Here is a 115343-nt window from a genome sequence, read left to right on the forward strand (position 1 = left end):
GGTCGTCGGGCCGGTACGGCGAGGATCCGGCGCCGAGCCGGCGCGGGCGGGGGCCGCTGATCGCGGTACTGGCCGTCGTACTGCTGGTGGTCGCCGTCGCCGGGGCGTTCTGGTTCCGCCGTGGGCAGAGCGACCCGGCGCCGGCAGCCGCGCCGAGCAACTCGGCCGTCGCCGGTGAGCCCAGCGCGGACGCGGTCGAGCCGGCGCCGAGCGCCGCCGCGCCGGAGTCGTCGGCCGATCCCCGCTTCGCGAAGGTCGGTCAGTGCGTCCGCAACGACGGCACCGCCGGCGGCAAGCCGAAGCTGCTGATCAGCGGCTGTACCGCGAAGTCGTACGAGGTGCTGAGCCGGATCGACGGCCCGACCAGCGGCGAGCGGGACGCCGAGGCCAAGTGCGGCAAGGTCGAGGGCTACACCAACTGGTATTTCTTCGACAGTGAGCTGGACACTCTCGACTTCGTCCTCTGCCTCAAGCAACGCTGAGACCACCCACCCCCGGGGATGACATGACGACCTACGGACCTGCGGGTTCCGACCAGCCGGACGATCCGTACCAGCGCCCGCCCAACGAGCCGGACGGCTCACCACCGGTCGACCCGACAGTGCCCCAGTGGAGCACCCCGCCGGCCGCTGACGACCCTACCCGCCAGCAGTGGGGTCCCCCGCCGACCGGCGCGGAGCCACCGACGGCACCCATGTGGGCGCCGCCGCCCACCAGTCCGGAGCCGCCGACCACGCCGATGTGGGCGCCGCCGACCACCTCGGACCCGGGTTACCCGCCGCCGGGGCCGTTCCCACCGGCCGGGCCGTACCCACCGGCGGGCCCGATGCCCGGTCAGCCGGCCGGGCCGATGCCGGGTCAGCCACCCGCGCCGTGGGGGCAGCAGCCTCCCGGCGGCTACGGGATGCCGCCCGTCGCGCCGGCGAAGAAGACCGGCCGCAACGTCGCTCTCATCATCACCGTGGTGGTGCTGCTCGTGCTCTGTCCGTGTCTCGGCCTGGCCGGATGGGCGGTCTGGAAGGTGGCCGACGCTGGCAGCGACGCGGCGCGTACCCCGTCGACGAGTGCCCCGGGCGTTCCACCCGCGCTGCCCACCGACGCCCCGACGTCGGCCGCCCCGACTCCGGGCGAGGAGTTCGCCAGGGGTGACTGCGTGGTGAACGACGGCAGTGAGAGCGACGCGGACCTTCGCAAGGTGCCCTGCGGCCCGAACACCTATCAGGTGCTGCTGCGAATTCCGGCGACCACGGACGGCGACCGGTGCGAGACGCTAGCGCCACAGGCGACCGCGAACTACGTGCACGACAACTCGGTCGACCTGTTCGACTACGTGCTCTGCCTGAAGAAGCGCTAGCCCGACCTTGCCGATCGCTGGTCCGATTGCCAAAACTAGGGCTGTCTAGCGTCCACGCTAGACAGCCCTAGTTAGTGGTCGACGGGTCTCGACACGCCGGTAGCCGCATCTATCCATGTCTAGCCTCGCAGCTAGATGGCCCGATAATCTGCGATGCGTGGATCCGGTCCGCAACCCGTACGCGCCGGGCGCCGGTCAGCGTCCGCCCGAACTTGCCGGGCGGGGGCGGGAGCTGGACGTCTTCGACATCGTGCTCGAACGCATCGCCCGGGGTCGTCCCGAGCGCAGCCTGATGCTCACCGGGCTGCGTGGCGTCGGCAAGACGGTCCTGCTCAACACGCTCCGGTCGCAGGCGATCAACCGACTCTGGGGCAGCGGCAAGATCGAGGCTCGACCCGACCAGTCGTTGCGCAGACCGGTCGCCGCCGCACTGCACATGGCGGTCCGGGAGCTCGCCCCCCGCCACCGCGCACCGGACCGGATCGACGCGTTCCTCGGCGTCCTCAAGGCGTTCGCCCAGCGATCCAACCCGACCGGCCGGGCCGGTGCCGCCACCAAGCTGCGCGACCGGTGGCAGCCCGGCATCGACGTGCCGGCCGCCAGCGGCCGAGCCGACTCCGGCGACATCGAGATCGACCTGGTCGAGCTGTTCAGTGACGCCGCCGCCGTGGCCAGTGACGTCGGCACCGGCATCGCCATCTTCATCGACGAGATGCAGGATCTCGGCCCGGAGGACGTGTCGGCGCTCTGCGCCGCCTGCCACGAGCTGTCCCAGCTCGGCGCGCCGCTGATCGTCGTCGGCGCCGGCCTTCCGCACCTGCCGGCCGTGCTCAGCGCCGCCAAGTCGTACTCCGAACGGTTGTTCCGCTATCAACGCATCGACCGGCTCGACCGGATCGCCGCCGACCGGGCGCTCTGCGCGCCCGCCGAGCGCGAGGAGGTCGAGTACGAGCCGAAGGCACTCGACCTGCTCTACGAGAAGTCCGGCGGCTATCCCTACTTCGTCCAGGCGTACGGCAAGGCCACTTGGGACCACGCCCCACGCTCGCCGATCACCGCCGCCGATGTGCGGGTCGCCGCGCCCGAGGCGGAGGCCGAGCTGGCGGTCGGGTTCTTCGGTTCCCGGTTCGAACGGGCCACTCCCGCCGAACGCGAGTACATGCGGGCGATGGCCATGATGTCCGCGGTCGAGGGCGAGCCCGGCGCGGTGGTCCGCGACGACATGGACGCCGCGGTGCCCACCGCGGAGATCGCCCGTGCCCTCGGCCGCAAGCCGGCCAGTCTGTCCCCGGCCCGGGACGCGCTGATCAAGAAGGGGCTGATCTACTCCGGTGAGCGGGGCACCGTCGCCTTCACCGTCCCGCACTTCGGCCGGTACCTGCGGACACAGCCGGCCTGACCCCCGCCGATCGCGTCGACCCGGTCAGACCTTCGACCAGGGCGCCGGAAAGAGCACCTCACCGCGCGGCGGGGGGCCCTCCTCGCTGGTGGACGGCGGCAGCACCAGCGCCTGCCAGGGCTCACCGAGGCCGGCCCACGGGCCGGTCAGGCCCAGTTCACTCGCCGGGCCGAACCCGAACCGGCGGTAGAAGACCGGGGCACCGAGGACGACGACGAGCCGCTCGCCCAGCTCGGTGGAGGCGTCCAGGGCGGCCTGCACGACCGCCGTGCCGTGCCCGATACGCTGTCGGTGCGGCGCGACCGCCACCGGGCCGAGGGCCAGGACGGGCACGTCCGAGCCGCGCTCCGGCCGCAGCCGCACCCGGGTGAGCAGCGCGTAGCCGACCACCTCACCGCCGTACTCGGCGACCATGGCCAACTCCGGCAACCAGGCGGTGGTGTCGCGTAGCTCGTCGACGAGGCTGACCTCGGGCGGCGTCGCCACGTCCGGGCGGGCGAAGGCGGCGGCCAGTACGCGGCGGACCGGGCCGGCGTCGGCCGGGTCCTCGGGGCGTAGCCGCAGCGTGGTCACCCGCGCGACGTTACCCGCCAGCGCCCGTCCATCCGTGACGGTCGCTCGATTCGGCGTGGCGTACGTGTACGAACACCAATCCGATCCTGCGGTTGACGGGGTAGCAAACGTCGCGACGGGGTATGACTGATCCATGACGCCCGTACGCTCCCTCGCCCGCGCCATGCTGAGCGGCATCTTCGTGGTCAGCGGGTATCGCAACTTACGCGACCCCGGTCGGCTCGCGGTGGCCGCCAAACCGGTGACCGACAAGGTCGCACCCGTGCTCAAGAAGGCACACCCGAGCTTCCCCACCGAGACCGAGACGTTGATCCGGCTCAACGCGGCCGTGCAGGTCAGCGCCGGTCTGATGCTGGCCACCGGCCGGTTCAGTCGACCCGCGGCGCTGGTTCTGGCCGGCACGCTGGTGCCAGTGACCATCGCCGGGCATCCCTTCTGGAACAACGACGACCCGATCGCCAAGAACAACAATCAGATTCACGTCCTGAAGAACCTCGGGCTCCTCGGCGGTCTGCTGCTCGCCGCGGCGGACACCGGCGGCAAGCCGGGTCTGCGGTGGCGGACGGGCCACCGCATCGGCCACTCTCGACGTTCCATGCAACGCGCCGTCCGAACGGCCCGCCGAGAGGCCCGAATCGCCGTCCGCTCCGCGTCCACCGCACGTCGACTCCCCGGCTGACCTGCGTCGATCCGTCTGCGTCCCACCCCCACCCCTCGCTAAGGCCACGAATTACCTGAACCACCCGGTAGGCGTTAACGCGGTGGAAATGTCAAAAACATGTGTGGGATCGGACACGGTCGCATAACGCGGGAGGCACTGACGTGAGGCGCCGTTCTAGGCTCCGTGCAGGACCTGGACGGGTAGGACGACCTTGGTACGGGGGTGGCCACGCCATGCCGACGGATGTCGGTAGACGGGCGGACCGCCTCGCCCCAATCCAACGTGTGTCACGCGGCATCGACCGTGTGACGCGCGGGATCGATCGCAGGAACGTCGTACGGGGCGCCATAGTGGCCGCCGTCGCCTATGCCGCATGGCTTGCCATCGGCACCTTCGGGCGGCCGTACAACTTCTTCGACATGAAGATCTACCACGGTGCCGTGGTGTGGTGGGCGAGCGGTCACGAGCTCTACGAGTTCATCGCGCCCGAAACCACACTCGGGTTCACCTATCCGCCCTTCGCCGGGCTGGTGATGCTGCCGATGGCGCAGCTGCCGATCGGCGCGGCCGGCCTGGTCAACGCCGCCGCCAGCATCGCCGCCCTGGCGCTGGTGCTGGCCGGGCTGCTCCGACCTATCGTGGATCGACTCGGGTGGCCACTGTGGTTCACCGTGGCCCTGGCGGTGCCGCTCGCGGTCGCCATCGAGCCAGCTCGGGAGACCCTCGGCTACGGCCAGGTCAACATCCTGCTGTTCGCCCTGATCATGGCTGACCTGATCGGCCTTCGCTGGCGGTCCCGCCGGGGCACCCACTACGCCGCCACCGACGGCCCGCTGCTGCGCTTCATCTACGGCGGGGCCTGGGCGGGGGCCGGTATCGGCCTCGCCACAGCGGTCAAGCTCACCCCGGCGCTGTTCATCGCCTACCTGCTGATCACCCGTCAGTGGCGGGTGGCGGCCACCGCCATCGGCACCACGATCGGCGTGACGGTGGGAACCTTCGCAATCGTCGGTGACGAGTCGCGGACCTATTTCGGCAGCGTGCTGTGGCAGACCGAACGGGTCGGCGCGGCGGACATGACGCCCAACCAGTCCCTCGCCGGACTGCTCGCCCGGCTGTACGACTCGATCGAGACCCCGGGGCTGCTGTGGCTCGCCTTCTCGGTGCTGGTCCTGGCGCTGGGCCTGTCCCGGGCGGCCAGTTCCCGCGCCGACGGTGACGAGCTGACCGCCTTCACGTTGGTCGGTCTCACCGCGAACGTGATCAGCCCGATCTCCTGGACGCACCACCTGGTCTGGGTGATCCCGGCGATCATCGTGCTGGCCGACGCCGCCGTGCGTCGCCGCGAGGCGAGCCGGGGGATGCCGCAGCGCACCGGCCAGGGGCCGGCCTTCGGCGGTCTACCCGGGGTCAACGGGCTCCGCCCGCCGATCTGGTACCCGACGCTGACCGGGCTCCGCCACGGCTTCGCCGCGATCGGGCTCTACCTGCTCTTCCTGATCTCTCCGATCTGGCCGTACGAACACCAACTGCCGGAGATGTCGCACTACCAGGACGGCCTGTTCGGGGCACTGATGGAAAACTCGCTCGCCCTCGCGCTGATCGTCCTGGTCGCCGCGCTGCCCTGGCGTCCAGGCGCGGAGCCGGCGTTCTACGGCGACCGGCTCGCCCGGGCCGTGGTGGTCAACGGCCGCCGCTGAGCGGTCAGGGGCAGTTGACCCATTCGTCGGTGCCGTCGGTGAAGACCTGCCGCTTCCAGATCGGCAGTCGCGCCTTGACCTCGTCGACCAGTCGGGCGCAGGCCGCGAAGGCCGCCGCCCGGTGCGCGGTGCTCACCGCGGCGACGAGCGCCACGTCACCGATGACCAGGGGGCCGACCCGGTGCGATACCGCCACCGCGTAGACGTCGGGCTCCGCGGCGATCTCGGCGGCGACCTCGCGCAGCACCTGTGCGGCGCTGGGGTGGCCCTCGTACTCCAGGCTGGTGACCTGGCGACCGTGGTCGTGGTCGCGGACGACGCCCTGGAAGGACACCACGGCGCCGGCCCGGCGGTCGGCGACCGCCGCCTCGTGCGTGGCGAGGTCGAGCGGCTGGTCGGTGACCTCGCCGAAGGTGATCGCTGGTGCGGTCACGACGCACGCTCCCCGGGAAACAACGGCAGTGGCACGATCGGAACGCGGTCGCCCGGCTCGCCGCTGGTGCCGGGTCGGATGACCGCGAACCCGTCCGCGCCGGCCAGGCCCCGCAGCATCGCCGAGCCGACGTGGCGGACCGGGAACGCGACGCCGGCGGACCGGTCCAGTCGGACCAACGCCAGGTGGGTGTGGTCACCGCGACCGGGCACCGCCTCGGCCAACGTGACCTGGGGCAGCACCGGCATCGACCGGCCCTGGAGGCCGGCGAGCAGCGGGGCGACGAGCGACACCAGCGCGACGATGGCGGACTGCGGGTTGCCCGGCAGCCCGGCCACGAACCGGGCTCGCCCGTCGGGGCCGGTCAGCCGGGCCAGCAGCATGGGGAAGCCCGGGCGGACCGCCACCGTGTTGACCACGTAGTCGGCGCCGAGCGCCTCCAGGGTCGGGTGCAGGTGGTCGACCGGGCCGTTCATCGTGCCGCCGGTGGTGCAGACCAGATCGGCGTGGCCCAGCGCCGAGCGTAGGGCCGCCACGTGCGCGGGCAGCGTGTCGGCCACCGGGCCGACCACGTCGGACGGGCGGACCTGGCAGCCGTAGCGCCGCAGCCAGGCCGGGACCGCGGGGCCCAGCGCGTCGCGGATGCGACCGGCCGCGGGCGGGCCCGCCGTCAGCAACTCGTCGCCGAAGACCAGCAGCGCGGCGCGCGGCGCCCGTCGGACCCGCAGCGTGTCGTGCCCGCAGGCGGCGGCCAGGCCGATCACCGCCGGGTCGACCGGCGTGCCGACCGGCAACAGTTCCTCATCGGCGTACGCCTCCTCGCCGGGGTTCCGCCACTCGGGTGTCTCCCGGGGAACACCGGTGACCAGGCCGTCAGCGCTCGTCGACTCTTCCACCCGCAGCACGGCGGTGGCGCCCTCGGGCACCATCGCACCGGTCGCGATCTCGACGGTGGTGTCGTCCTCGGTGAGCGGCGCGGGGGTGCTGCCGGCCAGGACCCGGCCGACGACGCGCCACGGCCCGCTGCCGCGCACCGCCCAGCCATCCACGCTGGAGGTCGGGAACGCCGGCAGGTCGGTGCGGGTGGTCAACGGCTCGGCCAGGGTCGACCCGTCGGTGTCGACAAGTGGTCGGGCGGCGGCGGGCAGCGCGGCGGCCAGACCGACCGCGTAGACCCGCGAGCGGGCTTCTTCCCACCCGGCTGGTGGGGGTGCGGTGACCCGATCCGCTGTGGGTGCGGTTTCCGTGCTCACCGACCGAGCCTATCGGCACGGACCGACACCCGCCCGGGCCTGGCGCGCACCGGCCAGTGGTCGCCACCGCGGAGCGGTCAGTGGTCCCCGCCGCGGAGCTGGTCGACGGTGTGGCCGAGGATCGGCCCGAGAACGGCCAGGCCATCCCGGGCACCGCCGGTCGAGCCGGGCAGATTGACCACCAGCATCCGACCGGCGACCCCGGCCAGGCCCCGGGACAGCACCGACGTCGGCACGCGGTCACGACTGTGCGCGCGGATAGCCTCGGCAATGCCGGGGATCTCGTAATCCAGCAGGCCCCGGGTCACGTCCGGGGTCTGATCCGTCGGGGTGACTCCGGTGCCACCGCTGGTCAGCACCACCTCGACACCGTCGGCGCGGGCGGCCCGCAAAGCGTCGCCGACCGGCTCACCGTCGGGCACCACCACCGGGTCGTCGACCTGGCAGCCCAGCTCCCGCAGGCCGGCGACGAGCAGCGGCCCGCTGGTGTCGGCGTAGACACCGGCCGCGGCCCGATTGGAAGCGACGATCACCCGAGCCCGGATCACTGCCGGTCCTCCGGCCGAACCCACTCGCCGGTCTTGCCGCCCTCCTTGCGCAGCACCCGGACCGCCTCCACCGAGGCCGCCGGGTCGACCGCCTTGACCATGTCGACCAGGGCGAGACCTGCGACAGCAACCGCCGTCAGTGCCTCCATCTCCACCCCCGTCCGGTCCGCCGTGCGGGCAGTGGCCGTGATCTCCACGGTGTCGGCGGTCAACCGCAGGTCGACGGTGACGCCGTGCAGGGCGATCGGGTGACAGAGCGGAATCAGGTCAGGAGTGCGCTTGGCCCCCATGATCCCGGCCAGCCGCCCGACGGCCAACGCGTCACCCTTGGGTAGCCCGTCGCGATGCAGCAGGTCGATGACCTCGGGCGTGGTCCGCAGACGGCCGGCCGCGACGGCCAACCGACCCGTCACCGCCTTGGCGGAGACGTCGACCATGCGGGCCGCGCCGGCGCGATCGACGTGGCTGAGCTGCGCGGGTTCGGTCACGGTCGTGAGCCTATCGGTGCGGTACGACGGCGGTCGGAAGGAGCGGCGTCGCGCTGGCGACGCACCGGGTGCTGACGGCGCAACTGCCCCGACGCCGCTCCTCCCTCACCAGCCCACCACCAAGGTCGCTGGGGGGACCCAGCAGCGGGCGCGTGTCGACGACCCGGTTCTGCCCAGGGGCAGAACCTCCCCCGTTCGTCGATACGGCCGGTAGGTTACCGGGCGTGCCGATAAGAAATCGATAAGCGCCGTTCAGGCTGGTCAGCGCTCTGCGACCACCGTCGCGCCAGTCAACTCGGCGAGGCGACGTTCGGCCTCGAAGCGCTCCGGCACGCCCATCCGTCGGAAGATCGCCAACGCCCGCTCCCAGTGCCGTCGGGCCTCGGCCGGGTCGATGCGGGCGAAGTGTTCGGCGAGCCCTGCCAACGCTCGACCCTGCTCGTGGGGGTGCGCGATCCGAGTGGCCAACCGCAACGCCTCCTGGTGCACCTCGAACGCCTCGCCACCTCGCCCCTGCGCCAGCAGGGTGCGCCCGAGTTCGTTGAGCGCAGCCGCCTCGACGTGTCGCTCCCCCGAACCGATCGACAGCTTCCGGGCCAACTCGTGCTCCTGCTGGGCCTCCACCAGACGACCCAGACCGCGATAGGCGATCCCGAGGTCGTTGCGCACCTCGGCCTCGGCGTACCGGTGGCCGGTGCGATCGCGCAGGGCCAAGGAGGCCAGGAGAATTCGGATCGCCTGCGGAAGGTCACCCATCCGGAGGCGTACGGCGCCGATGTGGCTGAGAGCGTTGAGGGTGTGGAACTCGTCGGAGTTCGTTCGGGCCCACGCCAGGTGCAGGCGGTGGATCCGCAGCGCCTCCTCGTAACGGCCCAGGGCCGTCAGTGCGATGCCGAGATTCGGCAGCACCATCGGCACCCTGACGTTGCCGTACCCCTTGTAGTCACGCAGGCACTCCAGACCGACCGTCACCGCTTCGGCCAGATTGCCGCTCCACCAGTAGACGGCGGCGAGATTGGCGCGGTATCGAGCCGCGTTCAGCGCGTCCCGCGACTCTCCGGCTAGGGCGACAGCGCGGGTCAGATGGTGCAGCGCTGCCCGGTTGTCGCCGGTCCGAACGTATCCGGAAGCGAGGTAGTTGTTCATCAATGCCATTGCGCCGACGTCCCCGGATGCCTCCGCTGCGGTCAGCGCGTGCCGGTGGGTCGTGATGATGTCCTCGAAGTACCCGCGGATGTAACACAATCGCCAGAGAGCGCGGGCCAGTCGCCAGGAGTGCTCGTGGAAGCCCTCATCAAGTGCTGACCTCACCATCGTCACCAGGTCCGTCCGCTCCGTCTCCAACCAGTCGGCGGTGGGCTCCCCGATCGCGTCGATCAACTCGGGTCGCGCGAACGGAAGATGTGTGACGCGAGATCCCAGGTCGTTGAACTCCAGCGTCTTGGCGACCCTCAGTGCCATCTCCAGGGTGAAATCGAACAGGTTTTCCAGCCCGGCCTTTCGGTCGCTCGCGGAGTCGGTGCGCGAACACAGTTCGATGGAGTACTGCCGCATGAGGTCGTGCAGTCGATATCGCGTCGAGTCCAGATCCTCCACCAGGTTCCTGTCGACGAGGTCGTCGAGCGCCGCGCGAGCTTCCGCGATCGTCAGACCGGTCAGCGCTGCTACTGCCGGTGTGCTGAAGCGGCTACCGGGATACAGGCCCAGGAATCGGAAGACACGCTTGGTCGAACTCGGAAGAGGCTCGTAGGAAGCGGCGAAGGCCCCGGTGACGGTGCTCTCTTCCTGGGCCAGATGGTGCAGCACCGGAACCTCGCCGGCCATCTGCCCGGCAAGGTCCGCCAACCGCCAGCCGCGCCGATGCGCCAGCCTGGCACCCGCCAGCCGGATCGCCAGTGGGAGGTACCCGCACCGGCGCACCACTTCGGCGGCCGCATCCGATTCGGCTTCGATCCTGTCCCGACCGACACTCAGGCTGAGGAGTTCCAAGCTCTCCCGGGGGTTGAGGAGCGGGAGCGTCTGCGAGGGCCCGACATCCGGGTGGGTCAGACGCCGCCGTGAGGTCACCAGCACGACGGTGGTCGGCTCGACCGGCAGCAGGGGCATGATCTGCTCGCTGCTCGCCGCGTTGTCGAGCACTATCACTGATCGCCGACGTGCCAGTTCCTGCCGCCACAACTCCACCCTGTCGTCGAACTCCACCGGCACACGGCCAGCCGGAACGCCCATCTGTCGTAGCAGCGAGGCCAGAGCACTCGCCGGCTCCACCCGGTTCTTCTCGCCGTGCCCGCACAAGTCGATAAACAGCGCGGCGTCCGGGTATCGATCGGACAGCCGGCGGGCCAGATGCACGGCGAGGGTCGTCTTGCCGCTACCCGCCATGCCGTCGATGATGTGCACGGCTGGCACCCGCTCTTCGATCCGCCTGGTCTCCGCCAGCAGTCGCGACACCACGTCCTCCCTGCCGACGAAGTCGGTGACCGCTCGGGGGAGGTGATCCACCAGGTCGGGCTGAGGCGCTCTTGCGGAGACCGGGACATCGACTGTGGAAGTTGGGTTCGAAACACGACGGGCGCTCTGGCCAGCCGGACGGGATGCGGCGCGGTTCGCCGGCGGCCGGGATGGCACCGCCGAAACGATCGTGCGGTGGAGAGCCTGGAGGTCGGAACCCGGGAGGACGCCGAGTTCGGCCATCAGCTTCGCCCGAACCTCGTCGTACGTGACGAGCGCACCCGCGTGGTCGCCGCGCTCGTGCAGCGCCCGCGCGAGGAGAACGTACGCCGGTTCCCGGAGGGGATGACGGGCGATGACCTCCCGCAACAGGGGGATCGCCTGGTCGCCCCGTCCCGCCCTGAGCTGCGCGTCGGCAAGGAGTTCCACGGCCAGCAGGCGTCCCTCCTCGGCGGCCATCACGCGCGCGCCGAGCACAGGCCCGAGCGTGATGCCGGCGAGCATCGCACCCCGCCAGCGCGCCACGGCGGACCCCAACCGTTCCAGAGCGCGGTCGACGTGGCCGGCTATCAGGGCTTCGCGACCCGCTACGCACTCCATCTCGAAGCGAAACACGTCAATAGCTTCCGGCCCAAGGGTGAGCCGGTAGCCGCTCTGCTGTCTAACGAGGACGCCCCGACCAGACTGGAAAGCCTCGAAGGTTCGGCGCAGATTGGCGGCGTAGGTCCGTACGTTCGCCACTGCGGAGCGCGGCGGACCGTCCGGCCACAGCTCGTCGACCAGGTCGTTGAGGGTCACCAGTTGCCCGGGTTGGACCGCGAGCATCGCGAGGACAGCCTGCTGTTTGGGCGTACCCAGGTGCAGCTTGCGAGCAAGCAGTTGCACCGAGAGGCCGCCCAGAAGTTGAATCTCCACCCGTCCCCCTGCTTCAGCGGGGTATTCAGCCGATCACGGAACGAAGCTTACGGGCACCTGATGTAACGCCCGATGCCATCAAGCCGCCGATGTGAACGCTCCCGCGGCCATCCGCTGTGACGGCGCCGACGAGTGCAATGCGAACATTGCAAGAACCATCTGCCGCCTCAGCGTTCGCGACTCCAACCGCAGCATCGAAAGAAGGAGCGAAAGCGAGTTTCGGCACCGCCCCCTCGGCCCCGACGCCGGGAACGGCCCCGTGGAGTGCCACCATCATCAATGTTCATCTGCGAACGGTTGCGCCCACAGTCGACGAAGGGGACTCCTGGCTGAAGTTGAGGAGCGGTTGACCGAATCGGCGGATGAGTTGCGGCACCGCAGCACCCACACTGAGGGCGCGGTCTAATCAGTCGGCACGGCTCGCGACATTCCGCAACGGACCGGATGCAACAGGCGAGCATCCCAGCGCTCTCCGCACCGGAACGCAAACAGAATGTCACTTATGCGGACAGGATTAACTAATGTTGAGGATAACGACATTTATCATCCCTAACTAGGGCCAAACCCATTTAAGCTCCATTCGTAGAGAGTCGGCGCCAACGAAGACCGACATCCACACGAAGGAGAGGGTGGGTGAAATGCGCGGAAACGAGTGGGGCTGACATCGGTGCAGGACTTCTGCATCGCTCGGCGATATGGTTGCGAGAACGACAGGCGAGGTAATCCAGGAGTTGCGTGGCCTCTTCACAACGACGCGATGACGGGACCGATCGACGGCTACGGCTGATCGTCGGTCTCCTCGTCGTTGCTGCCACGATCGTTGCGCTCGCCTCCCTGAGACTGACCTTCCCCGCGGCCGATGCTCCGACACCCGACGGAGCAACCCTGGTAACGCTCACCGCCATGATCGCGTTGGGTGCGTTCGTCAAGACGCGCGTACGTGTCCGGTCCACGGTGCACCTGATCAGTTGGAGCGAGGCGGCGATCGTCATCGCGGCCGCCATTGCCCCCATTCCATGGGTGGTGCTCTGCACCTGCATCGGGATCACCATCGCCTCGGCCCGTCTACCACCGATCAAGCTGGCCTTCGGCGTTGGCAAGAACATCCTCGTCGCGGCCGGGGCAGGCATCGCCTTCGCACTGCTCGGTTGGACCTGGCCTGCCATGCAGGCCCCGCAGCTGGTGGGGATCCTGTCGGTCGGGTACCTCCTCGCTGCCTTCCTCGACGAGGTGCTGGCGATCCCCGTTATCGCGCTCGCCTCCGGCACCAAGATCTCGACCCAGTTCCGCAGCAACCTGGATCTTCGCCTGGCCGGCTACGCGGTCCGGTTCGTGGTGGCGGCCCTGACCCTGCTTACCCTCCAGATGGACCCCCGGCTCCTGCTCGCCGTCCCACCCCTGGTCCTGAGCCTGCACCTCGCCTACTCCGCGCGCATCCGAGGCCGCACCGAGCAGCAGGCGTGGCAGCGGCTGGCCCGCACCACCGACGCGCTCAACGTGGTCGACCTGGACAACGTCCTCACCACAGCCGTCACCCAGGCCGCCGAGTTGTTCTCCGCCGACGAGGTCGAGATCGAGCTGCGCGACGGCGGCCGCACCGTACGCGGCGGCACCGGCGGTATCACCTTCGACGGCCCGACCGGCACGCCCACCGACGTGGACGGCACTATCGTCCCCGCGCCGCTGGAAGGCCACGACCGGACGGTCGACGTCGGCATGCTTCGACTGCGCTTCCGCGGCCCGGTGCAGCTCTCCGAGCGGGAGCAGTACACCCTGCGCACCTTCGCCTCCGCGCTCTGCACCGCCGTCCGCAACGCCCAGGCGTACGCCGAACTGGCCCGGGTCGCCGACGAGCACGCGTACGCGGCCTCGCACGACGCGCTGACCGGCCTGGCCAACCGCCGGCACCTCCTCGACGAGGGCACCGAACAGTTGAGCACCCGCCATGCCGACGGGGTGACCGCGCTGGTGCTGATCGACCTCAACCATTTCAAGGAAGTCAACGACACGCTCGGGCATGCCGCCGGCGACCAGGTGCTGGTGCAGGTGGCCGACCGGTTGCGGGGTGCGGCCCAGCCGAGCGACCTGGTGGCCCGCCTCGGCGGCGACGAGTTCGCCGTACTCATGCGCGGTCTGCCGGCCCCGGCGGTCGCCGCGCACCGGGCCGAGACGCTGCTCGCCACCCTGCACGAGCCGTTCGAGTTGGACGGCATGCGAATCAGTGTCGAAGCCAGCGGCGGGATCTCCGGCGCCCCGTCCAACGGCGGAATGGCCGAGTTGCTGCGCCGCGCCGACGTGGCCATGTACCAGGCGAAGCGGGCCGGGCAGCGGATCGCCACGTACGCCCCGACCCGCGACACCGCCGACCTCGGTCGCCTCACCCTGGGCGGTGACCTGCCGCGCGCGGTCGCCGACCACGAGTTCGTCGTCAACTTCCAACCGATCGTCGACCTCGGCACCGGTGAGGTGACCAGCGCTGAGGCGCTGGCCCGCTGGCACCACCCCACCCACGGCCTGATCGACCCGCTGCGGTTCCTGGAGGCGGTGGAACGGTCCGGCCTGCTACCGGCCTTCGCCGAAGCGATCCTCGACCAGGCGCTGATCGCGGCGGTGAGTTGGCGCGACGCCGGCTTCGACATACCGGTCGCTGTCAACGTGTCCCCGCGCAGCCTGCTCGACGCGCGGTTCCCCGGCTCGGTGCTGGCCCGCCTCAGAGCCCACGACCTACCACCCGACCGGCTGGTCCTGGAGTTGACCGAGACGCTGACCCTCAGCCAACTCGACGTGGTCGACCGGGTGCTCAGCCGGCTACGCGACGAGGGAGTCCGGTTGGCGTTGGACGACTTCGGCACCGGCTACTCCTCCCTCTCGCTGCTCTCCCGTATCCCGGTTCACGAGCTGAAGATCGACCGGAGCTTCGTGACGACGATGGAGAGTTCGGCGGAGGCCGCCGCCGTCATCCGCTCCACCCTCGACCTGGGCCGCAGCCTGGACCTGGACGTGGTGGCCGAGGGCGTGGAGAGCGAGCCGCAGCGGCGTGCCCTCTGGGAGTTGGGCTGCGTCGCCGGCCAGGGCCATCTGTTCGCCCGGCCGATGCCGTCCGGCACCCTGCTCGCGGCGATGCAGCGCGGCTCGGGCGGCCGACCGGGCGCCCTCGCCGCGCCGCTGCACGACACCGGGGCGGTGATCCGGTTGAGCCAGAACCGCCGCCAGGCCGGCCGCTCCAGGCCCGACCGCCTGCCACACCTGCCCGCCTGAGCAGGCATCGCCCCGCTGCCCGGGCAGTCCGGTCTGCCAGACTGTCGCGCGTGATCGTCGACGACCCGACCGCCCACCGCAGTCGCTGGCACTGGCGCACGCTCGACAACGCCGCCGGCGGACTCGCCCTCGACCTGGGCCTCTACGCGGTGTCGGCAACCTTCGCCGCGATCACCGCGGTCACGTCCACCCTGCTGCCGCACCGCGCCTGGGGAGCGGTCGCCGCCGTCGGCTACCTGCTGGCAACGCTGACGGTGATCGCCCAACTTCTGCTGCGTCGACGCTCTCCAACCTCCCGGCTGACCGGTCTGCCAGCCCGCTGGGCGGTCACCGGTCTCGCCTGGGCCACCACCACGCTGCTGCCGCTGGCTTGGCAGAGCATCGACCGGGCCGGTGGGCGCACCGACCGGGCCCAGGAGGAGGTGCTGGTCGTGGAGCAGGCCGGCAGCCGCCTCCTGGAACACGGCACGCCCTACCTCGGACCCGACGCCATCGCCGCCCTGCCACCGGGCGAGCAACTGATGGGCTACACCCCGTACCAGCCCGGCATGGCGATGTTCGGCCTGCCCAGGGCGCTGCTCGACACCTGGTGGACCGACTCCCGGGTCTGGTTCGCGGTGGGCACCGCCCTGGCGCTCACCCTGGCCGTGGCCGCCCTGCGCGGAGCACCGGCCACCACGGGCGAGGCCACCGCCGGCCAGGCCACCACCGCCGCGACCCACCGACGGGACGCCGCCCTGCTGCGCGGCGTGCAGGCCGCCACCGTACTGCCGATCTGTGCCCTCACCCTCGCCACCGGCGGCGACGACCTACCCGTACTCGCGCTCTGCCTGCTTGCCCTCGCGTTCGCCGCCGCCGACCGACCCGGCCGGGCCGGCCTCGCGGTCGGACTCGCCGGCGCGCTGAAGCTGTTCGCCTGGCCGGTAGCCCTGGTCCTGATCGTCTGGGGCCTGACCCGACGCGCCGGCACCCGAGTCGCCGTCGGCGCGATCGGACTGCCCATCGCCGCACTACTGCCGGCGCTGCTGGTGGACCGCGACGCGCTCACCGAGAACGTGCTGCGCTTCCCCCTCGGCCACGGGCTGGTCACCAGCCCAGCACAGTCCCCGTTCCCCGGCTACCTGATCGCCAGCGCGCTACCCGCCGGCCGGCTGATCGCCGCCGGGCTGCTGGTCGCCGCCGGATTGGCCATCGCCGTCCGGCTCGCCCGCCGCCCGCCCCGCACCGCCGTCGCCACCGCGCTCATCTGCGGGTACGGGCTGCTCGCCGCCATCGCCCTGATGCCCTCGACCCGCTTCGGCTACCTGCTGTACCCGCTGGCCCTGCTGACCTGGGCTCCCGCCCTACGCCGACCAAGCGACACACCGACCGTCGCGATTGCCGATGAGCGAACCGGTCGGACCACTTCGGCGTAACTTACGAGCGAAACGGCGCGCCAGGGCGTAGACCTGAAGGCATGACCACGTACCTCGACCGGGCCGACGCCGGCCGGGTGCTCTCCGAACGGCTCACCGCACTCATCGGCGAACCGGACGTCGTCGTCCTGGGCCTCGTCCGTGGCGGCGTGCCGGTCGCCCGGGTCGTCGCCGAACGCCTCGGCGCACCACTGGACGTGCTGGTCGTCCGCAAGCTCGGCATGCCGTGGGCCCGGGAGGTCGCCTTCGGCGCACTCGGGCCGGGTGGTGTGCAGGTGCTCAACGACGCGGTGGCCAGCCGACTCAGCAGCGACGACATCGCCGAGGTGCGCCGCCGGGAGCAGGCCGAACTGGAGCGCCGGGAACGGCTCTACCGGGGCGACCGCCCACAGTTGGACCTCACCGGGCGGACGGCCGTGATCGTCGACGACGGCCTCGCCACCGGCGCAACCGCCCGCGTCGCCGTCGAAGTCGTCCGCCAACTCGGGGCACACCGCGTCGTCGTCGCGGTCCCGGTCGGCGCGCAGGAGGCGTACGAACTGCTCGCCGCCGAGGCCGACCAGATCATCTGCGCGCAACGCCCGGCGGATTTCGGCGCGGTCAGCGTCTACTACGACGATTTCCACGAGGTGTCCGACGAAGAAGTCACCGAGGCGCTCACAGCAACTGCATAGAAATACCGGGTACCGTCGGGCGATGAGTAGCCTCACCTGTCCCAAGTGTCACGGAGAAATGCGCCAGTACGAGCGCAGCGGCGTCGTCATCGACCAGTGCGGGGAGTGCCGAGGCATCTTCCTGGACCGCGGCGAGCTGGAGAAGCTGTTCGAGGCGGAGGCCAACTGGAGCCGCCAACAGGCCGGCGGCGCGCCAGGGCAGCCCGCGCAGCAGCCGGCCGGCTACCCGCCCCCGCCGCCCCCGGCGCACCAGCCCGGTTACGGCGCCGTCCCGCCGCCGCCCCCGCCCGCCCACGGCTACCCGCCGCAGCCGGCGTACGGCCACCAGCAGCAACAGCACCACGGCTACCACGGCCACTACCGGCAGAAGAAGCGCAAGGGCTTCCTCGACGACATGTTCGGCTGAGCCGGAGCCGACGTTCCGCCCGGGTCGATCCACGCGTCGGCCCGGGCACACCACCCGGGCCGTTGATCGTTGGCGGGGGCGATGCCTCATGCGAGGCTGAATCGTATGACCCGATCCGACCGGACGAGGCGCTGGCCCAGGCGTACGACGGGATCACCGCGGTGGTCGGTCGCCTGGACGATGCCGGCCTGCAACGAGCCACCCGCTGCCGGGGCTGGGTCATCGCCGACCTGCTCCTGCACGTGCTCGGCGACGCCCAGCGGGCACTCGTCACCCTGGCCAGCCCTGTCGACGGCCCCGCCGACGTCGACGACGTGAGCTACTGGCGTGACTTCCCCGGCGATGATGAGAACGCCACCCGACAAGCCTGGTGGGTCCGCCGATCGGCCGCCGCCTTCGACCGCCCGACCGGCATCGTCGCGCTCTGGCGGGACACCGCGCCGGCGGCGGTCCGCGCCGCCACGTCAGCCGACCCCGAGGGGTACGTGACCACCCAGGGACACGTGCTGCGCGTACCCGATTTCCTCGCCACCCTGACCACCGAGGCCGCCGTCCACCACCTCGACCTGACGCTGGAACTGCCCGACGCGCCGCCGCCCGGCCCACTGGCGGTACGCGTCGCCGTAGCGACCATGGACGGCCTGCTCAGTGACGACACCGTTCGACCCGGCGCGTGGGACGACCACGACTTCCTGCTGAAGGCCACCGGGGGCGTTCCGCTGACCGACCGGGACCGACTGGAACTGGGTGAGTCGGCGGGCTGGTTCCCACTGCTCGGCTGACCGACGACGGGTCGCCGCGCCGGTCAGCCGATGGCCATGTCGACGAAGCGGGACAGGTGCAGCTGGGCCGCGACGGTCACCGTGTCGGTGGGTCCATTTCGATGTTTGGCAACAATAAAATCCGCCTCCCCGGCTCGCGGCGACTCCTTGTCGTAGTAGTCGTCGCGGTGCAGAAGGATGACAACGTCAGCATCTTGCTCAATTGAGCCAGACTCACGCAAGTCGGACAATTGGGGTCGCTTGTCGGTGCGCTGCTCGGGGCCACGGTTCAGCTGACTGACCGCGATCACCGGGCACTCGACCTCCTTGGCCAACAGCTTGAGGCCACGGGACAGGTCAGCGACCTCCTGCTGGCGACTCTCGGTGCGCTTCGGTGAGGTCATCAGCTGGAGATAGTCGACCACGATCATCTTGAGGTCGTGCCGCTGCTTGAGCCGCCGAGCCTTGGCCCGGATCTCCATCAGGTTCATGCTCGGCGTGTCGTCGACGAAGAGCGGCGCCTCGCTGATCTCACCCATGCACCGGGCCAGCTTGGTCCAGTCGTCGTCGGAGAGCTGACCGCTGCGCAGCACGTGCAGCGGCACCCGCGCCTCAGCGGAGAGCAGCCGCATGACGATCTCGACCTTGCTCATTTCCAGCGAGAAGATGGCAGCCGCCTGGTTGGCGCGAATAGCAGCATTTCGGGCAAAGTCCATACTCGCGGTCGATTTGCCCAAACCCGGCCTTCCGGCCACGATGATCAACTGTCCGGCGTGCAGGCCGTTGAGCAGTCGGTCCAGGTCGCTGAAGCCGGTCGGAACGCCGGTCATCATGCCGCCGGTCGCGCCCACCGCCTCGATCTCGTCCAGCGTCGGCTGCAACATGTCGGCCAGGATCGCGAAGTCCTCGCTGACCCGCCGTTCGGTGACGTCGTAGACCGCCTGCTGGGCGAGGTCGACGACGTCGTCCACGTCGCGGCTGCCCCCGCTGGCGGTGCCGTAGCCCAGTTGCACGATCTTCGTGCCGGCCTCGACCAGTCGGCGTAGCACCGCCCGCTCGCTGACGATGCGGGCGTAGTACGCCGCGTTGGCGGCGGTGGGCACGCTGGCGATGAGTGTGTGCAGGTACGGCGCGCCACCGATGCGTACCAGATCCCCGGAGTCGGCGAGCGCCGCCGCGACAGTGATCGAGTCGGCCGGCTCACCCCGGCCGTAGATGTCGAGGATGATGTCGAAGATGGTGGCGTGCACCGGCCGGTAGAAGTCGTTGGTCTTGAGGATCTCGACGACGTCGGCGATGGCGTCCTTGGAGAGCAGCATGCCGCCGAGGACGCACTGCTCGGCCGCGACGTCCTGGGGCGGGGTCTTGTCGAACTGGCCATCCCGCTGTGCGGGTGACTGGCCTCCGCCCGAGCGTGGCTCTGCCCGCATGTCGTCGGTTACCGACACGGGTCCCCCCTCCACTGCGCCGGATCCAACCCCAGCTCTACCGCTGGGGTATGACACTTCTCCTCCGACCGGGCCGGTCGATCGGGGGCCATCGCCGGCGGTCGAGGGCCAACCATACGGACCCCGAGGTCAGAGACTCAACAACGCCGGTGGACGAGCCTCGGGACAACCTGTGGATCCCGGTGGACAGCATGTGCGCAGCGTGTGCACAGCCTGTGGATAACCATTGGGGAATTCTCGGCCATAAGTCTTTGACCTGGGAGAACATGCTCCCCAGCCTGTGGAGGAGAATATTTCGGTCGGGCCTGTGACACGATCGTCCCGTACTATCTCCAGCGAACGGCTACACCTGGACAGCGGATTCCGCTTTCGGTTCAGAAGGGTCACACTCCGGCCGTGAATTACCGGGACTGGGGACGCGGCGATGGCAGCCCGCGCGAGCGCCAGCCAACCGCCTCGTGGGGTGAGCGCGCGGCGTCTGTTCCGGTTGATCCGTACGACGAGGACGGGCGCTACCGCACCTCCAGCCGGCGGCGCGCGTTGGACCGCGGCCAGGACGAGCCTGTCGACGCCTACCTGCCCCGGTGGGCGCTGGAGTCAGGGGTCCGGCACGCGGACGGCGGTGGTCGCCACGCGGCACCGGACGACGATGAGGACGAGCCCGAGCGGCCGATCTCCGGGGCAGGCCGACGGTCCGCCGAGTCGTCGAGTGGTCGGCGGCGGGGCAGCGAGCCGCGTCGACGGGAGCAGGCAGCGATCGGCCCGGCGCCAGACTCGGACCACACCCGGGAGTGGACGCTCGACCGGCCGCAGGACCAGGGGTACGCCGGCCGCCGACGGGCCAACGCCGGGGAGGACGAGCCGGTCTCCGGCACCGTCTCGGACCGGCGTCCCCGCCGCGCGCCCGCCGGCCGTCCACAGGTGATCTGGTCGGGCGGTGAGCCGGAGTCCACCCCGAGCGAGCAGGTGCCGGAACAGGAGCCGAGCCGTCCGAGCCGGCGTAGCCGCCGTGCGGCGGAGGAGTCCTGGTCCCGTCCGGCGGCCGACCCGTGGGCCCGTGGATCGGACCGGGCGGCGGAGCCCGAACCGTCGTACCCGCCTGCCGTGGACCCGTGGGACGCCTCGGGCGTGCACGCGTGGCCGCCGGTGGCCGGCGCGGACGGCGGGGACCTGAGCGGGCAGTGGTCGGCGGTGGAGAGCGTCGGTGGCTGGGAACGGTCGGACCGCACCGGCCAGTGGGAGCGGTCCGCGATCGAGGACGAACAGTGGGACCGTACGCTGGCGCCGCGCTCCGATCGCTCGGTGGCGGCCGAGGGGTGGCCAAGCCGGGAAGACGGGTTCTGGTCCGGCACCAGGTTGGCCGATGACGACCCGCGTTGGATGGATCCGACGACGTCGGCGCCCCGGTCTCCGGTGGTGGGATACACCGCCCCACGGCCGCGCAGCGCGCCCGCGCCGCGTACGGGTGCGGCGCGTCCGGGTACGCCCCGGCGTCGGGCGGACCGGCCGGCGGTGGGAACGGCGTCGGTGCGTCGGCGGGTCGAGTCGGCGGCCACTGGCGCCTGGGCGCGGCGTCTGGAGGACGACCTGCTGGACCCGGATCCGGGTGGGTCCGTCCGGCCTCTGCTGTACACGGCGGCCTGTTACCTGGTGCCGGCGATGCTGATCTTCGTTTGGCTGTTGACGTTGGACAGCCAGGCGCCGGCTGGTTGTGTGACCGACATCAGCGGGGGCGGGTGTGAGTCCGCCCGGTCCCGGGCACTGGAGTCACTGCTGGCCGGTTCGCCGCGCTTCGGTCTGGCGCTGGTGAGCAGCTTGGTGGTGGCGGCGCTGCTGCGGCGGGTGGGTACGACGTGGCGCTCGGCGACCATCGCGGTTGCCGCCGCGGTGGTGGGCGGCGGCCTCTCCACGGTGCTGATCAGCGCGGTGACGGGCCAGCCCATCGGGTGACCCGTCGGCGGGCCGGCTCGGACGGGCGTCGGGTCGGGGCGCGCGCTGGGCGGGAAGGCAGGTCGGGGCCCGCTGGGCGGCGGGGCATGCCGGCGGCGACCATCTTGGCCGGGGGCATTGTCGGGTCGGACGACGTACGCACGAGGGCCCGCACCGATCGCTCGGTGCGGGCCCTCGTGGTGGTGTTGCGGACGTCAGCCCTGAACGACGTTCAGGTTGAACGACGCGGTCACCTCAGGGTGCAGCTTGATCTTCACCGGGTAGGCGCCGATCGACTTGATGTGACCGGGCACCTCCAGCCGGCGACGATCGAGGACCGGGCCGCTGGCGGCCTTGACGGCGTCGACGATCTCGGCCGGGGTGACCGAGCCGAAGAGCCGTCCACCGTCGCCGGCGCGGACCTTCAGGTTGACCTTGAGACCCTCGAGCTGAGCCTTGACCTCGTTGGCGTGGTCGAGGTCGCGGATCTCGCGGGCCCCACGGGCCCGCTTGATGACCGTGACCTGCTTTTCCGCGCCCTTGGTCCAGACGATCGCGAAGCCCTGCGGCAGCAGGTAGTTACGGCCGTAGCCGTTCTTGACCTCGACGATGTCGCCCGGGGCACCGAGGCCGGACACTTCCTGAGTCAGGATGATCTTCATATCGGTGCCTCCTCTCAGCGGGTGGTGGCCGTGTATGGCAGGAGCGCCATCTCACGGGCGTTCTTGACCGCACGGGCGATCTGCCGCTGCTGCTGCGAGGTCACGCCGGTCACCCGACGAGCGCGGATCTTGCCGCGATCGGAGATGAACTTGCGCAGCAGCGCGGTGTCCTTGTAATCGATGTAGGCGATCCCGTCCTTGTCGAGCGGGTTCACCTTCTTCTTGGGCTTGCGCAGTGCCGCAGCCTTGGCCGTTGCACGTGCTCCTGGTTTGCGATCGCGAGCGCTAGGCGCCATTAGAACGGTGGCTCCTCGTCAAAATTGGCGCCCGAACCGGCACGCGCGGGAGAAGGAGCAGCCGAAGCCCAGGGGTCGTCGAAGTTGCCTCCGCCGCCACCCTGGTTGCCACCGCCACCGCCGCCACCGAAGCCGCCGCCGCCACCGCCACCGCCGGAGCGGGACATCTTCTGCACCTTCGCCGTGGCGTAGCGCAGCGACGGGCCGATCTCGTCGACCTCAAGCTCGATGACAGTGCGCTTCTCACCCTCGCGGGTCTCGTACGACCGCTGACGCAGCCGGCCCGACACGATCACCCGAGCGCCACGCTGCAGCGACTCGGCGACGTGCTCGGCGGCCTGCCGCCACACGGTGCATGCGAGGAACAGCGGCTCGCCGTCCTTCCATTCGTTCGACGCCTTGTCCATGAAACGGGGCGTCGAAGCGACTCGGAACTTGGCGACCGCAGCCCCGGAGGGGGTGAACCGCAACTCGGGGTCATCGGTCAGATTGCCGATGACCGTGATGGTGGTGTCTCCTGCCATGACCATCTCCTCGCGCACTCAGCGTCTCGTCGTACAGGCTCGCAGAGCCGTACGACAGAGTCGCGGAGGCTGATCCGGACGAACCGGGGTTGGATGCTCTAGCGCATTTCCGGTCGGATGACCTTGGTGCGCAGCACGGACTCGTTGAGCCGGAGCTGACGGTCCAGCTCGGCCACCGCAGCAGGCGTGGCCTGCAGGTCGATGACGGCGTAGATGCCTTCGGCCTTTTTGTTGATCTCGTACGCGAGGCGCCGACGGCCCCACACGTCGGTCTTCTCAACCGAGCCACCCGCGGTCCGAATCACGTTCAGGTACGTGTCGAGCGACGGTGCGACGGTGCGCTCCTCGAGGCTGGAGTCGAGGATGACCATTAGTTCGTAGTGACGCAAGACGTGCTCACCTCCTGTGGGCTAAGCGGCCACGGTCCTTCCGTGGCAGGAGGTCTTGTGTCGCTGCCCGCACGCGCCGAGGGAACCCGGCCGGACGCGGACAACCTGACCAGGATACCCGGTCTCAACGATCATGCCCGGGGTGGTCGGCTCCGGACCCGGACGAGCCGACGAGGGCCCACCGTCCGACCGTCAATCGGTCGGTGGTGGGCCCTCGTCTACGAGGCCGCGGGGCGTCCGGTCCGCATTCCTTGGGTGGGACCTGGGGAGGAACGACCACACCGATGAGGTTGGACCGAAGACGCCCCGCGGAGCTTTATCGTGTTGTTATCTGACGATACAACAGCACTCGTACCTTGTCGGGGGGAAAAGCACAATTTCCGAGATTCGTCGTCGCTCGGTACCCGTTGTGCGGTGGGGTCGCCCCCGCTGCGCCGGGCCGCGCCGCGGGGGTGACCTCGCTGTCCGCCGTCGACCGCCGGTCGCCGTGTGCGCAACGCTCGCGCCGCTGGCGGCACCGGGATGCTGATCGCCGGTTCAAACCCATCAACGATCGTCGGTCCCTCAGGTGACGCGACACCGCGCCGGCCGTCGCCGCGCCGGTCGGGGGCGCGACGTAGGCTCGCTCGCATGCGTATCGGAGCCCACGTCGACTCGACCGACCCGCTGGCGGAGGCGGCCGCCCGGTCCGCCGAGACCGTGCAGTTCTTCCTCGCCGACCCACAGGGTTGGAAGGCGCCCAAGCCTCGCGAAGATGCCGAGCGGCTGCGCGCCGCCGAGGTCGACCTCTACGTGCACGCGCCGTACGTCATCAACGTGGCCACGCTCAACAACCGCATCCGGATCCCGAGCCGCAAGCTGCTGCTCGGGCACGCCAACGCGGCCGCCGCCATCGGCGCCAAGGGCCTGATCGTTCACGGTGGGCACGTCAACGCCGGCGACGACCTGGCCGTCGGCTTCGACAACTGGCGCAAGACCTTCGCGTACGCGGCGGACTCCGGCGGCTTCGGCGTACCGGTCCTGATCGAGAACACCGCCGGCGGCGACAACTCCTGCGCCCGACGGCTGGACGCGCTCGCCCGACTCTGGGACGCCATCGGTGACTACGAGGTCGGCTTCTGCCTGGACACCTGCCACGCGTACGCGGGCGGCGAGGAGCTGCTCGGCCTGGTCGACCGGGTCAAGGCGATCACCGGGCGGATCGACCTGGTGCACGCCAACAACTCCAAGGGCGCGTTCAACTCCGGCCAGGACCGACACGACAACCTGGGCGGCGGGACGATCGACCCGGAGCTGGTGGTGGCGGTGATCCGGGCGGCCGGCGCGCCGGTGGTCGTCGAGACACCGGGCGGTGTGACCGGTCAGGCGGCCGACATCGACTTCCTGCGTGAGCAGCTCGGAGCGGAGAGCCTGGCGGCATGACGAGCGGACAGCCCGGGACCGGCAAAGCCCGGCCCACCCCCACCGGCGCGACCGCCGAGAGTCAACCCGCCACCACAGCCGCGGCCGGCACCCCCACCCAGCAGAACGCCGCGGCCAAGCAGGATGCCGCCGAGGGCGGCACCGCGGCCAGCGACAGCACCGCCAAGGGCACCGACGCATCCAAGGACAGCGGCACGGCCAAGCACAGCGGCACGGTGGGTGGCGCGACCAAGGACAGCGGTGCGACCAAGGACGCGACCAAGGACAGCGGGGCAGCCAAGGACGACGACGCGGCCAAGGGCGCGAAGGTGGACGGCGCCGACGGCACGGACAAGGCCGGCAGCGAGGCGAAGCCGGACGACCCGGAGCGTTGGGAGGCGTTCGCCTCCGCGCCGGAGCCACGGCCCTCCATCTTCAGTCGGGCGGGCCGGGCGGTCGGGCGGTTCCTGATCCACGAGTGGACCCTGGCCGCCCTCGGCGCGTTGGCACTGGCCGTGTTGATGACCTGGCCGACGCTGCGCTATCCGCGCTACACCCTTCCGCAGGACTACTGGGATCCGAGCCTGCAAGCCTGGCAGATGGCCTGGTCCGGGCACATCCTGCTGGCCGAGCCGGCGCGGCTGTGGCAGTCCAACACGTTCTTCCCCGAGCTGTGGAGCTTCGCGTTCTCCGACACGCTGCTCGGGTACGCCCCGGCCGGGATGCTCGGCAGCGGTCCCGAGGACGCCGTGCTGCGCTACAACATCATGTTCGTGCTGGCGCACGCGCTCGCCACGCTCGGGGCGTACGCGCTGGCCCGACAGCTCGGGGCCGGCCGGATCGGTGCGGCCGTCGCGGGCGTGAGCTACACCTACGCGCCGTGGCTGCTGGCCCAGGCCGGGCACCTGCATGTGCTCTCCAACGGTGGCATTCCGCTGGCGTTGGCGATGTTGGCGCGCGGGCACGGGTGGTCTCTCCGACACGGCTACCGGCCGGAGCGCCGGCATGACGGGTGGGTCTACGCCGGTTGGCTGGTGGCGGCCTGGCAACTCAGCCTCGGCTTCGGCATCGGGCTGCCCTTCGCGTACTTCCTGGCCGGCGCGGTGCTGGTCGCTGCCGTCCTGTTCTTCGCGCGGCGGCTGCGCACCGGGCAGGCCGTTCCGTTCGGTCGCCGGTTGTTCGCCGCCGACGTGCTCGGCGGGCTGTTGTTCGCCGGTGTCGGTCTGCTGATGGCGTTCCCGTTCTTCAAGGTGACCGAGCTGCACCCGTACGCCGAGCGCACCATCGGTGACATCAGCCTCTTCTCGCCGCCGGCGTCGGGCTTCGTGACGGCGCCCGGGGAGTCGCGGATCTGGGGTGGGCTGCACGAGGGTGCCCGGGCAGCGCTGCCGTGGCACCCGGAGATGACCCTGCTGCCGGGCTTCGTGCTCTACGCGCTCGCCGCGGGCGGGTTGTTCTTCTCGGCGTGGCGGCTGCGGCACCGACTGCTGCTGCTCGCTGGGGTGCTGGTGACGATGGCCTTCGCCATGGGCACCCGTTTCTTCGACGGCACCTTCACCTACGTGCCCTTCTTCGAGCACCTGCCGGGCTGGAGCGGCCTGCGTACCCCCGGGCGGTTGATGCTCTGGACCACGTTGTTGCTCGGCCTGCTCGCGGCGGGCGCGGTCACCGCCCTCACCGACCGGGTCCGCGAGTTGACCGCGCAGCGGATTCCGTCGTGGCCGGGGCCGTGGCTGCGGATGGCCACCCTGCTGCCGTTGCTGCTGGTCACCGTCGAGGGCCTGAACACCACCCCACACCCGGTGGTGCCGACCCAACCGGCGGCGATGCGGTCGGCGGAGGGTCCGCTGCTGGTGCTGCCCAGCAATCAGAGCCTGGACCAGCACGTGATGCTCTGGTCGACCAGCGGATTCCCCGATGTGGTCAACGGCGGTAGCGGCTTCACGCCGCGCCAGCTCGACGACGTCCGTCGGGTGAGCCAGTCGTTCCCGGACCAGACGAGCGTCGACTACCTGCGTACGCTCGGCGTCCGCACCGTGGTGCTGCTGCGCGGCCAGGTGGCCGGCACACCGTGGGAGATCAACATCGACGCGCCGGTCGAGTCGCTCGGCATCAGCCGGCAGGAGGTCGGCGACGCTGTCGTCTATCGCCTGTGAAGCTTTAGGGCGGGTTTTCGGGGGAGCCCACCCGGCTCCGGGCGGTCAGGCTTGATCCCTGCGCCGGGCGGCTCCCCCGAAAACCCTGACGTGGTGCCGGCCGCGGTCGGCCTTAGGGTCAGGTCGTGGGCACCGGTACGGGTGCTTGTTCGCTGGTCGTCGTGGTGCGGCGCCAGCGGTCTATCCAGGGGGCGTCCGGGGCGCCGTCGAGAACGCCGCCGTCCGGGTCGTCCGGGTAGGTGGCCCGCACCGCGTCCTGCTCGGGGTGCAGGATCTCCTTGACGACGAAGACGCAGAGCACCACCACAGTGGCCAGTCGCAGCGTCGAGGCCAGCACGAACACCCCCTCCGGGAAGACCGGACGGCTGGTTGCCGCGCCGAGCAGTTCCCCGTAGAAGGCCACGAAGTAGCAGACCTCGGCGATCTGCCAGGCCAGGAACGCGCCCCACTTAGGCCGGGCCAGCACCACCAGCGGGAGCAGCCAGAGCACGAACTGCTGCGACCAGACCTTGCTGAAGATGAGGAACGCCGCGACCACCAGGAAGGCGAGCTGACCCAGCCGCGGTCGGCGCGGCGCCCGCAGCGCCAGCACGGCGACGCCGAGGCAGGCCAGCCCGAACAGCGCGTACGAGACGGTGTTGAGGGTCGGGATGTTGGCGTTGAGCCACTCGAACGGGCCGAGGTTGGCGGGGTCGTTGCCGACCTTGCCGTCCAGGTAGCGCCCGATGTACCAGAGCGTGCCCCAGTCGATCGGTCGAGTGGTGTTCAATTCGAAGAACCGGTCCCAGTTTTCCGGGTACGCGCGGGCGGCCGGCAGGTTGACCAGCACCACTGCCGCGACAGCCGTCCCGATGGCGGTGAGCGCGGCACGAAGCCGGTCGGCCCGTAGCGCCAGGATGAGGATCGGCCCGAGCAGGAAGAGCGGCCAGAGCTTCGCCGCGCCGGCCAACCCGAGCAGCACTCCGGCCACCGCCGGTCGTTTTCGAGCCCAGGCCAGCAGGCCGAAGGCGGCCAGCCCGATGGCGAGCAGGTCCCAGTTGACGGTTGCGGTGAGCACCAACGCCGGGGCGAGTGCGAACATCGCCGCGTCCCAGGGTCGTCGGCGGCGCAACGCCAGGATCACCGCCACCGTGGCCACCGCGAGCGCGCCCAGCACCAGCGCGTTGAGGTTGTAGAACCACTGGCCCTGGTTGATGCTCGGGTCGCCGTCACCGATGGCGTGCACCGGCAGGCCCAACGCCCCCATGAAGTAGCCGGTCAGCACCGGGTACTCGACCGGGTGGTCGCGGTAGGGCACCTTGCCCTCGTTGAGCCCTTCGGCGTAGTAGAGGGCGAGGACGTCGGTGTAGCAGAACCGGGTGTACTGGACGTTGTTCTGCCAGGCGCCGTCCTGGCAGGGCGATTTCTGCACCCAGTGCAACGCGAGCGTGAGGCACGCCAACGCCAGCACGATCCGCACTGCGGTCCAGAAGCGACGCTCCTGACCGGCCGGCCGGTTCAGCGCTGTCGCGTGGTCGCCCAGCGGCCCGCCGATGACGCTGGAGATGCCGCGGACGAACCCGTCGGAGCGGGACGGGTGATCGGTGGTTCCGGCGTCGTCGATGCCGGGCGTCGACTGGGTGCTCATGGAGAGGCATCCTGCCGTACGACAGGGGTGCCCGTCCCGTCCCGGCGCGGAGTTCCGGGTACGAAAACGCCGCCCCCGGCCGGGACAGGTCGTCCGGCCGGCGGCGGCGTCGGGTGCTGGTGCGGGTCAGTCCCGGTTGGGTGGCAGGCCGGGCAACAGCCCTCCGCCGCCACCGGTTCCTCCGCCGCCGGGATTACCGCCTGGGTTACCTCCTGGGTTACCGCCGGGAGTGCCCCCAGGGTTACCGCCAGGGTTGTTACCCCCGGGGTTGCAGAAGATGTCGATCAGCGGGTTACAGGGGGTGCCCTGGCCGGGCTGACCCCCGGGGTTGGTCGGCGGTGGCGGTGGCTCCTTGCCGTTGCCCTTCGTGACGTCACCCTCGCCGGTGACGCTGGGCAGGGGGATCTCCTCCTGGCCCTTGAGGGCGGCGTTCATGTACTTCTCCCAGATCGGGCCAGGGAGCGTCGAACCGCCGATGTCCTTACCGCTGGCGAGCTTGATCTGCGGCTTCCTCGGATCCCGGCTGCCCACCCAGACCGCTGTGGCGTTCTGCGGGGTGTAGCCGACCGTCCAGGCGTGGGAGTTGTCCTTGTTGTCGTACTCCCAGGTGCCGGTCTTGGCGGCGGCCTGGCGGCCGTTCTCCAGGGAGATGTTGTTGGGGCGGGGGATCTGCTTCAGGACGCCGGTGACCTCGTCGGTGATCTTCTTGGGGATCCGCTGCTCCGGCTTGATGCGCTCGCTGCCAACGACCTTCCACTTGCCGGTGTCCTTGTCCTGCTGCTCCACCTTGACGACGAAGTGCGCCTTGATGTACTTGCCGTCGTTGGCGAACGTGGCCATGGCGTTGGCGTGATCGAACACGGTGATCGGGTACTTGCCGAAACCGGTGTAGTTGTCGAACGGTTTCGGCCCCTTCTTCGACAGGTCGAAGGCCTGCGGCGGGTCGACGCCCCACATGGTGGTCACGCCGGCCTTCCTGGCCATGTCGACGACCTTGTCGGCGCCGATCGTGTCGGCGACCCAATAGAAGGGAACGTTGTACGACTGGACCGTCGACTCTTCGAGCGTGCAGTACTTGCCGCACTTGAGGTTGGTGCGGTTGGCGTTACCGATCGTGTCCCTGGAGCCCTCGGGCTTGTACGGCGTGGGGTCCCAGTGCGACTTGACCGAGATGCCGGCCTCGATCGCGGCGGCCAGGGTGTACACCTTCATCGACGAGCCCGGCTGGTGCCCACCGGTCAGGTCGCCGTTCTTGTCGATGTTCTTGCCGGCGTAGTCGAAGTCGGCACCGCTGTCACCGCCGTAGTAGGCGAGCACGCGGCCTTTCTTCGGGTCGATCGAGACCACCGCCGCCATCAGGTTCTTCGGCTGGTCGTTGAGCTCGGAGCCCTTCTTCGACTGCATCGCGGTGTTCTCCGCGGCGGCCTGGAGCTTCGGGTCGATGGTGGTGGTGATCCGGTAGCCGCCATCCCGCAGCGCGTCGACGCAACTGGTCTTGCCCTCCGCACCGCTGTCGGAGCAGAGACCCATCTCGTCCATCTCTTGGCGGACGTAGTTGATGACGTTGCCGCGCGGGCTGTCGACACCGAAGCCCACGCCATCCTTCTTCGGCGGCAGCGCCTTCGGGTACTCGGTGGGCGCCGGGGGGTGGTTGGGGGAGTCCAGCCAGCCCTCCTTCTTCATGCCGCCGATCACGTAGTCCCACCGCGACCTGGCATCGGTCGGGTTGACCGCCGGGTCGAACCCCTTGTGGGTTTCGCTCGCCACCGGTTGCTTGATCACTGCGGCCAGCACTGCTCCCTCGCCGGGAGTGAGCTTGCTTGCCGGCTTGCCGAAGTAGGTCTGTGCCGCCGCCTCGATGCCGTACGCGCCGCGACCGAAGTAGATGACGTTCAGGTAGTGCTGCATGATCGTCGGCTTGTCGTACTTGTCGTTCAGCTTGGAGGCGAGGATCGCCTCCTTCACCTTCCGGCCGTACGTGTCGTCCTTGAGGTTCTCGAACGCGTTGCGGGCGTACTGCTGGGTGATCGTCGAGGCGCCCTGCTTGTCGCCGTTGGAGACGTTGTTCCATGCGGCCCGGACGATGCCCTTGTAGTCGACGCCGGAGTGCCGGTAGAAATTCCGGTCCTCCGCCGCGGCGACCGCGTCCTGCACGTGCTGCGGGATCTGCTGGATGGTCACGAAGGTGCGGTTCTCGCTGCCCAGCTTGGCGAGCTGCGTCTTGCCGTCCTTGGCGTACACGGTGGTGGACAGCGGCAGCGGCATCTCGTTCGGCATGACCACGTTTGTCGAGTAGTAGGTGAACCCGACCACGCCGATGCCGGCGAGCATGATGAAGACGGCGAACCCGGCGATCAGCAGGTTCATCCGCTTGCGCTTCTTGGCCCGGGCCGCGCCCGAGTCACCCGGACCACGGCCGCCCCGACCGGGACCGCCCGGACCGCCCGGCCCACCGGGACCGCCCGGTCCACCGGAGACCGGTGAGACGCTCGCCCGGGCGACCGCCGCACGACCACCGACCGCTGCGGAACCGACGCTGGCCCGACCCGCCGAGGCAGTGCCGACCGAGGCCGCACCGACGGCGGCAGCGCCGACAGTGGCCCGACCCGCCGGAGCGCCCGGCGCCGGGGAGACGGGCACCGAGGCCCGACCAGCGCCAGCACGGCCAGCGGCCACACCCGGCGCCGGCGACACCGGCACCGAGGCCCGGCCGGCCCTGCCGGTAGCTGCCGAACCTACCGAGGCGGACCCGGCCGCCGCGCTGCCACGCGGCGGCACCGAGGCGGACCCGCCGACCGTGGCGCGACCACCGGCGGCCCGCGGCGTCACCGAGGCCCGGCCCGGGGTCGCCGCGCCGCCCTCCGAGGCTGACCAGCCGCCCCCGCCGGAGTCACCGCCGGGCCGGCGGTACGCGTCGTCCGCGCCCGGTCCGGGGTCACCGTCCGGACCCGAGTACTGGGCCCGCCCGCGCGCAGAACTGGGATCACCGTACGAGTTCATTCCTCACACCCTGCCGGTCGCGGTGGGGCGCGACTGCGCCGCCACCGGGTTGCCGTGAGTTGCTTCACCCGGGGCGCCGGCATGGGGGTGCCGGCCGACCGGGGTCATTGCCGTATCAATCGGGCCAATCGGGCCAACAAGCGGTCGGCCGTCCCGGGATTCGTCGGCCCCGGGGCCGGTCCAACCAGCTGAGATCACCGTTGCGCCTCTCGCCTCCGCCGCCCGGCGCCTCCGGCGCCCGCCGCGTCCTGCTCGCTGATGCCGTCGCTGTCGCCGGTCAGACCGTCCCGGCCGAGCAGGTACTGCTCGACCAGATGGTTCCAGTCGCAACCGAGGCACACCTCCACCACGAAGACCTGGAACTCACGCAGCGTCATCGCCAGCACGGGCAACTCGGTCAGTGTCCGAGCCTGGCCGGCGGACTGCTTGAGTTCGTCACCGTAAATGTAGTGGACCAGGGTCAGGTTTTCGCTGCGGCAGATCGGGCAGCGCCGGTCGGTCGGCTCGCCGTGGAACCGAGCGGCGTTCTTCAGGTACGGCGACGCGTCGCAGACGTCGTACGTGCCGACTCGTCCGGCCAGGAGCTCACGCAGCACTGCTCGCTTCTGAAGCGAGTAGTCGACGACCTGGCGCTGCGTACGCATGCGGAGAAGGGTACGCGGTCCGGCCCGACCAGGCGACCACGCTCACAATCCGTGACGACAGGGTCTCGGAACGGGGGTTTGCCCTGGCCCGCACGACCCGCTAACGTGCGATGTATCGGTCCGATACATCGCGGCGGTTACCACTTCACGCCGGAGGGTAAAGAGAGGGTGGCCAGTGCTTGAGTTCGCCATCCTCGGCCTCCTGCAGGAGTCTCCGATGCACGGCTATGAGCTGCGCAAGGAACTGACCGCCAAACTCGGCGCGATCCGGGCGGCGATCAGCTACGGCTCGCTCTATCCCACGCTACGCAGGCTGCAGGCGGCGGGATGGATCACCGAGGCTGCTGAGACACCCGCCACTGCCGAGGAGGTTCCCGCGCTGACCAGCCGACGAGGTCGGGTGGTCTACAAAATCACCGCGGAAGGCAAGGAACGCTTCGCCCAGCTGATCGCACAGGCCGGGCCCGAGACGTACGACGACACGGGCTTCGGGGTGCACTTCGCGTTCTTCGCCCGGACCGACCAGGCGACCCGACTACGCATTCTGGAGGGTCGCCGCCGCAAGATCGAGGAACGTCGCGAAGGGCTTCGTGACGTGCTTGGCCGGGCGGCCGAGCGCCTCGACGCTTACACGCTGGAACTGCAGCGCCACGGCCTTGATGCCTGTGAGCGCGAGGTCCGCTGGCTGGAGGAGCTCATCGCCAACGAGCGCTCCGGCCGAGCCCCGACGGTCCCGAACATCGGGACAGCCGGCGGCCGACGAGAAGACAACAGCCCGCCTCCGCCTGGAGAGACCAGGAATGAGCGGCCGTGACAGAAAAGAAGGAGGCAGACGCTATGGGCTCCGTCCGCGTCGCCATCGTCGGTGTGGGTAACTGCGCCTCGTCCCTGGTTCAGGGCGTCGAGTACTACCGGAACGCCAACCCGAACGACCGCGTCCCGGGTCTCATGCACGTCGCCTTCGGCGACTACCACGTCAACGCCGTGGAGTTCGTCGCGGCATTCGACGTGGACGCCAAGAAGGTGGGCATGGACCTCGCGGAGGCGATCGTCGCCAGCGAGAACAACACCATCAAGCTCTGCGACGTGCCGCCGACCGGCGTCAGCGTGCAGCGCGGTCCGACCTTCGACGGTCTGGGCCAGTACTACCGCGAGATCGTCGAGGAGTCGGACGCCACTCCGGTCGACGTGACGCAGGCGCTGCGCGACGCGCAGGTCGACGTCGTCGTCTGCTACCTGCCGGTCGGCTCCGAGCAGGCCGCCAAGTTCTACGCCCAGGCCGCGATCGACGCCGGCTGCGCGTTCGTCAACGCCCTGCCGGTCTTCATCGCCTCCGACCCCGAGTGGGCCAAGAAGTTCGAGGACGCGGGCCTGCCGATCGTCGGCGACGACATCAAGAGCCAGGTCGGTGCCACCATCGTGCACCGCGCCCTCGCGAAGCTCTTCGAGGACCGCGGCGTCGAGCTGCTGCGCACGTACCAGCTCAACTTCGGCGGCAACATGGACTTCATGAACATGCTGGAGCGCAAGCGGCTGGTCTCGAAGAAGATCTCGAAGACCCAGTCGGTCACCTCGCAGATCCCGCACGAGATGAGCAAGAGCGACGTGCACATCGGCCCGTCGGACCACGTGCCGTGGCTGGACGACCGCAAGTGGGCGTACATCCGCCTCGAGGGCCGTTCGTTCGGTGACACCCCCCTCAACGCCGAGCTCAAGCTCGAGGTGTGGGACTCGCCGAACTCGGCCGGCGTCATCATCGACGCGGTCCGGGCCGCGAAGATCGCCCTGGACCGGAAGATCGGCGGCCCGATCCTGTCGGCCTCGTCGTACTTCATGAAGTCCCCGCCGGTGCAGTACGCCGACCACGACGCCCACCAGGCCGTCGAGGAGTTCATCGCCGGTGAGGTCACGCGCTGATGCGCTGAATCATCAAGCACGCGGAAGGGCCGGGTCCGTGCGGACCCGGCCCTTCGCCGCGTTCAGCTCGACATCTCCAGGTACGGCGACAGCCGCAACGTCAACTCGTCAGTCTCGGGACCAGGCGTGTCGCAGCGCGACCCCGGCCTCCAACTCCAGCAGCTTGACCTTGCGGGGCAGGCCCCCACCGAAGCCGACCAGCTTGCCGCCCGCGCCGACGATCCGGTGACACGGCACGATCACCGGGACCGGGTTGCGGTTGCAGGCCACGCCCACCGCCCGTGCCGCTCCGGGATCGCCGACCAGCCGCGCCACCTCGCCATATGTCAGCGTCTCCCCGTACGGGATCCGGGTCATCTCCCGCCACACGGCGCGCTCGAAGTCGGAGCCACGCGGGACCGACACCGAAACGGTGAACGTGGTCAGCTCACCGGCGAAGTACGCCCGCAACTCGTCGACGGCCTGCCGGGACAGCGCGTCGTCGGGCTCGTTGGTGGCCGCCTCGAGCCGGCCGAAATGCGCGCCGCAGACGCTCGTGCCGTCGGTGGCCACGGAGAACTCACCGATGGGCGAGTCGAGCACAGTCCAGCGCATCCACCCATTCTCCCTCTCTGTTGCGGACTCGTTCGCCGGCCGGCTACCAGCGTTCTGCCGGACCGTTCGGCGTTGCGCGGCGTCGATACCGTCAAGGTCGTGGCAACGGGGACGCTCATCTTTCTGATCATCGGCGGGGCGGGCGTCGGTGTGCTCGCGCTCGCGCTGCTCGGCACCGAGTTGCTCCAGTTCGGGCACGCCGACGTTGACGGGCCGATCTCGGTCGAGACGGTCGCCGGCTTCGCCGGGGCGTTCGGGTTCGGCGCGGCCATCGTCAACGAGCTGCTCGGTGCGCGTACACCTGGCATGGTCGTCGGGGCGGTGGCCGGCGGCGTGCTCGCGGCCGTGCCCACCGGCTGGTTGGCGTCCCGGCTGAGTCGGGCGGCGCGGAACATGCGCACCGACCCCACCCCCACCCGCGACGACCTGGTCGGCGCGCTCGGCCTGGTCGTCACCCCGGTGCCGGCCAACGGGTACGGCGAGGTCCGCATTCGCCTCGCCGGCCAACCGGTCAAGCTCAGCGCCCGCGCGGACCAGCCGATCCCGATCGGCGCCCAGGTCTTCGTCGTGCAGGCGCTCAGCGAGACCAGCGTGCACGTAGAGACCTACTGACCTCCCCCTCATAGACGGGACTCCTCACATGGCCCTACTCATCGCCATCGGTGGCGCGGTCCTCCTCGCGCTCATCCTGGTGCTCTTCGTGCTCTCCCGGATCAAGGTGGCCGGCCCGAACGAGGCGTTCATCGTCACCGGTCGCAAGGGCCGCACCACCCAGACCGCCGACGGCGGGCGGTCCACCGACAACTCCGGGCAGAAGGTCGTGCTGGGCGCCTCGGTCTTCGTGCTGCCGGTGGTGCAGAAGCTCCAGTCGCTCGACCTGTCCAGCCGGCGGATCGACGTCGGCATCCGGGGCGCCGTCAGCAAGCAGGGCATCCGCGCCGACCTGCACGGCGTGGCGATCGTCAAGGTCGGCGGCACCGAGGACGCGATCCGGGCCGCCGCACAACGGTTCCTGCACCAGCAGGACGAGATCGACAACTTCACCCGGGAGGTGCTGGCCGGCGCGCTGCGCTCGATCGTCGGCCGGCTCACCGTCGAGGAGATCATCCGGGACCGGGCGGCGTTCGCCAGCGCGGTCGCCGAGGAGGCCGAGCACTCGATGACCAACCAGGGTCTGGTGTTGGACACCTTCCAGCTCCAGGACATCCTCGCCGAAGGCTCCTACCTTCAGGACCTGGGCCGACCCGAGGCCGCCCGGGTACTCAAGGACGCGGCGATCGCCGAGGCCCGGGCCCGGCAGCAGGCCGAGCAGGAGCGGCTGCTCGCCGAGGAGGCCATCGCCGAGGCGAACCGCAACCTGGCCCTCAAGCAGGCCGGTATCCAGGCCGAGATCGACGCGGCGAAGGCGAAGTCCGCGGCGGCCGGACCACTCGCCCAGGCCGAGCGGGACCAGGCGATCCTCTCCGAACAGCAGAAGGTGGCCGAGCGCAACGCCGAACTCAAGCAGCGCCAACTCGACACCGAGGTTCGCAAGCCGGCCGACGCGGCCCGGTACAAGGTGGAGCAGGAGGCCGAGGCGTCCCGAGCAGCGGCGGTGCTGCACGCCGACGCGCAGCGTCAGTCCGTCATCGCCGCCGCGCAGGCTTCCGCCGAGCAGGCCCGCCTCACCGGTGAGGGTGAGCGGGCCCGACGGGCCGCGCTCGCCGAGGCCAACGCCATCGAGGGCGCCAAGGAGGGTGAGGCCGAGCAGCGGCGACGCTCCGCCATCGCCGAGGCCGTGGAGCGGGAAGGTCAGGCCGAGGCCGCGGCCATCCTCGCCAAGGGTGAGGCCGAGGCCGACGCGATGGCGCGCAAGGCCGAGGCGTTCGCCGCGTACGGAGAGGCAGCCGTGCTGGACCTGCTGGTCAAGGTGCTGCCGCAGGTCGTCGAGGCGGCCAGTGCGCCGATCGGGGCGATCGACAAGATGACCGTCATCTCCACCGACGGCGCGTCGTCGCTCACCAAGTCGGTGGCCGGCAACGTGGCCCAGGGCCTCCAGCTCGGCAGCGACCTCACCGGGATCGACCTGCCCGGCCTGCTGGCGCGGCTCGGTGCCGGACGGGCCGACGCCACCGCGCCGGCCACCGGGATCGACACGGTGGACGGCAGGACCGTCTCGCGCTGAGCCCGAGGGGCCCGCCGACGGTCAGGCTCTGGCCTGCCCCGGATGACCCACGAACGGCCGGCGCCGGCCGCAACCGCCTCCCGTGGGAGGGGTGCCGGCGGGCGCCGGTGGTAATTCCGTGGCTGGTTCAGGCGAGGTTCATGACGAACCGCTCGCCCGCCGAGAGGCCGAAGTCCGGACTCCAGAAGTCGAAGTCCTTGTTCGGGATGAGCTGGCTGGTGCCAGCGCTGCCGGCGCTGACCGCCTGCCCGTCGACGTTCGCGTAGATCCAGCCCGACCCGTCCGTGGTCCCGACACCCCGGTGCCAGAAGGTGAAGGCCTCCCAGGCATCGATCCTCGGGGCTGAGGCGAGCATCGGCTTCGATCCGGCACCGGTCGCCGAGACCCACTTGCCGTTGGCCAACGAACGCAGGCCGAAGTAGCCGTAGTAGTCCAGATCGAACAGCTCGAACTTCTCCCAGGTGCTGACCGACGCGACCAACGGGATCAACGGCTTGCTCCCGGCACCGTCAGCGGAGACGTACTTGCCGCTGGCTGCCGATTTGAAGCTGACGATCAGGTTCGTCTCGAGGTCGAACTTCTCCCAGGTGCTGGCGTTCGTCGCGCTGGCAATCAGCGGGCCACCGTTGCTGGGCGCACTGACGTACTTGTTGTTGACAGTGGCCCGCAGGCTCACCGTGCCGTCAATGTGGTGAACCAACTGGAACCTCTCCCAGGTGCTCACCGACGCGGCTGCGGCGATCAGTGGCTTGCTGCCGGCACCGTTGGCGCTGACGTACTTGCCGTTGACGTTCGCCCGCAGTGCGACCAAGCCGTTGCCGGCGTCGACGATGTCGAGCTTCTCCCAGCCACCGAGCACCGGGCCGACGGCGGCCAGAGGCTTGCTGCCCGCACCGTCAGCCGAGACGAAATAGCCGTTGGAACGCGCCAGCAGGCCGTGCGAGGTACGCGCGGGAGAGAGGGCCGACGCGACGTTGAGCAGACGGTCCACCCCGCCCTGCGGGTTCAGCACTGCGCCAGCGAGCCCTCGGGTCACGATCGTGTTGCGCACCTGCGCCGGGGACCACGTCGGGTTCGACTGAAGCAGCAGCGCAGCGGCTCCGGCCACGTGCGGCGCCGCCATCGAGGTCCCGCTGAAGGCCACCGACCCGTCGGTGGTTCCGCTTGCCGCCGAGACGATGTCCACGCCCGGCGCCCAGACGTCGACACACGGGCCGTAGTTCGAATCGAAGTATTCGGTCGAGGCCCGACGGTCGATCCTGTCGGTGGCTCCGACGGTGATCGCCGCCGACACCCCGGCCGGGCTGTACGCGCAGGCATCGTCCGCTTCGTTGCCGGCGGCCACCGCGTAGGTGAGACCGGTGGCGATGGAGTTGCTGACCGCTGTGGAGATCGCCGAGTCCTCCGGCCCGCCGAGGCTCATGTTGACCACGGCAGGCTTCTGCGCGTTGGCGGTCACCCAGTCGATCCCGGACAGGACCTGCTCGGTGGTGCCAAAACCCTCGCAGTCGAGGACCCGGACGGCGACCAGGTTGGCGTTCTTGGCCACGCCGTACTTCGTGCCGCCGACGGTGCCCGCCACGTGCGTGCCGTGACCGTTGCAGTCCTGCGCCACATTGTCCTGGTCGACCGCGTCGTAGCCGTTCGAGGCACGGCCACCGAAGTCGCTGTGGCTGATGTCGATGCCGGTGTCCACGATGTACGCCTTCACCCCGGCACCGGTGTTGGGGTAGGTGTAGCTGCCATTCAGCTTGGGCGAAACCTGATCGATCCGGTCCAGGCCCCAGGAGGGGGGCGAGCTCTGCGTTCCGCTCTTCTGGAAGCGGATCACCGGCTGCACGGATGCGACATCCGGGTCGGCGGCCAGCCGGCCAGCCTGCTTCGCGGTCATGGCGGCGGAGTAGCCGTTGACGGCGCTGCTGTACAGCCGACGGACACTGCCGCCGTTCTCCTTGGCCAGAGCCGAAGCGGCGGCCTTGATTTTGGCCGGGGTGGTCTTCTTGTCCTTGAGGACCACGATGTAGCGATCCGGTACGACCTCGGCGGGCTTGGCCTTGGCCAACCGGCCGTCCTGCTGGGGGGCCGTCAACTTGCTTGCGGGCTTCGGTGCCAGCGGAGCGGACGGTTCGGCCAGGGCGGCCCCACCGGTCGCGGCGCTGACGATGATGGTTGCGGAAGCGAGAGCAAGGCTCGCCACCGCCGAGCGGCGTATCACGCCACGGCGTTTCACTAGGTGATCTCCCCGTTTGGTCGTCGCCCGTCCAATCCGGAGGGCCGGACGGGCGGTGGGGTCGGCGGCGGTGTCGATGCACCGGTAGCCGACGGACGCCCAGCCATCATGGACGACGATGAAAGCGCTACACCTCAGCCATTCGGTCGATCCGCTCGCGTTTCGTCGTCGACCGGACAGCTGTGCATCGCCGTCGGCCACCTGACGGGCTCCCGCCACCTCACGGCAGATCGCGCTACACGACCAGCATCGAGGTTGAGCGCGTCAGCCGAGGATGCCCTCGGCGCGGGCCCAGCGCAGCAGCTCCGCCTCGGCGGCGTCGCGGTCCAGCGGGCCGTGCTCGAGGCGTTGTTCCTTGAGGTGCTTCCAGGCCCGCCCAACCACCGGCCCCGGCGGTACGCCGAGCAGCTCCATGATCGCGTTGCCGTCCAGGTCGGGTCGAACCCGCGCCAGGTCTTCCTCGGCCGCGATCCGGGCGATCCGGTCCTCCAGCGCGTCGTAGTCGGCCGCGAGCTGGGCGGCCTTGCGCCGGTTGCGGGTCGTGCAGTCGGAGCGGGTCAACTTGTGCAGGCGGGGCAGCAGGTCACCGGCGTCGGCGACGTAGCGGCGCACCGCCGAGTCGGTCCACTCGCCCCGCCCGTACCCGTAGAAGCGCAGGTGCAGCGCGACCAGCGCGGTCACCTGCGCTGTGACGTCCTTCGGGTAGCGCATCGCCTTCATGCGGGCCTTGGTCAGCCGGGCACCGACCACCTCGTGGTGGTGGAAGCTGACCCGACCGTCGGAACCGACCGCCTTCGTCGCCGGCTTGCCCACGTCGTGCAGGAGGGCGGCCATCCGCAGGATGAAGTCGCAGCCTTCCTCCTCGTAGGAGACCGCGTTCTCGACGACCGTCAACGTGTGCTCGTAGACGTCCTTGTGCTGGGCGTGCTCGTCGATCTCCAGCTTCAGCCCGGTCAGCTCGGGCAGGAACCGCTCGGCCAGCCCGGTGTCGACCAGCAGCCGTAGCCCGGTGATCGGATCGGCGCCGCAGAGCAGCTTGGTGAACTCGTCGCGGATCCGCTCGGCGGTGATCCGGTCCAGGTCGGCGGCCATCTCGGTCATCGCCAGGTGCACGTCCGGGTGGACGGCGAAACGCAGCTGGGCGGCGAACCGGGCGGCACGCAGCATCCGCAGCGGGTCGTCGCCGAACGACTCACCAGGCGTACTCGGGGTACGGATCACCTTGGCCGACAGATCGTCCAGTCCACCGTGCGGGTCGGTGAACCGGTGGTCCGGCAGGCTGACCGCCATCGCGTTGATCGTGAAGTCGCGCCGCTTCAGGTCCTCGTCGAGGCTGGTGCCGTACACCACCACCGGGTTGCGGCTGACCTGGTCGTATGACTCCGCGCGGAAGGTGGTGATCTCCAGTCGGAGGCCGTCGCGCTGAGCGCCGATGGTGCCGAACTCCCGACCGGTCTCCCAGATCGACTCGGCCCAGCCCTTGATGATCCGCAGAGTCTCGTCGGGGTGCGCGTCGGTGCAGAAGTCGAGGTCATCCCCGAGTCGACCGAGCAGGGCATCCCGCACCGAACCGCCCACCAGGTGCAACTCGTGACCGGCGCGGACGAAGCGGCGGCCCAACTCGTCGGCGACCGGGGACACCCGGAGCAGTTCGGCGACGGCGTTGCGCTGCGCGGCGGTGAGTTCGCGGCGGTCGGCGGCGTGAGGAGCGGAGGCTTCGGACATGGGATCACCAGCCTATCGGGCCGGGGTGTGATCCGATCCGCCGGGCGCGGGTAACGGGTGGGGGTTGACTATGGTCTGTGGCGTGCGGGTCGGTGTCCGACTCGACGTACCCCTGGGAGGCTGGAGATGAGCGGCGGGCTCTACCGCAGCGCCAACGCCGCGAACGATGGCGGCGCTGGCGCCCGTCCCGGGGACGGCGCCACCTTCATCTCCGCCGAGCCGCTGAACCAGCCGGCCATCGAGTCGACCGCGCCGCCGCAGGAGCAGGTGGGCGAGGCGAGCGCGGCGACCAACAGCGCGGTGATGGCGATCGGCAGCCTGGTCAGCCGGGGCACCGGCTTCCTGCGCACGTTGGCGCTGACCGCCGCGCTGGGTGGGGCGCTGGTGGGTGACGCGTACACCACCGCGCAGATCCTGCCCGGAATGGTCTACGAGTTCCTGCTCGGCGGCATCCTCACCAGCGTGTTGATCCCGGTGCTTGTCCGTCGGCGCAGGGTCGACACCGATGGCGGCCAGGCGTACGCCCAGCGGCTGCTGACCCTCGCGGTGCTGACCCTGGCGGGGGCGGCCCTGCTGGCCGTGCTGTCGGCCGGACTCCTGACCAAGCTCTACGCTGGCGAGAACACCGGCGAAGACTTCCGGGGCCTGGTCAAGGCACTGTCGTACCTGATGTTGCCCATGATCTTCTTCACCGGTCTCAGTGCGCTGATCAGCGCGGTGCTCAACACCCGGGGGCACTTCGCCGCGCCGATGTGGGCGCCGATCCTCAACAACATCGTGGTGATCGCCACCGCGGGCCTGTACATCGCGATCTTCGGCGCGAAGATCGTCAAGCCGGAGGACATGACCACCGGCCGGATTTTGCTGATCGGTGGCGGCACCCTGCTCGGCGTCGCGATCCAGGCCGCCGGCCTTTTGCCAGCGTTGCGCAAGGTCGGCTTCCGGTGGAAGTTCCGGTTCGACTTCCGCACCCTCGGGCTACGGGAGCTGGGGCGTCTCGGCGGCTGGATGTTCTGCTACGTCGCGGTGAGCCAGGTCGGCCTGATCGTGATGTTCAACCTGCTGAACCGGGCAGGCAAGGAGAACGCTGCCGGCCCGCTGATCTACAACAACGTGTTCCTGCTGCTGATGATGGCGCACGGCATCATCGCCGTATCGATCATCACTGCACTGATGCCCCGGATGAGCGCGGCCGCCGCCGACGGCCGGTACTCCGACGTCGCCGCCGACCTTTCCCGGGGCACGCGCACCGTCTCGGCGGTACTCGCCCCGATCGCGGTCTGCTACGCGGTACTGGCGACTCCGCTGGCCGTGACGCTGTTCCGCTACGGCGCGTTCACCGACGAGAACGCGGCGGACACCTCGCTGGTGCTGCTCGTGGCGGCGCTGGCGCTGGTGCCGTTCGCGATCAGCCAGCTCTTCACCTTCGCCTTCTACGCCCTGCCGGACACCCGCACCCCGGCGCTGATCAACATCCCGGTGGTCGCCCTGCGGATCGGCGTGCAGGTGGTGCTCTACGTCGCCTTCGCCGCCCACTTCGCTGCGGCCGGGATGATGATCGGCAACGCCGTGTCCTACCTGGCTGCCGCCTTCGCCTCGGCGTGGCTGCTGCGGCCCCGCGTAGGCCGGATCGGGATGGGTGCCATCCTGCGGACGCTCGGTCGAGTGGCGGTTGCCGCGTTGGGGGCCGCCCTGGTCGGCCTCCTCGTCGTGAGTCTTCTGCCCGGCGGCGACAGGCCAAGTTGGATGCAGGCTGTCGTGCAGCTCGTGATCGGCGGCGTGGTGATCGGCGGGACCTACCTGGGTCTGGCCATGCTGCTGCGGATCGGGGAGATCACCGAGGTGGTCGGGATGGTTCGCCGACGGCTCGGTCGCTGAACGTCCGCATTCGATTACAACAAGTTGACAGTCATACGGACTGTGACGACGGATCACCAGGCTGGGGATGCGCCTGTGGATAACTCCGCGATTCGCCGGTCAACCGCCGCTTCGGCCTGTGGATAACCAACCGTACGGCTGAGGGTGGCGACCCGATCGGTGGGAACGTACGAGGTAGCGCAAGCGGCACGCCAGCCCAGCCCCGGCGTCGGTCACTTGCGGCGAAGCCGTAGATTAGCTAGTACATGTGCCAGCAACGTGGCTGACAACGGTCGTAACCGGACGACCTCTTCGACAGCCGGAACCCCGCCAGGTACGGCGGGAAGATGACATGTCGGAGAGACGGGCAACCCGGGTAAGGTCGCTCTCGACGGGTACGGCAGGGGCCGACGCTGGGCGTCGACACCGGTCGGCCGGTTCCTTCAACGGCAGAGCGGGAAGCCACATGCCCAGCAGTTCGGGTTCATCGATCGACACGATCACCGAGGGAGGACGGGTGACCCAGGTCGGCGAGGGTCAGGAGGCGGACGAAAGCGCTCCTCCGGTCATGACCTTCGGTGCTCCCACGGCCGGTGAAGTCCTCGCCGAGCGGTACGAACTGGTTGAGCACATCAACAACGACAGTGCGGGTCGGCTGGTCTGGCGCGGGGTCGATGTCATCCTGCGCCGTCCCGTTGCCGTGGTGCTGCGTTACCCGGGTGGCGACTCCGCCACCGAAATGCTTCAGGCCGCCGTTGCGGCCAGCCGGGTCATCCACCCCAACCTGGTCGGCGTCTACGACGCGATCGACGAGGCCGACCGGGCGTACGTGGTGCGCGAGTGGGTCGACGGGCAGTCCCTGCGGGACCTGGCGACCGACGGCCCCCTGGACCCGGCTCGGGCCACCGCGATCGGCAACGCCGTCGCGAGCGCGCTCGCCGCGGTGCACGCCACCGGCATGGTGCACGGCAACGTCCACCCCGGCACCGTCATGATCAGTGATGAGGGCCGGGTGGTCCTGGCCGACGCCCGCACCGACGGCGCCGACAGCCAGGAGAACGACATCCGGGCGGTCGGCGGGGTCCTCTACTTTGCGCTGACCGGCTCGTGGCCGCACACCGAGGCACCACTGCACGGCGCCACCGCCGGCCACGGCCGCGCCGCGATCCCGGACGCTGTTCGGGACGCCGGGGGTGCCATCGCGGCACCGCGCCAGGTTCGGGCGGGCGTTCCGGCGTACCTGGACGACCTGACCATGGATCTGCTCGACGCCGAGATCGCGCCGCCGTCCTCCGACGTGCTCGCCGCCGAGTTGGCGCGACTGGACGTGCCGGCCGAGGACGAGCACTACCTCGACAACAGCGGACCACTGCGGTTCGCCGCCGAGACCGGGGAAGAGCCGTCGCCGCTGGCCGCGGCCGGGGGTCGCAAGGTCGCCGTCGGCATCGCTGGCCTGCTGGCCGTCGCCCTGGTCGGTCTGCTGATCGGGATCATCGCCCTGGGCGGCGACGACAAGGACCCGCAGTCCAACCCGGTCGCCGCGCCGACCTCCAGTGCCCCGGCCGGCGACGCCACCCCGGCCGCCGCGACGGCCCGCAAGCTGACAGTAAAGGACGTCCGGATCATCGACCCGGACAGCAAGGACCGCAGTGAGGTCGACGGCGCCGAGAAGGTCATCGACGGTGACGATGACAAGGGCTGGGAGACCGAGACCTACCGCGACCGGCCCAACTTCGGCAACCTGAAGAAGGGCATGGGCGTCTGGATCGACCTCGGCCAGCCGCACACCGTCAAGTCCGTGCAGGCAGTGCTGTCGGCCACCAACGCGTCCGCCCAGCTGTTCGCCGGCACTACCAACCCGCCGTCCAGCTCCAACGGTGACAAGCAGTTGGTCGCGAGCTACAAGACCGCCATCGGCCAGCCGTTCGAGGACCACGACGGCACCACCATGACGTTCAACGGCTTCGACGCCGACCAGAAATACCAGTACCTGCTGTTCTGGATCACCGAGTTGGCTCCGGCCGAGGGTGGGTTCAAGCTGGGGGTGCAGGAGATTACGGTCCAGGGGTCGTGAGCCGGGCCCCACGATCCGGGCACCGCACGCACTGGACGCGGTGATGGACGAGCGCGCCGCCGCGAGAGACCTGGAGCTGCTGCGCGCGCACGTCGCGGGAGACCGGGACGCCTTCACCGAACTGTTCCACCGGCACCGGGACCGGTTGTGGGCGGTGGCCCTGCGGACGCTCGGCGACCGCGAGGAGGCAGCCGACGCACTCCAGGACGCCCTGCTGTCGGCGCATCGGGCGGCGGCCCGCTTCCGCGGCGACTCCGCTGTCACCACCTGGCTGCACCGGATCGTGGTCAACGCCTGCCTGGACCGGATCCGACGCCGGCAGGCGCACCCCACGGTGCCGCTGCCGGACGGCAACCGGGCCGACGACGGCACCGGCGGGCTCGAGCCGGCGGCACCGGCAGTGGACCACGACACAGTGCTGGTGGTCCGTGAGGCGCTCGCCGCGCTGCCCCTTGAGCAACGCGCCGCGCTGGTGCTGGTCGACGTACAGGGCTATCCGGTCGCCGAGGTCGCCCGCATCCTCGGTGTCGCCGAGGGCACTGTGAAGAGCCGGTGCGCCCGGGGTCGGGCGCGGCTGGCCGTGCTGCTCGGGCATCTTCGCCCCGCCACCGTCGCGACGCCTTCGGCCCGACCGGACCCCACCGCCCCGATCACGGGCGTGCCCGGCGTCACGCCGGGGAACCACGGCCCGGTGGAGGGCGTCGGATCGGGGTCAGGTCGATACCGGCGGGACGCCAACCAGGAGGACACGTGACGACCGAGGGGTTCCGGGAGGTCGACATCGACCTCCTCGCTGACTACCTCGGCGGGGCGTTGGACGGCACCCCGCAGCAGGACGAGGTCGCCCGACTGGTCTCGGCGGACCCGTCCTGGGCCGAGGCGTACGCGCTGCTGGCCCCCGCCGTGACCGAGGTCCGGACGGACCTCACCCGCTGGGCCGAGCCGTCCCCGGAGATGCCGTCGGCGATCACCGACCGCCTCCTGGCCGCGTTGGCCTCGGCGGAGCCGACGACCGACACCTCGACCGAGGAGGCACCCGCCGGCGCGCCCAGCGTCGATCGGGACGGCGACGCGGCGACCCCGTTGGTCGTACCGGCGCAGGGCGGGGCCGGTCGCCGGCCTCCCGTCCCCACGTCCGGCGGGTCGGGGCGCTGGGCGTCCACCGGCCCGGGCCGTCGCCGGCGCGGCTGGGCCCGCCGTGGCGCACCCGTGGCCGCCGCCGCGATCGCCGCCATCGCCGTCGCGCTGGGCCTCAACCAGCTCTCGATGCGGGCGTCGGACGACTCCGGTGACACCACCGCCATGAACCGACCGGCCAGCGCGCCGGAGGGCGTCGCGGGGCCCGGGACGGCACGCACCACCGGGCCTGCACTGCGCAGCGGTACGAACTACACCCCGCAGACCCTCGGCAACGCCTACGGCACCGACGCCCCGGGCAAACCGGCTGCCAGTCGGGCGACCGGCAACAGCCCGGGCGAGCAGCCGGAGGTGGATGCCGAGGGCGAGCGCCGTCCCTCGCCCGACGGGTCGGACCAGCTGGCCCGGCTTACCGACGACGCCGCGCTGACCGGCTGTCTGGCCAGCGTCGCGACGGAGCACGGATCGGCCCCACTGGTGGTCGAGGTGATCGACTACGCGCGGTTCCAGGGCGATCAGGCGCTGGTCATCCACTTCACCGACGCGACCGGCGCCCGGTGGGCCTGGGTGAGTGGCCCGGAGTGCGGAGTGCCTGGGTCCGGCTCGGACAGCCGGTATTCGGCGCGGGTAGGGTGAATCCACGGTCAATGGCACGATGACCCCCCACGTGACCTGACCCACCGGATGCCCGGCTCGGGAATCCCCGGTTCGTACGATGACGTTCTGGAAGTCAGCTGCCGGCCCCACCCAGGCGTCGGCGACTCGGATCAGCATCGGTGCTCGCGCCGACGCCGAACACACACAACTCGGGAGACGGCAGTGGACGAGGTCCGCAACCTGATCATCATCGGCTCCGGGCCGGCCGGCTACACAGCGGCGGTCTACGCCGCACGTGCCAACCTGAAGCCGCTGATCATTGAGGGCGTGCAGTCCGGTGGCGCGCTGATGACCACGACCGAGGTGGAAAACTTCCCCGGCTTCGCCGACGGCATCCTCGGCCCCGAGCTGATGGACAACATGCGTAAGCAGGCCGAGCGGTTCGGCGCCGAGTTCCTCACCGACGACGTGACCCGCGTCGAGCTGGTGGACACCGGCGACGCCGGCTCCGGCGCGGTGAGCACCGTCTGGGTTGGCGAGACCGCCTACCGGGCGCGATCCATCATTCTCTCCACCGGTTCGGCCTGGCGTCCGCTGGGCGTGCCCGGTGAGCAGGAGTTCCTGGGCCACGGCGTCTCCGCGTGTGCCACCTGTGACGGCTTCTTCTTCCGCAACCAGCAGATCGTGGTCGTCGGCGGCGGCGACTCCGCGATGGAGGAGGCCACCTTCCTCACCCGCTTCGCGGAGTCGGTGACCATCATCCACCGCCGCGACTCGTTCCGGGCCAGCAAGATCATGGCCGACCGGGCGCTGAGCAACGAGAAAATCAAGGTCGAGTGGAACAGCACCGTCGAGGAGATCCTCGGCGAGGACGGCAAGGTCACCGGGGTACGCGTCCGCAACGTGCACACCGGCGAGACCAAGGTGATGGACGTGACCGGCGTCTTCGTCGCCATCGGTCACGACCCTCGCAGCGAGCTGTTCCAGGGCCAGGTCGAGCTGGACGACGAGGGCTACGTGAAGGTCCACGCCCCGAGCACCCGCACCAACGTGCCCGGTGTCTTCGCCGCCGGCGACGTGGTCGACCACACCTACCGTCAGGCGATCACCGCGGCCGGCACCGGTTGTGCCGCCGCGCTCGACGCCGAGCGGTTCATCGCGACGCTCAGCTGAAACAAGGAACACATCCCGGAGGAGGGGCATAGTGGGAACAACCAAGGCGGTCACCGACAAGAGCTTCGTCGCTGACGTGCTGCAGGCCGACAAGCCGGTGCTGGTGGACTTCTGGGCGGAGTGGTGCGGGCCCTGCCGCAAGGTGTCGCCGCTGCTCGAGGAGATCGCCCGGGAGATGGGTGACCAGGTCACCATCGTCAAGCTCAACATCGACGAGAACCCGGAGACCGCGCGGGCCTACCGGGTGATGTCGGTGCCGACGCTCACCGTCTTCAAGAACGGCCAGCCGGTGCAGTCGATCGCCGGCGCCAAGCCGAAGGGCGAGCTGGTCCGGCTCATCGAGTCGGCCCTCTGACCAGCAGAAACATCAACCGAACCCCGTACCCGCTCGCCGGGTGCGGGGTTCGGTGTCTTCGTCGGCGTATTTCTCGGCCCCAGCCTCCTCGCCGCCCCGGAACGCATAGCCTCAAGCCTGGGCCGCCCGGCCAGCCAGCGTCGTGCAGAGGGGGTCGTGCGTGCGTCCGATCCGACCCGGTGACCGGGGACCCGCGGTCACGGAGATCCGTACCATCCTGACCGGCCTCGAACTGCTGGCCGCCGCCGGCCCGCAAACCGACGAGTTCGACCTCGACACCGAGCGGGCCGTGCGCGCGTTCCAGCAGTCGCGCGGGCTCAGTGTGGACGGCCGGGTCGGCGCGGAGACCTGGCGAGCCCTGGATGCCGCCCGTTGGCGGCTCGGCGCCCGCACGCTCTACCACGCGGTCCCCGAGCCCCTCACCGGCGAGGACGTCCGGTCGCTGCAGGAGCGACTGCTGGAGATGGGGTACGACGTGGGCCGCGCGGACGCCATCTACGGTGTCCGGACGTCGAGGGCGGTGGCCCAGTTCCAGCGTGAGGTCGGGCTCACCCCGGACGGCTCCTGCGGCCCACACACCATGAACGCGCTCCGCCGGATCGGCCGCAAGGTGGTCGGTGGCCGCCCGCAGTGGCTCCGCGAATCCGACGCGATCCGGCAGTCCGGGCCGGCGTTGGTCGGCAAGACGGTCGTCATCGACCCGGGGCACGGCGGCACCGACCCCGGAATGGTGGTGCCGGACGGCTCGCTGCGCTGGACCGAGGCGGATCTGGTGCACGACCTGGCCAGCCGACTGGAGGGGCGACTCGCCGCCTCCGGGGTGCGGGTGCAGCTCACCCGTGGCCCGTCGCCAGACAGTTGCCTGCCGGACACCGACCGGGCCCTGCTCGCCAACTCGCTCGGCGCCGACGTGTTCATCTCGCTGCACCTGGACGGCCACGCCAACCCGGACGCGGAGGGCGTCGCGACCTACCACTACGGCACCGACAACGGGGTGACCTCGGCGACCGGTGAACGCCTGGCCGGGCTGGTGCAGCGGGAGATCGTCGCTCGCACCGGGCTGCGGGACTGCCGTACCCACGCCAAGACGTGGGAGTTGCTGCGACTGACGCGGATGCCCGCCGTCCGGGTCGAGGTCGGCTACCTCACCTCGCCGACGGACCGCGCCCACCTTGTCGACCCCCGGTTCCGGGACCGGGTGGTGGAGGCGATCGTGGCCGCGGTGCAGCGGATGTACTACCCCATCGAACGAGACGTCCCGACCGGATCGCTCGACGTCAGCGAACTGCGTGCCGTGGTGACCGCCGGCACTGTGCTGGACTGATTCGCCGCCGGGCGTCAGCCGTTGGTGGAGCGGGTGGCCGGGGCCGGACGGACCGGCCGGAGCAGGGTCTCCGGGCTCATCGACCCGAGCAGCTTCTCCAGCGCGTACTCGACGTCGGACTTCCAACTCAGCGCCGTACGCAGCTCAAGACGCAACCGAGGGAAGCGCGGATGCGGACGTACGGTCTTGAAGCCCACGGAGAGGAAGAAGTCGACCGGGGCCACGCAACCGCCGGCGGGGTCGTCCGCGTCGCCGAACTTGGCGTCGCCGAACGCCTCGATCGCCTTGATCCCACGCTTGGTCAGGTCCCGGGCGACACCCTGCACGAGCATCCGGCCCAACCCGCCGCCGGAGAACGCGGCTACCACGTTGGCGGTCATCAACAGTGCCGCGTCCGCGGAGACCGGTGAGGTCGGGAACGCCATCGAACGGGGCACGTAGGCGGGCGGGGCGTACATCACGAAGCCGGCCGGCATGCCGTCGACGTACGCGAGTTTGCCGCAGGAGCCCCACTCCAGCAGCGTCTGGGAGACCCATGCCTCTTTCTCCAGGCCCGGATCGCCAGCGGCACAGGCCCGGTCCGCGGAGACCGGATCGAGCTCCCAGTAGACGCACTGCCGGCACGGGCGCGGGAGGTCTTCCAACGTGTCGAGGGTCAGGCTGACCAGACGTCGCGACATATGGCGCATCCCCACAATAGGCTCGGTGGTGAGACCGGCATCGAACGACAGCGCCGCCTTCCTGCCCCCGACGAGCGATCGTACGCCGCCGATCGGAGATGCGGGAGGGGACTCGCGAATGCCCAGCGCAACGGGGGACGCCGAGGACGGTCCGCCATGTGGTCGATCTGCTGCGGCACGGCGGCAGCACCACTCCGGCGGACTAGGATCGACAATCGGTGTGTCCGCCGCCATGGTCAGCGGTGTGCGGGGTACCCGGGGCGGGAGCCACTCGAGCAGCGATCGAGGTGAGGTCATGACCGGCACGACACTCGACGACTACACCGACCGGTACGCCCGGCGGGTACGCGGGATGACCGCCTCCGAGATCCGAGCACTGTTCGCGGTGGCCAGTCGTCCGGAGGTCGTCTCGCTCGCCGGTGGCGCACCGTACATCGCCGCCCTTCCGCTGGACGCGGTCGGCGAGATGCTCGGCCGGCTCGGCTCCGAGCACGGCGTGACCACCCTTCAGTACGGCATTGGTCAGGGCACCCTCGAGCTGCGCGAACGGATCTGCGAGGTGATGTCGCTCTCCGGGATCGACGCCGCCTGCGGTGCTTCCCCCGAGGACGTCGTGGTCACCGTGGGCGGGCAACAGGCACTGGACCTGGTGGCCCGGCTCTTCCTCGACCCGGGCGACGTGGTGCTCGCCGAGGGGCCGACGTACGTCGGTGCGCTCGGCGTGTTTCAGGCGGCCCAGGCGCAGGTCGTCCACGTACCGATGGATGCGGACGGGCTGATCCCGGAGGCGCTGGAGGCGGCCATCGCCGACCTGGCCCGCGCGGGCCAGCGGGTCAAGTTCCTCTACACGATCCCCACCTACCAGAACCCGACCGGCGTGACGCTCAGCGAGGAGCGCCGGGAACGAGTGCTCGACATCTGCGAGCGCGCCGGCCTGCTCGTCGTCGAGGACGACCCGTACGGCCAACTGGGGTTCGAGGGTGAGGCCCCGGCTCCTCTGCGGGCCCGCCGCCGCGACGGCGTCTTCTACCTCAGCACCTTCTCCAAGACCTTCGCCCCCGGGCTGCGGGTCGGCTGGATCCTGGCGCCGCACGCGGTCCGCGACAAACTGGTCATCGCCAACGAGGCGCAGATCCTCTGCCCCAGCGGTTTCGCCCAGGCCGCAGTGGCCACCTACCTGAGCACGATGCCCTGGCGGCAGCAGCTCAAGGTCTATCGCGAGGTCTACCGGGAACGCCGCGACGCCCTGCTCGACGCGATGGCCGACCTGATGCCCGAGGGCACCAGCTGGACCACCCCGGCCGGCGGTCTCTTCGTGTGGGCCAGCCTGCCCGACGGGCTCGACTCGAAGGCCATGATGCCGCGAGCGGTCGCCGCCCGGGTCGCCTACGTTCCCGGCACCGGCTTCTACGCCGACGGCACCGGCACCGACGCCATGCGGCTCAACTTCAGCTTCCCGCCGCCGGAACGGATCCGCGAGGGCGTCCGCCGGCTGGCCGGTGTGATGGAGCAGGAGATCGCCATGCGCCGGGTCTTCGGTGCCGTGGGTGGTGCCGCCGGCCGACGCGGCCGGGCCGGCTCCGACGTGCCCGGGCCCGACTTGGCATGATGCCGGCATGGCTACGACCGCCGAGCACCTCCTCGTGACCGACTCCGCCGCCTCGGCCGACCTGCGCGTCGTGGTGCTCGCCGGTGGGCTCTCCTACGAACGGGACGTGTCGCTGCGCTCCGGTCGTCGGGTGCTCGACGCGCTGCGCGCCGTCGGGGTGGAGGCCGAGCTGCGCGACGCGGACGCGGCGCTGCTGCCGTCGCTCGCGGCCGACCCGCCGGACGCGGTGGTGATCGCACTGCACGGCGCGACCGGCGAGGACGGCTCACTGCGCGGGGTGCTGGATCTGTGCGACGTCCCGTACGTCGGCTGCGACGCTCGGGCCTCCCGGGTCGCCTGGGACAAGCCCTCGGCCAAAGCGGTGCTCCGCGAGGCCGGCATCCCCACCCCCGACTGGGTGGCGCTCCCGCACGATCGTTTCTCCGAGCTCGGCGCGGTCGCCGTCCTGGACCGGATCGTCGACCGTCTGGGCGTACCCCTGATGGTGAAGCCGGCGCAGGGCGGGTCCGGGCTGGGCGGGGCTGTGGTCCGGGACGCCGCCGCGCTGCCCGCCGCGATGGTCGGCTGCTTCGCGTACTACTCCACGGCGCTCGTGGAGCGGTACGTGCCGGGGATGGATGTGGCGGTCTCCGTCGTCGACCTCGGCGACGGCCCGCAGGCGCTGCCGCCGGTGGAGATCGTGCCGCGCAACGGCGTGTACGACTACGCCGCCCGTTACACAGCAGGGCGGACCACCTGGCACGCCCCCGCCCGGCTGGACCCGGAGGTGGCTGCCACGGTCGCTGACGTGGCCCTCGCCGCGCACACCGCGCTCGGTCTACGGGATCTCTCCCGCGTCGACGTGATCGTGGACGCAGCCGGCCAGCCGCACGTGCTGGAGGTCAACGTCTCGCCAGGGATGACGGAGACGTCACTGCTCCCGCTCGCCGTGCAGGCGGCCGGGCTGGACTTCGGCCGACTCCTCGGCACCCTGGTCGCCCGAGCAGCCGCCCGCCTCACCAGGCACTGACCTATCCGCCAACCCGTTCGACCGAGCGGACCACCCGCCGGACGACCATGAGGTTGGCCTGTCGGGGTCAACCTCACGGTCGGTTCCAGATCAGTGGGTCGCGCGTATGTCGGGTGTGTCGCTGCCGTTGGTGCGCGCGACCGCGCCCGGAGTGCCGGCGCGCTTCTCGGGGGCGGTCCTGCTGATTGCCTCTCCGGAGGCGTCCCCGGTGGCCGGGTCGTACGCGGCTGGGTTGGCGGAATCAGCCTCGTCGGCGCTTCCGCTCGCCGGGCCGACGTGGGGCCCGCCGGTGGGCTTCTCCGCCGAGCCGACGACGTGAGGTCTGTCGGTGGCCGTCGTGGCTGCGCTGCCGGATGCTGCGCTGCCCGATGCTGCGGCGGTGGAGTCCCGGGTGCCGGCGGCCGGGGTGCCGGGCAGATTGGTGTTGGATGCCGTCCGAGCGGGTTCAGCCGCCGGACCGCTGACCGTGGCCGACCGGGCGGGTTCAGCCGGGCGGTCGGTGACGGTGGTCGCCGTCGAGCCGGCATCGGCGTCCGGGTCCCCGGCCGGTTCGGCCCGGGGTCCGCCGTCGGCGTCGCTCGGATCAGGAGTGGAGTCCGACGCCGGTTCCGGGATCTCCTCTGCCGCCTCGATGACCGAGACCACCTCCGTCCCGGCTGCTGCCGCTGAAGCGGCCTCCGCTGCGGCAGCGGCATCCGCGGCAGCGGACTGGGCAAGCAGACTGGACGGCGCCTGCCACTGGATGCGGGGCGGCTCGGCGAGCGGGCGGCCACCGAACTCGGCGAGCCAGGCCGCGACGAGCGCCAGATTTTCCCGCCACTGTGCCTCGGAGATCGGCGGCAGGATCGAGTCCCACAGGGACAGGAACGTGCCCCGCAGTTGAAGGCGGCCGTACGGACGGGCGAGGAACCACATGTGCAGATGGGCCGAGCCGTCGCCCCAGCGATTGACGTGCACCCGTGCCACGCCGTCGAGCGACCGGATGGCCCGCTCCAGACGTACGGTCATCACCCCCAGCTCGGCGGCCAGAAGGTTCGGCAGGTCGCCGAGGTCGAGGTGGGTGCGCGATTCCAGGATGAGCACCATGGGCAGGCCGGTGGGCCGGTCCATGGCGCGGACCCGCCACCGCTCGCCCACCCAGATGTAGGCGTCGTCGGGTGCGTTGCAGGCGGTGCATTCCCGGAGACCCTCGCCCTTCCGGGGCGGTTCGACCGGGACCGGATCATCGAGTTGCTTCACGTGGAGGTCACCCTCGAAGGGAAATGACGGCCACTGGGTGAAGTCCGGGACTGAGGGAGGGTTGTCGTGCACGACGCTGACCCTAACCGAGTCTGGCACCGCTGTCCCTACCTGTTCGAGCGGTCCCGGGCCACCGGATCGGCACCCGCCGTCGGCCGGGTGCGCGTGGTCGCGCAGGCATCGAGAGGCGATATCCACAGGCTGCCGAGATCCTGAACACAGGCCGTCATCCACAGGCTCACACCCGCTCCCACGCGCTGTTTCACGTGAAACGGGGGGTGCCTGTGGACAACCGGTGTGGATAACTTTTTGGCCAGTCGGTCGTTGTCCGCGAACCGCCAAATCGGCGGGTTCGACGGCCCACTGGAGACGACATCGGACGGGCCGGCTCCGATCGGCGCCACATGCCACCGCCGGCGCGGTGCTCAGCCGCCGACGACCGCCCGCTGGCTCGTTGGTACGCGTCGGCGGTGACGGCTTGGCCCGTGTTCTCGGACCGCGTCAGCAGACCTCGGCCCGCCCGGCCCGGATGCCCCGGATGCTCCGGACGCCGACGGACGGAGAGGCCGAACCGCAGCACTGACGTCGAGGGTCGGAGACGGGGAGGCGACTCGCTTGACCGTCGACCCCAGGGTTTCGATCGGTGCCAGCGCGTCGCTGTCGCGGTTTCACGTGAAACCGCGCGCCGGGCAGCGAAGGGCGATCCTGCGGTCCGGGGCCAGGCTTGCGCTGGCTACCGCTCGTACACCAAGTTCGTGCGGTCCGGCGGTCCGGCGGTCCGGCGGTCCGGCGGTCCGCCGGTCCGGCGGCCTGGTGGTCCGGCGGTCCGGCGGCCTGGTGGTCCGGCGGTGCCGCGGTCTGGTGGCTCGGCGGACTCCCGCCAAGTTCGCTGCGAGGCTGCTCCCGCAGATTGACCGCAGTCGGGAGCCTCGGCCGAGGTGCGATGACAACGGAGATGTCGTTTCGCGCCACTGAGCGGCTCGCTGGCGCTTTGATCGGCGCATGGGGTGGTTCGGGTTGACTGGACCATCCCGAAGCCTCCTGCGACGCGCGTAGAGGATCCATCAGCGCCCGCACTCACCCCAGCGGCCGCCGCCAAGTCGCCCGCCACCGTGCCCGGCCGCTCGCCGCTGCATCCGCTCCGCCACTATCCGCCCGCGACGCCAGGCTCGTCGCCCACCGCCCCGCCCATCGCCCGCCACGCAAGGCGGGAGCCGGAACCCGGAACCCGCGAGCCGCGAGCCGCGAGCCGCGAGCCGCGAGCGGATTGTGCTTTCGAACGTGCGGGCCAGCGCGACCGACCGACCACATCCGTCCATCACTCCCGCCGACTTCTCCTGCGGCCAGAGGGGGACCCCGGGCTGGCTGGGGGCGAACCAGGGATGACGCCGGCCCACGGGCCGATCTCGGGATCAGGTCCGCCGTCTGTTTCACGTGAAACCGCGACGACCCCGGGATGCAGAACGGCCGCGCCCCCGTTCGGGTAGCGCGGCCGTAGGCGACGGGCGGGGTCAGTCCTCCCCGCCCTCCTCCTGTTGCACACCGATGATCCCGACGATTCGCTCAAGGTCGTCCACCGTGGCGAACTCGATCGTGATCTTGCCCTTGCTCCGGCCGATGTCCACCTTCACGCGGGTGTCGAACCGGTCGGACAGCCGATCGGCGAGATCGGTCAGGGCCGGCGCGTGCGCCTTGGGCCTCCGCTTTGCGGCCTGACCCTTCGCCGGCCCGTCGTTGAGGGCCAAGGCCACGATCTCCTCGGTCGCCCGAACCGACAGTCCCTCGGCCACGATCCGCAGGGCCAGCTGTTCCTGAGCCTCCGCCTCGTCGAGGCTCAGCAGGGCTCGGGCGTGCCCCGCCGACAGGATGCCGGCGGCTACCCGGCGCTGCACCTGGGCGGGCAGGTTCAGCAGTCGGATGGTGTTGGAGATCTGCGGGCGACTCCGGCCGATCCGGCGGGCCAACTCCTCGTGGGTGGCCCCGAACTCCTCCAGCAGTTGCTGGTAGGCGGCGGCCTCTTCCAGTGGGTTCAGGTTCGCCCGGTGAATGTTCTCGAGCAGGGCGTCGCGGAGCATCGCGTCGTCACGGGTGTCCCGGACGATCGCCGGGATGCTCTCCCGCCCCACCGCCTGGGCGGCCCGCCAGCGCCGCTCGCCCATTACCAGTTCGTACTTCTCGTCGTCGAGCTGCCGAACGACGATGGGCTGGAGGAAGCCGACCTCCTGGATCGAGGTCTTCAGCTCCTCCAGCGCCTCTTCATCGAAGACCTGGCGGGGCTGCTTCGGGTTGGGCATGATCGCGTCGACCGGGATCTCGGCGAATCGAGCACCGGGCACCGGGCTCAGCACGGGTTCCGGCTCGCGGACCGGCGCTCCGGCCGGCACCGCAGCGACGGCGACGGTGCCGGCGTCGTCCAGGTGCTCGCTCTCCGGATCTGCCGTCGCGGTGCCAGCGGCAGCCGGCGCCGGCCCGGTCGGGATCAGCGCCCCCAGGCCCCTACCCAGACCGCCCCGAGGACGGTTCTTCATGCCACGCCTCCCAGCGACTCGTCCGCACTACGCATTCCGGCCCACCGGCTCCTTGACGCCGCGCTCGGCGATCTCCTGGGCGGCCTCGAAGTAACTCGTGGCGCCCCGCGAACCGGGATCGTAGGTCATCACCGACTGGCCGTAGCTCGGTGCCTCGGAGACCCGGACGTTGCGGGGGATGACCGCCTGGAGAACCTTGTCGCCGAAGTGGTTCCGGACGTCCTGCTCGACGGCGTCGGCCAACCGGGTGCGACGGTCGTACATGGTCAGCAGGATGGTGGAGACATCGAGCTTCGGATTGAGGTGCTGGCGTACCAGGTTGATGTTGTTGATCAGCTGGTTGAGCCCTTCCAGCGCGTAGTACTCGCACTGGATCGGGATCAGCACCTCCTGCGCGGCAACCAGAGCGTTGACCGTGAGCAGGCCGAGCGAGGGCGGGCAGTCGATGAAGACGTAGTCGAACTCGCCCGGGTAGGCGGCGATCGCCCGATCCAGGCGCGACTCCCGGGCCACCACCGACACGAGCTCGATCTCCGCACCGGCCAGGTCGATGGTCGCGGGAACGCACCAGAGGTTGGGGATGCCCTCGACCGCCTGCGCCACCTCGGCCAGCGGCATGCTGTTGATCAGGCAGTCGTACACGTCGGGGATTCCGGTGTGGTGTGGGACGTTGAGCCCGGTCGAGGCGTTGCCCTGCGGGTCGAGGTCGACCACGAGCACCCGGTTGCCGTGCAGGGCGAGCGCCACCGCAAGGTTGACGGTGGTGGTGGTCTTACCCACGCCACCCTTCTGGTTGGCGACGCACATGACCCGGGTCCGGTCCGGCCGAGGCATGGTCACCTCGCCACTGGGATTCAGGATCTGCACGGCGCGCATCGCCTCCATAGCCAACGGTGGGTCATCCTCTTCGCGCGTCGGGGTTTCACGTGAAACGTACGTGGGATCGGCCGCCATGGCGGCCAACGACTCGGTCGAAGCGACAGGTGCGTCGGCGACCACCGGCGCGGCGTCCCGAACGGCCGCCGCAGTGGGTTGGTGTGGGACGGCCGGCTCGAAGCGAACCGCCGCGGCGGTGTTACGGCGACCTGAGGTCGACCGCACCTCGGCGGCGTTGATCGGTCGACTCGACGCCTCCGGCGTCCGACGACCACTCGCCGGCTCCGGAATGGCCGAGCCCTCCGGCCGCCCGGCACCCGACGACGGGTCGAGCGCTGCCGGCGGATCGCCGTCGTTAGGTCGGGTCGATGGCCCGGTCTCGCCGGGCGACCAGCTCGGGTAGTCGGTTTCACGTGAAACGGGATCGCTGGTCGACCCGGTCACGCGTGGATCGTCGTACCTGCCGTCGTCATGCACCTGTCATCCCTGCCCGCTTCGGATGGTCGGTCCGCGCCCCGGTCAACTTGGCCGCATCCTCGCCCGCAACCCGGAGCGTACGGCCCGCGGGAGCGGTCGGAAACCCGCGACGTCCGTCACCCGCTCCACACTATCGACGCGCGGTCAGCCTACGGCGGACGGGCGCGGCCGGTCCACGTCGGGTTCTCATCCCCTCGTCCATCCGTACCGGTACAACGAGGCAACCCACCGGCCGGAAGCCCGATGGCGCGAAGTGTCAACCTCGGCGGGAGCGTCCACCCCGGGCGCGTTTCTTGGTCGCCGGGCGGGCCGGGCCGACCATCCGCTCGCGCACGATCTCCACGACCGTGGTGGGCGGGTCGATCACCCCGACGCCGCACAGCTGCACGGTCGGCTCCCCGCCGCCAAGTCGCGCCACCACCTCGGCGTGCTCCTCGATCTCGGCGGCGGCGGACGAGCCCTTGAGCGCCAGCAGCCGACCGCCGCGAACCGCCAGGGGAAGGCTCCAGCCCGCGAGCCGATCCAGGGGTGCGACCGCGCGCGCGGTCACCACGTCTCCGCTGATCGGCTCCCGGCCACTCGACCCGCTGGCCGCCTCGTCGGCCCGGCCACGGAACACCCGCACCGACTTGGCCAGACCGAGTCGCTCGACGACCTCGATCAGGAACGACGTCCGCCGGGCCAGCGGCTCGATCAGGGTGACAGTGAGGTCGGGGCGGGCGATGGCCAGGACGAGACCCGGCAGACCGGCGCCGGAGCCGACGTCGAGCACGGTCGCGCCGGACGGGATCCGCTCGGCGACCGCGGCGCAGTTGAGCAGGTGTCGATCCCAGATCCGGGGTGCCTCCCGGGGGCCGATCAGGCCGCGGACCACCCCGTCGGTGGCCAGCAGTTCGGCGTACGCGGCGGCCAGGTCGAGGCGGTCACCGAAGAGGGTCAGCGCGGCCGGGGCCAGCTCGGGCGGCAACGCCGCGTCGGCCGGTGACGGGGAGGTGTCCCGCCCGGTCGATTCGGCATCGGCGTCGACGGTGGCGGGGCGGACAGCGGACGGCCCGGGCGGCACGCCGCCCGGGCCGGACACGGCGTCGGCCGTGATGTCGTCGTGGGTCACCCGGTCAGTCCGCCGGCCGTACGACGATGCGCCGGTTCGGCTCCACACCCTCGGACTCGCTCGCCACGCCGGACATGGCGTTCACGACGTCGTGCACGCACTTGCGCTCGAACGCGGACATCGCGTCCAGGCGGACCGGCTCGCCGTACTCCTTGACCTTCTCGACGGCGTTCTTGGCGACCGCGGCGAGTTCCTTACGGCGGTTCGCCCGGTAGCCACCGACGTCGAGCAGCAGACGGCTCGGCGTACCGGTCTGCCGGAAGACGGCAAGGCGGGTCAGTTCCTGGAGGGCCTCCAGGGTGGCCCCGCGCTGGCCGACCAGATTCTGCAGCCGCTCGCCGACCACCTCGACCATCGGACGGCCGGCGGCGACCAGCTCGTCGATGTCGCCGTCGTAGTCGAGGATGTCGAGCAGTCCTTCGACGTAGTCGGCGGCGATCTCGCTCTGCCGGAACAGGTCGCCCTCGCCCACAGCCTTCTTCACCCGGGTGCCAGCGGCGGTGTCGGTGTCGTCGTCCGCCTCGGTGTCATCGGCTTCGGTGTCGTCGCCGTCCACCGCGAGCGTGGCGGTCTCCTCCTCGTCCAGGGACTGCTCGGCGCGGGGGATGCTGGTCTCGGTCACGGTCTCATCTCCGTACTCGCTCGGCCGGACCGTCGGGTCCGACTGGTTTCCCGGGGCCGGCTGGAGGTTGCCGGTGCCCACAGGCACGTCTGTACGGGCAGTGTCGCCCGTGGCCGCGCGGTGCGCGGTCGGTTCCGCCCGGCGCCGGCCGTACGGCGGCTGCGCGGTGCGGAACGGGCCGCCGCCGGATCACCGGCGGCGGCCCTCGTAGGTCAGCCCTGCCGCTTGGCGGGGCGGCTCTTCTTCGGGTTGTTTGCGGGCTTGGCGCCCGGCTTCGGCCCGGCCACCTTGGGCGCGGTCGCCTTGACCGGTGCCGGCGGGGCCGTCTTGCCACGACCGAACAGGCCACCGGACTTGGCAGGCTGCACCGGGTTACGGCTGGCGGCGGGCGCGACGGCCTTCTTGGCGGTCACCGGCGGCGGGAACTTCCGCAGCACCCACTGCTGCTGGCCGAGGGTGAAGAGGTTGTTGGTGACCCAGTAGATGATGACGCCGATCGGGAAGATCGCGCCGGAGATCAGCAGCGACGCGGGGATGCCGTAGAGCATCAGTCGCTGGATCATCCGCTGCTGCGGGTCCTCGGCCCAGCCGGTCTTGAGGATCATCTGACGGCTGGTCAGGTAGGTGGTGGCGATCATGACCAGGACCAGGACACCAGCAATGATCTTTACGGTGCTGCCGTTGGCGCCGAGGCTGGCCAGCTCGTCGGCAGTGGAGCCGAACTTGCCGGCGATCGGGGCGGTGAAGAGCTTCGCCTGCGAGGCGCTCTGGAACTGGTCGGCGGTCCAGCCGTAGAGGGTCTTGCTCTGCTTGTCCGGGTCGAGCCGGCGCAGCACGTGGAAGAGGCCCAGGAAGACCGGGATCTGAAGGAACATCGGAAGGCAACCCATAAGCGGGTTGGCCTTCTCCTTCTTGTAGAGCTCCATCATTTCTTTCTGGAGCGTCTCCCGGTCACCCTTGTGCTTCTCCTGAAGCTCCTTGACCTTGGGCTGGAGCGCCTGCATCGCCCGCTGCGACTTGATCTGCTTGACGAAGACCGGGAACAGGATGACCCGGACGGTGACCACCAGGAAGATGATGGCCAGGATCCAGGCGAAGTTGGTGCCGATCACCGCGCCGACGGGCACCCCGATGGCGTCCCAGGCAGAGTGCCAGGTCAGCAGGATCCACGAAATCGCGTAGTAGATCCAGTCGAGACTCAGACTCAATTCGGGGCTCCAGTCACATCAGCACGACGGCGGCCGCCCGGCTCCGGCACCGGGTCATATCCACCAGGGTGAAAGGGGTGGCAGCGCAACAACCGCCGGGCCGCCAGCACGGCTCCCCGGAGCGCGCCATGCCGAACGACCGCCTCCTGGGCGTACGCACTGCACGACGGGTAGAACCGACAGCGAGCCGGCAGTGCCGGACTTATCCACCGACGGTACGCGATGATGGGCGCGATCAGCACCTTGGCACCGGTTGTCGACGGCCGTGGGCTGCTCTGCTCGGTGCCGCTCATCGGGACCGCCGTTCGCGCGGCGACCTGGCGACCGCGATGGCGGCGTCCAGGTCGGTGGCGAGTCGAGGGTACGACGCCTGCGCCGCGGCGGGGAGCGCCCGGACGACCAGGGTGCTGCCGTCGGGCAGGTCGGTCAACCGTTCCCGGACCAGCGCCCGCAGTCGGCGCCGGACCCGGTTACGGGTCACCGCGTTGCCGACCGCCTTGGACACGACGAAGCCGGCACGGGACGGTACGGACGACTGCTCCGCACTGTTGTCCCGTACCGGCTCCGGCGAGGTCGGTGTGCTGGGGTCGACGGTTGCCGGCACGGTCAGGTGGACCACGACGGCGCCACGTCCGGCGCGTCGGCCACCGCGAACCGCTGCGGCGAAGTCAGTGCTGCGCCGCAGTCGCTGTGCGGCGGCCAGCACGACTGCCCACGTCCCCTGGACCGGCCCGGTCGGCTCAGGCCGACAGGGTGGTGCGACCCTTGGCGCGACGGCTCGACAGGATGGCACGGCCGGCACGGGTGCGCATGCGCAGCCGGAAGCCGTGGGTCTTCGCGCGCCGGCGGTTGTTCGGCTGGTAGGTGCGCTTGCTCACGTCAGGCTCTCCGTTTTCGTACGCGCCCCGCGCGACGGGATCGCCGGGGTCGTGTGGTGGTCCAGGCCACCTCGACGGTGGCCCACGATCGGTGCTGTCCGGCGGAGCGGGGACTTCGGTGTTGCGGGGATGCGACCGCGGACAGCAAGCACCCATCACCCTAGCAGAGGGCGAGAAAGCAGCCGTTCCAGCCTACGCAGGGGGGCAATGACCGTCAAACACCCCGAGCAGGGGACAACGGGACGCGCCCGAGGCCGAAGGGCGGTTTTCGCTGATGCCGACAAGGGCGCCGCCGCGTCGCCGGTTGATGGCGCAGGGACAACGCTGTTACCGTGCCCGATTGCGGTGAGCGTCGGAAGCTCCGGTCGTCGCGCAGGCAAGACCGGACATGGCAGTGAATCGTTCGGCACGGTGAACCCGCTTCAGCGCCCGTTCAGGCGGGGGCAGGTCCCACCCGCGTCCGGCGGCGGCCACAATCGGTCGATACACAGGCTGTGGATAACTTGTGGATGACCACCGGTCGACCGTCCGGGTGGGTGTTGTTCCACCCGCGAACGCGGCGGGCCCGGGACGGCCGGCTGGCAGACAGCGGCGGCCGGGAGCAGAAGCGAGGGGGTGGCACGACGGTGGCCGGTACGACCGACCTTGCCGCAGTGTGGTTAGCGGCGACCGACGAGCTCGCCGACGAGATCATCTCCGCCCAGCAGCGTGCCTATCTCCGACTGACCCGGCTGCGAGCGATCGTCGAGGACACCGCACTGCTCTCCGTTCCGGACGCGTTCACCCGTGACGTGATCGAGTCACGACTGCGCCCGGCGATCACCGAGGCGCTCACCCGCCGGCTGGGCCGACCGATTCAGGTCGCGGTCACCGTTCGGGTGGCCGAGGACGCCAGCGGCCGACCGGCCGGCACCGTCTACCGCAGCGCCCCGGAGACCGGGCAGCTCGACATCGACGGCCCCGGTATGGCGCCGTTCGACGACGACCAGGGCGGTCGACCGTCTGCCGACGCGATGATCCCTGAGCAGTCGCCCGAGCCGGGTCCGCCGCCAGCGCCGGCGGGTCCGCCGCCAGCGCCGCCCGTGGAGGGGCATCGCGCGGGGTTGATTCCGGCCAGCAGGGACGGGCAGGAGGCCTTGTTCAGCGCTGCCTTCGCGGAGCCCCTGCGTCCCTCCCGACCGGGTCCGGACCGGCGTGGCTACGACGAGCAGGCTGCCCGCCTGGACCCGTCCGGCCCCGACACCCGGCCCTACGAGCCCCGCTACCGGGACGACTCGGCGTCGCCACGCGACCAGCACGTGATCCGTTCGCTGCCTCGGGACAGCGGTACGGACAGCGGCCCGGGTCGCAGCGCGGTGGACCATCGGGCCGGTGGCCGCGACGACCGTCGGTTGCCAGGTGCCGACACCGGCGGAAACCGGCTCAACCCGAAGTACATGTTTGAGACGTTCGTCATCGGCTCGTCCAACCGCTTCGCCCACGCGGCGAGTGTGGCGGTGGCGGAGTCGCCGGCCAAGGCGTACAACCCGCTGTTCATCTATGGGCACTCCGGGTTGGGCAAGACGCACCTGTTGCACGCCATCGGGCACTACGCCACGACACTCGGCAACGCCCGCTCGGTCCGGTACGTCTCGACCGAGGAATTCACGAACGACTTCATCAACTCGCTCCGGGACGACAAGACCAGCGCGTTCCAGCGGCGCTACCGCGACGTCGACATCCTGTTGATCGACGACATCCAGTTCCTGGAGAACCGCGAGCGCACCCAGGAGGAGTTCTTCCACACCTTCAACACGCTGCACAACGCCAACAAGCAGATCGTGATCACGTCCGACCGGTCGCCGCGTCAGCTCGCGACCCTCGAGGACCGGATGCGAACCCGGTTCGAGTGGGGGCTGCTGGCCGACATCCAGCCGCCGGATCTGGAGACCCGGATCGCGATCCTGCAGAAGAAGGCGGCGCAGGAGCGGATGTACGCCCCGCCGGACGTGTTGGAGTTCATCGCCTCCCGGGTGTCGAACTCGATCCGGGAGCTGGAGGGCGCGCTGATCCGGGTGACCGCGTTCGCCAGCCTGACCCGGTCGACCGTCGAGCTGTCGCTGGCCGAGGAGGTGCTTCGGGACTTCATGCCCGACGGCGCCGGTCCGGAGATCAACGCTGACCAGATCATGGCCTCGACCGCTGACTACTTCGGGGTGAGCCTGGAGGACCTGCGTGGCCAGTCCAGGTCCCGGGTGCTGGTCAACGCCCGCCAGGTGGCCATGTACCTGTGTCGGGAGTTGACCGAGCTGTCGCTGCCCCGGATCGGGCAGGCGTTCGGTGGCCGGGATCACACCACTGTGATGCACGCCGACCGCAAGATTCGTCAGCAGATGGCGGAACGCCGCTCGCTGTACAACCAGATCGCCGAGCTGACCAACCGGATCAAACAGAACAGCTGAGGCGTACGACGGCCCTCGCGGCGGCGCACAGCCGCAGGACACGCCCGACCGGATCTCCGGTCGGGCGTTCTTTTTGGTCCGTGAGCTGGACTCTCGACATGGTGGAGACCACAGCATTGAGGCCGTGACCGCCTCGATCCCCGCTCGTTGTCCACAGCTCGTTATCCACCGTCGGTGGATAACTACGGTCCGTCCTCCGCCAGTTACCCACAGGCTGTGGAGAAACCCTGTGTACGAAGCTGTGGACGCCTGGGGACGACCGTCAGGTTATCCACCGATCATCATCAACCTGTGTACGAGCTGTTGAAGGTTCTGGGGATGACGGCAATGGTGATCTTCCCCGCGATCCACAGGCTTGGGGAGAAAGTCGGTGGATTACCGGTGGACAACCGGTGGACAACGGTGGACAACCGGCCGTCGTCGCCGGGCTGTGGACACACGGGCCGGTTGTACCCCCGGTTCTCCACAGCTAAATCACCGGTGGATAACCTGCCTGACCTGCGCAGACCTCGGTTTTCCACAGTTTGCACAGGTGCGATGAAGACGATGAGTTATCTCTTCTAAGAGAACAAAAACCAATCATCACCGTTGGGCTTTCTGTGGATCGGGCCGAACGCTGTCGGATCAGCCGGTCAGCATCGACACGATCCATGGGGTCGGGCGCACAGCCGATGTCCCCGCGCCCTAAGGTGCGATGGGTACCCGCACGGTCGGGCGGGACGGTAGGCAGCGGTCGGCATGAGAGAGTTGTCGCTGACGTCGACGCGGAGGCATTGATGAAGTTCCGAGTGGAGCGCGACGCGCTCGCCGAGGCTGTGGCGTGGACCGCGAAGAGCCTGCCCAACCGGCCATCCGTACCGGTGCTCGCCGGGGTGATGCTCCGCGTCACCGACGGCAACCTGCGGGTCTCCGGGTTTGACTACGAGGTCTCCAGCCAGGTGACCGTCGAGGTGCAGGGCGACGCCGACGGCGCCGCGCTCGTCTCCGGCCGCCTGCTCGCCGAGATCACCAAGGCGTTGCCGGCCAAGCCGGTCGACATCGCCGCGGTCGGCGCGCATCTCGAGTTGGTCTGTGGCAGCGCCCGGTTCACGCTGCCCACCATGCCGGTGGAGGACTACCCCGCGCTGCCGGAGATGCCGCAGAGCGCCGGCACTGTCGATGCCGCAGCGTTCGCCACCGCGGTGGCCCAGGTGGCCATCGCCGCCGGTCGCGACGAGACGCTGCCGATGATGACCGGTGTCCGCGTCGAGCTGTCTGGCGACACCCTGTCGATGCTCGCCACCGACCGTTACCGGTTGGCGCTGCGCGAGATCCAGTGGCGGCCGGACGACCCCGAGGTGAGCATCAACGCCCTGGTGCCCGCCCGCACCCTGAACGACACCGCCAAGGCCCTCGGCCCGCTGGGCGGCGAGGTCACCCTCGCCCTTGCCCAGGGCGCTGCGGGCGAGGGCATGGTCGGCCTCGCCGGCGGCACCCGACGTACCACCAGCCGGCTGCTCGACGGCGCCAACTACCCGCCGGTGCGGTCGCTCTTCCCGGCCACGCACAACGCCGCGGCCCGGGTGCCGGTCAGCACGCTGATCGAGGTGGTCAAGCGGGTCGCGCTGGTCGCCGAACGGACCACCCCGGTGCTGCTCAGCTTCAGCGCCGACGGCCTGGTGGTTGAGGCCGGCGGTTCCGAGGAGGCGCGGGCCAGCGAGGCGATGGAGGCCACCTTCACCGGTGAACCGCTGACCATCGGCTTCAACCCGCAGTACCTCATCGACGGTCTGGCAAACCTGGGCGCTCAGACGGCCGTGCTCTCGTTCGTCGACGCCTTCAAGCCCGCGGTGATCTCTCCCGCCGGCGAGGATGGCGAGGTCATTCCGGGGTACCGGTACCTCATCATGCCGATCCGCGTCTCGCGCTGATCGCGCCCAGCAACACCCAGATCCACGGAGGTAGAAACACATGCAGCTCGGCCTGGTAGGACTCGGCCGTATGGGCGGCAACATGCGGGAGCGGTTGCGTTCGGCCGGGCACGAGGTGGTCGGCTTCGACCACAACGCGCAGATCAGCGACGTCACGACCATCGCCGGCCTGGCAGAGAAGCTTGAGTCGCCGCGCGCGGTCTGGGTCATGGTGCCCGCCGGTGTCACCGACGCCACGATCGACGAGCTCGCCGAGGTGCTCGGCGAGGGCGACATCATCATCGACGGCGGCAACTCACGCTTCAGCGACGACGCCCCCCGCGCGGAGCGGCTCAACCAGCGGGGCATCGGCTACATGGACGTCGGGGTCTCCGGTGGCGTCTGGGGCCGGCAGAACGGCTACGGGCTGATGGTCGGCGGCGCCCAGGAGCACGTGGACCGCCTGATGCCGATCTTCAACGCGCTCAAGCCGGAGGGTGAGTTCGGCTTCGTGCACGCCGGCCCCGTCGGTGCCGGGCACTACTCGAAGATGGTGCACAACGGCATCGAGTACGGCCTGATGCACGCCTACGCCGAGGGCTACGAGCTGATGGCCGCCTCGGAGCTGGTGACCAACGTGCCGGGCGTCATCAAGTCCTGGCGGGAGGGCACCGTCGTCCGTTCCTGGCTGCTCGACCTGCTCGACCGGGCGCTCGACGAGGACCCGGAGCTTGCCGACCTGAGCGGCTACACGGAGGACACCGGCGAAGGCCGGTGGACGGTCGACGAGGCGGTCCGGCTGGCGGTGCCGCTGAACGTCATCACCGCTTCGCTGTTCGCCCGGTTCGCCTCGCGGCAGGACGACTCGCCCGCCATGAAGGCCGTCTCCGCGCTGCGTCAGCAGTTCGGTGGCCACGCCGTCCACAAGCGCTGAGCGGTATCCACAACCTGTGTACGTTCACCGGCTGGAACTGGTCGACTTCCGCTCGTACGAGCGGGTCGCCGTCGACCTCCAGCCGGGAGCGAACGTCCTGATCGGCGCCAACGGCGTCGGCAAGACCAACCTCGTCGAGGCGCTGGGCTACGTGGCGACCCTGGACTCGCACCGGGTCGCCACCGACGCGCCTCTGGTCCGGATGGGCGCCACGTCCGCGGTGATCCGCTGCGCGGTGGTGCACGACGGCCGCGAGCTCCTGGTCGAGCTGGAGATCGTGCCCGGCAAGGCCAACCGGGCCCGACTGGGCCGCTCACCGGCGCGGCGGGCCCGGGACGTGCTCGGGGCGCTCCGGCTGGTGCTCTTCGCCCCGGAAGATCTTGAGCTGGTCCGGGGTGATCCGGCCGAGCGCCGCCGCTACCTGGACGACCTGCTGGTCAACCGACAGCCCCGGTTCGCGGGCGTGCGGGCCGACTACGAGCGGGTCGTCAAGCAGCGCAACGCCCTGCTGCGCACCGCGTACCTGGCCCGCAAGACCGGTGGTTCCAGGGGCGGCGACCTCGGCACCCTCGCGGTCTGGGACACCCACCTGGCCCAGCACGGTGCGGAGCTGCTCGCCGGCCGCCTGGAGCTGGTGGCCGCGCTCACCCCGCACGTGGCGAAGGCGTACGACGCGGTGGCGGCCGGTCGGGGTGCGGCGAGCATCACCTACCGGCCGTCGATCGAGCTGGCCGAGCCGACCACCGACCGGGCCGCGCTGGCCGAGGCGTTGACGGCGGCCCTGGCCGCGTCCCGCTCCGCCGAGATCGAGCGGGGCACCACCCTGGTCGGCCCGCACCGCGACGAGTTGGCGCTGAGCCTCGGCCCACTGCCAGCCAAGGGGTACGCCAGCCACGGCGAGTCCTGGTCGTTCGCCCTCGCGTTGCGGTTGGCCGGGTACGACCTGTTGCGCTCCGACGGCATCGAGCCGGTGCTGGTGCTCGACGACGTCTTCGCGGAGTTGGACACCGGCCGCCGGGAGCGGTTGGCGGAGCTGGTCGGCGGGGCGAGTCAGCTGCTGGTCACCTGCGCCGTGGACGAGGACGTGCCGGCCGCCCTGCGCGGCACCCGCTACCAGGTCGGCGAAGGGACGGTACGCCGTGTCGGATAAGCCAGGCACCGATCGGCCAGCGGCTGGCGACACCCCGGCTGCGCGTACCCCGAAGGCGGCGGAGGGATCGGCGGGCGGTGAGTCGGCGGCGGCCGCCAGCGGGCCGGAGCTGGCCCGGGCGGTGCTCGACGCGGCGCTGTCCCGACGGCAGGCGGCGGCCCGCGCCCGGCGTACCCCCGGCGGCGGCGGCGACGCTGCCGGCGGTTCGGGGCGGCGGTTGCGCGGTTACTCCGGCCCCGGCCCCGACCCGCGCGATCCGCAGCCGCTCAGCGCCGTGCTGAACCGGCTGGTGAAGGCGCGCGGCTGGCAGCAGCCGGCGGCCGAGGCCACCGTGTTCGGCGCCTGGGAGCGGGTCGTCGGCGCGGAGGTCGCGCAGAACAGTCGCCCGGTGAAGTTGGAGAACGGCGAGCTGACAGTGGAGGCGCGCTCGACCGCCTGGGCCACCCAGCTGCGGCTGCTCGCCGGCTCGCTGCTCAAGCAGATCGCCAGCGAGGTCGGGCACAACGTGGTGCGCAAGCTGCACATTCACGGCCCGGCCGCGCCCTCCTGGGGGAAGGGCCCGCGCCGGGTACGCGGCCGGGGTCCGCGCGACACGTACGGCTGAGCCGACGTTCAGCCGCGTCGGTCGGCCTCGCGGGCTGCCCGCTTGCGTTCCCGCTGCTCCCGGGTGAAGCGTTTGCGCTCGGCCAGGTCACGTTTCCACGCCTCGCGGGCCTCGGCCGAGCCGCCCTGCACCGCGCCCTGCACACCCTCGGCCGGGCCGGCGAGGTGCCGGAAGGCCCAACGCATCAATCGGCCGCCCTCGCCAGGGGCCCTGGTGACCGCGCCGTCCTCGCTCATCTGCCGCCCTCTTCCCCGCGTCGCCTCGCCGGTTCTCGCCCGTCGCACGAGCAGACCTTTGGGGCACCAATGGTTGGTGTACCAATGATCGGTACGATAGTCACCGTGCGGAGAGAGGGCAACCGATGAGCGAACGACCGGACGGCGTCGACCCGCTGGCCCTGGAGCAGCAGGTCTGCTTCGCCCTCTCGGTCGCCGCCCGCAGCGTGGTGGCCGTGTACCGGCCGCTGCTGGAGCCGATGGGGCTGACCCACCCGCAGTACCTGGTGATGTTGGCGCTCTGGCAGCACGCGCCGTTGTCCGGTCGCGACCTCAGTCGCCTGCTCCAGCTCGACCCGGGCACGCTGTCACCCCTGCTGAAGCGGCTGGAGGCGGCCGGCTACCTGCGCCGGGAACGCGACCCGAACGACGAGCGCAGCCTCGCCGTCACCCTCACCGCCAGCGGTGCAGCGCTGCGGAGTCAGGCCGAGCAGATCCCGGCCGCGATCGTGCAGCGGCTCGGGCTGCCCGTCGAGGACCTGCAACACCTGCACGCGGTGCTCACGCAGCTGATCTCGGCCGCCAACCGACCGGCCGCCGCGGAGACTGACGCGGCGGCTCAGGCGTCGGCGTAGACGGCGAACCCGCGCTCGGCGCAGCGCCGGTAGAACGCGGCCAGCACGCCCAGCTCGGCGCAGGTGAAGTTCCACTGCGGCGGGTCACCGCGCTCGTCACGCAGCGCGTCGAGCCGGCTCTCCAGCCAGCGCAGCTGCTGCTCGGCCAACCGACCGTCGCCGAGCAGGGAGCGCAGCACGATGCTCACCGACTCGAAGGTGACCGCCTCGCCGGTCGCGCGGTGCGCGGCCACGAACCGCTCGATGCCGCTCGCGATCCAGGAGCAGCCGTCCGGGTCGATCACCGGGTCCTCGTCCTCGGCGGCGGCGTCTGTGGCGTACAACACACCTTCGAGGCCGAGAAGCAGATCCACCAACTCGGTGTACGCGGTTGCCCGGATGGTGCCGGTCTTCGCGATCAGCTCGGCCAACGCCGCGGTCGGCGCGGAGATGCGCGGCAGGTCGACGATCTCGCCGAAGTCGACGAACTCGGCCGGCGCGACCGGATCGTAGAAGCGGCCGGTCCGCGGCCAGTGCACCGCGACGTTGTCCAGCCCCATCTGTCACCTCTTAAAGAGCACGTGTCGGGTCGATCGGGTCGATCGTCCCGGTTCCAACCGGTAAAGATCAAGGCTGGTTCCGGGGCGCCGCAAACGTACGGCACTGACGCTTCGGCCGCGACCCCCGACCCGCCCGACAGCGGGTCAACCCGTTCCGGGGCGGCGCGTGCGATGAGGGCCTGGCGTGTGGGGGGAGTCGTGGGCGGCGGGGTTCTGCCGGCTATGGACTTCTCAGCCGCCTCGCTGAGGGTGCCGAGTGGTGGTTCTATCCCCCACGCACAGTAGGATTGACAGCGAGACGAAGACCCGGTGCGGGAGTGGGACGGGGCCGGTGGCCCCAGATTCATTCTCCACGTCGGGTCGAGCCGATCGCGATCCGCGGGCAACCGCGGCGACCGGCGCGTTCGACCCGCTGTCCGGAGTTCTCCGGCGCCGGTCCGCGCGCCGACGTCGCGTCCTGTCCGCCGAACCCGCGCCCGACGCGCCCTACCGGCGCGGCTGACGCGAGAAAGTGGCCGAGGGTGGCAGCGCAGGACAAGCAGGAGTACGGCGCAGAGTCGATCACCGTTCTCGAGGGGCTGGAGGCGGTTCGCAAGCGGCCCGGTATGTACATCGGGTCCACCGGCGAGCGCGGTCTGCACCACCTCGTCTGGGAGGTCGTCGACAACGCTGTCGACGAGGCGCTGGCAGGATACTGCGACACCATCGACGTGGTGCTGCTCGCCGACGGCGGCGTCCGGGTCACCGACAACGGCCGTGGTTTCCCCGTCGACCTTCACCCGAAGCTCAAGAAGCCCGGTGTCGAGGTCGCGTTGACCATCCTGCACGCGGGCGGCAAGTTCGACGGCAAGGCGTACGCGGTCTCCGGCGGTCTGCACGGCGTCGGTGTCTCCGTCGTGAACGCGCTCTCCACCAAGATGTTCGTCGAGATCCACAAGTCCGGCAACGTGTGGCGGCAGCACTACACCAACTCCAAGCCGAGCCCGCTGGAGAAGGGCGAGGCCACCGACCGCACCGGCTCGGCGGTCTCCTTCTGGCCCGACCCCGACGTCTTCGAGACCGTCGACTTCGACTTCCAGACCATCTACCGACGCCTGCAGGAGATGGCCTTCCTCAACCGCGCCCTGCGCATCCACCTGCTCGACGAGCGGGTGGCCGAGGAGGAGGACGGCCGGCAGCGCGAGGTCACCTTCTACTACGAGGGCGGCATCGCGGACTTCGTCCGGCACCTCAACGCCTCGAAGAGCCCGATCCACAAGACAGTGGTCGAGTTCGAGGCCGAAGAGGAGGGCATGTCACTCGAGATCGCCATGCAGTGGAACGAGTCGTACGGCGAGTCGGTCTACACCTTCGCCAACACGATCAACACCCACGAGGGCGGCACCCACGAGGAGGGCTTCCGGTCCGCGCTGACCAGCGTGGTCAACCGGTACGGCACCGACAAGAAGCTCCTCAAGGGCGACGAGAAGCTCTCCGGCGAGGACATCCGCGAAGGGCTCGCGGCGATCATCTCGGTCAAGCTGGCCAACCCGCAGTTCGAGGGTCAGACCAAGACCAAGCTGGGCAACACCCCGGTGAAGAGCTTCGTGCAGCGGGTCTGCAACGACCGGCTGGTCGACTGGTTCGACCGCAACCCGGCCGAGGCCAAGATGATCATCACGAAGGCGTCCCAGGCGGCACGCGCCCGGATCGCCGCCCAGCAGGCGCGCAAGCTGGCCCGGCGCAAGTCGCTGCTGGAGTCCGGCTCGATGCCGGGCAAGCTGGCCGACTGCCAGTCGACCGACCCCCGCGAGTCCGAGGTGTTCATCGTCGAGGGTGACTCGGCCGGCGGCTCGGCCAAGCAGGGTCGCGACCCACGGACCCAGGCGATCCTGCCGATCCGCGGCAAGATCCTCAACGTGGAGAAGGCCCGGATCGACCGGGTGCTGAAGAACAACGAGGTCCAGGCGCTGATCACCGCGCTGGGCACCGGCATCCACGACGACTTCGACATGGAGAAGCTGCGGTACCACAAGGTGGTGCTGATGGCCGACGCGGACGTCGACGGCCAGCACATCCAGACGCTGCTGCTCACCCTGCTGTTCCGCTTCATGCGTCCGCTGGTCGAGATGGGGCACGTCTACCTGGCCGCCCCGCCCCTCTACAAGATCAAGTGGAACAAGAAGGGCGACGACGCCCAGTACGCGTACTCCGACCGCGAGCGGGACGGTCTGATCGTGCTGCGCCAGCAGAAGAAGCCGAACGCCAAGCCGGACGACATTCAGCGCTTCAAGGGCCTCGGCGAGATGAACTACCCCGAGCTGTGGGAAACCACCATGAACCCGGCGACGCGTACGCTGCGTCAGGTCACTCTCGACGACGCGGCGACCGCCGACGAGTTGTTCAGTGTGCTGATGGGTGAGGACGTCGAGGCGCGCCGGTCGTTCATTCAGCGCAACGCCAAGGACGTGCGGTTCCTGGACATCTGACGGACTGCTGTGGATCGGCCGGGCACTGCCCGGCCGATCCGGCGGTCCACAGAGTTATCCACAGCTTGGCCGGTATCCACAGCCGTTATCCACAGCACGAAAACGACTCTGAGTCTGATAAGGGTATACAGTGACCGATTCTCCCGAGTCCACACCGAACGAGCCCGAGGTTCCCGCCGAGGCCATCGCCGCGGTGGTCGCGCACGACCGGATCGAACCGGTCGGGCTCGAGGTGGAGATGCAGCGCTCCTACCTCGACTACGCGATGAGCGTCATCGTCGGTCGCGCGCTGCCGGACGTCCGGGACGGCCTCAAGCCGGTCCACCGCAAGATCCTCTACGCGATGTTCGACTCCGGCTACCGTCCGGACCGCGGCTACGTGAAGTGCTCCCGTGTCGTCGGTGACGTGATGGGTCAGTTCCACCCGCACGGCGACTCGGCGATCTACGACGCGCTGGTCCGGATGGCGCAGTCCTGGTCGCTGCGCTACCCGCTGGTCGACGGCAACGGCAACTTCGGCTCGCCGGGTAACGACCCGGCCGCCGCCATGCGATACACCGAGTGCAAGCTCGACCCCCTCGCCATGGAGATGCTGCGGGACATCGACGAGGACACCGTCGACCTGCAGGACAACTACGACGGCCGGGCCAAGGAGCCCACCATCCTGCCGTCGCGGATCCCCAACCTCCTGGTGAACGGCTCCGAGGGCATCGCGGTCGGCATGGCCACCAAGATCCCGCCACACAACCTGCGGGAGATCGGCGCGGCGGTGCAGTGGTGCCTGGAGCACCCGGAGGAGGACGAGGAGACCACCCTCGAAGCCCTGCTCGGCATCGTCAAGGGCCCGGACTTCCCGACCCACGGCCTGATCGTCGGCACCACAGCGATCCAGGACGCGTACCGCACCGGTCGCGGCTCGATCCGGATGCGCGCCGTGGTGGAGGTCGAGGAGGACAAGCGGGGCCGCCCCTGCCTGGTCGTCAGCGAGCTGCCCTACCAGGTCAACCCGGACAACCTCGCCGAGCGGATCGCCGAGCTGATCAAGGAGGGCAAGCTCGCCGGCATCGCCGACATCCGCGACGAGTCCTCCGGTCGTACCGGCATGCGGATCGTCCTGGTGCTCAAGCGCGACGCGGTCGCGAAGGTCGTGCTGAACAACCTCTACAAGCACACCCAGCTTCAGGAGACCTTCGGCGCCAACATGCTGGCCCTGGTCGACGGGGTGCCGCGCACGCTCAACCTGGCCCAGTTCCTCCGCTACTACGTCGAGCACCAGATCGACGTGATCCGCCGGCGGACCGCGTTCCGGCTGCGCAAGGCCGAGGAGCGGGCACACATCCTGCGCGGCCTGGGCAAGGCGCTGGACGCGCTGGACGAGGTGATCGCCCTGATTCGGCGCTCTCCGACAGTGGACGACGCCCGGCAGGGCCTGATCCGGCTGCTGGAGATCGACGAGATCCAGGCGACAGCGATCCTGGACATGCAGCTGCGCCGGCTCGCCGCCCTGGAGCGGCAGCGGATCATCGACGACCTGGCGAAGCTCGAGATCGAGATCGCCGACCTCAAGGACATCCTCGCCAAGCCCGAGCGGCAGCGGAAGATCGTCTCGGACGAGCTGGGCGAGATCGTCACCAAGTGGGGCGACGACCGCCGGACGCAGATCATCCCGTTCGACGGCGAGGTCTCGATGGAGGACCTCATCGCCCGCGAGGACGTGGTCGTCACGATCACCCGCACCGGGTACGCCAAGCGGACCAAGGTCGATCTGTACCGCTCGCAGCGGCGCGGCGGTAAGGGCGTCAGTGGCGCCACGCTGCGGCAGGACGACATCGTCAGCCACTTCTTCGTCTGCTCGACCCACGACTGGATCTTGTTCCTCACGAACAAGGGCCGCGTCTACCGGGCCAAGGCGTACGAGTTGCCGGAGGCCAGTAGGGTAGCCAAGGGCCAACACGTGGCCAATCTGCTCGCCTTCCTACCCGACGAGCAGATCGCGCAGATCATTGAGATCCCGAACTACCAGGTAGCCCCCTATCTGGTACTGGCCACGAAGAACGGCCTGGTGAAGAAGACGCGGCTCGAGGAGTTCGACTCCAACCGTTCCGGCGGCATCATCGCGATCAACCTGCGCGATGAGGACGAGCTGGTCGGTGCTGCGCTGGTTGCGCCGGAGAACGATCTGCTGCTGGTCTCGAAGAAGGCACAGGCGATCCGGTTCAACGCCTCGGACGAGGCGTTGCGGCCGATGGGCCGGGCCACCTCGGGCGTCATCGGCATGCGCTTCACGGACGACGACGTCCTGCTCGCCATGGAAGTCGTGCGGGAAGGTTTGGACGTTCTGGTGGCCACGAACGGGGGATACGCGAAGCGGACCCCGATCGAGGAATACCCGGTGCAGGGCCGGGGAGGTAAGGGCGTGTTGACTGCAAAGATCACCGAACGGCGCGGTGGTCTGGTTGGCGCGGTGGTGATCGATCCGGACGACGAGCTGTTCGCGATCACCAGCAACGGTGGTGTCATTCGGACTCCGGTGAAGCCTGTACGGCGTACGCGTGACCGGAACACAATGGGGGTCAAGCTGATGGACCTCCCGGACGGCGTGACTATCGTGGCGATTGCTCGCAATGCCGACGAGCCTGACGAACAGGACTAGTTGAATGACGGAGACACAGGCGAAGTCGGGGAACTCGGGGACCTCGGCCAAACCGGTCGACGAGGAGGCCGCCAAGGGCGGCACACCAGCGACCGGCCGCGCGGCCGTGGGCCGGGCGACGGTCCCCGCCGACGCGCCTGCCCCGAAGTTCACCAGGGCTCCAGGTATGACACCCCCGCCGGAGCAGCCGGGCGAAGGTGGCGAGTCCGGCGACAAAACCGAGGCGCCCAGCGCCGAGGCGCCGACGTCGGCCGCCGCCAATCCTCCGGCTCCGGCAGCGGCGCCCTCGGCACGTCCGGCCACCACCCAGCCGATCGGTCTCCGGCCCGGTCAGGCCGCGTCAACCGGTTCCACCGGCACCCAGCCGCGGATCACACCCGGGATGACCCAGCCCCAGTCGGACGCGACGCGTACGGCCGCCGCTGCCGGCCGCCCGGCCAGCGGTGGTGGCCTGCCACCGGGGATCGGCAACGCGTCCGCCGTCGGTGCGGCCCGCGTCGGTGACGCGGTGCGTGCGGCGCGTACGTCGGTCAGCTCGGCCGCCTCCCGCGGACCGCGTCGGGCCCGGCTGAACCTCAAGCGGATCGACCCGTGGTCCGTGATGAAGTTCGCATTCGCGGTGTCGGTGGTGCTCTTCATCGTCGTGGTGGTCGCCACCTCGGTGCTCTATCTGGCGCTGGACGCGATGGGTGTGTTCCAGAGCGTCAACGAGAGCCTGAGTGATCTGGTCAACGCCGGCGGTGGGCAGAGCACCAGCGGCTTCCAGATCACCGCCAAGGGCGTGATTCTCAGCTCGGCGCTGATCGGCCTGGTCAACGTGGTGCTGTTCACCGCGCTGGCCACCCTTGGCGCGTTCGTCTACAACGTCTGCGCCGACCTGGTCGGCGGGATCGAGCTGACCCTCGCCGAGCGGGACTGAGTGACCGGGACGCCGGGGCACCGCGGAAAGCGGTCGCTCCGGCGTCCCGTACTCGGGTAGGTTTTGCAGGCGGCGACGAGCCTGGCTCGCAAGCTCGGACCCCGATTTGGGGCCGGCGGAGCGGATGGGTTAATCTTGCTCGTCGCAACGCGGGGCTATAGCTCAGTCGGTTAGAGCGCAGAGCTGATAACTCTGAGGTCGATGGTTCGATTCCATCTAGCCCCACCGCATGTCGTCCGACGGTAGTCGAGCGCGAGGGGTTGCCCCATGTTCAAGAAGCTGCTGATTCTGGCTGGCGTCGTCGGTGTGGCCGCCGTCGTGTTCAACAAGATCAAGGCGTCGAACGACGAGCGTGCCCTGTGGCACGAGGCGACCACCGCGCCCGACCTGCGCTGACGCTCTCGCAACGCGCGGCAATCGCCGCGCAATTCGCGGGGCCCTAGCTCAACTGGCAGAGCACTGCCTTTGCAAGGCAGGGGTTAGGGGTTCGAGTCCCCTGGGCTCCACCAGCACTTTCCCCGGTTGATCTCGGTCCCGAGTACAGCCAAGCCGGTCACGCCGTCCCCTCCTGGCCGATAATCCGGTCAATGGCCGGGGCCGCCCGACGAGCCCCGCGCCGGCAGAACGTGGCCGTAGGTGTCGGCCGTCATCCGGATCGTGGAGTGCCCGAGCAGCTCCATCACCGTCCGCAGCTCCTCGCCCTGGTCGAGCAGGAGACCAGGTCCAGATCCGACCACACCTCGCCGGCCGCGAGCCGTTCCTTGCCTGGTCCACGATGTGCGGACTCACGGCGGAGATGGGCTTTGAGGCAGAGGAGCGGTGTGTGCCAGACGAGGTGTTCCCCAGCGATCTTTCCGGCCACTTCTGGGCAACGGTGGAACGCCGGCCGGAACTCGATCGATGGCGCTTCGAGATCCTCGACTATCAGAACAACGTCCTGCTCAGCGGCTTGGCCTGTAGCGAGCGGCAGGCCGCAGCGATTGTCATCGCGTGGGACCAGGTGATCACAACGTCGCCCGACGAAGAGGACCCCAGCATGGATTGGGTCGATTACTCGGAATGACGGGGAGATCACCGCCCAGGGGCGCGCAGTCCCTAAAGCATCGCGATCTGGCCGGGCAGTTCGGGCGGACCGGACAGCACTGCGCGGAGCTTGTTGATCTGCGGGAACTCACTCGCTCCCGCCTCGCCCCATAGGCTCCGCCACTCCGAGTCGTCGCCGAGGACCCGGTCAAGTGCTCCGACCGCCAACTGTGGCAGGTCGTCGTCCAAGTCGAGGGATTCACCAGCAAGCAGGAAATCCGGCGCGTACGGCGAGGTTATCGGGTCTCCTCCGGGCATCGGAGACGCCACGATGGCCGCTGCGGCGATGGCCGAGGCGGCGTCGTCATGGTCGAGGTACCCGGTGTTGAAGGCTGCCGTTGTCAGAGCAGCACGAACCATTGCCGGCCGGGCAGGCGGATCGGCATCGTGGAGGTCACCGCACCAGTCGGCGGCGCTGTCGTTGTCGAACGGGCCGTCATCCCAGGTGCCCATGTGCTCCTCCTTCACGTTCCCGGTGAGCGGATCATGAAGCCAAGCGGGGACGGACGCAAGGCGCGAGAGCGCTTGGTTGTACAGCCATCGATACAGCCAAGCTGGCCGACGGACGTGGGTCACGAGCGGCGGCAGCCGTTCGGGCACCCTCGCCTCCAGTTGCTTCGATGCAGATCAGTGACGCCAGACGACCTGAAGTCGGCCGCGAAGCGGATGGCCGAGTAGGGGGTCGGTGCGCTGCCGATCTGCGGCGACGACAACCGGCTCAAGGGCATGCTGACCGACCGCGACATCGTGGTGAAGGTGCTGGCCGAGGGTCGCGACCCGGCCACCGTGACGGCCGGTGAGCTGGCCCAGGGCGAGGCGGTGACCATCGGCGCGGACGACGACGCGGCCGAGATCCATCGCACCATGGGCCAGCACAAGTTCCCTCCCGGAGCGCCCGGTCGGCGACCTCATCGAGGCCATCTCCGAGCGCAGCTGACCTTCGCGCCTGTCAATGATCGCCGCCGCCGGTTCGCCGGCAGGCGGCGATTCGCGTACTCCGGCGATCCGTGCCGGCAGGTCGGGGTGGGGCGAGGTATTCGGTGCGAGCGTTATGACTCTGGGGTATGAATATGACTCTGAGGTATACCGCTCTTTGTCATCTGGCCGCCGGAGCCGCCGGAGCCGACACCGCCGTCAGGCGGTAGGAGTGAGCGGGACGGTCTCGCCACGGGCGATGGTGCGTACCTGCTTCGCCCAACCTCGGCGGCGGGCCTCGTCGACGAAGTGCGCCAGCGGTGAGCGGAACACCGGGTAGTCGTCGTAGTGGATCGGCACGGTCAGCTGTGGACGGACCAGCTCCACCAGGTCCGCGCCCTGGCGGGCGTCCATGGTGAGCAGGATCCCGGCGACCTTCGTGCCGCCGAGGTGGATCAGCATCGCGTCGATGTCCGGATAGCGTTCGGGGATCGCGGTGAGTAGCGGCCGGTTGAGGGTGTCGCCGGTGACGTAGAGCCGGAACTCCCGCCGCCCGGAGCGTTCCACGTCAATCATCGTGCCCATCACGTCGGGCATCAGCAGGTCCAGTGCGCCCGGGCCGTGCTGGCCGGGCATCGAGGTCAGCCGCACTGTCGTACCGTCGCGGTGCAGCTCCCGGGACGACCACGTCGGCAGACCCTGGGCGGCCCGGAAGCCCCAGCGGCGCAGCTTGCGTTCCGCCGCGGGGGTGGTGACGATGGGCAGCTCGCGGGCCAGTTCCCGACGGGCCACCCGATCGAAGTGGTCGCCGTGCAGGTGGGAGAGGACCACCGCGTCCAGCTCTGGGAGCTGGGCGATCCGCAGCGCCGGGTCCGTGCGTCGGCGCGACCACAACCCCTTGCCCAGGTACGCCCGTTGACCCCGGTGCAGGAAGTTCGGGTCGGTCAACAGGGTGAAGCCGCCGATCCGCAGCACCGTCGTCGCGGTACCGATGAACGTCACCTGGGGTTGTTCCACCATCGCGCCCACCTCCTGCGGCTCCGGTACCCCGATGAGCCGTCGGCATGCGGCTCAGCCCTTGACGCCGCTGACGGGCCGACCAGTGCACGCGTGCGGGTCAGGTGTCGGAGCGCGCGATCCGGACGGCGACGCCGTCGAGGGATCAACTCCAGCCCGAGTGCCAAGTCCGCGTCAGCTGGCGGAACCACCGTCCGCCGCTGACTCGGCACCGGATTCGGTCCGGTTGGGGCGGGTCTCCGGGAGGCGTTCAACCAGCTTGGTGAGCGCGCCGTTGGCGAAGGTCGCGCCGAGCGCCGACCCGGCCCCGATGGTCCAGCCCACCGGCCCGAGCGGGGTGCAGCCGAAGAACTGGCTCACCCCCGGGGTCTGCACCACCACGACCAGGACGCCCAGTGACGCCGCCGTGGAGGCCAGCACGGCCGGACTGGTGCCGCCGGCCAGGATGGTCTGCCCGAGTTGGGTGCCGACCAGGGCGACCAGGGCGACAGTGCCGGCCCGCTGACGGCGTCCGGTGTAGCGGGCCAACGTCCAGCCCGCTGTCGCGCCCAGCGTGGTGGCTGCCGCCCGCAGCCCGATCTCCCTGGTGAGGCTCTCGCCGAGCGCCGTGTCCGGGCCCTCCCGGAGCAGCGCGTCGGTGCGGTCCGATGCGGGCGGCCGGACCGCGATGGCCAGCGCCGGCGCCAGGTCGGTGAGCAGGTTGACCAGCAGAAGTTGTCGCCCGGTGAGCGCGGAGCGGCCGGTCGCCGCTGCGGTGAGCACACTGAACGCGATCTCACCGAGGTTGCCACCGACCAGGATGCTGAGCGCGTGCCGCACCGACGACCACATCGCCCGCCCTTCGATCAGGGTGGCGATGATGGTTTCCAGCCGGTCGTCGGTGACCACCAGGTCGGCTGCGGCGCGGGCGGCCGGGGTGCCCCGTTGACCGAGGGCGATGCCGACGTCGGCCAGCCGGATCGCCGGGGCGTCGTTGGCCCCGTCGCCGGTCATCGCCACGGTCCGCCCGCACTTCTGCAACGCCTGGATGATCCGCACCTTGTGCGCAGGGGTGCAGCGGGCCACCACGTCGGTGTTGGCCAACCGCTCGGCGAGCGCGTCGTCGTCCAACTGGTCGAGTTCAGCGGCGGTGACCACCCGCTGTTCGTCGTGTTCACTGATGGTGGCGGCGATCGCCTCTGCGGTGGCCGGGTGATCACCAGTGATCATGATGGTGTGCACGCCGGCCTGCCGGATCCGGCGTACCGCCGGGGCTGCGCTCTCCCGGACACCGTCCGCGAGGGCCAGGAAACCCACGAAGGTCAGCCCTCGAACGTCGGAGTCGGTCACCTTCGGGTCGTTCACCGGGCACTCCGCGACGGCGAGGATCCGGTTTCCCGCCCCGGCCCGGTCGGCGAGCATCCGCTCCAGCTCCGCGCGGCCGGCGTCGTCCAGCGGCTCCTGACGACCGTCCATCCGTCGGGACGAACAGCGCGGCAGCACCGTCTCCGGAGCACCCTTGACGCTCAACAACAGGTGACCGTCGGTCTGTCCGATGCTCGCGTGGTAGCCGCGGGACGGCTCGAACGGCAGCCCTCCGGCGGCCCGCCACCCGGCGGCGCCGGTCTGCTCCACCACCCCGGCCTCCCCGGCGCCCCGACGGACCGCCCGGTCGGTCTGCAACGCCAACTCCTCCGGGTTCTTCGCGGCGGGGGTGGCCCGCAGCGCCGCGGCCAGCGTCATCCGGAGCCGGTCGTCCAACCGGTCCAGCGGGGCGTACCGGTCGCCGACGCTGTCGCCGACCCCGGCCAGCAGCAGCTTGCCCTCGGTGAGGGTGCCGGTCTTGTCGAAGCAGAGCACGTCCACCCGGCCCAGCGCCTCGATGGTGCGCGGGTTGCGGACCAACGCGCCGTGCTCGGCCAGCCGCCGGGCCGCGGCCAGCTGCGCCGCGCTGACCAGGAACGGCAGCCCCTCCGGCACCGACGCCACGGCGAGGTTCGCGGCGGTCGCCGCCGTTTCGGCCAGGGGTACGCCTCGGAGCAGGCCCGCGCCGGCCACCGCCACCGCGGAACCGGCCGCCAACGGGATGGCGGCGCTGGTCAACGCGCCGAGCCGAGCCTCCACCCCACTGGCCGGCGGGTCCTGCTTGACCAGGGCGAGGCTGCGCCCGGCCTCGGTGTCGTTGCCGGTCGCCACCACCACTGCGGTGCCGTGCCCGGCGGCGACTGTGGTGCCCTCGTAGAGCATCGAGTGTCGGTCGGCGATGGCGGCGGCGACCACCGGTCGGTTGGACTTGGCGACCGGCAGCGACTCACCGGTCAGCGACGACTCGTCGGCCTCCAGGCCCACCGACTCGAGCACCCGGCAGTCGGCGGGCACCGAGTCGCCCGGTTCGAGGGCGATGACGTCCCCGAGGACCAGGTCTTCGGCGGCGAGAACCTGCTCGGCACCGTCCCGGCGGACCCGTGCGGTCACCGCCGACCGTGACAGCAGCTCCGCCAGCGACCTTTCCGTGTTGCGCTCGTGCACCGCCCCGATCAGGGCGGACCCACCGACCACGCTGCCCACCAACGCGGCGTCGACAAGTGAGCCGAACGACGCGGAGAGCACCGCCCCGGCGGCCAGCACCGGCGTGAGCGGGTTGGACAACTCGTCCACGAAGGCACGCAGCAGGCCACCACGTCCGGGTCCGGCGCCGCCGTTGTCACCGGACCCGTGGCGTCGGCGTTGCGCCTCGGCGCTGGCCCGGCCGTCCGGGGTGGAACGCAGGTGGTCGAGCACGGTACCGACCGGCATCAGGTGCCAGGCGGTTGCCACGGGCACCGGGGTGTCGGACTGGTCGTGCAACCGGCGGGCCTGCCAGACCCCGTTGGCGAAGGCCAGCCCGGCCGCGCCGTTGACCGCGACGAGCGCCCGGTGCGGCAGCTGGGTCGGTGGGGCGGTGAACGCGCCCAACGCCCCGAGACCGGTGCCGGCCATGGCCAGGCGGATGTTCTGCTGGGCCGTGCGCCGGGCCACCCCGGTCGCCTCGATCACCAGCGCCACCACCCGCAGGTCGGCACCGACCAGCAGGTGCGCGCCCCACGGCGGCAGTTCCTCCGGCGCGGCGAACCCGAGACCGCAGTCGGACGCGCCGAGTGCCTTCCGGTCCGCGGAGACCAGCATCACCACGGCGCCGTCGCGCTGCAACGCGCGTACCGACTCGGCCAACTGGTCCCCGCCGGGGAGCATCGCGTCGGCGAAGCCGTACCGCTGCTCGTCGCCGCCGGCGACGAGCAGCCGCAGGCCGGCATGTCGGGCGGCGGAGGGCAGGCCGTCGACGCCGGGCGCGGGTTCCGGCTCGACCCGCAACAGGGCGGCGAGCCGGTCGCCGTGGCAGAGGCCGAGGAGTTGGCCGCCAGCGGAGCGCAGCCGGGCCGCGTCCGGGATGGCGTCCGGGTCGTTCGCGGGCATCCGGTCCAGCGGCCCGAGCCGCCAGCCGTCCGCCGTCCGGGAGGCGGACGGGTCGTCCGGGTCGAACAACGCGAAGGCCCGCTCCGCCACCTGGTCGACGTCCGCGTCGGACGCCGGCGCCAGATCGGCCAGGACGCCCCGGTCCGAGCCGAGCACGGCGGCGTCGAGCACGAGCGTGTCGATCCGGTCCAGTTCGCGCAGCACACTCCGGTCCATCGCGATCACACCACGCCGGGCCAGCATCCGGCCGAGCTGAGCCGCGTACCCCTCGCGGCCGCTGCCCGGCGCCTTCGGCAGCGCGGACAGGCCCAGCGCGGTGGCCCGCTTCGGCCCGGCGAACGGCACCGCCGCCGCGCCGGCGGCCGCGCCGGCGGCGAGCATGCGGTTGATGTACCGCTCGACCGGGCCGTCCGGCTTCGGCCGCGGACGTTCGATCACCGGCCAGCGGGCGGTGGCTCGTTCGGCGTCGCCGGTCAGCCGTGGTTCGGCCTTTTCCCAGGCGGAGAGTTGGGCCCGATCCTCACCCCACTGCACGACCCGTTGGGCACCGTCCAGGACGATGCCCGTCCAGCGGCCGGTCAAGCCCTGCACCACCGCCTCGGCCAGCGGAAACAGGATGTCGGCGCGCGGGTCGGAGCGCAGCCGTCTGCCGATGAACTCGTGCAGTTTCGGTTGAAGATCCACAGCGGAGAGCAGGCCGGCCACCTCGCCGGGCAGCGGCGCGAACGGCAGGATCCGGGTGGCTGCCGAGATGGTCAGGCCCAGTGCGTCCGAGGCGAGCGCGCCGAGGGTGCGCGGTGTGCGCGGCCCCTCCTCCGGTGGGTGCGGCGGTGGGATCTCCGGGTCCGGTTCGTGGTCGCAGGTCCGCTCGACTCGGTCGATGGTGGCGATCAGGTCGCGCAACGTCGGTTCGGGGGTCTGGACGGCGATCACCACCCGGCCGGAGGGTGCGTTGACCCGGGCCCAGGCCACCCCGGGCATCCGTTCCAGCGCGCCCTCCACCTGACGGGCCAGCCGGTTGCCACCGTCCTGGCAGACACCGTGCACCTCGATGTGGTGCCGGCCCGGCCGGGACCAGACCCGACGCCGCGTCAGCCCGGCCGTCCGGGCCAGCCGGACCGCGGCCGAGCTGACCGACCGGGACGCCTCGCCGACCAGATGCGGCACGCCGAAGGACGGCAGGATGCGGCCGGCAGCGCGACCCGCCGCCGTCATCGAGGCGTACGGCTGGACGGGCGCCGGCCCGGCTCCCTGTTGCCGCTCGTCCTGACCTTGGCCATGTCGTCCTCCCACCGCACTCACGTCCGGCGGCCTGGCTTCCCGACCTGCCATCCGTTATGCCCCTTGAGTGGCGGAATTTTCCGCCGTCGCTGGCGCATGGACGGGATGGGCTGTGGAACCCGACGACCATCACCGGACATGGGGAGGCCGGCATGAGCACACTGACGCGACATCTCAACGGTTCACGGGAGAACGTCTCGATGTACAACCGGCGGGTGCAACTGCCGATGGTGGGTGAGGTGGCGGTGCCGCCACCGGACAAGGTCGCCTACTACGCCGGGCTCGGAGTGCTCGCCGCGCTACAGGTCATCGAGTGGCCGATCGCTGTGGTGATCACCGCTGGTCACCTGCTGGCAGACCAGCATTTTTCCGGGCTGGTGCGCGGTGTCGGGGAGGCGCTGCAGGACGCCTGACGAGAGCCGGGTCACCGGACGGTTGACATGAATCAGGGTTGAAGTCGCATGCTCGGCCGATGCCGAGCACAGCCGTCACCACCACACCCGCCGCACCGGGACTCTTCGCACCGCGGCTGCGCGCGATGACGGTGGGCAGCGTCGCGCTGATCTCACTCCTCGCGTTCGAGGCGTTGGCGGTCGGTACGGCGATGCCGACCGTCGCGCGCAGCCTGGACGGGTTGGCGCTCTACGGGATCGCGTTCGGTGGTCCGTTCGCCACCGGTGTGCTGGCCATGGTGGTCTCCGGCATCTGGTGCGACGCGCGGGGTCCCAGGGGGCCGATGTGGCACGGCGTCGCCTGGTTCGTGGTCGGGTTGCTGATCGCCGGGACCGCCCCCGTGATGAGCGCGCTGGTCGTCGGGCGGGTCGTGCAGGGTTTCGGCTCCGGGCTGCTCTCGGTGGCGCTCTACGTGATCGTCGGGCAGGCGTACCCGCAGGAGCTGCACCGGCGGATCTTCGCGGCGTTCGCGGCGGCGTGGGTCGTACCGTCGCTTGTCGGGCCGGCGGTTGCCGGCCTGATCGTGCAGTACCTGGGCTGGCGGTGGGTCTTCCTGGCGGTGCCGGCGGTGGCGGTGCCGGCGGTGCTGCTGATCCACCCCGGCCTGCGGTCGCTGGCCCGGGGTGCGGCGACGAGCCCGCCGGCAGGTGCGGCCGCGCGGATCGGTTGGGCGTGCGGGGCCGCGGTGAGTGCCGCACTGCTGCACATCGGGGGACAGCAGCGCGGCGCCACCGCAGTGGTGCTGGTCGGGTTCGCCGTGGTCGGCCTGCTGGTCTGTGCCCCGCGCCTGCTGCCGGCCGGTTTCCTCCGGGCCGCGCGCGGGTTGCCCACCGTGGTGGGGTTGCGTGGTCTGGCGTCGGCGGCCTTCGTCGGCGCCGAGGTGGTCATCCCGCTGATGCTCTCCCGGGAACGGGGTCTCTCGCCGACCGCTGCCGGGTTGGTCCTCACTGTCGGCGCGCTGGCCTGGTCGGCGGGCTCCTGGTTGCAGGGCCGGATTCCGGTGCCGGTGTCGCGGGCCAGCCTGCCGCGTGCCGGGTTGATCTGCATCACGGTCGGCACCGCCACGGTCGCGCTGGCCGTCCGGCCCGAGCTGCCGGTGGCTGTCGCCGTGCTCGGTTGGGCGGTCGCCGGTCTGGGCATGGGGCTGCTCTATCCGTCGTTGTCGGTGCTCACCCTGGAGTTGTCCGCACCGGGTGAGCAAGGCCGCAACAGCTCGTCACTGCAACTGAGCGACTCTCTCTTCGCGGCGACAGTGCTCGCGCTGACCGGGGCCGTGTTGGCGGCGGGAAGTGCGCCGGGCCCGGCCAGCTACACGACGACGCTCGTGGTGACCGCTGGGCTGGCGCTGCTCGGGGCGCTGCTGGCCGGCCGGGTCGCGGTGGGCGGGGGTGTACGACAGGCCGGGTGATCCGCGGATTCCGCCGCGTCCCGCCCGCTCGTGCCGGAAGGATGGCGGACGATGAACCTCCTGACCATTCTTCCGCTCGCCGTGGTCATGGTCGCCGGGACGCAGTTGGTGGTGGCCGTCTTCCTGGCCTCGTCGGATCGGCCCCGGGCGGCGTCGCTGGGCTTCCTCGCCGGCGCGGGGCTGGTGGTCGCCGCCGGGGTGACAGTGGCCTGGTTGTTGACCAAGTTGGTGGGTGGAGTGGTCGCCGACGCCAGCGCCGTCGCCGGGAAGGTCGATCGCGGCCCCGCCATCGACCTGGTGGTGCTGGCCCTGCTGGTGTGCCTGGCGGTGCTGATCTGGGTCCGCCGGGGCCGCTCCGGACCGCCGCGCTGGCTGGGAAGCATCGAGCATGCCGGTCCGCCGCAGGCGCTGCGGCTGGGTGCGCTGCTCTTCGTGGCGACGCCGACCGACGACCTGACCATGGCCACCGTCGGGGCGAGCGTGGCCCGACATGATCTGCCGTGGTGGCACCTGGTGCCGTTCGTGCTGCTCACAGTGCTCCTGCTCGCGCTGCCTCTGCTGGCGTTGCTGCTGTTGGGGAGCAGGGCATCTCGGGTGCTGACCCGGATGCGGGAATGGGCCGAGGGGCACGCCTGGATCGTCAACGAGATCGTGATCGCGTTCTTCGCGCTGCTCACCGTGTTGGACCTGATCCGGTCGGGGTGAGCCGCCGCGTGCCGTCACGGGATTGCGTGTCGTTTCGTCGACACCAGGAAGGGTCGGACGGGTTCCAAGGAGGACGAGATGAAGGTTCTGATCACCGGGGCGTCCGGCACTCTGGGCCGTGCGGTGCTGGGTCGGTTGCGTGACGACGGGATCGGCGTCCGGGCAACCAGCCGCCGGCCACCCGCCGGCACGGACGTGGAGTGGGTGGTGACCGACCTGGTCACCGGGGACGGGCTGACCGAGGCGGTGACCGGGATGGACGCCGTGCTGCACCTGGCGTCCGCGCCTCGGGGTCGGCAGACCTACCAGGTGGATGTGTTGGGCACCCGACGACTGGTGGTGGCCGCCGGCACTGCCGGTGTGCGGCACATCGTCTACATCTCGATCGTCGGGGTTGATCGGGTGCCGATCCCGTACTACCGCCACAAGCTCGCCGCCGAGCAGGTGATCGCGGCCGGTCCGGTGCCGTGTTCGGTGCTGCGGGCCACCCAGTTCCCCCAGTTCCTGGACGACATGCTGACCGCCAGCGCGCGGCTGGGCCCGGTGATCGGGGACCGGGCGGTGCTCGCCCAACCGGTCGACCCGGGTGAGGTGGCGGCGCGGCTGGCGGCCCGACTGGTCGCCGGACCATTGGGCGGCATCGAGGAGCTGGGTGGGCCGCAGGTGCTCCGCTTCGACGAGGCCGCCCGGGCGTGGCGAGCGGCCCGAGGCTCGCGCCGACCGCTGCTGCCGGTGCGGATTCCCGGCCGGCTCGGTCGCGAGCTGCGGGCCGGTGGTCTGGCCACCGAGGCACTGCCCCGGGGCGTACGTACCTGGGCCGACCACCTGGCCGACACGTACGGGGGAACCGGCCGGAAATGAGAGCAACAACGGTTCACGTTCGTCTTACCGTGACGCCATGTTCGCTGTCGTCACCACTGTGATCCTCTACGTCTTCGGCTTCGTCTTCCTCTACGGCGTGATCCGGCTGGGTGTCCGGCACGCGTTCGAGGATCTGGAGCTGCAACGGGCCAAGGCCCAGCGCGAGGAGGAGTTGGCGGCTGCTCGCGACCGCTCCTTCATGAGCGACAACGCCTTCCTCGCGGGCAGTTGAGCGCCGGATCGATCCGGCCCGGGCCGCTGGCGTCGCCGGGGGGCCGGGGAGCCGCCGGGCGGTTCAGCGTCGCGGATGCGAGGATCGCACCCGTGATGGGAACGCTGAAGACCGAACCGGCCCGCGCCCGCCTGGATCTGCTCGCCCCGCCGGTCGCGGAGGCCATCGCGCAGTGGCCGGCCGACGCGCCGGTGGACGTCAACGACGTGCTGGTCGCGCCGATCGACGCCGACCTCGCCGACACCGCGGCGTTCTGCGCGGCGTACGAGGTGGGGCTGGACGTGTCGGCCAACTGTGTCGTGGTGGCGGGCAAGCGTGAGGGCGTGGTGCGCTACGCGGCCTGCATCATCCTGGCCACCACTCGGGCCGACGTGAACGGGGTGGCCCGCCGGACGCTGGACGTCCGCAAGGCGAGCTTCGCCCCGATGGACGACGCTGTCGAGTTGACCGGCATGGAGTACGGCGGCATCACCCCGATCGGGCTGCCGGCGCAGTGGCCGATCCTGGTGGACGCGCGGGTCATCGCCACACCGCACGTGATCGTCGGGTCCGGCGTACGGCACAGCAAGATTGCGCTGCCGGGGCCGGCGTTGGGCGCGCTGCCGGGAGCCCAGGTGGTGGAAGGGCTGGCCAGGCCGGTCTGACCAGGTATCGGCATCGATGTTGTTGCACGTGAAACATTGTGATCATCAATGCCGGACGCCCGGCCGTCGGGTGACTCAGTGTGAGTGCGCTGCGGACTCGCGCTGCTCGACCTCGGCGAACGCGGCCAGCAACGTCCGCACTTCCTGCGCACCGGAGACCGCGTACTTCCCGGCCAGCACGAAGGTCGGCACGCTGGTGATGCCCAGATCCTGGGCGGCGGCCAGGTCGGCGGCGACGTCGGCGACGCGCTCGTCGGAGTCGAGGAACCGGCGCGCGTCGACCGCGTCGAGGCCGATCTCACCGGCCAGGGTGGCCAGCGCCTCCCGCGAGCCGACGTCGACCCCGTGGTTGAAGTGCGCCTGGTAGAGCGCCTCCACCATCTCGGCCGCCCTGCCCTGGTCGGTCGCCCAGGAGACCAGCCGGTGCGCGTCGAAGGTGTTGGCGATCACCGCGCGGTCGTAGTCGAGCCGCAGCCCGTCGGCCGCCGCGACCTGGGTCACGTGGTCGACCATCTGCCGGGCGCGCTCCGGGCCGCCGAACTTGCCGGCCAGCGCCTGCACCAGTGGCAGGGGCTGCGGCACCGGCGACGGGTCGAGCTGGAACGGCCGGTAGCGGACCGTCACCTCGCCCTCGTAGCTGGCGAGGGCCTCATCCAGGCGGCGCTTGCCGATGTAGCACCACGGGCAGATGACGTCCGCGTAGATCTCGATCTCCATGGTCGGTGGCAACCTCGCGGTCAACCGAGTTGTTCCCGGATCTGCCGCTTGAGGCGGCCCAGGATCGCCGTGCCGCCACGGACCCGCAGCGGGCTGATCGCCTGCGCCAGCCCCATCCGCTGATAGAGGTCGTCCGGCACGGCCAGCACCTGCTCGGCGCTCGCCCCGGCCAGCCCCTCGGCGAGGATCCCGGCGAACGCCCGGGTGGTGGGCGCCTCCGGTGGGCAGTCGAAGAGCGTCTCCACTGTGCCTTCCGGGGTCACCCGGGCGCGCAGGAAGAACGCCGTCTGACACTCGGGCACCTGTTCCATGCCCTCGCGCTCCGCGGCGCCCTCCGGCAGCGCCGGGATGACGTCCGCGTACTCCAGGAGCATCTCCAGCACCAGGTCGCGCGGCGCGGCGGCGAACTCGTCGACGATCTCGGCCAGTCGGGCCGGCATGTCAGCCATGCGTCGAGGCTACCGCCGTCGTCCCGAGGGCCCGGTCACACGGTGGGCGACTGCTCGCTGATCTCGCTGAGCGCGCTGGTGGGGTCGAGCTGCATGGCCAGGTCGCCGAGCGAGACGATCCCCACCAGCTTGCGGTCACTGTCACAGACCAGCACCCGTCGGATGCCCCGATCCCGCATGAGCGCCGCCGCCTCACCCGCCGTGCAGTGCTGCTCGATCATGACGACCTCGCGGGTGACGATCGAGCCGATGGTGGTGGCCGCAGGCGAGCTGTTCTCCGCCACGGCCCGCACCACGATGTCCCGGTCGGTGAGCATGCCGGCGAGGCTGGCGCCGTCGGTCACCACCACATCACCGATGTCGGCCTCCTTCATCACCCTGGCCGCCTCGTCCAGGGTGGTCTCGGCCGGCAGGTACACCACCTGCTTGGTCATCACGTCACTGACCCGGTAACCGGTCATGAGAGCCTCCGAAGACGTTTCCACCCGATCCGACAGCACTACCCTGTGACGCGGCAGCTACACCAGGCTCGCACGAACCTGGCGTACCTCGTGGACGAGTCGATCCACCAGACCGTCCAGCGGTAACTCGGTGCGCCCGTCGCCGGCCCGCTCGCGCAGCTCGACGTACCCCTCGGCGAGCCGGCGGCCGACCACGACGGCCCGGGGGATGCCGATCAGCTCGGCGTCGGTGAACTTGACCCCGGCCGAGACGTGCGTGCGGTCGTCGACAAGCACCCGCAGGCCGGCGGCGGCGAGACGCCCGCCGAGCTCCAGCGCCGCGTCGAGCTGCGGGCCCTTGCCCGCAACCACCAGGTGTACGTCACACGGCGCGACCGCCGCCGGCCAGACCAGTCCCCGGTCGTCGTGGTGCTGCTCGGCCACGGCCGCCACCGCCCGGGAAACCCCGATGCCGTAGCAGCCCATCGTCGGCCGGACCGGCTTGCCGGCCGGCCCGAGCACGTCGACAGCGAAGGCGTCGGTGAAGCGGCGGCCGAGCTGGAAGATGTGCCCGATCTCGATGCCCCGCCGGATGGTCAGCTCGCCGGCGTCGCACTCCGGGCAGGGGTCGCCGGCGCGGACGTCGGCCGCCTCGATGGTGCCGTCCGGGGTGAAGTCCCGTCCGCACACCACGTCGGTCGCGTGTCGGCCCGGCTCGTTCGCCCCGGTCAGCCAGGCAGACCCGGTCACCACCCGAGGGTCGACCAGGTAGCGGATGCCCAGCTTGTCGAGCAGTTGCGGTCCGATGTAGCCGCGAACCAGCTCCGGATGCTCGGCCCACTCCTCGAAGACGGTCACCTGTGCCGGGTGCAGTGCGGCACCGACCCGCTTCAGGTCGACCTCCCGGTCACCGGGCAGCCCGACGACCAGGAGCTCGGCCCGGTCGGCACCCGGCCGACGAACTGACAACACGACGTTCTTCAGGGTGTCGGCGGCGGTCCAGCCGTCCCGACCGCCCAACCGGCGCGCGTTGGCCAACTCCACCAGGCTGGCGATCGTCGGAGTCTCCGGAGTGTCGTGCACCTCGACGGCCGGCTGCGCGCTCGGGTCACCGGCGCTCGGCACCCGGGTGGCCACCGCCTCGGTGTTGGCCGCGAAGTCGCAGGAGGTGCAACCGACGAAGGTGTCCTCGCCGACCGGCGTCGCCGCCAGGAACTCCTCCGACGCGGAGCCGCCCATCGCGCCGGACATCGCCCGCACCACCGTGTAGTCCAGCCCCAACCGATCGAAGATCCGCTGATACGCGGCGCGATGCCGCCCGTACGCCTCCCGCAGCCCCGCCTCGTCCAGGTCGAAGGAGTACGCGTCCTTCATCAGGAACTCGCGGCCACGCAGCAACCCGGCCCGCGGCCGCGCCTCGTCGCGGAACTTCGTCTGCACCTGGAACAGCGTCACCGGGAAGTCCCGGTACGAGGTGAACAGGTCCTTGACCAGCAGCGCCGCCATCTCCTCGTGGGTGGGCGCCAACAGGTGCTCGGCACCGCGCCGGTCGGCGAGGGTGAAGATGTCGTCGCCGTACTCCGTCCACCTGCCGCTGGTGCGATACGGCTCGGCGGGCAGCAGCGCCGGGAAGTGCACCTCCTGGTCGCCGATCGCCACCAGTTCGGCGCGGACGACCTCGGTGATCCGATCAAGCACCAGCTTGCCCAGCGGCAGCCAGGTGTAGCCGCCCGGTGCGGCACGACGGATGTAGCCGGCGCGCAGCAGCAGCCGATGGCTCGGCACCTCCGCGTCGGCCGGATCCTCGCGCAGGGTCCGCAGCAACAGCGTCGACATGCGTAGCAGCATGGGCCGAAGGGTAGAGCCACGCCGACCAGCCGGGCGAGCCCATTCCCCGCGACGCTTGCCCCATGACCTCCGACACGTAGTGGATTCGGGGCGGTGCCGGGCGTTGCTGCGGTGACAGACTGGTCGCCGCAGGCAACGAGCGGCGTGAGGGAGGCGCGGGTGCGCTGGGGCAGTTTTGTCGCGGTCGGGGACAGCTTCACCGAGGGTATGGACGATGCGTACCCGAACGGCACCTACCGGGGCTGGGCGGACCTGGTGGCGACCCGGCTCGCCGCCGACGCGGGGCCCGACTTCCGGTACGCGAACCTGGCCATCCGGGGCCGGCTCTTCCCCAGCGTGGTCGCCGAGCAGGTGCCCTCCGCCGTGGCGATGAAGCCGGATCTGATCAGTTTCGCGGCCGGTGGCAACGACGTGCTGCGGCGCACCTTCGACCCGGACACGCTTGTCGCCCGCTTCGACGAGGTGGTCCGGCAACTGCGCTCGGGCGGCGCGGACGTGCTCCTCTTCCGGTTCGCGGACGTGATGGCCCGACTGCCCGGCCAACGCCTCGTCGCCCCCCGGGTGCAGTTGCTCAACCAGGCGGTCGGCGAGACCGCCGAGCGGCACGGCGCCATCATGGTCGACCTGTACGCCGACGACACGTTCCTCAACCCCATGCTCTGGAGCACCGATCGGCTGCACCTCTCCCCGGCCGGGCATCGACGGGTCGCTGGGCAGGTGTTGAACGCCCTCGGGGTCGGTTGCGACGAGGAGTGGCTGATGGTTCCGCCGCACCCGGCGCCGTCGCCGTGGCTTGCCGCCCGCGCTTCCGACCTGCGGTGGGCCGGTCGGTACCTCGCCCCCTGGGTGAAGCGGCGGTTGACCGGCCGGTCGTCCGGCGACACGGTGACGGCGAAGCGCCCGCAACTCGGCCCGCTCGTCGACTGAGCATGCTCACTCTGCACACGGCGGCCCTGCTGCGCCGCGACCGGGACGGCGAGTCGTTGCCCGACCACGCCGTACTGGTCAGTGGCGACCGGATCGAGGCCGTCGGCCCGCTGGCCGAGCTGAGTTCGGCGTACGCCAACGCCCGGGTTCGCCGCTGGCCCGGCACGCTGGGGCCGGGTCTGCTGCACGACGGTCCGCTGCCGCCCGCGCCGACCCCACGTGAGCGGGTGCACGCGCTGCTGCGTACCGGGGTGACGGCGGTATTGGCGGAACACCTGACCGACCCCGCCCTGCGGGCCGCCGCCGAGCGCGGCGACCTGCTGGTGCTGACCACCGCCGTGGCGCCGACCCTGCGGTCGGCCGGGCGGGCCGATCTCGCGGTGCACGGCGTCGACGGGGCCTGCCTGGTGACAGTGGTCGCCGGTCGGATCGTCCATCGTCGCGCCTGAACAGGTCGGGATCTCTCCACTGTGGAACGGGCCGATTGAATCGGGGTCGCCCGATGTCCGCCGTCCTCGATAGCATCCGCTGCCCCCGCTGATCGGAAGGCGGGGACCTCGGGGAAAGGTGGATGAGGGATGACCCTCATACCTGGCACGACGACATCCGCAAGACCGGTCCGGGCACTGCTGGCCATGGGGCTTTCCGTTGCGGTCGCCGCCGGGGCGCTCACGCTCACGACCGCGCCGGCCGCGGCGAACGAGGCGCTCTCCGTCGACGACAACCAGCCGCCGGGTGTGCCGACCGAGCTGCGAACCTCCGACGAGCCGTGCACGACGGCCGAGCCGTACCAGTTGTGGCAGAACGACGACCTGGCGCTCTCCGCCGTCCTGCACGACCCGGACGTCGACGAGAACGGTGGTGCCGACCGGTTGACCGCGACCTTCGCGCTCTGGCCGGTCGACGAGCCGACGGCTCGGATCGAGCGATTCGGGTACAACGGTCGGGAAGGCGATCGGGAGAGCGGCCTCTTCGAGCGGGAAACGCTCACCCACGACCGGTTGTACGCATGGCAGGTCCGGGCGGCGGACAGCCAGGCGACCGGCGAGTGGAGTGGCCTCTGCTACCTCCGGACCGACTTCCAGGGCCCGGAGGTAGCGCCGGTCGTCACCTCCACCGACTTCCCGGTCGAGGGCTGGCACCCGGCGCTGTCGGGTCAGTTCACCTTCGACGCGGCGGCGACGCCGGACGCGGTCGGCTTCCGGTACGGACTGCTCGGCGGCGACGGCGTCCACGCGGTGTCGGCGGACCAGCCCGGCGGCTCGGCCACTGTCACGCTCCGCCCGGATGCGGGGCCCAACACTCTCGTGGTGTGGAGCCTGGACGCGGCCGGGAACAGGTCGCCCGAGGCGCGGTACGAATTCCGGGCCAGCGACGTCGCGCCGATCATCACCGGCAGACTCACCGAGATCGGCGTGCCGACCACGTTCACCGTGCAGCCGCAGATGGCGGGTGTGGTCCGCTACCGGTTCCACCTGGACGGCGACCCTGAGCAGACGGTGGAGGCGGCGGCCGACGGCACCGCCACGCTGACCGTCACCGCGACCCGGGGCGGCAACCGGACGCTCTCCGTGACCAGCGTTACCGCCGATGGCGTGACCGCCACCACGGCGAGCACCTTCGCGCTGTCCACCGCCCCGAAGATAACCGCGACGGTCTATCGGCAGGGCGGCACCAGTGGGGGGCCGGGTGTGCCCGGTGTCTTCACCTTCACCCCGCGCCAGCCTGACGTGGTCAGCTACCGCTACAGCTTCAACACGGTGACCAGCACCGTGGCCGCGGCGGCCGACGGCACCGGATCGGTGACCTGGACTCCGACCAAGGCCGGGCTGACCATGCTCACCGTCTGGAGCATCGACCGGAACGGCACCCAGTCGGGTTCGACGTCCTTCATCTTCTTCGTCGGCAACCTGCCGCCGAGCAACCCGGCCGGCAGCCCGGCTCAGGCCGGCGACCGGTAATCCGCCGCCCGGCCGACCGGCCCACCATCCCGTGCGGGTGGTGGGCCGGTCCAGTTACAGCGGTCGCGGAGGGCGATCCGGCGTACCTTGGGGATCATGTCTGTGCCGAACGATCCCGATCCCCGCCTCCAGTCGTACGCGGACCCGCAGCGGTTGGTCACCACCGAGTGGCTGGCCGAGCATCTGGGCGACGAGGGCCTCGTCGTCGTCGAGTCCGACGAGGACGTGCTGCTCTACGAATCCGGTCACATTCCCGGTGCGGTCAAGGTCGACTGGCACCTGGAGCTGAACGATCAGGTGACCCGGGACTACCTGGACGCCAAGAGCTTCGCCGAGATGTGTGCCGCGAAGGGCATCGGCCGGGGTGACACTGTCGTCTTCTACGGCGACAACTTCAACTGGTGGGCCGCGTACGCCCTCTGGGTCTTCACGCTCTTCGGCCACGCCGATGTGCGACTGCTCGACGGCGGCCGGCAAAAGTGGATCGCCGAGGGACGCGAGGTGACCCGCGACAAGCCGTCTCGCCCGCGCGCCGACTATCCGGTGCCGCTGCGCGACGACGCGCCGCTGCGGGCCTTCCGTGAGCAGGTCATGGCGCACGTCGCCGCCGGCCGACCACTTGTCGACGTCCGGTCGCCGGGTGAGTACACCGGCGAGATGCTGCACATGCCGGACTACCCGCAGGAGGGCGCGCTGCGTGGTGGACACATCCCGGGGGCGGTCAGCAAGCCGTGGAAGTCCGCCGCCAACGAGGACGGCACGTTCAAGTCGGCCGACGAGCTGAAGGCGATCTACGCCGACCATCTCGGGCTGAGCCCGGACGACGACGTGATCGCGTACTGCCGGATCGGCGAGCGGTCCAGCCACACCTGGTTCGTGCTGCGGCACCTGTTGGGCTACCCGCAGGTGCGCAACTACGACGGGTCGTGGACCGAGTGGGGCAACCTGGTCCGGGCACCAGTCGTCAAGGGCGACCAGCCCGGCGGCCTGGCCGTCTGACCAGGTCGTCGTGTGATCGACTCGGGTTTCCTGACGTCGGGCTGTCCCGCTCGCTCGGACACCGCGACATCTACGAGCCCGAGTCGATCACGACGAGGCGACGCGACCCTTGTCAGCTGGCGAGTGCGAACACGCCGCGCAGGTCGCGGACGATGCCGGTGATCTCGCCGGTCTCCGGGTGCCAGCGCGCCAGGGCGGCCGGTTCCAGCCGGAGCAGCACCGCGCCCTTGTTGTCCCAGCCCAGTACGACACAGCAGCCCTTGCTGCGATCCCTGCCCAGGTCGAGCAGGTGGAGCACGGCGCCGGTGCGCGCGTCCAGCACGGCCGCCCCCTCGGCGCCGTCGATCTCGCTGCTGATGATCCAGGCTGCTCGGGCCAGTCGTTCGCCGTGCAGCCAGCCCCGGCCGTAGAACTCGTTGACCTGGTAGGGCGATGGCAGCGCCGAGCGGTTGATCGGCTGTTCGGAGCGGATTTCGCCCTCCCGGGCGGTCCGGGTGCGTAGCTTCAGGCCGGCCCCCTCGCCATACATGTCGATCAAGGGGGCCTCGCGGCCGGCGGCCGGGTCGGGTGCGATCAACTCCCAGGTCGACACGTCGATCGTGCTGGCCGCCCCGGTGACCCGGTCCACCGCGTACGTCCGGTCGTCGCCCCCGACCAGCACCCGGTCGTGCGCCCACACCACCTGCTCCAGGTAGCCGTCGAGCGGTATCCGGCGGACGGCAGCCGTGGTGAGGTCGATCATGATCAGCTCTTTGGTCTGCGCGAACGCTGCCGACCGGCCGTCCGGCGACAGTACCCCCGGCTTCAGTGCGGGCGCCTCGTTGCCGCCCTCGTCCCGGGTCGGTGCCAGCGTCACCACGTCGAGGCTGCGCACCACGCCGTCGTTGCCGAGCACCCGGATCGGGCCGTTCGCGTGGTACTCCTCGTCCACCGGCTGGAACAGCGCCAGTGCCTGCTGGACCGGTCGCTCGGAGAGCGGCACTGTCGCCGGGTCGCCGAGCTTGGCCAACGGATCGGGCGGGAAGGTCAGCTCGGCGGGCGGTTTCTGGACCGGCCCCGCGTGGGACGGGTCGACGGTCGGGGTGAGCGTGGGGCCGACCGGAGGGACCGGCGCCGGGTCGGCGGGCGGTCGCAGCGCCGCCACGGTGCCACCACCGACCAGCACCACGGCCAGGGCGACCACTGCGACGGACCGCCGGGTACGCCGGGTACGCCGAGCCCGCTCCCATCCGGCGGCGGCCGGCTGGCTGGGGAGCACGTCCTCGACGCTGACGGTCAGCAGTCGGCGCAGATCCTGCTCGTTCACGGGTTCACCTCCAGGCCGCTGGCCAGATCGGCCGAGCCTCGGCTCGGTCGGGCATCGCGGGCGAGGTCCGGGGCCACCTCGCGGAGTCGGCGCAGCGCCGCGTGGCACTGGCTCTTCACGGTGCCGACTGTCACCCCGAGCGCCTCGGCGGTGGCGACCTCGGTCAGGTCCTCGTAGTAGCGCAACACCAGCACGGCCCGCTGCCGCGGTGGCAGCAGGCCCAGCGCGTCGTGCATCGTCAGCCGTAACGCGCCGTCACGGTCGTGGGCCACCTGGTCCGGCGGCGCGGCGCTGAGCCATTCCCGGCGCCGGCGACGCCACCACGACACCGAGTCGCGGTAGAGGATGGCGCGCACGTACGCGGAGGGGTCGCCGTCGCGGACCGAGGACCAGCGCAGCGCCAGCTTGAGCAGCGCGTCCTGGAGGAGGTCTTCGGCCTGATGCCGGTTGCCGCAGATCAGGTAGGCCGCCCGGAGCAGCCGGTGCTGGTGGTTCTCCACGAAGGCGAGGTAGCCGTCGCGTCCGTCGTCCTTCGTCGGCGCCATCCGCCCCCCTCCCGGCCGTCGCGCTGTACGCGTCATCTGGCAGACGCACGGGAGGTGGGAAAAGGTTGGGTCAGCTCGGTGGCGTTCCGGTCAGGTAGCGCTGGAGAGTCGGCGCGATCCAGGCGACCAGCTCTTCCGGCGTGGTGTCCACCATGGGCGGCAGGCGAACGATGTACCGGGTGAAGGCGAGGCCGAGTATCTGACTGGCCACCAGGCCGGCCCGTCGGGCGGTCAGCGCCGGGTCGCTGCCGAACGTGGCCACGGCGGCGGTGAGCTGGTCGGCGAAGATGCCGCGCATGCGTTCGGCCGCGCCGGGGTTGGTGCTGGCGGCCCGCAGCAGCGCCACCAGGGTCTCGTCGCCCTCCCAGCGGGCGAGGAAGTGCCGGACCAGCACCTCGCCGAGTCGAGCGGGCGGCACCGAGGTCAGGTCGGGCAGACGTAGGTCGAACTCGGCCGCCGCCGCGAAGAGCCCCTCCTTGCTGCCGTAGTAGCGCATGACCATCGACGGGTCGATCTGGGCGTCGGCGGCGATGGCCCGGATCGTGGCGCGCTCGTAGCCGTCCGCCGCGAACCGTTCCCGGGCCGCTTGCAGGATCGCCGCCCGGGTGGCGTCGGAGCGGCGGGGCTGGGTCGACTGCGCGGACGGCGTCATGCCAACGACCGTAGGCCAACATGTGTTGACACGCAATCGGGCGGGCCCTAGCGTTGCCAACACATGTTTGCCAACGGCTGTTGGCAACGGTTTCTGGAGGTGACCATGAGCACCGACGTCCTGGTCGTGGGTGCCGGCCCCACCGGTCTCGCCACCGCGTTGACGCTGGCCCGGCGCGGGGTCGAGGTGACAGTGCTGGACCGGATGGCCGCGCCGCCGACGACCTCCCGCGCCGCCGTCGTGCACGCGTACACCCTGGAGGTGCTGGACCGGATCGACGCCGCGGCGCCGCTGATCGCCCAGGCGGTGCGGACGCCGCGTTTCACGGTGCGCGACCGGGACCGGGTGCTGCTGTCGGTGCCGTTCCACGAGTTGCCGTCCCGCTTCCCCTACGCGCTGCTGGTCTCGCAGGCGGTCACCGAGGCCGTGCTCACCGAGAAGTTGGCCGAACTCGGTGTCCAGGTACGACGGCCGTGCCAGCTCACCGGGCTGAGCCGCACCGGTGACGGCATGCTCGCGCAGGTCGACGACGAGGCGCTGCGGGCCCGGTTCGTGGTCGGTGCGGACGGCCTGCACAGCACGGTCCGGCAGTTGGCCGGGATCGGCTTCACCGGCAGCAGCGACGAGGAGTCCTTCGTGCTCGCCGACGTGCGGGTGCGCAGCGTGCTGCCCCGCGACGAGGCGGCGCTCTTCCTCGCCCGCCCCGGGCCGCTGGTCTGGGCGCCACTGCCCGGTGGGGTGGTCCGGTTGGTCGCCGCCGTGGCCACCGCCCCGGCCGAACCGGATGCGGCCTACCTCCAGGCGCTGCTCGACGAGCGCGGCCCGGCGCGACGACCCGACCGGGTGACCGAGGTGCTCTGGGGTTCCCGGTTCCGGGTGCACCACCGGATCGCCGACACCTTCCGGGCCGGGCCGGTGCTGCTGGCCGGCGACGCCGGGCACGTGCACAGCCCGGCCGGTGGGCAGGGCATGAACCTCGGCATCTGCGACGCTGTCGCGCTCGGCACCGCAGTGGCGGACGTGCTCGACGGCGGCCCGGAGACGCTGCTCGACGACTACACCGCCCGGCAGCGGCCGATGGCCGAGGACGTGCTGAGCTTCGCCGCCGGGCTGACCAGGATGGCCGGCGTCTCCCCGGCTCGTCGGCCCGCCCGGGACGTGCTGCTCCGGCTGCTCGGTGCCGTCCCACCGGCCCGCCGACGCATCGCGCTGCGGCTGTCCGGTCTGTCGCACCGGGAGCGGACGCCGGGCTAGCCCGCGCGGCTCGACACAGCGGACGCGGCCGGTCGCAGTGTCCGCCACGCGGCGACGGTGACCAGCGCGAACGTCCCCGCCGCCGCGCCCGCCACCGGCACCGTGCCGTACGCCGCGGCGGCCAACCCGGCGAGCGCCGCCCCGAGCGGTGCGGTGAGCAGACCGACCATCCGCTGGGCCGCGCCGACCCGGCCCAGCAGGTCGCTCGGCACCTGCCGCTGCCCGTACGACGCCCACAGGCTGTTCCATGCCACGGTGCCGGCGGCGAAGACGGCCAGCGCGATCCCGCCCGACACCGGATGCCGAGCCAGCGCGAAGCCGGTCAGCGCCATGGTCTCCACGGCCAGCACCGCACGCAGCGCCGGCACCGTGCCGAGCCGGGCGGCCAGCCGCCCCGCCCCGAGCGCCCCCGCCACGCCCCCGACGATGGCGGCGGCGGCGAACAGCCCGTACCCGGCCGGCGGCACCCGGAGCACGTCCAACGCGTAGAGCACCAGCACCGCCATGATTCCGCTGATCGCCAGGTTGCTCGCGGCGGTGAGCAGCGTGACCCGCCACAGCGTCCGGTGCGCCCGCAGCCAACGCAGACCCTCGACGATCTCGCTCCACACCGAGCCGCGCCGCCGCGCCGTCGCCGGAGTGATGGCGGGAGGCGGACTGAGGGCCAGCACGAGCAGGGCGGCCGCCCCGAAGGTGACGGCGTCGAGGGCGAACGGGAGGGCCGGGGCGACGGCGAACAGGACACCGGCGGCGGGCGCTCCGAGGAATCCACCGGCCACCGCCGACCCCGCCTGGAGCCGGCCGTTCGCCCGGGGCAGCGCGTCCGCCGGCACCAACGCGGGGAGCAGCGCGAACGACGCGGAGTCGAAGAGAGTGCCCAACGTGGCGAGCAGGAACGCCGCCACCAGCAGCACCAGCACACTGACCCGGTTGAGCGCGACCACCACTGCCAGCGCCGCCACCACGGCCGCGCGTACCCCGTCGACCAGCGCCATCGTCCGACGACGGTCCCAGCGGTCCGCGTACACGCCGCCGAGCAGGCCGAAGAGCAGCGGCGGCAACTGCCCGGCCACGGTGACCGCCGCGATGATCCGCGGATCGCGGGTCACCGTCGCGGCCAACAGGGCCAGTGCCGGGGTACGCAGCGCGTCCCCGAACCGGGACGAGACGGCCGCGGACCACAGGAGCCGGAAGTCCCGGCCCAGAGCGGAGGAAGTCATGCCGGCGACCGTGCCGGTTCGACCGGGTCGAGGGTCAAGCCGCCGGGCAAAAGGGGACCGCACCTGTCGGTGATCATGGGTACGGTGAGCGCCGGCATCGGGACCGGGGAGACAACAGGCGTGGACCACACTTTCCAGGTCGACCTACGTGGCGTGGTTGACCTGCTCAGTCATCACCTCTACGGCAGCCCGCGGGTCTACGTCCGCGAGCTGCTCCAGAACGCGGTGGACGCGATCACCGCCCGACGCAGGACCGAGCCGGACGCGCCGGCGCTGGTACGCATCGAACCCCCGGACAGCACCGGCGACGGCACGCTACGGGTGCACGACACCGGCATCGGCCTGACCGAGGCGCAGGTGCACGAGCTGCTTGCCACCATCGGCCGCAGCTCGAAGCGCGACGAGCTTGGTTTCTCCCGGCACGAGTTCCTCGGCCAGTTCGGCATCGGTCTGCTGTCCTGCTTCCTGGTGGCCGACGAGATCCAGGTGCTCACCCGGCACGGCGACAACCCCACGGTTCGCTGGACCGGGTACGCCGACGGCCGCTACGCGGTGACGGTGGCCCCGCCGGAGGCCGCCCGCGCCGAGCCGGGCACCACCGTCACGCTGGTGCCCCGCCGCGACGCGGACCAGTGGTTCAGCACGGCGACCGTCACCGACCTGGCCCGGCTCTTCGGCGCGCTGCTGCCGGTCACCGTCCGCGTCGGCGACGTCGTCACCACCACCGGGGAACCGCCCTGGCCGACCACGCCGGGTGCGCCACTGGACCGCGCGGCGCTGATCCGGTACGCCCGGGAGACGCTCGGCGTGGACCCGTTCGACGTCCTGCCGCTGGCCGTGCCGGAGGCCGGGCTGACCGGTGTCGCCGTCATCCTGCCGACGCCGGTGAACCCGGCGGCCCGGGCCGGGCACCGCGTCTACCTCAAGCGGATGCTGCTCACCGAGAACGCCGACGGGCTGCTGCCGGAGTGGGCGTTCTTCGCGCACTGCGTGGTGGACGCGACCGAGCTGCGCCCGACCGCCAGCCGGGAGGCCCTCTACGAGGACACCCTGCTGACGGCGACCCGGGAGGCGCTCGGCGACCAGGTGCGCGGCTGGCTGGTCCGGTTGGCCCGGCACGACCCGCACCGGCTGGCCGAGTTCCTCCAGGTGCACCACCTCGGCGTGAAGGCCCTGGCGCTGCACGACGACGAGATGCTCCGGCTGGTCGACAGGTGGTGGCCCATGGACACCAACGTCGGCACGCTCACCCTCGCCGAGTTCCGGGAGCGCTACGGCGTGGTCCGCTACGCGGCGAGCCTTGACGAGTTCCGTCAGCTGGCCGCGGTCGCCGCCGCGCAGGACCTGGCGGTGGTCAACGCCGGCTACACGTACGACACCGAGCTGATCGAGCGGCTGCCGGTGGTGGACCGCTCGGTGCTCATCGAGCGGCTGGAGCCGAGCGACCTCACCACCCGGTTCGACGCGCTCGACCCGCAGGTGGAGTTGGCGCTGCGACAGTTCCTCACGGCAGCGCAGCGGGCCGTCGAGCGTTCCGGCTGCGAGGTGGTCATCCGGGCGTACGACCCGGTATCGCTGCCCGCGCTCTACCTGGTCAGCCGGTCGGCGGCGTTCAACGACCAGCTCGCCGCCAGCCGGGACCGGGCCGACGAACTGTGGGGTGGAGTGCTCGACGCGCTCGCCGCAACCGCCCCGCCGGACCGTCCGCAGTTGGTACTCAACCACCGCAACCCGCTGGTACGACGGGTGACCATGCTGAGCGACCCGGAGCTGGTCGGTCTGGCCATCGAGGCGCTGTACGGGCAGGCGCTGCTGCTCGGCCACCATCCGATCCGCGCCGCCGACGCGGCGTTGCTGAACGATTCCTTCCTCGGCCTGCTCGGCCGGGCTGTCCCGGGACGGGAGTGAGCATGAGCGACGAGGATCTGTGGCGGGTGCTGCGCGGCATCGCCGACATGCCGTACGGGGCGGGGCAGATCGCCGCGCTGGAGCAGCTGCTGCGTCGGGTGGACGCCGCCGACGATCGGCACCTTGCGTTCGTCACCCGGATGCAGGCCACCACCGGCTACATCTACGGCGGTGAGCCGGCCAAGTCCTTCGTGACCTTCTCCTGGTGCCTGTCCGAGTTCGACAGTGACCCGCAGCCGTACCACCAGCGTCACCTGCACAACCTGCTCTGGCACTTCAAGTACATGATCAACGGCCTGCTGAACTTCCCGGAGGTGCCGCTCGACCGCACGTACGCCGTGCTGGACGACATGGAACGCCGCTACCGGGCCGGCGGGCACAGCCTGCAGGCCGTGCACAAGCACCGGTTCCGGGTCGCCGACCACGTGGGCGACGTCGAGGCAGCGGCGCACTGGTACCGGCTCTGGCAGACCACCCCGCGCGACGGCCTGTCCGACTGCGCCGGTTGCGACCCCACGAGCCAGGTGGGCTACCTCGCCGACACCGGGCGGGACGTGGCGGCGGTGGAGCTGGCCGAGCCGGTGCTCGCCGGCCGGCTCAACTGCAACGAGCAGCCGCAGTCGATCCTCACCGCGCTGCTCCTGCCGTACCTGCGGACCGGGCGGACCGAGGAGGCGCGGGACGCGCACCGGGAGGCGTACCGCCGGCTGCGCGGCAACCTCGCCAACCTGTGGGACATCGCGGACCACGTCGAGTTCAGCACGCTGACCGGCAACGAGGCACGGGCTCTCGAGCTGGTCGAGCGGCACCTGGACTGGCTGGACCGGCCGCCGTCGCCGGCCGCCGCCATGCACTTCGCGGCGGCGGCTTCCGCCGCGCTGCGTCAGGCCGGCCCGTCGACCGTGTACCGCCGGGCCGCCGAGGGCCGGCCGGCCGCCGAGGTGTCGGCGGCGTCGTTGGCGGACGAGCTGGCCGAGACCGCGACCGGTCTGGCCGCCCGCTTCGACGCCCGTAACGGCACGAGCCACCAATCGGAGTGGATCGCCAGTCGGCTGGCCGTGCAGGCGAGCGGGGAGCATGTGCCGCTGTCCGCGAGCGTCCGCCGCCGCCCGGCCCGCCCGACCCGTCCGGTCGGGGAGGAGCCCGGCGCACCAGCGTCGTCCACCGAGCGCGCCGAGCGAGGGCGAAGCGGTAAGGGTGAACGACCCGCCGTGACCGTGCCCGCCGACGCCGGCCCGGACGATCTGCTGGACCTCGCCGAGCAGAGCTGGGGCCGGCACGACCGGGCCACCTTCCGCGCGGCACTCGTCGCCTTCGACGACCGGTTCGGCTCCGCCGAGCTGCCAGCCCGCACGTCCGCGCACCGGTTGGCGCTACGGGCGTCGGAGCGTGGCGACGAGGACGACATCGATGGTGCGATCACGCTGAATCGGGCGGCGTTGGAGCTGTACCGGGAGGCGGACGACGAGGTGGCCGCCCAGACGGTCGCCGGGCGGCTCGGCGTGTTGTTGACCCGGTCCGACGAGGACACCGAGGAGGGCCTGCTGCTGGTCCGGGAGGCGGCCGACGTCCTGGACCGGCTCGGCGACGCCCAGCAGCGGGCGGCCGGACACGACCGGGTGGCGTTGGTGCTGCTGCACCGAGAGCGTTGGGCGGACGCGCTCGCCGCGCTCGACCGGGTACCGGCCGACGCGGGCGGCGATCGGCACCTGGCGGCCCGGATCGCACTGCACCGGGGGCACCTGCTGGAGCAGTTGGACCGCGTCGACGAGGCCCGCGCCGCCGTCGACGAGGCACGCCGGAGCGGCCGTGAGTTGGGTGTCGGCGAGGTGGTCACGGGCGCCTGCCTGGCGTACGCCAGGCTGGTCGACGACCCGGCGGACGCCGTGGCCGCCTGCGACGAGGCGTTGGAGGCGGCACTGGCGGACGCGGAGCTGCCGGTCCGCGTCACCCGTGCCAGGGCGTTGCTGTCGGCCGGCCGGGCACCGGACGCGGTGGACGACTTCGTCGAGGCGGTGACGCTGTGCGTGGAGCGGGGCGCCGAGGGGGACGCGTTCCTGCGGTGGGAGCTGGCCAACGCGTACCGGATGGTGGGCCGGCTCGCCGAGGCCGCCGAGGTCGCCGAGGAGGCCGTGCTCGGCCTGGATCGGCTCGGCGCCCAGGCGGAGGCCGACCGCTGTCGGCACCTGCTGGCCGGCGTCTACGCCGGACTTGGTGAGATCGATCCCGCGTTGGCCCTGTTGGAGCAGTTGGCCAGCAATCTGGACGGACCGGACAACCTCCCGCACCGGGCACAGGTGCTGGAGGAGGCCGGCGGGATCCTCTACGACGCCGACCGGGACGCGGCGGCGGGCGAGCGGTTCGCCGCCGCGGCTGAGGCGTACCGGCTCGGTGACCTGCCGCTGGACGAGCTGCGTGCTCGCCGGCGGGAGACGTACGCCTGGTTCTGGGCCGACGACCGGGACGCGGCGTCGCGCGCCGTCGAGGTGGTGGACGGGTTGGCGGCGAAGCTGGCCGGGCAGGCCGAACCGCCGGTGCTGTACGAGCTGGCGATGGCGGCCGAGGCCGGAGCGCGGGTGCTCACCGGGGAGGAGCGACTGGACGAGGCCCTGGGCCGGCTCACCGGAGTGCCGGACCGGTTGCGCTCGATCGAGGCGTTCGGCGAGGCCGCCCAGGTGGAGGCCCTGATCGGTGAGTTGCTGCTGCGCCTGGACCGGCCGGCCGAGGCGGAGCCGCTGCTGCGCCGCGTACTCGGTGGGTTGCCGGCCGCGTCGCGGCAGGTCCGCCAGACGGCCTGGCTGCTGGCGCGGGCGCTGGATCTGCTCGATCGGCCCGCGGAAGCCGCAGCGCTGCGCGCGGAGCACGACCTGGACGAGGACGACTGACCTCGGTGGCCGCCCCTGGCCAGGTCAGGGGCGGCCGGGCCCGGGGCGGACGGAACTGACCGGCAACCATCGTGGGCTCCTCGCGGTCTAGGCTTGCCCGGTGACGGTGGAGCAGCAGGCACGGGGTGCGGCGGGTGCGGGCCGGCGCAGGTCCCGCAAGGACGAGATCCTGGAGATCGCGGTAGGTCTGTTCGCGGCGCGTGGTTATCACGGCGTGTCGATGGACGACATCGGCGCGGCCGCCGGGGTCACCGGTCCGGCGCTCTACCACCACTTCGCCGGCAAGGAAGCCATGCTGGCCGCCGCGCTGATTCCGGTCAGTGAGGGGTTGCTGGCCGGTGGGCGGGAACGCGCCGCCGGGCGTTCGGACGACCCGCGCGGCGTGCTGGAGTCGCTGATCGACTTCCACGTCGAGTTCGCGCTGGCCAACCCGGCGGTGATCGCGTTGCACCTGCACGAGCTGGACCGCCTGCCCGAGGAGCCGCGGCGCCGGATTCGTCGCCTGCAGCGGATGTACGTCGAGGAGTGGGTGACAGTGCTCACCGCGCTGCACCCGGGGATGCCCGACGGTGAGGCGCGGGTGCTCGCGCACGCCGCGTTCGGCCTGATGAACTCGACGCCGTTCCTCGGCGGTGAGGTGGACCGGCGACGCCGTGCCGAGCTGCTGCGCGGCGCGACGCTGGCCGCGCTGCTCGCCTGAGCCGACTCGTCAGAACCGTGCCGGTCATGATTCCCTGACATCGTCCCACCATCCGGACGCCGGGAGGAAACATGATCGAGTCACTGCTGGTCGCCAATCGGGGCGAGATCGCCCGCCGGATCATCCGGACCGCGAAGCGGCTCGGCATCCGCGTGATCGCTGTGCACTCGGAGGCCGACGCCGACCTGCCGTTCGTCGCGGAGGCGGACGAGGCGGTCCTCATCGGCCCACCGAACCCGGCGCTGAGCTACCGCAACACCGAGGCGATCCTCGCCGCCGCGAAGTCGACTGGTGCGCAGGCCATCCACCCCGGGTACGGCTTCCTGTCGGAGAACGCCGAGTTCGCCCGTACCGTCGAGGCGAGCGGCCTGATCTGGGTCGGACCCGACGCGGACGCGATCACCGCGATGGGCGACAAGATCAACGCCCGGAACCTGATGGCGGCGGCCGGTGTTCCGGTCGCGCCCGGCACCACCGACCCGGCCGCCGACCTGGACGCCGCCGTGACGGCCGCGGCCGAGATCGGCTACCCGGTGATGGTCAAGGCCGCCGCCGGCGGTGGCGGCATGGGCATGGGCGTGGCGGTCGACGAGGCCGCGCTGCGCACCGAGTACGACAAGGTGCGCGCGTTCGCCGAGCGGATGTTCGGCGACGGTTCGGTGTTGATCGAGCGGTACTTTCCCCGGGTACGGCACGTCGAGGTGCAGATCCTCGGCCTGGCCGACGGCCGGGTGGTGGCGCTCGGCGAGCGGGAGTGCTCGGTGCAGCGGCGCAACCAGAAGCTGGTCGAGGAGTCCCCGTCGCCGGCGGTCTCGCCGGAGCTGCGATCCCGGCTCCTGGCGGCGGCGGTGCGGGCCGGCGAGGCGGTCGGCTATCGCAACGCCGGCACCGTGGAGTGTCTGCTCGACGCAGCCACCGGCGAGTTCTTCTTTCTGGAGATGAACACGCGGTTGCAGGTGGAGCACCCGGTGACCGAGTACGTCTACGGCATCGACCTGGTCGAGGAGCAGTTGCGGGTGGCCTCCGGGTTGGCGCCGACGTTCGACCCGGACGCGTTGACCCCACGTGGCCACGCCGTCGAGATGCGGATCAACGCGGAGGACCCGAAGCGCTTCCTGCCCGGCCCGGGTGTGATCAGGACGTGGGTGGAGCCGACGGGCGAGGGCGTCCGGGTGGACTCCGGCTACACCGAGGGCAACACCGTCACCCCGTTCTACGACAGCCTGCTGGCCAAGCTGATCGTCAGCGGCGCGACCCGCGACGAGGCGCTCGATCGCGCAAAGGCAGCCGTCGCCGCCTTCCAGATCGAGGGTCCGAAGAACAACGTCCCCTTCTTCGCCGAGCTGCTGACCAACGACGAGTTCCTCTCCGGCGCCTACGACACGGGAATCGTCTCCCGCATGCGCTGACCGGCCAGCCGTCGACAGTCGTTCGGCGGCGAGGCAAGACTGGTTCGCGCGCCCTTTGCTCTGCTTACCTATACGCGCCAGCGGTTGTCCGGTGACGGACAGTTACCGTCGCATATAGGGCAGCAGAGCAAAGCGGCCGACATGCTGTCCCGATCCGACGTCACAGCGAGGTGACCGATGAGTCAATTGCCAGATTCCGTCTCCATTCGTGAGGTTGGGCCGCGGGACGGGTTGCAGAACGAGGACCCGATCCCGACCGACGCCAAGGTGCGGCTGCTCGACGCTCTCTCCGGCACCGGCGTACGCCGAATCGAGGCGGTGTCGTTCGTGCACCCCAGGGCGATCCCGCAGATGGCCGACGCCGACGAGGTGTGGCAGCGGGCGGTGAAGGCCGACGGAGTGCGGTACTCCGCGCTGGTGCCGAACACCCGGGGCGCCCAGCGGGCCCTCGCCGCCGGATTCACCGAGATCGAGGTGGTGGTCTCGGCCAGCGACACCCACAACCGGCGCAACGTCAACCGGTCCACCGACGAGTCGCTGGACGACATCGCCGAGCTGATCGACCTGCTGCACGGTGCGTCGGCGCGGGTCGAGGTGATCGTGGCGACCAGCTTCGGCTGCCCGTACGAGGGGGACATCGACCCGCAGCGGGTGGCCGCGATCGTGGACCGGGTCGTCCGCGACGGCGCGGACCGGGTCGCCTTCGGCGACACCACCGGCATGGGCACCCCACGTCGGGTCCGCGAGCTGCTGACCGCGGTACGCGACAGCAACGCGCACGTGCCGGTCCTGCTGCACTTCCACAACACCCGGGGTACGGCGCTGGCCAACCTGCTGACCGCGTTGGAGCTGGGGGTGACCGAGTTCGACGCCAGCGTCGGTGGCCTCGGTGGCTGCCCGTACGCGCCGGGAGCGAGCGGCAACCTGGCCACCGAGGAGGCCGTGCACATGCTGCACGACATGGGTATCGACACCGGCATCGACCTGCCGGCGCTCATCGAGGTGGCGGAGTTGGCCGAGGAGTTGCTCGGCAAGAAGCTGCCGTCCGGTGTGCTGCGGGCCGGTCCGCGTACCCGGCTGACGCCGCTGCCGAGCTGAGGACGCGACGAAGGGGCCGGCGCACCCGCCGGCCCCTTCCACGTGCCAGGTCGATCAGCTCACTGAGGTGAGCGCGCCCGGCCAGCTGTCGCGGAAGATGTCCGCGCTGCGGTCGGTGGCGCTGAACGTGCCGGCGAAGAGGTTGCTGACCCGGTTCGCCTCGGCGGTGCTCGGGTAGGCGTTGGTGCAGCTGGTGCCGGCGCTGCCGCCGGACATCAGCAGCGCGCAGTTTCCGTTGTAGTTGTCCGGCAGGCCGAGGATGTGCCCGATCTCATGGGTCATGATCCGCAGCACGCTGTACTGGGCGGCCTGCTGGGTGTCGATGTAGACCCGGCCGTTGCCGAGGCTGGTCCGCACGGCGTACGAGCCGCCGCCGGTGATCCGGTAGATGCGCAGGTTGGAGCCGCAGTTGGCGGAGAGCGTCAGGTTGACTGTGGCGTTGTTCCAGATCGAGGCGGCCTGGTTGGCGACGCTGGCGTAGCTTCCGGCCTGGCTGGTGTTGTAGCAGATGGTCATGGCGGCGGACGCGGGCGACGGGTTGGCGACCGTGATGCCGAGGGTGGCGAGTGTCGTCGCGAGCAACGCGACGGCGAGCCGATTGAGTCGTGAGGTCATCGCTGACTCCGATCTGGGAAGAGGGGTGCCAGGAGCCTAGCGATATGTATTCACGTTTTTCAATGTCTTGCTCTCGGCTTCACTGTCTGGTTCGCTCGTAGGTCGCCGGCAGCCGCACCAATGCGCTAGCCTAACGATCGTTCAGGTCAGTATGGCGGAGGAGTCGGCGTGACGCTCGACGGTGAGGCACTGGAGCAGCTGCGCAAGCGGGCCCGGTCCGGCGGCGCGGACAAGTACCACGCGGCCAACGCGGCCAAGGGCAAGCTCTTCGCCCGTGAACGGGTCGCGCTCCTGGTCGACGAGGGCTCGTTCGTCGAGGACGGCCTCTACGCCAACACGATGGCCGAGGGGCTGCCCGCCGACGGCGTGGTGACCGGCACCGCCACCATCGACGGCCGACAGGTCTGCCTGATGGCCAACGACTCCACAGTCAAGGCCGGCAGCTGGGGCGCCCGCACCGTCGAGAAGATCATCAGGATCATCGAGCGGGCGTACGGCGCCGGCGTGCCGATGGTCTACCTCGTCGACTCGGCCGGCGCCCGGATCACCGACCAGGTCGATCTCTTCCCCGGCCGGCGTGGCGCCGGCAAGATCTTCTGGAACCAGGTCCGCGCCTCGGGCTCGATCCCGCAGGTCTGTGCGCTGTTCGGCCCGAGCGCCGCCGGTGGGGCGTACATCCCGGCGTTCTGCGACGTGGTGGCGCTGGTCGACGGCAACGCCAGCATGTACCTCGGCTCCGACCGGATGGTCGAGATGGTCACCGGCGAGAAGACCACCCTGGAGGCGATGGGCGGGGCGAAGGTGCACACCGCCGAATCCGGCGTGGGGCACTTCCTCTGCAAGACCGAGGCCGACGCGCTCGACGTCGTGAAGACCTACCTGTCGTACCTGCCGGCGAACTGGACGCAGGGGCCGCCGACCGCACCGGCGGTCGCCGCGCCCGCGAAGGCCGACCTGGCCGCACTGGTGCCGGCCAGTGAGCGGCAGGCGTTCGACATGCGGCGGTACGTCAAGGGCCTGCTCGACGAGGGTTCCTTCTTCGAGATCCAGGCGCTCTGGGCCAAGGAGTTGACCATCGGCTTCGGCCGTCTCGACGGTCAGGTCGTCGGCGTGGTCGGCAACAACTCGATGTTCAAGGGCGGCGTGCTCTTCGTCGACTCGGCCGACAAGGCCACCCGGTTCGTGCAGCTCTGCGACGCGTTCAACGTGCCGCTGCTGTTCCTCAGCGACGTGCCCGGCTTCATGGTCGGCAGCGCCGTGGAGAAGCAGGGCATCATCCGGCACGGCGCCAAGATGATCACCGCGATCTCCGAGGCGACAGTGCCGAAGATCTGCGTCGTGGTCCGCAAGGCGTACGGCGCCGGTCTCTACGCGATGGCCGGCCCCGGGTTCGAGCCGGACGCGACGATCGCACTGCCGACCGCGAAGATCGCCGTGATGGGCGCCGAGGCTGCCGTGAACGCGGTCTACGCCAACAAGATCGCCGCCATTGCGGACGAGGACGAGCGGGCGGCCTTCGTCGCCGCCAAGCGGGCCGAGTACGAGCAGGACATCGACGTCGTCCGGCTGGCCAGCGAGCTGGTGGTGGACGCCATCGTCGAGCCGCACGACCTGCGCACCGAGCTGGTCCGTCGATTCGCGGCGGCGCGTACCAAGGATCGGCACTTCTCCCGCCGTCGGCACGGCGTCACCCCGGTCTGATCATCGGCTCAGGCCCGCACAGCGACCCGCCCCCGGCGTCACGAGCGCCGAGGCGGACCGTCCTTACAGGAGGATGAGATGGACTTCCGGCTCACCGACGAACAAGCGGCGCTGCGCGAGAGCGTGCGGGAATTCGCCCGCGAGGTGATCGCCCCGGTCATCGCCGAGCACTACGAGCAGCACACCTTCCCCTACGAGGTGATCCGGCAGATGGGCAAGATGGGCCTGTTCGGTCTGCCCTTCGCCGAGGAGCACGGCGGCATGGGCGGCGACTACTTCGCGCTCTGCCTGGCCCTGGAGGAGTTGGCCCGGGTCGATTCCAGCGTGGCCATCACGTTGGAGGCGGCGGTCTCACTGGGCGCGATGCCGATCTACCGCTTCGGCACCGAGGAGCAGAAGGCGACCTGGCTGCCCCGGCTGCTCAGCGGCGAGGCGCTGGCCGGCTTCGGTCTCACCGAGCCGGGCACCGGCTCGGACGCCGCCGGCACGCAGACCCGGGCGGTGCTGGACGGCGACGAGTGGGTGATCAACGGGTCGAAGGCGTTCATCACCAACTCGGGGACCGACATCACGGCCATGGTCACTGTCACAGCGGTGACCGGCACGAACCCGGACGGCTCCAAGGAGTTGTCGGCGATCATCGTGCCGACCGGCACGCCCGGGTTCGCCGTCGCGCCCGGATATTCCAAGGTGGGCTGGACCGCCTCGGACACCCACGAGCTGACCTTCGACGACTGCCGGGTGCCGGCCGCCAACCTGCTGGGCGCCCGGGGTCGGGGTTTCGCGCAGTTCCTGCGGATCCTCGACGAGGGCCGGATCGCCATCGCCGCGCTCGCCGTCGGCCTCGCGCAGGGCTGTGTCGACGAGTCGATCAAGTACGCGAAGGAGCGGCACGCCTTCGGTCAGCCGATCGGCGCCAACCAGGCCATCCAGTTCAAGATCGCCGACATGGAGCTGAAGGCACACACCGCTCGCCTGGCGTACTACGACGCCGCCGCACGGATGCTGGCCGGTGAGCCGTTCAAGCGGCAGGCGGCCATCGCCAAACTGCACGCCAGCACGATCGCTGTGGACAACGCCCGGGAGGCCACCCAGATCCACGGCGGGTACGGCTTCATGAACGAGTACCCGGTGGCCCGGTTCTGGCGAGACTCCAAGATCCTGGAGATCGGCGAGGGCACGAGTGAGGTGCAGCGCATGATCATCGCTCGGGATCTGGGCCTCTGAGTGGCCCAGCCGAACTGATCGGCCGGTCGTCCCGGACGGACTGTCCGTACGGCTGTCGGGTTTCGGCGAGCGGGCGTCAGTAGCCCGACGTTCGACTGCCGACGGTCGGAGTCCATCCGTACTCTTCGTGCCCATGACTCCGGATCATGACTGGTCGCGGAGCCCGGCCGGACGTACCACTCTGCCGGAGCTGCTCCGCGGGCATCGACGCGCCGCCGGCCTCACCCAGGCCGAGCTGGCGTCCCGGGCCGGGGTGGGTGTGCGGACGGTGCGTGACCTGGAGCGTGGCCGGTCGATCCGCCCACAACGCACCACTGTCGAGCTGCTCGCCGGGGCGCTGGCGCTGACCGGCACCAGCCGGGCGGTGTTCCTGGCCGCGGCCCGCGGTGCCGGTGCCGAAGCGGCCTCGCCGGACGCCACCTCGACGGCGTTCGCGGTCGGCGGCAACGCCACGTCGGCGGCCGCACCCGCCGACCCTTCGGTCGCGCTCCCGCCGCCGGTCGCGTTGATCGGCCGGGAGCGCGACCTCACCGAGCTGGCCGGGATGCTGACCGCGGAGCGAGGGCCCCGGTTGGTGAGCCTCGTCGGGTTGGCCGGCGTCGGCAAGACCGCCCTGGCGACGTCGGTGGCGCACCTGGTGGCCGCCGCCCACCCGGCCGGTGTCGCCGGGGTGCTGGTGGGCGAGGGCGCGGACGGTCCGGACGTGCTCGCCGCATCGATGTCAGTGCTCGGCGTGGCGCGCCTGCCCGAACTCGTGGCGTTGCTCGCCGGGCGGCCGACGCTGCTGGTGATGGACGCGGTGGAGCGCGCCCCGGGCCCGGTGGCCGCGACAGTGCACCGGTTGCTCGGCGCGCTGCCCTCGCTGCGGGTGCTGGTCACCGGGCGACACCCGGTCGGGTTGCCAGGCGAGCGGGTCTGGCCGGTCGCGCCGCTCGACGTGCCACCACCGGAGGCCGAGCACTCCGGACTCGAATCGTGGCCGGCGGTGGCGTTGTTCACCGCCCGGCTCGCCCAGGTCCGCCGTGAGCCACCCACCCCCGTCGAGCTGCCCGCGCTCGCCGCGTTGGTGCGCCGGTTGGGCGGGCTGCCGTTGGCCATCGAGCTGATGGCCGCCCGGGGCCGTCTCCTCGACCTCACCGAACTGCTCGACCGGTACGGCGACCGGGTGCTCGACCTGGCCACTCCCGCCGACGCGTCCGCCCACCCGGCCTGGGACGCACCGGAGGCTCTCGGCAGTCGGACGAGCGGACCCGACACCCGTGCGGCGGCCTCGGTCGCCGTTACCCTGCGGGACGCGGTGGCGTTCAGCTACCGCCTGTTGGCGTCGGACGAGCAGGCCGCGCTGCGGCAGCTGGCCGTCTTCGGTAACCGGTGGTCGGTCGAGTTGGCCGAGGAGATGCTCGCCGACGAGGCCGACCGGGACGGCGCGGTGGCGATCGACCCGGTTCCACTGTTGGACCGCTTCGTCGAGTTGGGGCTGCTGAGCGTACGCGGCACCGGGTCGTTCCGGTTCCGGCTGCTCGACGCGGTCCGTGACTACGCCGTCGAGCAGGCGGCCGGTGGAGGTGAGCTGACCTGTATCCGGCGTCGACACGCGGAGGTCATCGCGCGCCTGGTGGCCCGTACCGCCAGCGACCTGATCGGCCCACGGCTACCTGACGCGGTGCACCGACTGGACGAGATGAGCAGTGACATCAGCTCGTCGTTGGCCCACGCGGCTACCGACGACCCGTTGACCGCGCTACGGCTGGCGGCCTGTCTGACCCGCTGGTGGCGGTTCCGCGGACGCGACGTCGCCGGGCGGCAGTGGCTGCGGCGGCTGCTGGCGGACCCGCGGACCGCCGACGCCGATCCTCTTCTGCGTGGCTGGGCCGCACTCGGGGTCGCCCGGCTGGCGACGGAGCACGGCGCGGGTGCCGAGGAGTTGTCGACGGCCCGTGCGGCGTTGGACACGTTCCGGCAGGCCGGCGACGTCACGGGGGAGTTGGAGGCGCGAAACGTGCTCGGCACCCTGCTGATCTCCGTGGGGCGGCAGGACGAGGCTCGCGAGCAGGCCGAGGCGCTGCTGCGGTTGGCAGCCCGCAACGGGCGGACCCGGGACCTGGCGGTGGCCCAGAACAGCCTCGCCTGGCACGAGATCCGCGCGGGCGATCTGGCTGCGGCCCGCCGCCGGCTCGCCGCGGTGGACCGACTCGCCGCCGAGAGTGGGGAGCAGCGACTGCGGGTGCTGGGCTGGGCCAATCGAGCCGAGGTCGCCCGACTGGAGGGCTGGTACGCGGACGCCATCGATCGTGGCCGGCGGGCGATCGCGGCCCTGTCCGAGCTGGGTGATCCCGGGCGTCGCCGTCGGGTACTCGGGACCGTCGGGCTGGCGCTCGCCCAGGATGGGCGGGCCGCGGAGGCGACCGAGGTGCTGACCGAGTTGCGCGCCGGGGGCATGGAGGCCCTGCCGGCGCGGCCGGCCGTCCCGCGACCGCGCTCGGACGACGCGGCGCTGGCCTGGGGTGGCCCGGAGGCCGGGCTCTGTGCGCTGATCGAGGGGAACCTGGCGCTGCACCGGGGCGACCGGGAGTTGGCTGCCGAGTGGTTCGCGGCCGCCGCCGACCATGCGGGGCAGGATCGCCGCGACGTGGTGGAGGCGCTGGTCGGGCTGGCTGCGAGCACCGCGGACCCGTCGGTGCTCGATCGACTGGACCGGGTCTGTGTGGAGGGCGGCATCCGGCTGTTGCCGCAGGAGTCGGGCCTGCTCTACGCGCTGATCGCCGCCCGGGGCGGACCGGCTCGGTAGTCTGCGCTTTCTCCGAGTCGATCGCGACGGGAGAGTGGCGCGGACGAAGAGCCCCCTTGGTGCTACCCCTCGCTGATCGCCCGCGCCGTCACCCCCCGGTGATCCCCGGTGCAGGAAGCCTGCCACCGATGCGGTGGCAGAAAGTCGGCTTGGACCGAATCCTCCAGCTTGGCTGGGTCAGTTCTGCCGGTCTTTCTGCCGCTGCCGCCGCCCGACGGCGGGTGCTGATCAGTGCCGTCGGGTGGCGTTGTCGGTGGCGGCGACCTGCTCCGGGCTGACGTCGTCACTGCCTGCGGTGGCGCACGGATGCGCGGCGTCGCGGACCCGCCGCAACCCGTCGAGGAGGGCCGCCAGCGCATCGGGGTCGAGCTGCCCGGTGAACCACTGCTCGATCATCTGCAGATGCCCGGGCAGCGTCTCGTTCAGACGTTGCATCCCGGCGGCGGTGACCACCGCGTACGAGCTGC

99 protein-coding genes and 2 tRNA genes (1 of these 101 running past the window's edge) are annotated in these 115343 nt (G+C 70.8%); 59 read left to right on the top strand and 42 right to left on the bottom strand.

The genetic code is table 11. From position 1 onward, the window contains the following. The 3 genes from KBX08_RS08150 to KBX08_RS08160 form a co-directional block, all read left to right on the top strand. The coding region (locus tag KBX08_RS08150) for a hypothetical protein (protein WP_210782028.1) at window positions 1-482 on the top strand (482 nt) is incomplete at its 5' end. Window positions 483-904: 422 nt separating this feature from the next. Next, window positions 905-1354, top strand: a complete 450-nt coding sequence (locus KBX08_RS34640; RefSeq protein WP_210782186.1) for a hypothetical protein — start codon at window positions 905-907, stop codon at window positions 1352-1354. A gap of 157 nt (window positions 1355-1511) precedes the next feature. Continuing rightward, window positions 1512-2753 (top strand): ATP-binding protein, encoded by a 1242-nt coding sequence (locus tag KBX08_RS08160; protein ID WP_210782030.1) that lies wholly within the window; start codon window positions 1512-1514, stop codon window positions 2751-2753. Between the two features lie 24 nt (window positions 2754-2777). Here the strand turns inward: KBX08_RS08160 and KBX08_RS08165 are convergent, their stop codons facing one another. Beyond that, window positions 2778-3326: an N-acetyltransferase gene (locus KBX08_RS08165; protein ID WP_307850480.1), complete on the bottom strand. Its 549-nt coding sequence runs from the start codon at window positions 3324-3326 to the stop codon at window positions 2778-2780. Window positions 3327-3459: 133 nt separating this feature from the next. Here KBX08_RS08165 and KBX08_RS08170 point away from each other — a divergent pair, with 133 nt between their 5' ends. Both KBX08_RS08170 and KBX08_RS08175 read left to right on the top strand, forming a co-directional pair. Then, the gene (locus KBX08_RS08170; RefSeq protein WP_112583895.1) at window positions 3460-4005 is read left to right on the top strand and encodes a DoxX family protein; all 546 of its coding nucleotides are present in this window, start codon (window positions 3460-3462) and stop codon (window positions 4003-4005) included. Between the two features lie 215 nt (window positions 4006-4220). Further along, a complete protein-coding gene (locus KBX08_RS08175; RefSeq protein ID WP_210782034.1) occupies window positions 4221-5687 on the top strand; it encodes a glycosyltransferase 87 family protein in 1467 nt (488 codons plus the stop codon). 4 nt (window positions 5688-5691) lie between these two features. Here the strand turns inward: KBX08_RS08175 and KBX08_RS08180 are convergent, their stop codons facing one another. From KBX08_RS08180 to KBX08_RS08200, 5 genes are all read right to left on the bottom strand, one after another. Beyond that, entirely contained in the window at window positions 5692-6120 is a 429-nt protein-coding gene (locus tag KBX08_RS08180) for a molybdenum cofactor biosynthesis protein MoaE (RefSeq protein ID WP_210782036.1), read from the bottom strand. Next, window positions 6117-7373, bottom strand: a complete 1257-nt coding sequence (locus tag KBX08_RS08185) for a molybdopterin molybdotransferase MoeA (protein ID WP_210782038.1) — start codon at window positions 7371-7373, stop codon at window positions 6117-6119. Before KBX08_RS08185 ends, KBX08_RS08180 begins: the two co-directional genes overlap by 4 nt. Window positions 7374-7450: 77 nt before the next feature. Further along, window positions 7451-7921 carry a molybdenum cofactor biosynthesis protein B gene (locus KBX08_RS08190; RefSeq protein WP_210782040.1) on the bottom strand — a complete coding sequence of 157 codons (471 nt, stop codon included), beginning with the start codon at window positions 7919-7921 and terminating at the stop codon, window positions 7451-7453. After that, complete coding sequence (moaC, locus tag KBX08_RS08195; protein ID WP_210782042.1) at window positions 7918-8409, bottom strand: cyclic pyranopterin monophosphate synthase MoaC; 492 nt, start codon at window positions 8407-8409, stop codon at window positions 7918-7920. The genes KBX08_RS08190 and moaC overlap by 4 nt, the downstream gene beginning before the upstream one ends. A 261-nt stretch (window positions 8410-8670) precedes the next feature. Continuing rightward, the gene (locus KBX08_RS08200) at window positions 8671-11775 is read right to left on the bottom strand and encodes a BTAD domain-containing putative transcriptional regulator (protein ID WP_210782044.1); all 3105 of its coding nucleotides are present in this window, start codon (window positions 11773-11775) and stop codon (window positions 8671-8673) included. Window positions 11776-12510: 735 nt separating this feature from the next. On the opposite strand from KBX08_RS08200, the gene KBX08_RS08205 reads away from it, so the two are divergent. The 5 genes from KBX08_RS08205 to KBX08_RS08225 all read left to right on the top strand — a co-directional run bounded on the left by KBX08_RS08205 (window position 12511) and on the right by KBX08_RS08225 (window position 18310). Next, the gene (locus KBX08_RS08205; protein ID WP_210782046.1) at window positions 12511-15033 is read left to right on the top strand and encodes a bifunctional diguanylate cyclase/phosphodiesterase; all 2523 of its coding nucleotides are present in this window, start codon (window positions 12511-12513) and stop codon (window positions 15031-15033) included. A gap of 50 nt (window positions 15034-15083) precedes the next feature. After that, window positions 15084-16448, top strand: a complete 1365-nt coding sequence (locus KBX08_RS08210) for a glycosyltransferase family 87 protein (protein WP_210782048.1) — start codon at window positions 15084-15086, stop codon at window positions 16446-16448. 41 nt (window positions 16449-16489) lie between these two features. Continuing rightward, entirely contained in the window at window positions 16490-17122 is a 633-nt protein-coding gene (locus KBX08_RS08215; protein WP_210782050.1) for a phosphoribosyltransferase, read from the top strand. A 22-nt stretch (window positions 17123-17144) separates the two neighbouring features. Further along, window positions 17145-17528, top strand: a complete 384-nt coding sequence (locus tag KBX08_RS08220; RefSeq protein ID WP_210782052.1) for a zf-TFIIB domain-containing protein — start codon at window positions 17145-17147, stop codon at window positions 17526-17528. A gap of 62 nt (window positions 17529-17590) precedes the next feature. Further along, window positions 17591-18310, top strand: a complete 720-nt coding sequence (locus KBX08_RS08225) for a maleylpyruvate isomerase N-terminal domain-containing protein (protein ID WP_247669073.1) — start codon at window positions 17591-17593, stop codon at window positions 18308-18310. Between the two features lie 23 nt (window positions 18311-18333). Here the strand turns inward: KBX08_RS08225 and dnaB are convergent, their stop codons facing one another. Further along, window positions 18334-19737 (bottom strand): replicative DNA helicase, encoded by a 1404-nt coding sequence (gene dnaB, locus KBX08_RS08230; RefSeq protein ID WP_210782054.1) that lies wholly within the window; start codon window positions 19735-19737, stop codon window positions 18334-18336. Window positions 19738-20133: 396 nt separating this feature from the next. Between dnaB and KBX08_RS08235 the strand changes: the two genes are divergently transcribed. Further along, window positions 20134-21687 (top strand): hypothetical protein, encoded by a 1554-nt coding sequence (locus tag KBX08_RS08235; protein ID WP_210782056.1) that lies wholly within the window; start codon window positions 20134-20136, stop codon window positions 21685-21687. Window positions 21688-21881: 194 nt separating this feature from the next. On the opposite strand, the gene rplI is transcribed toward KBX08_RS08235, so the two are convergent. From rplI to rpsF, 4 genes are all read right to left on the bottom strand, one after another. Beyond that, window positions 21882-22328, bottom strand: coding sequence for a 50S ribosomal protein L9 (gene rplI, locus KBX08_RS08240; RefSeq protein ID WP_030487689.1), 447 nt, complete (start codon window positions 22326-22328; stop codon window positions 21882-21884). Window positions 22329-22342: 14 nt separating this feature from the next. Beyond that, window positions 22343-22624, bottom strand: a complete 282-nt coding sequence (rpsR, locus tag KBX08_RS08245; RefSeq protein ID WP_051723758.1) for a 30S ribosomal protein S18 — start codon at window positions 22622-22624, stop codon at window positions 22343-22345. Continuing rightward, window positions 22624-23166 (bottom strand): single-stranded DNA-binding protein, encoded by a 543-nt coding sequence (locus tag KBX08_RS08250; protein WP_210782058.1) that lies wholly within the window; start codon window positions 23164-23166, stop codon window positions 22624-22626. Before KBX08_RS08250 ends, rpsR begins: the two co-directional genes overlap by 1 nt. 80 nt (window positions 23167-23246) lie before the next feature. Beyond that, the gene (gene rpsF / locus KBX08_RS08255) at window positions 23247-23537 is read right to left on the bottom strand and encodes a 30S ribosomal protein S6 (RefSeq protein ID WP_036391391.1); all 291 of its coding nucleotides are present in this window, start codon (window positions 23535-23537) and stop codon (window positions 23247-23249) included. Window positions 23538-24167: 630 nt separating this feature from the next. Here rpsF and KBX08_RS08260 point away from each other — a divergent pair. Then, on the top strand, window positions 24168-24959 hold the full coding sequence (locus tag KBX08_RS08260; protein WP_210782060.1) for a deoxyribonuclease IV: 792 nt from the start codon (window positions 24168-24170) through the stop codon (window positions 24957-24959). Beyond that, window positions 24956-27094, top strand: coding sequence for a hypothetical protein (locus KBX08_RS08265; protein WP_210782062.1), 2139 nt, complete (start codon window positions 24956-24958; stop codon window positions 27092-27094). The genes KBX08_RS08260 and KBX08_RS08265 overlap by 4 nt, the downstream gene beginning before the upstream one ends. A 118-nt stretch (window positions 27095-27212) precedes the next feature. Here KBX08_RS08265 and KBX08_RS08270 read toward each other — a convergent pair whose 3' ends face one another. From KBX08_RS08270 to KBX08_RS08280, 3 genes are all read right to left on the bottom strand, one after another. After that, window positions 27213-28721: a glycosyltransferase family 87 protein gene (locus KBX08_RS08270; protein WP_210782064.1), complete on the bottom strand. Its 1509-nt coding sequence runs from the start codon at window positions 28719-28721 to the stop codon at window positions 27213-27215. 126 nt (window positions 28722-28847) lie between these two features. After that, entirely contained in the window at window positions 28848-31721 is a 2874-nt protein-coding gene (locus KBX08_RS08275; RefSeq protein ID WP_210782066.1) for a transglycosylase domain-containing protein, read from the bottom strand. Between the two features lie 194 nt (window positions 31722-31915). Next, a complete protein-coding gene (locus KBX08_RS08280; RefSeq protein ID WP_091396619.1) occupies window positions 31916-32365 on the bottom strand; it encodes a DUF5318 domain-containing protein in 450 nt (149 codons plus the stop codon). A gap of 175 nt (window positions 32366-32540) precedes the next feature. On the opposite strand from KBX08_RS08280, the gene KBX08_RS08285 reads away from it, so the two are divergent. Together KBX08_RS08285 and KBX08_RS08290 are read left to right on the top strand one after the other, a co-directional pair. Then, window positions 32541-33179 (top strand): PadR family transcriptional regulator, encoded by a 639-nt coding sequence (locus tag KBX08_RS08285; protein WP_030331823.1) that lies wholly within the window; start codon window positions 32541-32543, stop codon window positions 33177-33179. Window positions 33180-33202: 23 nt separating this feature from the next. Further along, complete coding sequence (locus KBX08_RS08290; RefSeq protein WP_124819940.1) at window positions 33203-34282, top strand: inositol-3-phosphate synthase; 1080 nt, start codon at window positions 33203-33205, stop codon at window positions 34280-34282. A 108-nt stretch (window positions 34283-34390) separates the two neighbouring features. On the opposite strand, the gene KBX08_RS08295 is transcribed toward KBX08_RS08290, so the two are convergent. After that, window positions 34391-34876: a methylated-DNA--[protein]-cysteine S-methyltransferase gene (locus KBX08_RS08295; protein WP_210782068.1), complete on the bottom strand. Its 486-nt coding sequence runs from the start codon at window positions 34874-34876 to the stop codon at window positions 34391-34393. 54 nt (window positions 34877-34930) lie between these two features. On the opposite strand from KBX08_RS08295, the gene KBX08_RS08300 reads away from it, so the two are divergent. Both KBX08_RS08300 and KBX08_RS08305 read left to right on the top strand, forming a co-directional pair. After that, window positions 34931-35488 carry a hypothetical protein gene (locus KBX08_RS08300; protein WP_372494696.1) on the top strand — a complete coding sequence of 186 codons (558 nt, stop codon included), beginning with the start codon at window positions 34931-34933 and terminating at the stop codon, window positions 35486-35488. A gap of 28 nt (window positions 35489-35516) precedes the next feature. Further along, window positions 35517-37040, top strand: coding sequence for a flotillin family protein (locus tag KBX08_RS08305; RefSeq protein WP_210782072.1), 1524 nt, complete (start codon window positions 35517-35519; stop codon window positions 37038-37040). A 127-nt stretch (window positions 37041-37167) separates the two neighbouring features. On the opposite strand, the gene KBX08_RS08310 is transcribed toward KBX08_RS08305, so the two are convergent. Both KBX08_RS08310 and KBX08_RS08315 read right to left on the bottom strand, forming a co-directional pair. After that, window positions 37168-39270 carry a S8 family serine peptidase gene (locus tag KBX08_RS08310; RefSeq protein ID WP_210782074.1) on the bottom strand — a complete coding sequence of 701 codons (2103 nt, stop codon included), beginning with the start codon at window positions 39268-39270 and terminating at the stop codon, window positions 37168-37170. 264 nt (window positions 39271-39534) lie between these two features. After that, window positions 39535-40995 carry a CCA tRNA nucleotidyltransferase gene (locus KBX08_RS08315; protein ID WP_112700307.1) on the bottom strand — a complete coding sequence of 487 codons (1461 nt, stop codon included), beginning with the start codon at window positions 40993-40995 and terminating at the stop codon, window positions 39535-39537. Window positions 40996-41121: 126 nt separating this feature from the next. Between KBX08_RS08315 and murJ the strand changes: the two genes are divergently transcribed. From murJ to KBX08_RS08350, 7 genes are all read left to right on the top strand, one after another. Further along, window positions 41122-42873, top strand: coding sequence for a murein biosynthesis integral membrane protein MurJ (murJ, locus tag KBX08_RS08320; protein WP_210782076.1), 1752 nt, complete (start codon window positions 41122-41124; stop codon window positions 42871-42873). Window positions 42874-43318: 445 nt separating this feature from the next. Further along, window positions 43319-44926, top strand: a complete 1608-nt coding sequence (locus KBX08_RS08325; RefSeq protein WP_210782078.1) for a protein kinase family protein — start codon at window positions 43319-43321, stop codon at window positions 44924-44926. A 43-nt stretch (window positions 44927-44969) separates the two neighbouring features. After that, the gene (gene sigM / locus KBX08_RS08330) at window positions 44970-45680 is read left to right on the top strand and encodes an RNA polymerase sigma factor SigM (RefSeq protein WP_210782080.1); all 711 of its coding nucleotides are present in this window, start codon (window positions 44970-44972) and stop codon (window positions 45678-45680) included. Beyond that, entirely contained in the window at window positions 45677-46699 is a 1023-nt protein-coding gene (locus KBX08_RS08335; protein ID WP_210782082.1) for a hypothetical protein, read from the top strand. Before sigM ends, KBX08_RS08335 begins: the two co-directional genes overlap by 4 nt. Window positions 46700-46882: 183 nt before the next feature. Further along, window positions 46883-47833 (top strand): thioredoxin-disulfide reductase, encoded by a 951-nt coding sequence (gene trxB, locus KBX08_RS08340; protein ID WP_091396582.1) that lies wholly within the window; start codon window positions 46883-46885, stop codon window positions 47831-47833. 31 nt (window positions 47834-47864) lie between these two features. Further along, window positions 47865-48188: a thioredoxin gene (gene trxA, locus KBX08_RS08345; RefSeq protein WP_030331849.1), complete on the top strand. Its 324-nt coding sequence runs from the start codon at window positions 47865-47867 to the stop codon at window positions 48186-48188. A gap of 160 nt (window positions 48189-48348) precedes the next feature. Beyond that, complete coding sequence (locus tag KBX08_RS08350; protein WP_210782083.1) at window positions 48349-49512, top strand: N-acetylmuramoyl-L-alanine amidase; 1164 nt, start codon at window positions 48349-48351, stop codon at window positions 49510-49512. A gap of 14 nt (window positions 49513-49526) precedes the next feature. Here the strand turns inward: KBX08_RS08350 and KBX08_RS08355 are convergent, their stop codons facing one another. Beyond that, window positions 49527-50192, bottom strand: a complete 666-nt coding sequence (locus KBX08_RS08355) for a GNAT family N-acetyltransferase (RefSeq protein WP_091396576.1) — start codon at window positions 50190-50192, stop codon at window positions 49527-49529. A gap of 295 nt (window positions 50193-50487) precedes the next feature. Between KBX08_RS08355 and KBX08_RS08360 the strand changes: the two genes are divergently transcribed. Together KBX08_RS08360 and KBX08_RS08365 are read left to right on the top strand one after the other, a co-directional pair. Beyond that, the gene (locus KBX08_RS08360; RefSeq protein ID WP_210782085.1) at window positions 50488-51801 is read left to right on the top strand and encodes a PLP-dependent aminotransferase family protein; all 1314 of its coding nucleotides are present in this window, start codon (window positions 50488-50490) and stop codon (window positions 51799-51801) included. A 7-nt stretch (window positions 51802-51808) separates the two neighbouring features. Then, the gene (locus KBX08_RS08365) at window positions 51809-52810 is read left to right on the top strand and encodes a D-alanine--D-alanine ligase (RefSeq protein ID WP_210782087.1); all 1002 of its coding nucleotides are present in this window, start codon (window positions 51809-51811) and stop codon (window positions 52808-52810) included. 90 nt (window positions 52811-52900) lie between these two features. Here KBX08_RS08365 and KBX08_RS33670 read toward each other — a convergent pair whose 3' ends face one another. From KBX08_RS33670 to rpmH, 9 genes are all read right to left on the bottom strand, one after another. Then, on the bottom strand, window positions 52901-53896 hold the full coding sequence (locus KBX08_RS33670) for a hypothetical protein (RefSeq protein WP_247669085.1): 996 nt from the start codon (window positions 53894-53896) through the stop codon (window positions 52901-52903). Window positions 53897-55560: 1664 nt separating this feature from the next. Further along, window positions 55561-56577, bottom strand: a complete 1017-nt coding sequence (locus KBX08_RS08375; RefSeq protein WP_210782089.1) for a ParB/RepB/Spo0J family partition protein — start codon at window positions 56575-56577, stop codon at window positions 55561-55563. A gap of 27 nt (window positions 56578-56604) precedes the next feature. After that, complete coding sequence (locus KBX08_RS08380) at window positions 56605-57678, bottom strand: ParA family protein (RefSeq protein ID WP_374101932.1); 1074 nt, start codon at window positions 57676-57678, stop codon at window positions 56605-56607. A gap of 508 nt (window positions 57679-58186) precedes the next feature. Continuing rightward, window positions 58187-59041: a 16S rRNA (guanine(527)-N(7))-methyltransferase RsmG gene (rsmG, locus tag KBX08_RS08385; RefSeq protein WP_210782091.1), complete on the bottom strand. Its 855-nt coding sequence runs from the start codon at window positions 59039-59041 to the stop codon at window positions 58187-58189. 4 nt (window positions 59042-59045) lie between these two features. Then, window positions 59046-59663 (bottom strand): R3H domain-containing nucleic acid-binding protein, encoded by a 618-nt coding sequence (locus KBX08_RS08390; RefSeq protein WP_210782093.1) that lies wholly within the window; start codon window positions 59661-59663, stop codon window positions 59046-59048. Between the two features lie 212 nt (window positions 59664-59875). After that, entirely contained in the window at window positions 59876-60865 is a 990-nt protein-coding gene (gene yidC, locus KBX08_RS08395) for a membrane protein insertase YidC (RefSeq protein WP_210782192.1), read from the bottom strand. A gap of 2 nt (window positions 60866-60867) precedes the next feature. Continuing rightward, window positions 60868-61164 (bottom strand): membrane protein insertion efficiency factor YidD, encoded by a 297-nt coding sequence (gene yidD / locus KBX08_RS08400; RefSeq protein ID WP_091396555.1) that lies wholly within the window; start codon window positions 61162-61164, stop codon window positions 60868-60870. After that, window positions 61161-61577 (bottom strand): ribonuclease P protein component, encoded by a 417-nt coding sequence (gene rnpA, locus KBX08_RS08405; protein ID WP_210782095.1) that lies wholly within the window; start codon window positions 61575-61577, stop codon window positions 61161-61163. The genes yidD and rnpA overlap by 4 nt, the downstream gene beginning before the upstream one ends. Window positions 61578-61611: 34 nt before the next feature. Beyond that, window positions 61612-61749 carry a 50S ribosomal protein L34 gene (rpmH, locus tag KBX08_RS08410; RefSeq protein ID WP_007453904.1) on the bottom strand — a complete coding sequence of 46 codons (138 nt, stop codon included), beginning with the start codon at window positions 61747-61749 and terminating at the stop codon, window positions 61612-61614. Window positions 61750-62258: 509 nt separating this feature from the next. On the opposite strand from rpmH, the gene dnaA reads away from it, so the two are divergent. The 5 genes from dnaA to KBX08_RS08435 all read left to right on the top strand — a co-directional run bounded on the left by dnaA (window position 62259) and on the right by KBX08_RS08435 (window position 68767). After that, a complete protein-coding gene (gene dnaA, locus KBX08_RS08415; RefSeq protein WP_247669075.1) occupies window positions 62259-64190 on the top strand; it encodes a chromosomal replication initiator protein DnaA in 1932 nt (643 codons plus the stop codon). Window positions 64191-64966: 776 nt separating this feature from the next. Continuing rightward, window positions 64967-66100, top strand: a complete 1134-nt coding sequence (gene dnaN, locus KBX08_RS08420; RefSeq protein WP_210782097.1) for a DNA polymerase III subunit beta — start codon at window positions 64967-64969, stop codon at window positions 66098-66100. Window positions 66101-66140: 40 nt separating this feature from the next. Further along, the gene (gnd, locus tag KBX08_RS08425; protein WP_091396544.1) at window positions 66141-67013 is read left to right on the top strand and encodes a phosphogluconate dehydrogenase (NAD(+)-dependent, decarboxylating); all 873 of its coding nucleotides are present in this window, start codon (window positions 66141-66143) and stop codon (window positions 67011-67013) included. Between the two features lie 16 nt (window positions 67014-67029). Continuing rightward, complete coding sequence (gene recF / locus KBX08_RS08430) at window positions 67030-68163, top strand: DNA replication/repair protein RecF (RefSeq protein ID WP_210782099.1); 1134 nt, start codon at window positions 67030-67032, stop codon at window positions 68161-68163. Next, a complete protein-coding gene (locus KBX08_RS08435) occupies window positions 68153-68767 on the top strand; it encodes a DUF721 domain-containing protein (RefSeq protein ID WP_210782101.1) in 615 nt (204 codons plus the stop codon). The genes recF and KBX08_RS08435 overlap by 11 nt, the downstream gene beginning before the upstream one ends. An 8-nt stretch (window positions 68768-68775) precedes the next feature. On the opposite strand, the gene KBX08_RS08440 is transcribed toward KBX08_RS08435, so the two are convergent. Beyond that, complete coding sequence (locus KBX08_RS08440) at window positions 68776-69003, bottom strand: hypothetical protein (RefSeq protein WP_210782103.1); 228 nt, start codon at window positions 69001-69003, stop codon at window positions 68776-68778. 125 nt (window positions 69004-69128) lie between these two features. On the opposite strand from KBX08_RS08440, the gene KBX08_RS08445 reads away from it, so the two are divergent. Then, entirely contained in the window at window positions 69129-69617 is a 489-nt protein-coding gene (locus KBX08_RS08445; RefSeq protein WP_210782105.1) for a MarR family winged helix-turn-helix transcriptional regulator, read from the top strand. On the opposite strand, the gene KBX08_RS08450 is transcribed toward KBX08_RS08445, so the two are convergent. After that, a complete protein-coding gene (locus KBX08_RS08450; protein ID WP_210782112.1) occupies window positions 69602-70156 on the bottom strand; it encodes a hypothetical protein in 555 nt (184 codons plus the stop codon). The two genes, KBX08_RS08445 and KBX08_RS08450, sit on opposite strands and share 16 nt — an antisense overlap. Before the next feature lie 521 nt (window positions 70157-70677). On the opposite strand from KBX08_RS08450, the gene gyrB reads away from it, so the two are divergent. From gyrB to KBX08_RS08485, 7 genes are all read left to right on the top strand, one after another. Next, on the top strand, window positions 70678-72624 hold the full coding sequence (gene gyrB, locus KBX08_RS08455; RefSeq protein ID WP_210782114.1) for a DNA topoisomerase (ATP-hydrolyzing) subunit B: 1947 nt from the start codon (window positions 70678-70680) through the stop codon (window positions 72622-72624). Between the two features lie 130 nt (window positions 72625-72754). Then, the gene (gyrA, locus tag KBX08_RS08460) at window positions 72755-75277 is read left to right on the top strand and encodes a DNA gyrase subunit A (protein ID WP_210782116.1); all 2523 of its coding nucleotides are present in this window, start codon (window positions 72755-72757) and stop codon (window positions 75275-75277) included. Between the two features lie 4 nt (window positions 75278-75281). After that, window positions 75282-76196, top strand: a complete 915-nt coding sequence (locus KBX08_RS08465; RefSeq protein WP_210782118.1) for a DUF3566 domain-containing protein — start codon at window positions 75282-75284, stop codon at window positions 76194-76196. A gap of 151 nt (window positions 76197-76347) precedes the next feature. Next, a tRNA-Ile gene (locus KBX08_RS08470) sits at window positions 76348-76421 on the top strand. A 42-nt stretch (window positions 76422-76463) separates the two neighbouring features. Then, the gene (locus tag KBX08_RS08475; RefSeq protein WP_209444550.1) at window positions 76464-76592 is read left to right on the top strand and encodes a DLW-39 family protein; all 129 of its coding nucleotides are present in this window, start codon (window positions 76464-76466) and stop codon (window positions 76590-76592) included. A 37-nt stretch (window positions 76593-76629) separates the two neighbouring features. After that, a tRNA-Ala gene (locus tag KBX08_RS08480) sits at window positions 76630-76705 on the top strand. Between the two features lie 314 nt (window positions 76706-77019). Continuing rightward, window positions 77020-77259 carry a hypothetical protein gene (locus KBX08_RS08485; protein WP_210782120.1) on the top strand — a complete coding sequence of 80 codons (240 nt, stop codon included), beginning with the start codon at window positions 77020-77022 and terminating at the stop codon, window positions 77257-77259. 32 nt (window positions 77260-77291) lie between these two features. On the opposite strand, the gene KBX08_RS08490 is transcribed toward KBX08_RS08485, so the two are convergent. Continuing rightward, window positions 77292-77732, bottom strand: coding sequence for a DUF4259 domain-containing protein (locus KBX08_RS08490; RefSeq protein WP_210782126.1), 441 nt, complete (start codon window positions 77730-77732; stop codon window positions 77292-77294). Between the two features lie 273 nt (window positions 77733-78005). On the opposite strand from KBX08_RS08490, the gene KBX08_RS34385 reads away from it, so the two are divergent. Further along, entirely contained in the window at window positions 78006-78347 is a 342-nt protein-coding gene (locus KBX08_RS34385; protein ID WP_282102804.1) for a hypothetical protein, read from the top strand. Window positions 78348-78413: 66 nt separating this feature from the next. Here the strand turns inward: KBX08_RS34385 and KBX08_RS08500 are convergent, their stop codons facing one another. Next, on the bottom strand, window positions 78414-79214 hold the full coding sequence (locus KBX08_RS08500; protein WP_210782128.1) for an MBL fold metallo-hydrolase: 801 nt from the start codon (window positions 79212-79214) through the stop codon (window positions 78414-78416). Between the two features lie 171 nt (window positions 79215-79385). Continuing rightward, complete coding sequence (locus tag KBX08_RS08505; protein WP_210782196.1) at window positions 79386-83858, bottom strand: HAD-IC family P-type ATPase; 4473 nt, start codon at window positions 83856-83858, stop codon at window positions 79386-79388. A gap of 218 nt (window positions 83859-84076) precedes the next feature. Between KBX08_RS08505 and KBX08_RS08510 the strand changes: the two genes are divergently transcribed. From KBX08_RS08510 to KBX08_RS08535, 6 genes are all read left to right on the top strand, one after another. Beyond that, entirely contained in the window at window positions 84077-84337 is a 261-nt protein-coding gene (locus tag KBX08_RS08510) for a hypothetical protein (protein WP_210782130.1), read from the top strand. Window positions 84338-84396: 59 nt separating this feature from the next. Continuing rightward, a complete protein-coding gene (locus tag KBX08_RS08515) occupies window positions 84397-85785 on the top strand; it encodes an MFS transporter (RefSeq protein ID WP_210782132.1) in 1389 nt (462 codons plus the stop codon). 51 nt (window positions 85786-85836) lie between these two features. Continuing rightward, window positions 85837-86490: a GAP family protein gene (locus KBX08_RS08520; protein ID WP_210782134.1), complete on the top strand. Its 654-nt coding sequence runs from the start codon at window positions 85837-85839 to the stop codon at window positions 86488-86490. 78 nt (window positions 86491-86568) lie between these two features. Next, entirely contained in the window at window positions 86569-87351 is a 783-nt protein-coding gene (locus KBX08_RS08525; protein ID WP_210782136.1) for an SDR family oxidoreductase, read from the top strand. Window positions 87352-87388: 37 nt separating this feature from the next. Next, complete coding sequence (locus KBX08_RS08530; RefSeq protein WP_210782138.1) at window positions 87389-87583, top strand: hypothetical protein; 195 nt, start codon at window positions 87389-87391, stop codon at window positions 87581-87583. A gap of 95 nt (window positions 87584-87678) precedes the next feature. Continuing rightward, the gene (locus KBX08_RS08535; RefSeq protein ID WP_210782198.1) at window positions 87679-88227 is read left to right on the top strand and encodes a YbaK/EbsC family protein; all 549 of its coding nucleotides are present in this window, start codon (window positions 87679-87681) and stop codon (window positions 88225-88227) included. Between the two features lie 75 nt (window positions 88228-88302). Here KBX08_RS08535 and KBX08_RS08540 read toward each other — a convergent pair whose 3' ends face one another. The 4 genes from KBX08_RS08540 to KBX08_RS08555 are packed head-to-tail and all read right to left on the bottom strand — an operon-like array spanning window position 88303 to window position 91681. After that, window positions 88303-88944 (bottom strand): DsbA family protein, encoded by a 642-nt coding sequence (locus KBX08_RS08540; protein ID WP_210782140.1) that lies wholly within the window; start codon window positions 88942-88944, stop codon window positions 88303-88305. A gap of 20 nt (window positions 88945-88964) precedes the next feature. Then, window positions 88965-89393: a SufE family protein gene (locus KBX08_RS08545; RefSeq protein ID WP_112736716.1), complete on the bottom strand. Its 429-nt coding sequence runs from the start codon at window positions 89391-89393 to the stop codon at window positions 88965-88967. A 35-nt stretch (window positions 89394-89428) separates the two neighbouring features. Further along, window positions 89429-89854 (bottom strand): CBS domain-containing protein, encoded by a 426-nt coding sequence (locus KBX08_RS08550; protein ID WP_030487636.1) that lies wholly within the window; start codon window positions 89852-89854, stop codon window positions 89429-89431. 57 nt (window positions 89855-89911) lie between these two features. Beyond that, the gene (locus KBX08_RS08555) at window positions 89912-91681 is read right to left on the bottom strand and encodes a proline--tRNA ligase (protein ID WP_210782142.1); all 1770 of its coding nucleotides are present in this window, start codon (window positions 91679-91681) and stop codon (window positions 89912-89914) included. A 159-nt stretch (window positions 91682-91840) separates the two neighbouring features. Here KBX08_RS08555 and KBX08_RS08560 point away from each other — a divergent pair, with 159 nt between their 5' ends. The 4 genes from KBX08_RS08560 (at window position 91841) to KBX08_RS08575 (ending at window position 95568) form a co-directional block, all read left to right on the top strand. Then, complete coding sequence (locus KBX08_RS08560) at window positions 91841-92608, top strand: SGNH/GDSL hydrolase family protein (RefSeq protein WP_210782144.1); 768 nt, start codon at window positions 91841-91843, stop codon at window positions 92606-92608. 2 nt (window positions 92609-92610) lie between these two features. Then, window positions 92611-93057, top strand: coding sequence for a hypothetical protein (locus KBX08_RS08565; RefSeq protein ID WP_210782146.1), 447 nt, complete (start codon window positions 92611-92613; stop codon window positions 93055-93057). A 129-nt stretch (window positions 93058-93186) separates the two neighbouring features. Beyond that, the gene (locus KBX08_RS08570) at window positions 93187-94569 is read left to right on the top strand and encodes a hypothetical protein (RefSeq protein ID WP_210782148.1); all 1383 of its coding nucleotides are present in this window, start codon (window positions 93187-93189) and stop codon (window positions 94567-94569) included. Between the two features lie 96 nt (window positions 94570-94665). Then, a complete protein-coding gene (locus KBX08_RS08575; RefSeq protein ID WP_210782150.1) occupies window positions 94666-95568 on the top strand; it encodes a sulfurtransferase in 903 nt (300 codons plus the stop codon). 112 nt (window positions 95569-95680) lie between these two features. On the opposite strand, the gene KBX08_RS08580 is transcribed toward KBX08_RS08575, so the two are convergent. The 3 genes from KBX08_RS08580 to KBX08_RS08590 form a co-directional block, all read right to left on the bottom strand. Next, window positions 95681-96874: a hypothetical protein gene (locus KBX08_RS08580; protein ID WP_210782152.1), complete on the bottom strand. Its 1194-nt coding sequence runs from the start codon at window positions 96872-96874 to the stop codon at window positions 95681-95683. Then, window positions 96871-97419, bottom strand: a complete 549-nt coding sequence (locus KBX08_RS08585; RefSeq protein WP_210782154.1) for a SigE family RNA polymerase sigma factor — start codon at window positions 97417-97419, stop codon at window positions 96871-96873. Before KBX08_RS08585 ends, KBX08_RS08580 begins: the two co-directional genes overlap by 4 nt. A gap of 70 nt (window positions 97420-97489) precedes the next feature. Next, window positions 97490-98071 carry a TetR family transcriptional regulator gene (locus KBX08_RS08590; RefSeq protein ID WP_210782156.1) on the bottom strand — a complete coding sequence of 194 codons (582 nt, stop codon included), beginning with the start codon at window positions 98069-98071 and terminating at the stop codon, window positions 97490-97492. A 105-nt stretch (window positions 98072-98176) separates the two neighbouring features. On the opposite strand from KBX08_RS08590, the gene KBX08_RS08595 reads away from it, so the two are divergent. Continuing rightward, complete coding sequence (locus tag KBX08_RS08595; RefSeq protein WP_210782158.1) at window positions 98177-99325, top strand: FAD-dependent oxidoreductase; 1149 nt, start codon at window positions 98177-98179, stop codon at window positions 99323-99325. Here KBX08_RS08595 and KBX08_RS08600 read toward each other — a convergent pair. Further along, the gene (locus KBX08_RS08600) at window positions 99322-100545 is read right to left on the bottom strand and encodes an MFS transporter (protein ID WP_210782160.1); all 1224 of its coding nucleotides are present in this window, start codon (window positions 100543-100545) and stop codon (window positions 99322-99324) included. The genes KBX08_RS08595 and KBX08_RS08600 overlap by 4 nt on opposite strands. Before the next feature lie 120 nt (window positions 100546-100665). Here KBX08_RS08600 and KBX08_RS08605 point away from each other — a divergent pair, with 120 nt between their 5' ends. The 5 genes from KBX08_RS08605 to KBX08_RS08625 all read left to right on the top strand — a co-directional run bounded on the left by KBX08_RS08605 (window position 100666) and on the right by KBX08_RS08625 (window position 108545). Further along, window positions 100666-102453 carry an HSP90 family protein gene (locus KBX08_RS08605; RefSeq protein ID WP_210782162.1) on the top strand — a complete coding sequence of 596 codons (1788 nt, stop codon included), beginning with the start codon at window positions 100666-100668 and terminating at the stop codon, window positions 102451-102453. Between the two features lie 2 nt (window positions 102454-102455). Next, window positions 102456-105338, top strand: a complete 2883-nt coding sequence (locus KBX08_RS08610) for a hypothetical protein (protein WP_210782164.1) — start codon at window positions 102456-102458, stop codon at window positions 105336-105338. A gap of 100 nt (window positions 105339-105438) precedes the next feature. After that, complete coding sequence (locus KBX08_RS08615) at window positions 105439-106038, top strand: TetR/AcrR family transcriptional regulator (protein WP_210782166.1); 600 nt, start codon at window positions 105439-105441, stop codon at window positions 106036-106038. 71 nt (window positions 106039-106109) lie between these two features. Further along, window positions 106110-107447, top strand: a complete 1338-nt coding sequence (locus KBX08_RS08620) for an acetyl/propionyl/methylcrotonyl-CoA carboxylase subunit alpha (protein WP_210782168.1) — start codon at window positions 106110-106112, stop codon at window positions 107445-107447. 177 nt (window positions 107448-107624) lie between these two features. Further along, window positions 107625-108545: a hydroxymethylglutaryl-CoA lyase gene (locus KBX08_RS08625; protein ID WP_210782170.1), complete on the top strand. Its 921-nt coding sequence runs from the start codon at window positions 107625-107627 to the stop codon at window positions 108543-108545. A 54-nt stretch (window positions 108546-108599) separates the two neighbouring features. On the opposite strand, the gene KBX08_RS08630 is transcribed toward KBX08_RS08625, so the two are convergent. After that, on the bottom strand, window positions 108600-109160 hold the full coding sequence (locus KBX08_RS08630; RefSeq protein WP_210782173.1) for a snapalysin family zinc-dependent metalloprotease: 561 nt from the start codon (window positions 109158-109160) through the stop codon (window positions 108600-108602). Window positions 109161-109328: 168 nt separating this feature from the next. On the opposite strand from KBX08_RS08630, the gene KBX08_RS08635 reads away from it, so the two are divergent. The 3 genes from KBX08_RS08635 to KBX08_RS08645 all read left to right on the top strand — a co-directional run bounded on the left by KBX08_RS08635 (window position 109329) and on the right by KBX08_RS08645 (window position 114876). Then, a complete protein-coding gene (locus KBX08_RS08635; RefSeq protein ID WP_210782174.1) occupies window positions 109329-110861 on the top strand; it encodes an acyl-CoA carboxylase subunit beta in 1533 nt (510 codons plus the stop codon). 78 nt (window positions 110862-110939) lie between these two features. Next, window positions 110940-112088 (top strand): acyl-CoA dehydrogenase family protein, encoded by a 1149-nt coding sequence (locus KBX08_RS08640; RefSeq protein WP_210782176.1) that lies wholly within the window; start codon window positions 110940-110942, stop codon window positions 112086-112088. Between the two features lie 133 nt (window positions 112089-112221). Next, window positions 112222-114876 carry a helix-turn-helix domain-containing protein gene (locus KBX08_RS08645; protein ID WP_210782178.1) on the top strand — a complete coding sequence of 885 codons (2655 nt, stop codon included), beginning with the start codon at window positions 112222-112224 and terminating at the stop codon, window positions 114874-114876. Between the two features lie 228 nt (window positions 114877-115104). On the opposite strand, the gene KBX08_RS08650 is transcribed toward KBX08_RS08645, so the two are convergent. After that, on the bottom strand, window positions 115105-115343 hold the 3' end of the coding sequence (locus KBX08_RS08650; RefSeq protein WP_210782180.1) for a MarR family winged helix-turn-helix transcriptional regulator. It continues 280 nt past the right edge of the window; 239 of the gene's 519 nt are visible here — the last part of the coding sequence; the start codon falls outside the window, past its right edge; it ends in the stop codon at window positions 115105-115107.

Origin of the sequence: Micromonospora sp. H61 (assembly GCF_018070325.1) — a bacterium.
GTDB lineage: Bacteria > Actinomycetota > Actinomycetes > Mycobacteriales > Micromonosporaceae > Micromonospora > Micromonospora salmantinae.

Excerpts from the sequence above, each read along its gene's own strand:
- KBX08_RS08540 (WP_210782140.1), bottom strand. The coding sequence starts at position 88,944 with ATGGAGATCGAGATCTACGCGGACGTCATCTGCCCGTGGTGCTACATC.
- KBX08_RS08365 (WP_210782087.1), top strand. The coding sequence starts at position 51,809 with ATGGCTACGACCGCCGAGCACCTCCTCGTGACCGACTCCGCCGCCTCG.
- KBX08_RS08290 (WP_124819940.1), top strand. The coding sequence starts at position 33,203 with ATGGGCTCCGTCCGCGTCGCCATCGTCGGTGTGGGTAACTGCGCCTCG.
- KBX08_RS08585 (WP_210782154.1), bottom strand. The coding sequence starts at position 97,419 with ATGGCGCCGACGAAGGACGACGGACGCGACGGCTACCTCGCCTTCGTG.
- KBX08_RS08505 (WP_210782196.1), bottom strand. The coding sequence starts at position 83,858 with ATGACGGCGGCGGGTCGCGCTGCCGGCCGCATCCTGCCGTCCTTCGGC.
- KBX08_RS08510 (WP_210782130.1), top strand. The coding sequence starts at position 84,077 with ATGAGCACACTGACGCGACATCTCAACGGTTCACGGGAGAACGTCTCG.
- KBX08_RS08525 (WP_210782136.1), top strand. The coding sequence starts at position 86,569 with ATGAAGGTTCTGATCACCGGGGCGTCCGGCACTCTGGGCCGTGCGGTG.
- KBX08_RS08515 (WP_210782132.1), top strand. The coding sequence starts at position 84,397 with ATGCCGAGCACAGCCGTCACCACCACACCCGCCGCACCGGGACTCTTC.
- KBX08_RS08220 (WP_210782052.1), top strand. The coding sequence starts at position 17,145 with ATGAGTAGCCTCACCTGTCCCAAGTGTCACGGAGAAATGCGCCAGTAC.
- KBX08_RS08565 (WP_210782146.1), top strand. The coding sequence starts at position 92,611 with ATGCTCACTCTGCACACGGCGGCCCTGCTGCGCCGCGACCGGGACGGC.
- gnd (WP_091396544.1), top strand. The coding sequence starts at position 66,141 with ATGCAGCTCGGCCTGGTAGGACTCGGCCGTATGGGCGGCAACATGCGG.
- dnaN (WP_210782097.1), top strand. The coding sequence starts at position 64,967 with ATGAAGTTCCGAGTGGAGCGCGACGCGCTCGCCGAGGCTGTGGCGTGG.
- KBX08_RS08355 (WP_091396576.1), bottom strand. The coding sequence starts at position 50,192 with ATGTCGCGACGTCTGGTCAGCCTGACCCTCGACACGTTGGAAGACCTC.
- KBX08_RS08595 (WP_210782158.1), top strand. The coding sequence starts at position 98,177 with ATGAGCACCGACGTCCTGGTCGTGGGTGCCGGCCCCACCGGTCTCGCC.
- KBX08_RS08315 (WP_112700307.1), bottom strand. The coding sequence starts at position 40,995 with ATGTCCGAAGCCTCCGCTCCTCACGCCGCCGACCGCCGCGAACTCACC.
- KBX08_RS08500 (WP_210782128.1), bottom strand. The coding sequence starts at position 79,214 with ATGGTGGAACAACCCCAGGTGACGTTCATCGGTACCGCGACGACGGTG.
- yidD (WP_091396555.1), bottom strand. The coding sequence starts at position 61,164 with ATGAGCGGCACCGAGCAGAGCAGCCCACGGCCGTCGACAACCGGTGCC.
- KBX08_RS08520 (WP_210782134.1), top strand. The coding sequence starts at position 85,837 with ATGAACCTCCTGACCATTCTTCCGCTCGCCGTGGTCATGGTCGCCGGG.
- KBX08_RS08490 (WP_210782126.1), bottom strand. The coding sequence starts at position 77,732 with ATGGGCACCTGGGATGACGGCCCGTTCGACAACGACAGCGCCGCCGAC.
- dnaA (WP_247669075.1), top strand. The coding sequence starts at position 62,259 with ATGACCACCGGTCGACCGTCCGGGTGGGTGTTGTTCCACCCGCGAACG.
- KBX08_RS08600 (WP_210782160.1), bottom strand. The coding sequence starts at position 100,545 with ATGACTTCCTCCGCTCTGGGCCGGGACTTCCGGCTCCTGTGGTCCGCG.
- rpsR (WP_051723758.1), bottom strand. The coding sequence starts at position 22,624 with ATGGCGCCTAGCGCTCGCGATCGCAAACCAGGAGCACGTGCAACGGCC.
- sigM (WP_210782080.1), top strand. The coding sequence starts at position 44,970 with ATGGACGAGCGCGCCGCCGCGAGAGACCTGGAGCTGCTGCGCGCGCAC.
- KBX08_RS08325 (WP_210782078.1), top strand. The coding sequence starts at position 43,319 with ATGCCCAGCAGTTCGGGTTCATCGATCGACACGATCACCGAGGGAGGA.
- KBX08_RS08550 (WP_030487636.1), bottom strand. The coding sequence starts at position 89,854 with ATGACCGGTTACCGGGTCAGTGACGTGATGACCAAGCAGGTGGTGTAC.
- KBX08_RS08270 (WP_210782064.1), bottom strand. The coding sequence starts at position 28,721 with ATGAGCACCCAGTCGACGCCCGGCATCGACGACGCCGGAACCACCGAT.
- KBX08_RS08360 (WP_210782085.1), top strand. The coding sequence starts at position 50,488 with ATGACCGGCACGACACTCGACGACTACACCGACCGGTACGCCCGGCGG.
- KBX08_RS08215 (WP_210782050.1), top strand. The coding sequence starts at position 16,490 with ATGACCACGTACCTCGACCGGGCCGACGCCGGCCGGGTGCTCTCCGAA.
- KBX08_RS08645 (WP_210782178.1), top strand. The coding sequence starts at position 112,222 with ATGACTCCGGATCATGACTGGTCGCGGAGCCCGGCCGGACGTACCACT.
- KBX08_RS33670 (WP_247669085.1), bottom strand. The coding sequence starts at position 53,896 with ATGGTGCTCATCCTGGAATCGCGCACCCACCTCGACCTCGGCGACCTG.
- KBX08_RS08440 (WP_210782103.1), bottom strand. The coding sequence starts at position 69,003 with ATGAGCGAGGACGGCGCGGTCACCAGGGCCCCTGGCGAGGGCGGCCGA.
- KBX08_RS08530 (WP_210782138.1), top strand. The coding sequence starts at position 87,389 with ATGTTCGCTGTCGTCACCACTGTGATCCTCTACGTCTTCGGCTTCGTC.
- KBX08_RS34640 (WP_210782186.1), top strand. The coding sequence starts at position 905 with ATGCCGCCCGTCGCGCCGGCGAAGAAGACCGGCCGCAACGTCGCTCTC.
- KBX08_RS08280 (WP_091396619.1), bottom strand. The coding sequence starts at position 32,365 with ATGCGTACGCAGCGCCAGGTCGTCGACTACTCGCTTCAGAAGCGAGCA.
- KBX08_RS08275 (WP_210782066.1), bottom strand. The coding sequence starts at position 31,721 with ATGAACTCGTACGGTGATCCCAGTTCTGCGCGCGGGCGGGCCCAGTAC.
- murJ (WP_210782076.1), top strand. The coding sequence starts at position 41,122 with ATGAGCGGCGGGCTCTACCGCAGCGCCAACGCCGCGAACGATGGCGGC.
- KBX08_RS08625 (WP_210782170.1), top strand. The coding sequence starts at position 107,625 with ATGAGTCAATTGCCAGATTCCGTCTCCATTCGTGAGGTTGGGCCGCGG.
- KBX08_RS08570 (WP_210782148.1), top strand. The coding sequence starts at position 93,187 with ATGACCCTCATACCTGGCACGACGACATCCGCAAGACCGGTCCGGGCA.
- KBX08_RS08630 (WP_210782173.1), bottom strand. The coding sequence starts at position 109,160 with ATGACCTCACGACTCAATCGGCTCGCCGTCGCGTTGCTCGCGACGACA.
- KBX08_RS08610 (WP_210782164.1), top strand. The coding sequence starts at position 102,456 with ATGAGCGACGAGGATCTGTGGCGGGTGCTGCGCGGCATCGCCGACATG.
- KBX08_RS08305 (WP_210782072.1), top strand. The coding sequence starts at position 35,517 with ATGGCCCTACTCATCGCCATCGGTGGCGCGGTCCTCCTCGCGCTCATC.
- KBX08_RS08620 (WP_210782168.1), top strand. The coding sequence starts at position 106,110 with ATGATCGAGTCACTGCTGGTCGCCAATCGGGGCGAGATCGCCCGCCGG.
- KBX08_RS08475 (WP_209444550.1), top strand. The coding sequence starts at position 76,464 with ATGTTCAAGAAGCTGCTGATTCTGGCTGGCGTCGTCGGTGTGGCCGCC.
- KBX08_RS08445 (WP_210782105.1), top strand. The coding sequence starts at position 69,129 with ATGAGCGAACGACCGGACGGCGTCGACCCGCTGGCCCTGGAGCAGCAG.
- KBX08_RS08535 (WP_210782198.1), top strand. The coding sequence starts at position 87,679 with ATGGGAACGCTGAAGACCGAACCGGCCCGCGCCCGCCTGGATCTGCTC.
- KBX08_RS08295 (WP_210782068.1), bottom strand. The coding sequence starts at position 34,876 with ATGCGCTGGACTGTGCTCGACTCGCCCATCGGTGAGTTCTCCGTGGCC.
- KBX08_RS08555 (WP_210782142.1), bottom strand. The coding sequence starts at position 91,681 with ATGCTGCTACGCATGTCGACGCTGTTGCTGCGGACCCTGCGCGAGGAT.
- KBX08_RS08545 (WP_112736716.1), bottom strand. The coding sequence starts at position 89,393 with ATGGCTGACATGCCGGCCCGACTGGCCGAGATCGTCGACGAGTTCGCC.
- KBX08_RS08265 (WP_210782062.1), top strand. The coding sequence starts at position 24,956 with ATGACGAGCGGACAGCCCGGGACCGGCAAAGCCCGGCCCACCCCCACC.
- KBX08_RS08375 (WP_210782089.1), bottom strand. The coding sequence starts at position 56,577 with ATGAAGAACCGTCCTCGGGGCGGTCTGGGTAGGGGCCTGGGGGCGCTG.
- KBX08_RS34385 (WP_282102804.1), top strand. The coding sequence starts at position 78,006 with ATGCTGACCGACCGCGACATCGTGGTGAAGGTGCTGGCCGAGGGTCGC.
- KBX08_RS08170 (WP_112583895.1), top strand. The coding sequence starts at position 3,460 with ATGACGCCCGTACGCTCCCTCGCCCGCGCCATGCTGAGCGGCATCTTC.
- KBX08_RS08465 (WP_210782118.1), top strand. The coding sequence starts at position 75,282 with ATGACGGAGACACAGGCGAAGTCGGGGAACTCGGGGACCTCGGCCAAA.
- KBX08_RS08590 (WP_210782156.1), bottom strand. The coding sequence starts at position 98,071 with ATGACGCCGTCCGCGCAGTCGACCCAGCCCCGCCGCTCCGACGCCACC.
- KBX08_RS08640 (WP_210782176.1), top strand. The coding sequence starts at position 110,940 with ATGGACTTCCGGCTCACCGACGAACAAGCGGCGCTGCGCGAGAGCGTG.
- KBX08_RS08450 (WP_210782112.1), bottom strand. The coding sequence starts at position 70,156 with ATGGGGCTGGACAACGTCGCGGTGCACTGGCCGCGGACCGGCCGCTTC.
- KBX08_RS08260 (WP_210782060.1), top strand. The coding sequence starts at position 24,168 with ATGCGTATCGGAGCCCACGTCGACTCGACCGACCCGCTGGCGGAGGCG.
- KBX08_RS08175 (WP_210782034.1), top strand. The coding sequence starts at position 4,221 with ATGCCGACGGATGTCGGTAGACGGGCGGACCGCCTCGCCCCAATCCAA.
- KBX08_RS08575 (WP_210782150.1), top strand. The coding sequence starts at position 94,666 with ATGTCTGTGCCGAACGATCCCGATCCCCGCCTCCAGTCGTACGCGGAC.
- rplI (WP_030487689.1), bottom strand. The coding sequence starts at position 22,328 with ATGAAGATCATCCTGACTCAGGAAGTGTCCGGCCTCGGTGCCCCGGGC.